This is a genomic window from Verticiella sediminum, from assembly GCF_007558815.1.
Classification (GTDB): domain Bacteria; phylum Pseudomonadota; class Gammaproteobacteria; order Burkholderiales; family Burkholderiaceae_B; genus Verticiella; species Verticiella sediminum.
In genome coordinates this window covers 1-112,538 of record NZ_VLTJ01000004.1, presented here as the reverse complement: position 1 = coordinate 112,538, position 112,538 = coordinate 1, and the positions used below count along the sequence as shown (strand labels likewise).

Below are 112,538 nucleotides of genomic sequence, written 5' to 3'. Positions count from 1 at the left end.
CGGACTCACCGTCCGAGTGGGTGGCAAGGGGCTGCGGGCCGTCGCGAGCAGGCCCGGTTAGCCGCCGACCCGAGCATTGCCGACCCACATCAAATTACTTATTTATATAAGCTATGCCTAAATAATTGTTTTGAGTAAGAAGCCCGTGCCGTCATCATGTGGACCATGCGACTGCAACCCATCATCGTCCCCGGCTGGAACGGTTCCGGCCCCGAACACTGGCAAAGCCGGTGGGCGGAGCAGCTCGCCCGCGCCACGCGGGTCGAGCAGCGCGACTGGGCACAGCCTGCACGTGCCGAGTGGGTCCACGCGCTGACCGTCGCCATCGACGAGGCCACCCGCCCGCCGCTGCTGGTGGCGCACAGTCTGGGCTGCATCACGGTCGCCCACCTGCCCCTGCCGGTGCGGCAGAAGGTCGCGGGCGCCTTGCTGGTGGCGCCGGCCGACGTCGAGCGCGAGAACGCGCCGCCCGCGCTGGCCGATTTCGCACCGATCCCGCGCACCGCGTTTCCTTTTCCGACCATCGTGGTGGCGAGCACCGACGATCCGTATTGCCCCCTGGCCCGCGCCGAAGCGATGGCGCGCGACTGGGGCGCGGATTTCGTCACCCTCGCCAACGCCGGCCACATCAACACGGCTTCCGGCCTGGGCGATTGGGCCTACGGCAAGCGGCTGCTCGCCACGCTGCGCCGGCGTTGCAGTTGGCGGGTGCCGGTGCCGGTGCACCGCGTGGCCGCGATGCCCGCCATACATTGATCGCACGACCCTCCCAACCTAATACGCTACAACCAAAGGACGTTCATCTCATGTGGAAGAAACTGCTGGCCTCGGCCGCCGCGACCGCCGTGCTTTTCGCAGCCCCGGGTGCGCACGCGCAGAGTAAGGAGCTGCTGAACTCGTCGTATGACATCGCGCGCGAGCTGTTCGGCGCGGTCAATCCCAAGTTCCAGGAGTACTGGAAGAAGGAGAAGGGCGAGGACGTCACGATCACGCAGTCGCACGGCGGCTCCTCGCGCCAGGCGCAGGCCATCCTGCAGGGCCTGAAGGCCGACGTGGTCACCTTCAACCAGGTCACCGACGTCGACTTCCTCGCCCAGCGCAACTTCGTCGCCAAGGACTGGCAGCAGCAGTTGCCGAACAACGCGTCGCCCTACTACAGCACCATCGCGTTCATGGTGCGCGAGGGCAACCCGAAGAACATCAAGAACTGGGACGATCTGGTCCGCGACGACGTCAAGCTGATCTTCCCCAACCCCAAGACGTCGGGCAACGCGCGCTACACCTATCTGGGCGCCTGGCTGTACGCCAACGAAGCCTTCAACGGCGACGAGGCCAAGATCAAGGAATTCGTCGGCAAGCTGCTGGGCAACGTCGAGAACTTCCCCACCGGCGGCCGTGGCGCCACGGTGGCCTTCGCCCAGAACAACCAGGGCGACGTGCTGCTGACCTTCGAATCGGAAGTGCAGAACATCGTCAACGGCGATGAATTCAAGTCGCACAAGTTCGAGGCCGTGGTGCCGCCGGTCAGCGTGCTGGCCGAATTCCCGGTCGCCGTGGTGGACCGCGTCGCCAAGGAGAAGGGCACCGAAGAACTCGCCAAGGGCTACCTGGACTATCTCTACACCAGCGAAGCGCAGGAACTGCTCGCGAGCTTCTACTACCGCGTGCATGACGCCGACGTGGTCAAGGCCAACGCCGAGCGCTTTCCCGAGGTTCGCCTGCTGAAGGTCGAGGACGGCATCGGCGCCTGGGATGCGGTGCAGAAGGATCACTTCGGCTCGGGCGGCGTGCTCGACCAGCTCATGGCCCAGGGCCGCTGATCGCGGCGTCCACGGGCAGGCGCAGCGCCCGGCGCCAGGGCTGCCGGGCGGACAGCGTCCGCGGGGATGTTCTATAGTTCGGCGGGTGTCGCGTTGGCGGCACCCGCCGCTGGCGCTTGTGCCCAGGCAGCCCGACGCATGGCGCGAGCCGCGGGCCGGCCGCACGAGCGCCTGCCGATGATGCAATGAGCGGCGCGCTCGCGCGGCCTGGACGCCGCGCCCCGCGCCTTGCCGTTTGCCCGGCGGCACACTGATCCTGGGATGTCCGGCTTGGCCACACGATCCTTCTTCTTCACCCAACGCCCCACACTGCCGGGGTTCGCGCCCACCTTCGGCTTCTCCGTGCTGTACCTCAGCCTGGTGATGCTGCTGCCCCTCTCGGCGCTGTTCCTCTACACCAGCGACATGACGTGGGCGCAGTACTGGCGCGCCGTGTCCGATCCGCGCGTGCTCTCGAGCTACTGGACCACCATCGAGGGCGCGATCTACTCGACGATCGCGGCCACCGCCATCGGCCTCTTGTTCGCCTGGATCCTGACGCGCTACGACTTCCCGGGCCGCCGTCTGCTCGATGCGATCATGGACCTGCCCTTCGCGCTGCCCACCGCGGTCGCCGGGCTCACGCTGTCGGTGCTGCTCGCGCCGGGCGGCTGGGTGGGCCAGTGGTTCGACGCCGTGGGCATCCGGATCTCCTATGCCTTTCCGGGCATCGTGATCGCCATGACCTTCACCAGCCTGCCCTTCGTGGTGCGCGCGGTGCAGCCGGTGCTGAACGACCTCGGCCCGGAGTACGAAGAAGCCGCAAGCACCCTGGGCGCCACCCGCTTCCAGACCTTCCTGCGGGTGATCCTGCCGACGCTGGTGCCGGCCCTGATCGCCGGCTCGTCGCAGTCCTTCATCCGCAGCCTGGGCGAGTTCGGCGCGGTCATCATGATCGCCGGCAACATCCCCTTTCAGACCGAAGTCACCTCGCTCATGATCTTCATGCGCCTGTCGGAGTACGACTATCCGGCCGCCGCGGCGATCGCCTCGGTGGTGCTGGCGGTGTCGCTGCTGCTGTTGTTCATCCTGCAACTGGTGCAGGCGCGCTTTGCCGTGTGGCAAGGCCGAGGCTGAGGAAGAATTCGATGAAAAAACCCCAGAACTGGCAGCAATGGGCCCTGATCGGGCTGGGCCTGGTCTGCGCCACCTTCCTGCTCATCCTGCCGCTTGCGCTGATCTTCAGCCGCGCGCTGTCCGGCGGCTGGGACATGCTGGTGAGCAATCTCGCCGACGGCGACATGCAGCATGCGATCAAGCTCACGCTGCTCGCCACGCTGATCACGGTGCCGGTCAACCTGGTGTTCGGCATCTGCCTGGCCTGGTGCGTGACGCGCTACGAATTCCGCGGCCGCAAGCTCCTGATGACGCTGATCGACATCCCCTACGCCACCTCGCCGGTGGTCGCGGGCCTGTGCTATCTCACCACCTACGGGCTGGAGAGCACGATCGGCGGCTGGCTGTCGGGGTACAACGTGCAGCTCATGTTCGCCTGGCCCGGCATCGTGATGGTGACGGTGTTCGTCACCTCGCCCTACGTCGCGCGGGTGCTGATCCCGCTGATGCAGGCGCAGGGCCGCGAGGAGGAGCACGCCGCGCTCACGCTGGGCGCCAACGGCTGGCAGATCTTCCGCAAGGTGACGCTGCCGAACATCCGCTGGGCGCTCCTGTACGGCGTGATCATCACCAACGCGCGGGCGGTGGGCGAGTTCGGCGCCGTCGCCGTGGTCTCGGGAGCGATCCGCGGGCAGACCGTGACCCTGCCGCTGCTCGTCGAGCAGCTCAACGACGACTACAAGACCGTGGCGGCATTCACGGCCGCGGCCCTGCTCGCCTGCATAGCCATCCTCACGCTGCTGCTCAAGACCCTCGCGGAGTGGCAGCAGGCGCGCAAGGGCGACATGGTTGCGCACGCTGAACAGGTGGTGGTGCAGCCCGGCCGATGAAGCACCTCGCGCGGCCCGCCATGGCGGGCCTGCTGGCCGCCCTGGTGGGCTACGGCAGCACGTTCGCCCTGGTCATGCAGGGGCTGGCGGCGGTGGGCGCGGACACCGGCCAGACCGCCTCCGGCATGTTCGCGCTCTGCCTCATCGTGGGCGCCCTGGCGATCTTCGTGGCGCTGCGCCTGCGCGTGCCGGTGGGCATCGCCTGGTCGACGCCTGTGGCGGCGCTGCTGATCGGCACCGGCCAGCTCCCGGGCGGCTATCCGGTCGCCCTGGGCGCCATGCTGGTCGCTGGCCTGCTGATCGTGCTGGCCGGCCTCTTCGCCCCGCTGTCAGCGTGGATCACGCGCATCCCGCCGCCGGTCGCCAACGCCATGCTGGCGGGCATCCTGCTCAAGCTCTGCCTGGCGCCCTTCGTGGCCGTGGAGAGCGCGCCCTGGTCGGCGCTGATCCTGCTCGCGGTGTACGTGGCCATGCTGCGTCTGGCCAGGCTATTCGCGGTGCCCGCCGCCGTGCTGGCGGCGATCGTGATGCTCGCGCTCGATCCGGCCACCCGCGCCGGCATCGAGCCGGCCCTGCCCACGCTCGGCTGGATCACGCCGGTCTTCACCTGGGACGGGCTGGTCGGCCTCGCCCTGCCCCTGTTCATCGTCACCATGGCCTCGCAGAACATCCCGGGCATGGCCGTGCTGTCGGTCTACGGCTACCGGCCGGCCGCCGGGCCGCTGTTCCGCGCCACCGGGCTCGCCTCCGCGGTGGGCGCGCCGTTCGGGGCGATCACGATGTCGCTGGCGGCCATCACGGCGGCCCTGATCGCCAGCCCCGACGCCGACCCGCAGCCGGAGCGGCGCTACGTCGCGGCCGCCTGGTCCGGCGTGGGCTACATCCTGCTCGCCTTCACCGCGGCGCTGTGCGCATCGCTCATCGCCGCGGCCTCGCCGGTGCTGATCCAGGCCGCCGCGGGCCTCGCCCTGCTCGCGCCCTTCGGCAGCGCGCTCTATAACGGCCTGCGCGAGCAAGCCGATCGGCCGGCCGCGCTCTTCACGCTGCTCATCACCGCCAGCGGCATCAGCCCGCTCGGCATCGGCGCTGCTTTCTGGGGGCTGGCCGGCGGCCTCGCCGTGCACGCCGCCCTGCACCGTCGCAGCGCCTGAATCCACGGCGTTGTGCGCACGCTGCAGCGCGGCATCGCTTGGCCGGGGCTTGCGCCGGATCATAGGTTGGCCCCGGGCAACCGGGTTAAGCTCGCCGAGTGTCCAGCCCGCGGGCGTCGCGCCCGAACGCCCGAGGCCACACTGTCAGGCCGGCCCGCACGGCGGCATCGCCGCGCGAGCCCGGCACCGTCCCGGTTTCATCGGATGCCAACTCATGTCCGTATCGCGCAAGTCCCTGATCCTCGGCGCCCTCGTGGTGCTCATCGCCGCCGCCGGCTACTACGTCTGGCAGCAGTCGCACGAGAACGGCCCCGGTGAGGGATACGCGAGCGGCAACGGCCGCATCGAGGCCACCGAGATCGACGTGGCCACCAAGCTCGGCGGCCGGGTGGTCGACATCCTGGTGGACGAAGGCGCGTTCGTGAAGGCCGGCGACGTGCTCGGCCACATGCAGACCGACACCCTGCAGGCGCAGCTCGCCGAGGCGCAGGCCAACCGCCAGCAGGCGATCAACGCGGCGGCCAGCGCGCAGGCCCAGGTGGCCGTCAGGCAAAGCGAGAAGGCGGCCAGCGAAGCGCAGCTCATGCAGCGCGAAACCGAACTGGCCAATGCGCAGCAGCGCCTGCAGCGCTCCGAGAGCCTGGTGCGCTCGGGAGCGACCTCCACTCAGCAGCGCGACGACGACCGCGCCGCCATGCGCGGCGCCCAGGCGGCCATCACCGCCGCCAAGGCCCAGATCGCCGCTGCCGATGCAACCATCATGGCGGCCGAGGCCCAGGTCGTGGGCGCCCAGTCCTCGGTGAAGGCAACCGAGGCCACCATCACCCGCATCGAGGCGGACATCCGCGACAGCCAGCTCGTCGCCCCGCGCGACGGCCGCGTGCAGTACAAGATCGCCCAGCCCGGCGAAGTGCTGGGCGCGGGCGGCAAGGTGCTCAACCTGGTCGATCTCTCGGACGTCTACATGACCTTCTTCCTGCCCGAGACCGTGGCCGGCCGCGTGGCCCTGGGCTCCGAGGCGCGCATCATCCTCGACGCCGCGCCGCAGTACGTGATCCCGGCCACCATCTCCTTCGTCGCCGCGACCGCCCAGTTCACGCCCAAGACGGTCGAGACCGCCAGCGAACGGCAGAAGCTCATGTTCCGCGTGCGCGCGCAGATCGACCGCGAGCTGCTGCAGAAGTACCTCACCCAGGTCAAGACCGGCCTGCCGGGCGTGGCCTGGGTGAAGCTCGCCGGCCAGGCGGACTGGCCCGAGGAACTGCGCACCCGGCTGCCGGAGTAAGCCATGGCCGAGGACGTCGTCGTGCGCCTGGCCGGCGTGAGCCTGCGCTACGGCAAGACCCTGGCGCTGGAGCACATCGAACTGGACGTACCCGCCGGGTGCATGGTGGGCATGATCGGGCCCGACGGCGTGGGCAAGTCGAGCGTGCTGTCGCTGGTGGCCGGCGCCCGCGCGGTCCAGACTGGCCGGGTCGAGGTGCTGGGTGGGGACATGGCGAGCAAGGCGCACCGCAACGCTGTGTGCCCACGCATTGCCTACATGCCGCAGGGGTTGGGCAAGAACCTCTACCCCACCCTCTCGGTCGAGGAGAACCTGCAGTTCTTCGGCCGGCTGTTCGGCCATGACGCGGCCGAGCGCCGCCGCCGCATCGACGAACTCACGCGCAGCACCGGCATGCACGCCTTCCTGGAGCGCCCCGCAGGCAAGCTCTCGGGCGGCATGAAGCAGAAGCTGGGCCTGTGCTGCGCCCTCATCCACGACCCCGACCTGCTCATCCTGGACGAGCCCACCACCGGGGTCGATCCGCTCGCCCGCGCGCAGTTCTGGGATCTCATCAACCGCATCCGCGCCCAGCGGCCCGGCATGAGCGTGATCGTGGCCACCGCCTACATGGACGAAGCGCAGCGCTTCGACTGGCTGGTCGCGCTGGACGACGGCAAGGTGCTCGCCACCGGCACGCCCACCGAACTGCTCGAGCGCACCGGCAGCGATGGGCTGGAGGCGGCCTTCATCGCCCTGCTGCCCGAGGAGAAGAAGCGCGGCCACGCGCCGGTGCGCATCCCGCCGCTGGACGCCGGCGCGAGCGCCGACGTGGCGATCGAGGCCAGGGACCTCACCATGCGCTTCGGCGACTTCGTCGCGGTGGACCACGTGAGCTTTCGCATCCGGCGCGGCGAGATCTTCGGTTTCCTGGGCTCCAACGGCTGCGGCAAGTCGACCACCATGAAGATGCTGACCGGCCTCTTGCCGGCCAGCGAGGGCGAGGCCTGGCTGTTCGGCCAGGCGGTGGACCCGCGCGACATCGCTACGCGGCGCCGGGTGGGCTACATGTCGCAGGCCTTCTCGCTGTACGGCGAACTCACGGTCGAGCAGAACCTCGTGCTGCACGCGCGCCTGTTCCACGTCCCGGCCGGCGAAATCGATGCGCGCGTGCAGGAGATGCTCGAGCGCTTCGATCTCGGCGCGGTGCGCGACACGCTGCCCGACAACCTGCCGCTCGGCATCCGCCAGCGCCTGTCGCTGGCCGTGGCAATGGTGCATCGCCCCGAAATGCTGATCCTGGACGAGCCCACCTCGGGGGTGGACCCGGTCGCTCGCGACGGCTTCTGGCGTCTGCTGGTCGAGCTTTCACGGCGCGATCACGTCACCATCTTCATCTCGACCCATTTCATGAACGAGGCCGAGCGCTGCGACCGCATCTCGCTGATGCACGCGGGCAAGGTGCTGGTGAGCGATACCCCCGCGGCCATCGTCGAGCAGCGCAGCGCACGCGACCTGGAGGAAGCGTTCATCGCCTATCTGCAGGAGGCGAGCGGGGCCGAGCCCGCGCCGCCCGCGGGTACCGCGCCGGCCGCGCACGCCGGCGAGGCTGGCGACAAACGCCGCGCCTTCAGCCTGCAACGGCTCTACAGCTACACCTGGCGCGAAGCGCTGGAGCTGCGGCGCGACCCGGTGCGCGCCACCCTCGCCCTGGTCGGCTCGCTGATCCTGATGTTCGTGATGGGCTTCGGCATCAGCCTGGACGTCGAAGACCTCACCTATGCCGTGCTCGATCGCGACCAGACCGGGCTGAGCCAGAACTACGCGCTCAATCTGTCGGGCTCGCGCTACTTCGTCGAGCATGCGCCGATACGCGACTACGCCGAGCTCGACCAGCGCATGCGCAGCGGCGAACTGTCGCTGGCCATCGAGATCCCGCCCGGCTTCGCCCGCACGGTGGCGCGCGGCGGGCAGGCCGAGATCGGCGCCTGGATCAACGGCGCCATGCCGCAGCGCGCCGAGACCGTGCAGGGCTACGTGCAGGGCATCCACCAGCAATGGCTGCTGCAACAGGCGTCCGAGCGCCTGGGCATGCGCGTCTCGCCGGCGGTGTCGATCGAGACCCGCTACCGCTACAACCCGGACGTGCGCAGCCTGCCGGCGATGGTGCCGGCCGTGATCCCGCTGCTGCTCCTGATGCTGCCGGCGATGCTCACGGCGCTCGCCGTGGTGCGCGAAAAGGAACTGGGCTCGATCATCAACCTCTACGTCACGCCCGTGACCCGCCTGGAGTTCCTAGTCGGCAAGCAGATCCCGTACATCGTGCTCGGCATGGTGAACTTCCTGGCCATGGCGCTGCTCGCGGTGACCGTATTCGGCGTGCCGATCACCGGCAGCTTCCCGACGCTCCTGGGCGCGACGGTACTGTTCGTGGTCGGCGCGACCGGCATGGGGCTGCTCGCCTCGACCCTCACGCGCAGCCAGATCGCCGCGCTCTTCTTCACCCTGATCGGCACGCTGATCCCGGCGGTCCAGTTCGCCGGCCTGCTCAATCCGGTGTCCTCGCTGGAGGGCGCGGGCCGCGTCATCGGCGAGATCTACCCCGCCACCTACATGCTCACCATCAGCCGCGGCGTGTTCAGCAAGGCGTTGGGGCTGGGCGATCTGCACCAGGCGTTCTGGCCGCTGGCCATCGCGATCCCGGTCATCATGGGCCTGACCCTGCTGCTGCTCAAGAAGCAGGATACGTAGGAGGACACGCATGGCGACGATCACCACCGAGCGCCCGGCCAGGGCGGGCAAGCGCAGCCACCTCTGGGCCAATACCTACCGCCTCGGCGTCAAGGAACTCTGGAGCCTGTGGCGCGACCCGATGATGCTGATCCTCATCGTGTACGTGTTCACGCTGTCGGTCTACACCGCCGCCACGGCCATGCCCGAGACCCTGCACCTCGCGCCCATCGCCATCGTCGACGAGGACCAGTCGCCGCTGTCCGGACGCATCGCCTCGGCCTTCTACCCGCCCTATTTCACACCGCCCGAGACGGCCACGCTGAACGAGATCGACGCCGGGCTGGATGCCGGGCGCTACACCTTCGCGGTGGTGATCCCGCCCAACCTGCAGCGCGACGTGCTGGCCGGCCGGGCCGCCGAGATCCAGGTCAATGTGGACGCCACGCGCATGAGCCAGGCCTTCACGGGCAACGGCTACATCCAGCAGATCATCACGGCGGAGGTGAACGAGTTCGTTGCGCGCTACCGGCAGAGCGCGGCGCCGGCGGTCGAGCTGCAGTTGCGCGCGCGCTTCAACCCCACCCTGAACCAGAGCTGGTTCGGCGCGCTGATGCAGATCATCAACAACGTGACCATGCTCTCGATCATCCTCACCGGCGCGGCGCTGATCCGCGAGCGCGAGCACGGCACCATCGAGCACCTGCTCGTCATGCCGGTGACACCCACCGAGATCATGCTCGCCAAGGTCTGGTCGATGGGCCTGGTGGTGCTGGTGGCCGCCACGTTCTCGCTGATCGTGGTGGTGCGCGGCGCACTGGGCGTGCCCATCGCGGGGTCGATCCCGCTGTTCGTGGCCGGCGCGGCGCTAAACCTCTTCGCCACCACCGCGCTGGGCATCTTCCTCGCCACCATCGCGCGCAGCATGCCGCAGTTCGGCATGCTGCTGGTCCTGGTGCTGCTGCCCCTGCAGATGCTCTCGGGCGGCAGCACCCCGCGCGAGAGCATGCCCGACGTGGTGCAGAACATCATGCTGCTCGCGCCGACCACGCACTTCGTCGAACTGGGCCAGGCGATCCTGTTCCGCGGCGCGGGCTTCGACGTGGTCTGGGTGCAGTTCGTGGCCATGGCGGTGATCGGCGCGGTGTTCTTCGCCGTCTCGCTCGCACGGTTCCGCAAGACCTTGAGCCGGATGGCCTGAGGCGGGGCGCACCGGCCTGCCATGCGGGGCTCGGCAGCCAGGCGCGCCCCGGACGGCTTCAGGACGCGGCCACCACCGTGCCGAGCGCGATGGCGCAGAGCTTCTCCGACTCGCCATTCACGACGAAGATGTCGCACTGGCACACCGCCTGCCGTTTCCCCATGCTCTTGGTATGGGCGCGCGCTATCAGGTGGCTGCCCACGGCCGGGCGCAGGTAGTTGATCTTGAATTCGGACGTGAGCGCGTTGCCGCCCAGCGACAGACCGCCGGCGAAGGTGATCGCGTTGTCGGCCAGGTAGCTGACAGCGCCGCCGTGCACGAAGCCATGCTGCTGCTTGATCTCGTCGCGCACGGCGAGGCGGATCACCGCCAGCCCGGGCTCGGCCTCGACGAGTTCAGCGCCCATGTGCCGGCTGAACGGCTGCGAAGCGAACACGTGGTGGGCGAATTCCTGCAGGTCTTCCATGACGCCTCCCCGGCGGATACTTCCGGAAAGACTAACGCCGGAGGGGTGTGCGCGCCAAGCCGCCGAGCCGGGGATGCCGCCCGGCGGCCAGCCCGGGGAGGTCGGCGGGCGCAGACTCGGCGGATCAGCCGTTGCCGCTGCCGCCCAGCAACGCGCCGGCGAACTCGGCGGCGACGAAGGGCTGCAGGTCTTCGACTTCCTCGCCCACGCCGATCCAGTAGACCGGCACCGGGCGCACACCGTTCGCGCCCGAGGCCACGGCGGCGAGGATGCCGCCCTTGGCCGTGCCGTCGAGCTTGGTGACGACCAGCCCGGTAAGGCCGATCGCATCGTCGAAAGCCTTGATCTGCGCCAGCGCATTCTGGCCGGTGTTGCCATCCACGACCAGCAGCACCTCGTGCGGCGCATCGGCGTCGGCCTTGGCGATGACGCGGCGGATCTTCTGCAGCTCGGCCATCAGGTGCAGTTGCGTGGGCAGGCGCCCGGCCGTGTCGACCATCACCACGCCCATGTTGCGCGCGCGGCCGGCGTGCACCGCGTCGAAGGCGACCGCGGCGGGATCGCCGCCGTCGGCCTGCGCGATCACCGCCACGCTGTTGCGCTCGCCCCATTGCACGAGCTGCTCGCGCGCGGCGGCGCGGAAGGTGTCCCCGGCAGCCAGCAGAACCTGCTTGCCCTCGTTCTGGAAATGCCGTGCGAGCTTGCCGATGGAGGTGGTCTTGCCCGCCCCGTTGACGCCCGCGATCATCACCACGACCGGGCTCGCCCGATCCAGATCGAACGCGCGCTCCAGGGGCGCGAGGTGCTCGGTGAGCAACTCGCGCAGGACTTCCTTGACCCGGTTGCCGTCCTCGATGCGTTCCTTGCGCACGCGCGCGCGCAGCGCGGTCAGGAGCTTGTCGGCGGCGTCGACGCCGGCGTCCGACATGATGAGCGCGGTCTCCAGCTCCTCGAACAGATCCTCGTCGACTTTCACGTTGACGAAAAGCTGCGTGAAACTCTGCCCCGTCTTGGCCAGGCCCGAGCGCAACCGCGTCAGCCAGGACGTCTTGGCGGCAGTGGCGGCCTCCTGCGCAGCGACAGCCGGCGCCGACGCCTCGAACTTGGCGCGCGTGGGCGGCGGCCCGGGGCGCTGGCGCGGTTTGCCGCCGACGACGGGCGTGGGGGTGGCGGCCGGTGCCGGGGTGGTGACGGGCGCGGTGGGCGTCGGGCGGACGGTAGGGGCGGTGGGGAGGGCAGGGACTGCGGATGCGGCCGGCGGACTGGCCGGCACCGCGGCAGGCGCAGGCGCGGCCGGGGGCGCGAAGCTCGGCGGTTCGGTGCTCGCGCGCGCCGGCGGGTCGGCGGCCGGCGGCGCGGCTGGGGGCAGAGCGGCTGGCGGTGCGGCCGGCGCCGGCGTCGGGGCGGACGCCGCGCCAGCGGTGGAGGCGGCGGGCGCCACGGATGGCGCGGACACGGCGGGCGCGGGCGTCGTGGACGCAGGCTCGGATGCGGAGGCCTGCGTGGCGGGCGGCGGCGCGCTGACGGGCGTGCCGCTGGGCGGCTGCGCCGGGGGCGCTGCCGGTATCTCTACCGTCTGCGGCGCGACCCGCGCCTCACCCGGAGGAAGCTCGCTGGCCGCGGGTTTGGGGGGTTCCTGCTCGACGTGCCGCCCCCACCCACCGGCGTCCGGCACCGCGGGCGGGGCGGGCGGTGTCTTGGTCTCGGGCGCTGGCGTGGGCGGCTGCTTCTTGCGGAAAAACTTGAACATGTGGCCTGAATGGCGGATTCATGGGGAAGATGGCCCCGATGATAGTCTTTTCTGCGTACCGAACCCGGCCTGCGGCGCGGCGCGCGGGTTACGATCGCCTGCCCGGCCCTTGCTCCCTCGCCATGCCCGCTCGCAAACCTCCACCCCGACAGGTCCGCATCATCGGCGGCCAGTACCGCCGCACCCCGCTGCCGGTGCTCGACGCCCCCGGGCTGCGGCCCACGCCCGACCGCGTGCGCGAAACGCTGTACAACTGGCTGTCCCATCTGTGGGATGGCGAATTCACCGGGCGCCGCGTGCTGGATCTGTTCGCCGGCACGGGCGCCCTCGGCTTCGAAGCCGCTTCTCGCGGCGCTGCCGCCGTCACCCTGGTCGAAGCCGGCGGCCAGCTCGCGGCGGCCCTGCGCGCGACCCGCGACAAGCTGCACGCCCACCAGGTGGACGTCGTCGTCGGCGACGCCATGGGGTTTCTGGCGCGCCACAGCGGCGCGGCATTCGACCTCGTTCTGCTCGACCCACCCTTCGGCGAAGACTGGCTCGGTCGCCTCTGGCCGGCCGTGGAACGCGTCGTCGCCCCGGGCGGTCTGCTCTATGTGGAGAGCGAAGCCGCGATAGCGCCGCCCCCCGGCCATGTGCTGCTGCGCGAGGGCAGGGCCGGCGCAGTGCACTACCGTTTGTTGCAAAGGACGGCCGACAGCGCCACACTATGACCCCCTGGCGGCCCGCTCGAGAGCGCAGCATGATTGCTGCAATGCACGATTTCGAGAAATAATCGCGTCAACGGAGACTCGGCGGCGGACACGGCGCCCGTCCGCCGCGACGAACCCCCAAGCCTGGCGTGCGACCGAACGCGCTGCGGCTCAACAAAGGAGAAGCCGATGATCGTTGCCGTGTACCCCGGCACTTTCGACCCCCTCACGCGTGGCCATGAAGATCTGGTCCGCCGCGCTGCGACGCTGTTCGACAAGGTCGTCGTCGGCGTGGCGCACAGCCATGCCAAGAAGCCGTTCTTCACCGTCGCCGAGCGCCTGGACATCGCGCAGGAAGTGCTCGGGCACTATCCGAACGTCTCGGTGGAGAGTTTCGGCGGCCTCCTGAAGGATTTCGTGCGCTCGCAGAACGCCCGCGTCATCCTGCGCGGCCTGCGCGCCGTCTCCGACTTCGAATACGAGTTCCAGATGGCCGGCATGAACCGCTATCTGCTGCCCGACGTCGAAACGCTGTTCCTCACGCCGTCCGACCAGTACCAGTTCATCTCGGGCACCATCGTGCGCGAGATCGCGCTCATGGGCGGCGACGTCGGCAAGTTCGTCTTTCCCTCGGTCGAACGCTGGCTGCAGAACAAGGTCCAGCAGATGGGCGGCCCGCTCAAGGGCGAGTGAGCGCACCGGCGCTGCACGGCGCGCGCCCCTGATTCGGGCGGCCGCGGGCAGCGCCTGCCGGAATGTGGTGCAATAACGTCTTTGGCCCACGCCTGACGGCGTGCGCGGCTGCCCGGGCATCCCCTCGCTTGCCCGCCCGCCGAGGCCGGACGAGCGCACCGCCGACGGTGCCCGTCGGGCCGCCCTTGCGCATTTCCTTGCATACCATGGCCCTGCTCATCACCGACGAGTGCATCAACTGCGACGTTTGCGAGCCCGAGTGCCCGAACGACGCCATCAGCATGGGCGCCGAATACTACGAGATCGCCGCCTCGCGCTGCACCGAATGCGTTGGCCACCACGACGAACCCCAATGCAAGGTGGTCTGTCCGGTGGAGTGCATCATCGTCAATCCCGAAGCCGTCGAAACCAGCGAGCAACTGCTCGCCAAGTACGAGCGCCTGACGGCCGGTTGACGCGCGCCGCCTCTGGCGCGTTCGACCCTGGCGCTTCGCGGCAAGGCATGCCGCGCGCCTTGTGCCGCCTCGTGCCGTCGCCAAGGCCAGCGGCGCAACGCAGTCTTGGCGAGCGCATCAGCCGAACGCGGCCGATAAATCCAGCTCGCGCAGCAATTGCGCGGTCTCTTCCGCCAGCCGCGTGCCGGGCCGCTTGGCCGGGCTCGCCAGCACGAGATCGTTAAGGATTTCCGGCTGCACGATGCGCGCCATGCGCAGCTCCGGCGTACCCGCCACCGCGGATCTCGGCAGCACCGCATACGCCTGCGCGCGCTCGGCCAGTTCCTGGATGGTGCCGACGGCATCGACTTCGGCCACGACATTCAACTGCACGCCGTGCCGCCGGCAGGTGCGCTCGAGCAGCGTGCGGATCGCATTGGGCAGGCTGGGCACCACCAGCGGGTAGCGGCCGAGCCTGGCCACGGGCACCTGGCGAGGCAGGCGCGGTGCGAGCGCGGGCGAGGCCGCCAGCACCAATGGCTCGCGAAACAGCGACTCCACGGCCAATTGCGGCGAGGGCGCCGGATCGTACAGCAGCGCCAGCTCCAGCCGGCCGGCCAGCAGCGCCTCGCGCATCTGCGCGCTCAGGCCCTCCGCCACCGTGATCGCCGCGCCGGGAAAGCGGCTGCGAAATGTGCTGACCAAGGTGGGCGTGATGACCTGCGCCACCCGCGGCGGCAGCCCCAGCACCACCTTGCCCACCGCCGCGCCGTCCATGTCGCGCACGTCCGCCACGGCGCGCTCGGCCATGCCCAGCAAGGCGCGGCCGTGCCCGAGCAGGCGCAGGCCGGCCTCGGTGGGCTCCACCCCGCGGCCGTTGCGCAGCAGCAGATGGCGGCCGAGTTCGGCCTCGAGCAACTGCACCTGCCGCGACAGCGAGGGCTGGGACACCCCGAGCAGCTCGGCGGCGCGCGAGAAGCTGCGCTGCTCGGCAACACGCACGAAATAGAGGATCTGGCGTAGTTCCATGGTGAGATATAGCAAGTTCCTATAACAGAAATCCATGATATGCCATTGCCCGACGTAAAGCACCTCGTCACCATGCGGACATGATTGCATCCGCCCCGTCTCTCGTACCCGACTGCCGCGCCCCCATGGCGCAGCCGAGCCGCCCGGCGCAAGCGCTGCCCGCGGGCAGTTGGGACTGCCACTGCCATGTGTTCGGCCCGCACGCGCGCTTTCCGTTCGCGGCAGCGCGCCGCTATACGCCGCCCGACGTGCCGGCAAGCGCGCTGTACGCGCTGCATGCGCACCTGGGCGCGACGCACGCCGTGCTGGTACAGGCCGCCTGCCACGGCACCGACCACAGCGCACTGCTCGACGCCATCGCCGGCAGCGGCGGCCGCTATCGTGGCGTCGCCCTGCTGCCTGAAGACGCCACCGCGGATACCGTGCGCCAGCTTCATGAAGGCGGGGTGCGCGGCGCGCGGCTGAACTTCGTCGCGCACCTGGGCAAGCCCCCTTCGCCCGAGCGCCTGCGCCGCGTAGTGGCGCTGATCGCGCCTTTCGGCTGGCACCTGTGCGTCCACATCGACGGGGCGGCCCTGGTCGAATGGCTGCCCGAACTGCGCCGGCTGCCGATTCCCTTCGTGGTCGATCACCTGGCCCGCGTCGCCGCGGCCGACGGGCTGGCGCAGCCGGCCATGCGCGCCCTGCTCTCACTCGCGCAGTGCGCCAACGCCTGGGTGAAGGTGTCGGCGATCGACCGGGTCGCCGGCGGCCAGGCCCCCTTCACCGCCGGCCTGCCCTACGTGCGCGCCGTGCTCGAGCACATGCCCGAGCGCAGCCTGTGGGGCAGCGACTGGCCCCACCCGAACATCCAGGGCGACATGCCCGACGACGGCCGCCTCGTCGATCTCTTCTTCGAGGCCTGCCCCGACGCCGCCCTGCGCCAACGCGTGCTCACCCAGAACCCGCTCGCGCTCTACCGCGACTGATACGCGCCCAAGAACACCCATCAGGAGACATTCATGTACCGACAATTACTTCCGCTCGCCCTGTCCACCGCGCTCGTCGCCGCCGCTCCCGCCGTCCAGGCCCAGGAGCCGATCCGCCTGGTCGTCGCCTTCACGCCCGGCGGCCCCGTGGACATCGTGGCCCGCACCCTGGCCGACCCGCTCGGCAAGATCCTGGAACGCACGGTCATCGTCGAAAACCGCCCGGGCGCCAACGGCAACATCGCCGCCAGCTACGTCGCCAAGGCGGCCAAGGACGGCTCCACGCTGTTCCTCACCAGCGTGGGCGCCGTCTCGATCAGCCCCGCGCTGTACGCCAACCTGCCCTACGACCCGCAAACGGATTTCGCGCCGGTCAGCCGCGTCGTGAACAACGCCACGGTCTTCGTGGTCGCCGCCAGCAACCCGGCCACCGATGCCAAGGACTACGTCGAGCGCGCCAAGGCCGCCAAGCAGCCGCCTGCGATCGGCTCGTCCGGCGTCGGCAGCATTCCCCATCTCACGCTCGAGATGTTCCGCGACGCCTCCGGCGCCCCGGTGATGCACGTGCCCTACAAGGGCGCCTCCCAGGTCATCGGCGACGTCATCGGCGGCCACGCCGACGGCTTCTTCGGCGACGTGCCGGGCCTCATCGGCCAGATCCGCGCAGGCGCCCTCAAGCCGCTGGGCCTGGCCAGCGCCCGGGAACAGCCCGCGCTGCCCAACGTGAAGACGCTGGCCGAACTGGGCATCCCGGACGTCGAATCCAACAACTGGTACGGGCTGCTTGCGCCCGCCGGCACGCCCGAGGCCACCATCGAGCGCCTGAACCAGGCCGTGCGCGACGCGCTCGCCCAGCCCGACGTCCAGGGGCGACTGGAAGAGTTCGGCGCCGAGGTCGCGCCGTCCAGCCCGCAGGAGCTGGCCGAGTTGATCGAGTCCGACCGCCGCAAGTGGACGGACCTGATCGAACGCAAGCAGATCCAGCCCTGAGCGCCCGGAGGCGATCGCCGATGTCCCGACCTCGTCTTGCCCCCATCGCGCCGGGTACGCGCGCAGCGCTCGCCTCCCAGGAGGCGCGCATCCTCGCCAGCCGCGGCCGCGTCTCACTGCTCTATCAGGTGCTGCTGCACAGCCCGCCCGTGGTCGAGGGCTGGGAAGCGCTGCTCACCGCGATCCGGCAGAAGACCACGGTGCCGGCCGACCTGCGCGAACTCATCATCCTGCGCATCGCGGTGCTGAACCGCGCGCCCTACGAGTTCGAGGCGCACGTGCCGCACGCCGAGGCGGCGGGGCTGCCCGCCGCCGTGGTCGCCTGGCTGCGCACGCCCGAGGGGCCGCCGCCGGCCGAGCTGACGTCGGCGTACGCCGAGGTGCTGGCCTACACCGACGCCATGACGCGCGACATCGAGGTGCCGGATGCGGTGTACGCGCCGTTGGCCGCGCGCCATCCGGAGCAGACCCTGCTCGAGATCACGGCCACGGTGGCGGCCTACAACATGGTGTCGCGCCTGCTCGTGGCGCTGCGCATCGGCCACTGAGGAATAGCCATGTCCATGCTCCAGCTCCTGATCCGCTGGCCCGGCGAACACCTGGACACCGCGCAGGCCCACGCCTGGGTGGCGGCCCAGGTGGGCGCGCCGTCAGCCCGGGTATTGCACGCTGTCGATGCCCCGCTCACCTACGTGCGCGTCGCACTTGCCGAAGCACCCGCCCCCGAGCGCGTGGCCGCCTGGCTGGCCGCCGCCCAGGACCGCAACCCGGGCGCCGAACTCGCCCTGCTGCGCCGGACACTGACCCGCCCGGGCGCCAGCGCCGGCCGGCCCGCGCCCTGGCACTACGTGGTCGAGACCGACGTGTCCGCCGACGCCGAGGCCGACTTCAATGCCTGGTACGACCAGGAACACCTGCCCGGGCTGGCCGGCGTGCCCGGCACCGTGCACGCCGAGCGGCACCTCGCCGCGCACGGCGTACCGCGCTATCACGCGAGCTACGACCTCCAGACGCGCGAGACCTTCGGCAGCCCGCCCTGGCTCGCCGTGCGCGCCACGGCGTGGAGCGACCGGGTACGCCCGAATTTTCGCAACACCCGTCGCATCATGTTCCGCGACGCGGGCTGACACCGCCCGCGCCGCGCTTTCCCGCCGGGACGCCCACAGCGTCCCGACCGCTTCCGTTCGTCCATAACACCCTACAGGAGACATCCATGCGCATGCGCCGACGACTCGCCGCCCTGCTCGCCACACCCTGCCTGCTGCTGGCCGCCCATGCCGGCTTCGCCAGCGAAACCGCGTCCGCCCAGGCCAACGCCACCCTCGCGCAGACCACGCTGGTGCAGCGTGGCGACGTACAGATCGAGGTCCATGCCGACGGGGCCGGCCCCACCCTGCTCCTGCTGCCTTCGCGCGGGCGCGGCGCCGAGGACTTCGACGTGCTCGTGCCGGGCTTCGTGGAGGCGGGCTACCGCGTGCTGCGTCCCGAGCCGCGCGGCATCGGCCGCAGCCGCGGCCCGATGGACGGCATCACCCTGCACGACTACGCCGAGGACGTCGCCGCGGTGCTGCGCCACTTCGATGCGGCGCCCGCCGTGATCGTCGGCCATGCCTTCGGCAACTGGGTGGCGCGCACCACCGGCGTGGATCATCCCGATCTCGTGCGCGGCGTGGTGATCGTCGCGGCCGCGGCCAAGAACTACCCGGACGGCATGGCCGAGCACGTCGCGCGCAGCGCGGACCTGTCGCTGCCGGACGACGAACGCCTGAAATCCATCCAGTACGCCTTCTTCACGCCGGACTTCGATGCCTCGGTGTGGCTGCATGGCTGGTATCCCGAGGTGAGCCGGGCGCAGCGCAAGGCCGGCCTCGCCACGTCGCAGGAAACCTGGTGGTCGGGCGGCAGCGCCCCGCTGTTCGACCTGCAGGCCGGCAACGACCCGTTCAAGCCGGCCGCCAGCCGCAACGAAGTGCGCGACGAATTCGGCGAGCGCGTCACGCTCGCGGTCATCCCGGACACCGGCCACGCCCTGATCCCGCAGGCGCCGCAGGCCGTGGTCGACGCCATCGTGGCCTGGGAGCGCAGCCTGCCGGACGCCGAAGCGGTGCGCGCCCGCCAGGAGTAGCCCCCCTACGCGCTGACGCGCGCTCCCCAGGGGGCGGAGCCGGATCCGCTGTGCCCTGGATGGTGTGGCGTGCTTGCCTGCGTCGTGGGCGGAGGCTGAGGGGAACGCCCCCACACTCACTGCGTTCGCTGCCCCCCAAGGGGGGGTCAGCCTCCTTCGGGCGGCCGGACGGAGGCTGAGTGCATCACGAAGCCGCGGGGCGGTTGACCGCGGCCAGAGCGGCCAGCGCGGCCGCTTCCACCGGCCGGGGATCCACCCGCCAGCGCCGCCGCGGCGCGCGCAGGCTGTGCTGCGCGCGATACGCGGCCGGGGTCGTCCCGGTATGCCGCACGAACACGCGCCGGAAGGCGGCCGGATCGACATAGCCGCAGGCGAGCGCGATGGTGGCGACGCTCTCCAGCGTGATCTCGAGCAGGACCTTGGCGCGTGCGCAGCGCAGCCGGTGCAGATGGTCCAGCGGCGTATGGCCGAACTCCTGCTGGAAGTGGCGCAGCAACGTGCGCGGACTCACCGCCGCCGCGGCCGCCAGTTCGTCGAGGCAATAAGGCTGGTCCAGGCGCTGTTCCAGCCAGCAGATCGCCCTGGCCAGCGTGCCGGCGCGTGTGGTTGGCACGTGCTGCCCCTGCATGGCCACGATCGCGGCGCGGGCCCGCTCCGGGTCGGGCCGCAGCAGGCTCGCCAGCGCCTGCCGGGAGGCCGGATCGAGCACCTCGCGCGCGAGCGCCATGGCCAGGCCGCCGACATTCGCGGCCAGCGCAGCGCTCAGCCAGGGGCCGTCCTCGACCACGTCTTGCTCGGCGTCCAGCGCTACCTCGGGGAACTCGGCGCCGAAGGCGGCCACGTAGAACCAGGGCAAGGCCAGCCGCCGCCCCGCACAGCGCCCGGAACGCGCCGCCAGCCAGGCGCCACTGCCGAGCAGGCAGACCTTGCCGCCACGCTCGGCCAGCGCGCCCAGCCGTACGCTCAGCGGCGCCAGCCGCTCGGCGGCCGTGCGCACGCTGGGAATGTCCGGGCAATGCAGCGAGGTGACGAACATCGCATCCGGCGCCGCCCCGCCGGCCCCGCCTTCGTCCGCATAGGGCAGGTGCATCAACGGCGTGCCCGCGGCGTCCACCCAGCGCCAGGCGAATCGCGCCGCGCGCCGGCCCTGGCGCAGGCTCGCCATGAGATTGGCGCCGCGCAGCAGCTCGACGAAATGCGCAGCATGCCCGACGGCCGCTTCCGGAAAGCACGGGATCTCGACCACATACACGGCCGGCATGGCGATTCTGCCCCCTTGAATGGCGGTATTGCCTCGTTCACACAAAGCCTCGTCCTTTTAGCATGTGACGATCACAACCACCGCGACCGAGACCGGCATGCATCCCCTTCCCCGCTCCCTGCGCCGCTGCGCGCTCGCCCTGGCCGCCGGCGCACTGCCCCTGGCCCTGCACGCGCAGAACCTTTCCTCTGCGTCCTATGACGGCCTGCGCGAGGCCGTGGACCGCGTCGCGCCGCAGATGGTGGAATGGCGGCGCGACATCCACGCCCACCCTGAGCTGTCCGGCCAGGAAGAACGCACTGCCAAGCTCGTCGCCGAGCACCTGCGCAGCCTCGGCATGGAGGTGCAGACCGGCGTGGGTGGCCACGGCGTGGTCGGCACCCTGCGCGGCGCCAGGCCCGGGCCCACGGTCGCGCTGCGCGCCGACATGGACGCCCTGCCCGTGGCCGAGCGCACCGGCCTGCCCTTTGCCTCCACCGCCAAGGCCGAGTATCTGGGCAACGAAGTGCCCGTGATGCACGCCTGCGGGCACGACGCCCACGTCGCCATGCTGATGGGCGCGGCCAGCGCGCTCGCCGGCCTGCGCGACGAACTCGCCGGCACGGTGCGCTTCGTGTTCCAGCCCGCCGAGGAAGGCGCGCCGGTGCAGCCGGACGCCGAGGGCAGGACGCCCGCCTTCGGCGCGCGCGCCATGATCGACGACGGCGCACTGCAGGGTGTGGACGCCATCTACGGCCTGCACATCACGGCCAACCTGCCCAGCGGCACCCTGGGCTATCGCAGCGGGCCCATGATGGCCGGCTCCGACAGCCTGACCATCCACGTCCATGGCCGCGGCGGCCACGGCTCTTCGCCCTGGAACGCCGTCGACCCGATACTGGCCGCCAGCCAGATCGTGGTCGGGCTGCAAGGCATCGTCAGCCGCCAGCTCAACATCAGCCAGGAACCGGCCGTGCTCACCATCGGCTCGATCCACGGCGGCACGCGCAGCAACATCATCCCCGACGACGTCGAGATGCAGGGCACGCTGCGCACCTTCGACGAAGGCATGCGCGAGCAGGCGCACCAGCACATCGTGCGCACCGCCGAACACATCGCCCAGGCGAGCGGGGCGCAGGCCCGGGTGCGCTTCGGCCCGGTCGCCTATCCCGTCACGACCAACGACCCCAAGCTCACGGACGCCTCGCTGCCCGCGCTCGAACTCGCCGCCGACGGCAAGGTCACCGTCGTGCCCAAGGTGAGCGGCTCCGAGGATTTCTCCGAGTTCCAGAAACAGGTGCCGGGCTTCTTCTTCCTGCTCGGCGCCCCGCCGGCGGGCAAGGACTACACCAAGGCGCCGCCCAACCACTCGGCCGAGTTCGACGTGGACGAGCAGCAGTTCCCGGTGGGCGCCCGCGCGCTCGCCACGCTGGCGATGGACTACCTGGCGCGTTCGGGGCAGGCGGCACAGCGTTCCGCGCGCTGATTCCCGGGGTACGCAAGGCCGGGCGCTCAGCCGCGCAGCGAGACAGCGGCCGCCTCCAGCGCGGCAACGACGTGGCGCTGCTGCGGCGACAGCGTCGTTGAAGCCCACATCACGCCGACATCGGTGGGCACGCCGGCAAAGCGCAGCGGCAGCCGGCGCAGTGCGCCGTCGGCCTCCAGCGTGCCCGCGATGTGGCGCGACGTCAGGAACAGGCAGCCTGCTTCGAGCGCCATCACCCGATTGGTGAGCGGCGAAGCCGATTCGAGCAGGGGCGGCGGCGTGGCCAGCCCGGCTTGGGCAAAGGCATTGTCCAGCGTGTCGCGCATCGGCGAACCCGCCACCGGCAACACCCAGGGCTCGGCGGCCACGTCGGACCAGCGCAGCCGGGCACGGCCCTGCAGCCGATGGCTCGCGCTGGCGAGCACGGCCACGTCCTCGGCGAACAGCGTATGGGTCGGCAGGCCCGCATTGCGCGCGACGCGGTCCAGGCGCGCGACGAGCAGGTCCATGCGGTGCTCGCGCAACTGCGGCAGCAGAACGTCGAGCGTGCTCTCGCGCAGGCGCACGTGAATGCCGAGATTGCGCTCGCGCAGCCAGCGCAGGGCCGGCGGCACCAGCACCGGAGCCAGCCCCGGCAGCACGCCCAACTGCACCCAGCCCAGGCCGCCCTGCTGCAGGGCGTGGATCTCCGCGCGCGTGCGCTCGGCCTCGCCCATCACGCGCTCGGCGTGGCGCAGCACCGCCTCGCCCGTCGCCGTGGGCGCAAGACGCCGCGTGGTGCGCTCGAACAAGGGCGCACCGAGGTCGTCCTCCAGCTCCCGCAGCCACTTGGAAAGGCCGGGTTGAGTGCTGGCCATGACCGCGGCGGCGCGGCTCAGGCTGCCGGTGCGCCGGATCGCGAGCAGGATTTCGAGGTGCCGCAGCGAGAGGCGGCGCAGCCAGGCGGGCAGATCGGCCATTCATGTCCTCTTGGGTATGAATAAAGGGTGATTATTCATTAGAAATGACAGGGCGACGGCGGCATACTGCACCGAGCCAGCACGGACACATCGACATCCGCCCTTCGGCAAGCGAGAGGATGGACGACGACGATGCGCCCAAACGCCGAACGCCCATGACACAGCGCCCGAACTTCCTCTTCATCATCACCGACCAGCAGCGCGCCGACCACCTCGGCGCCTACGGCAACCGCGAGGTGCGCACGCCGCACCTGGACGGCCTCGCCGCGCGGGCCTGGGTGGCGGACCGGTATTTCGTCGCCACGCCCATCTGCATGCCGAACCGCGCCAGCCTGCTGACCGGCCGGATGCCGTCGGTGCATGGCGTGCGCTCCAACGGCATCCCGCTGTCTCGCCGGGCCACCACCTTCGTCGACGTGCTGCGCGAGGCAGGCTATCGCACCGCCCTGGTCGGCAAGTCGCACCTGCAGAACATGACGGGCAAGCCGGCCTTGTGGCCCGCGCCGCACGAACGGCCCGCGCGCCAGGCGTGGCCGCCCGAGCCCGGCACCTACGACGACGAGTGGGCACCGCGCTGGCGCGACGACCCGGCTGCCGAGGTGCGCCTGCCCTTCTACGGCTTCGAGGCGGTGGACCTGGTCATCGACCATGGCGACACCGCGGGCGGCCACTACCGGCGCTGGCTGGAGCGCGAGCACCCCGACGTGGCCGCCGTCACCGGGCCGGACCCTGCGCTGGCGAGCGACTACGCGCTGGTCCAGGCGCGCCAGGCCTGGCGCACGCGCGTGCCGGAAGCACTCTCCACGACGAGCTGGATCGCCGAGCGCACGATGGCGCGGCTGCGCACGGCCGCGGGCAGCGCGCAGCCCTTCTTCATCCAGTGCTCGTTTCCCGATCCGCACCACCCCTTCACGCCGCCGGGGCGATTCTGGGACATGTACGACCCCGCCTCGGTGGCGCTGCCGGCGTCGTTCCACTATCGCGGAGAGCGGCCGCCCCACGTCGCCTGGCTGCATGCCCAGCGCGACGCCGGCAAGGCGGTCAAGCACACGCCCGCGGTGTTCGCCTGTACAGAGCGCGAGGCGCGCGAGGCGATCGCGCTGAACTACGGCTCGATCAGCCATATCGACGACGCCATCGGCCGCATCCTCGCCAGCCTGCAGGCGCTCGGCCTGGCCGAGAACACCGTCGTCGTGTTCACCAGCGATCACGGCGACTACTTCGGCGAACACCAACTGCTCTGGAAAGGCCCGCTGCACTACGACAGCGTGGTGCGGGTGCCCTTCCTATGGGCCGACCCCGCCGCGCCGGCCGGCCGCTCCGACACCCTGTGCTCGGCGCTCGATCTCGCGCCCACCATCTTGCAGCGCGCCAGTGTCGAACCGTTCTTCGGCATCCAGGGCCGCTCGCTGCTTCCTCACGTGCGGCGGGACGGCGACGCGCCCCGGCGCGATGCCGTGCTCATCGAAGAGGAAGGCCAGCGCGTCATGTTCGGCTTGCCCGGCCGCGTGCGCATGCGCACCCTGCGCACCGCCGACTGGCGTCTGAGCCTCTACGACGGTGTCGACTGGGGCGAGCTGTACGACCTGCGCGCCGACCCGCACGAATGCGTCAACCGCTGGGACGATCCGGCCTGCGTCCCGATGCGCGCCGAGCTGGCCCTGCGGCTGGCGCGCGAACAGCTTGCCCTCACCGAAACCAGCCCCTATGCCAGCGCGCTCGCCTAGCGCCTGTTGACGGCATCCACTCGCGCCAGCCGGCATCCAGACCGGTTGCGCTCACGCCATGGAGGAGACCATGTCCCAAGCTTTTCGCCAGACCGCCTGCCGCCCGGGCATGCGCCGCATCGTACTCGGCGCGCTCTGTGCCCTGGCCCTCGCACCGGCCGCGCACGCCGCCGAGTTCGCCAGCCAGCCGGTCAGGCTGGTGGTCGGCACCGCCGCCGGCGGCGCCGTGGACACCTATGCCCGCGTCGTTGCCGAAGCGCTCTCGCGCGAGATCGGCCAGACCGTGCTGGTCGAGAACAAGTCGGGCGCCAACGGCAACATCGCCGCGCAATACGTGATCCAGCAGCCGGCCGACGGCAACACGCTGTGGATCGGTACCCAGGCCATGGTCGAAATCAACCCGGTGGCCTTCAAGCAGATGCCCTGGAAGGCCGAGGACTTCGTGCCCATCATCAAGGGTGTCGAGGCGCCGCTCGTGCTCGCCACCCATCCCAGCGTACCCGCGCGATCCCTGCAGGAGCTGATCGGCTGGGCGCGCGCGCATCCGGGCACCGGCTATGCCTCGTTCAGCCCGGGCACGCCCTCCCAGTTCCTCGGCTACCAACTGAGCGAGAGCAACCAGCTCGACATGGTGCACGTGCCCTACCGCGGTTCGGCACCGCAGGTGGCGGACATGGTCGGCGGCCACGCGCTGGTCGGCTTCACGCAGATACAGACCAGCCTGCCGCTGATCCAGGACGGCAAGCTGAACGCGATCGCCACCACCAGCGCACAGCGCTCGCGCTTCCTGCCGGATACGCCCACACTGGACGAACTCGGTATGCCCGAGCTGCAGACCACAGTCTGGTTCGGCGTGATGGCGCCGGCGCGGATTCCGGCCGACACCCGCGAACGCCTGGAACAGGCCCTGGTGGCCGTGCACCGTGACCCCGTGGTCATCAAGCGCCTGGAAGACACCGGCTACGACGTGTCCGGCCAGACCGGAGAGCCGTTCGCCCAGGCGGTCGCCGACAGCCGCCAGCGCTGGGCCGGTCTGGTCAAGGCGACCGGATTCGCGCCCGAGGACTGAAAGGCTTACCCCTGCCCCACAGACCTCATCCTTGATGCACCTGACCGTTTCGGCCATGGGCGCGAGCGCCCTGGCCATTGTCCGCGCGCCCGCCGTGCCTTAGGCTCGTGCGCACGATCACACCAGAGCGGCGCCCGGCGGGCTGCCGCCGACAGCGGAGGAGCACATGGAACAGCCGGCACAGCGCGCGCCCTGGATGGACGACGAACTCGTCGCCTTTCGCGACGCCATCCGCCGCTTCATCGACCGGGAATTCGTGCCCAACGAGGCCCGCTGGGCCGAGCAGGGCCACATCGACCGCGAGATGTGGCGCAAGGCGGGCGAGATCGGCCTGCTTTGCGCCAGCATTCCCGAGGCCTATGGCGGCGGCGGTGGCAACTTCGCGCACGAGGCGGTCATCACGCTCGAACTGGCCGATGCCCTGGTCAGCGGCTTCGGCAACGGGGTGCACAGCGGCATCGTCGCGCACTATCTGCTGCGCTACGGCACCGAGGAACAGAAGCAGCGCTGGCTGCCGCGCATGGCCACGGGCGAGCTGGTCGCCGCCATCGCCATGTCCGAGCCGGGCGCGGGCTCCAACCTGCGCGGCATCCGCACCCGGGCGCGCCGCATGGGCGAACACTACGTACTGGACGGCGCCAAGACCTTCATCACCAACGGGCTGCTCGCCGACCTGGTCTTCGTGGTCGCCAAGACCGATCCCGACGCGGGCGCCAAGGGCATTTCGATCCTCGTGCTCGAGACCGCCCAGGCCGAGGGCTTTCGCCGCGGCCGCCTGCTCGAGAAGATCGGCCAGAAGGGCCAGGACACGGCCGAACTCTTCTTCGACGAAGTCCGCGTGCCGGCCGAGAATCTGCTCGGCGGCGTGGCGGGCCAGGGCATGTACCAGCTCATGCAGCAGTTGCCCCAGGAGCGGCTCATCATTGCCCTCGGCGCGGCGGCCAGCATGGCGCGCGCGGTCCAGCTCACCGTGGAATACACGCAAAAGCGCGACGTCTTCGGCCAGCCGCTCTGGCAGATGCAGAACACGCGCTTCAAGATGGCCGAATGCGCCACCAAGGCGACGATCGCGCGCAGCTTCGTGGACGAGTGCATGGTGCTGCAGTTGAAGGGCGAGCTTTCGTCCGAGCAGGCCGCCATGGCCAAGTGGTGGACCACGCAGGCCAACTGCGAAGTCATCGATGAATGCCTGCAACTGCACGGCGGCTACGGCTACATGCTGGAATATCCGATTGCGCGCATGTATGCGAACGCCCGGGTGAGCAAGATCTACGGCGGCTCGAACGAAATCATGAAAGAGATCGTGGCGCGCGGCTTCGATTGAGGCGGCGACGCGCCCCGGTGCCCGCCGATGGGGTGCGCGCTGGGTGATGCCGCGCTGCGCCGGCGCAACGCGGGCCTGGCCTGAGCGGCCGGGCGTTCAGGCCGCCGACTTGCGGGGACGCCCGCGCGGGCGCGGGCGCACGCGGCGGCTCGCGGCCTCCTCCATGCGCGCGACGAAGGCCGGGCCACCCAGCGCCCATTGGCCGCGCACCGCCTGCGCGATGCGTAGCTGGGCCGGGCTGCCCAGGCCCTCGTGCAGCAAGCGGCGATAGTGCGCCTGGCGCTCGAACGGGGTATTGCCGCAGGCCCAGTAGTCCGCGTGCACGGTGAGCCAGCCGGGCGAGCCCGCCCCCGTGTGGGCATGGGCCGACGACCAGCGCCAATGCTCGGCATCGGGCGCATGGTGATGGCGCACGGGCAGGTTTTCCAGCCAGACCAGGCTGGGCAGCACCCATGCTCCCGGTTCGACCAGGGCCGAATGATAGCGGGCGGCAAAGACCTTGCCGCCGCCGCGCTGGGCCGCGATGCGCCGGCCCAGGCCCTGCATCAGCGCGCGCAGGCAATCCGCGTCCGAAGGCGTCGCGAGCAGCAGGATTTCCTCGGGCGTCAGCGCCCAGCCATGGACGGCGGCGCCGTGGCGTTCCGCCTCGAGCGCGACCCAGGACTGCCAGTCGTCGAGCACGCGCAGCGGTTGGGAGGGTTCGGGCGGGAGCAGGCGGGCCTGCAGCAGATGCGGGGTGTCGGGACCGTAAAGACGGGGCAGGCGGGCCATGGCAATCTCAATGCGAACCCGGATGTATAGCACAGCGTGCCGAACGGCCGCCGGCCGGTCTTGCACGGCCAATGCTGCAGCCCGGCCTCGTGGCGGCGCGGGCGGCCGGGTAAACACGGATAGCTGCCGTGCCGATTAAACCCAATAATGGGTTCAATCAATACAGCCAGACCAAAGGACGCATCATGGCAGGAGCGCTCGAAGGCGTGCGCGTGCTCGACATCACCAATGTCTTCATGGGGCCGTCGGCCACGCAGATGCTGGGCGACCTGGGCGCGGACGTCATCAAGGTCGAATCGCCCGAGGGCGACGTGGTGCGCGGCATCGGCCCCAACGGGGACCAGCGGATGGGGCCGCTCTTTCTGGGCCTGAACCGCAACAAGCGCAGCATCGTGCTCGACCTCAAGCAGCCCGCGGGCCGCGCCGCCCTGCTCAGGCTCGCCGAAACCGCCGACGTGCTCACCTACAACGTGCGCCCGGCCGCCATGCAGCGGCTCGGTCTGGCCTACGAGGACGTCGCCGCCGTCAACCCGGGCATCGTCTACGCCGGCATGTTCGGCTTCTCGCAGCGCGGCCGCTACGCCCCGGAGGCGGCGTTCGACGACCTCATCCAGGCGGCCTGCGCGCTGCCGCAGGCGGTGGCCGAGGGCAGCGGCGACATTCCGCGCTACCTGCCGATCACCATCGCCGACCGTTCGGTCGGCCTGTACGCCTTCGGCGTGATCTGCGCCGCCCTGTATGCGCGGGAACGCACCGGGCGGGGCCAGCGCGTGGACGTGCCGATGTTCGAGACCATGGTGCCCTACATCATGGGCGACCATCTGTACGGACATACGTTCGTTCCGCCGCGCGCGGGCTACGGCTATCCGCGCCTGCTCTCGCCCGAACGCCGGCCCTACCAGACGCAGGACGGCTACGTTTGCTGCCTGATCTACACCGATGCCCACTGGAAGACCTTCCTGCGCGTGATCGGCAAGGCCGAGCTGTTCGATACCGACCCCCGCTTTGCCAACATCACCACGCGCACCGCGCACATCACCGAGCTCTACGGCATGGCCGCCGAGGCGCTGCGCGAGCGCACCACGGCCGAATGGCGCGAACTGCTGAAGGAGGCCGACATTCCGGTGTTCCCCATGCACACCTTCGACAGCCTGCTCGACGATCCGCACCTGGCCGACATCGGTTTCTTCGGCGAGGCGGAACACCCGAGCGTGGGCCGCATCCGCACCATGGCGGTACCGAGCGAATGGCACGGCACGCCACCGCCCGACATGAAGCCTGCGCCCCGCCTGGGCGAACACAGCCGCGAGCTGCTCGCCGAGGCCGGCTACGACGACGAGGCGATTGCCGAGCTGTTCTCCTGCGGCGCCAGCCGCTCGCCCGACTAGGCCTGTCAATCGACCCTGACTCTCCCGCCAGCGCGCCATGACCTTCCAGACCATCGAATACGCCGTCGCCCAGGGCGTCGCCACCATCGCCCTGAACCGCCCGCACAAGCGCAACGCCCTGGATGGCGTCATGCGCAAGGAGCTGCTGCAGGCCATCGACGCCGCCATGGACGACGACGCCGTGCGCGCATTGGTGCTCACCGGCCGCGGCGGGCATTTCTGCGCGGGCGGCGACATCAGCAGCATGACCCCCGACGCCGTTCCGGACGCGGCCGCGGGCCGCAGCCGCATGCGCGCGGCCGCCCCGCTCGTCGAGCGGCTCGAGCGCAGCGAAAAGCCGATCATCGCCGCGGTCGACGGTTCGGCCTACGGCGCAGGCTTCAGCATTGCCCTGCTCGCCGATCTCATCATCGCAACGCCGGCGGCGCGCTTTTGCATGTCCTTCCTGCGCGTGGGCCTGGTGCCCGACTGCGGGGCGCTGTACACGCTGCCGCGCCTCGTGGGGCTGGCGCGCGCGCGCCAGTTGATGCTCACCACCCGCGAACTCGACGCCGCCACCGCGCTCGACTGGGGGCTGGTGACCGAGGTGGTGCCGGCGCCTGAGATCGCAGCGCGCGTCCAGGCCATGGGCGCGGCCCTGGCCAGCGCCTCGCCGGCCGCCATCGCGCTCACGCGCTGCGGCCTGGCGCAGTCGCTGGGCAGCACCCTGCCCGGCCTGCTCGAATACGAGGCCACCGCTCAGGGCACCGCCTATACCAGCGCCGGCCATCGCGAGGCGGTACGCCGCTTCCTGGCCCGCGAACCCGCCCTTTTCCAATGGCCGGCGGCCCGCTGAGCGTCCGCCGCCGCCGCCGCATTCCCCATCGATGGAGATACCCCGAATGAGCCAAGACCTGCTGGTCGAAGTGCGCGACGACCTGATGTGGCTGACCATCAACCGGCCGGAGCGCCGCAATGCGGTGAGCCCGGACGTGCTCTCCGGCATCGCGCGCGCCATCGACCAGGCCAACGCCGAGCGCGGCACGCGCGCCATCGTGCTCACCGGCACCGGCGAGGCCGCCTTCTGCGCCGGCGCCGACCTGCAGTCGGGCAAGGCCTTCGTGTTCGACTATTCCGAACCGCGCTCGGGCTTCGCCAATCTCTTTCGCAAGGCGCGCCAGAGCAATGTACCGATGATCGCCCGCGTCAACGGCGCGTGCATGGCCGGCGGCATGGGCCTGCTCTCCATGTGCGACATGGCCGTCAGCAGCAGCAGCGCCCGTTTCGGCCTGCCCGAAGTGAAGGTGGGTCTTTTTCCAGCCCAGGTGCTCACTGTGCTGCAGCATCTGATCGGGCGCCGCAAGCTGACGGAACTGTGCATCACGGGCGAACCCATCGACGCGCAGGAGGCGCTGGACATCGGCCTGGTCAACTACGTCGCCGACGACGTGGACCAGGCGCTCGACGCGCTCGTCGCCAGGCTGCTCGACAAGTCGCCCGCGGCGATCCGGCGCGGCCTGTACCTGATGAAGAACATCGACGAGATGTCGTTCGAGGAATCCATGGCCTTCACCGAAAGCCAGATCGCGCTGTTCGCCCTCACCGAGGATGCCAAGGAAGGCCAGCTCGCCTTCCGCGAGAAGCGCAAGCCGGTCTGGACCGGCCGCTGAACGCCAGCGCAATGGGATCGACGAGGAGCCTGCGATGAGCGCCGCGTGGCCGCCCAGAGGCGCTCGCGCCGCAGCCCGCGAGGGCGAAGGTAGTCCAGTGAGCGCCCTTCCCGCCAGCCTCCCGGCAGGCCCGAGCGGCGTCACGCGCTATCTGCAGCTCGCCAGCGTGCTCAGGCAGCGCATCGCGAACGGCCACTGGCGCGTGGGCGATCGCCTGCCCACGGTACAGCAGCTCGCGAGCGAGCTCGGCGTAGCGCGCATCACGGTGCGCCAGGCCTACGGTCGCCTGGCCGCCGAGGGTCTCATCACGACGCATCGCGGACGCGGCACCCACGTTGCATCCACGGCGCAGGGCCGGGGCCCCAGCCCTGCCTTGCGCGCGGCCATCAACGACCCGCTGCAGCATCCGCCGGCGCTATCCATCCGCATCCTCGACACGCAGCGCGACCAGGCCCTGCCCGCGACGCTGCACGAGGGCGGGAGCGCCGATACCCAGTACCTGCGCATCCGCAAGCTGCACCTGCACGATGCACAACCGTTCTGCCTGGTCGACCTCTACGTGGCGCAGCGCGAGCATGACCGCTTTCCGCCCCGGGCCATCGAGCATGCCAAGCTCGCCGGGCTGCTGCGCGAGCACGGCAGCCGGCCGCTCGGCCATCTGCACCAGACCATGACCGTCGGCGCGGCCGAACGGGCCCAGGCCGATGCCCTGGACTACCCGTTCGCCGCGCCGGTGGCGCACGTCGTGCGGCGGCTCACCGACGTCGACGGGCGCATCGTCTATGCCGGCGACTTCTGGTATCGGGGCGATCGCTTCGTGCTCGATACCGTGCTGCCGGCCGACTTGCTGTTCGCCTACCCGCTCGCCGTGGTTCCGGCCACGCGCAGCGAGACCTGATCGCACCCCAACCACAGGCTCCAGAAGAGAGCCGAAGGAGACATCATGCATCACCGCATTGCTCCCGCCGCCCTGCGCGGCCGCCTGCGCCGTCGGCTTGCCGGCCTCGGCCTCGCGCTCGTCGCCAGCCTGTCCGGCCTCGCCCATGCGGCCTACCCGGAGCAGCCGATCCGCGTCGTCGTGCCCTTCGCCGCCGGCAGCGGCACCGACAACGGCGTGCGCACCATGACCAACTATGTCAGCCAGCAGACCGGCTGGACGATGATCGTGGACAACAAGCCCGGCGGCAACGGCATCATCGGCGTGCAGGACTTCCTGCGCGCCGCGCCCGACGGCTACACCATCATTTCCACCGGCAATACCACGCACGCGGCCAACCCGGTGCTGTTCAAACAGCTACCCTACGATCCGGTGGCCGACTTCGTGCCGATCCACCGCAGCCTGGTCGCGCCGCTGGCGCTGTTCGTCTCGCCCAAGCACAAGATCGGCTCGGTCAAGGAGCTCGTCGACTTCATCCGCAGCAAGCCGCCCGGCAGCGTCACCTACGCGGCCGGCAGCGCCTCGCACCGGGCGAGCGCCGAGCGCTTCAACCAGGAGGCCGGCCTGGAAACCGTCCACGTGCCCTACAAGAGCAGCCCGCAGGCGCTCACCGACCTGATGGGCGGGCACGTCGACTTCATGTTCGTCGATACCGCGGCCGTCGTCGGCCAGATCCAGGGCGGCGCGATGAAGCCCCTGGCCGTCACCTCGCCCCAGCGCGTCCCGGTCATTCCCGAGGTGCCGACGATGATCGAGTCCGGCTTCCCGGGATACGTGATGAGCGGCTGGAGCGTGATGTTCGCGCACAAGGGTACCCCGCCGGAGGCTGTCGATGCATTGCGCAAAGCGCTTGCCGACTACTCGCACTCCGAGACCGGCCGCAAGTACCGCGATGCCATGGGCGCCTACTATGAAGACCTCACGCCCGAGCAGTTGCAGGCCTTCATCCGCGACGAACTCAAGCTTTATCAGGACATTTACCGCAAGGCGGGCATCCAGCCGGAATGATCCACCCGCCTTGCGCCGGGCGCTGCGCCCCCACCCTGCCGGAGGATGCCCACGGGTGGGCGCCGGCGCCGCCTCAGCGGCCGAGGAAACCCGCCATGCGCGCCACCGCTTCCTGCAGCCGTTCCAGGCTGTTGGCATAAGAGAAGCGCATGTAGCGCCCCGGCTCGGCCGTACCGAAATCCAGCCCCGGCACGGCGCACACGCCGGCCTCGTCGAGCAGCCGGTGCGCCAGCGCATTGCTGTCGGCCGCGTGCGCGCTCACGTCGGCATAGATGTAGAACGCGCCGTCCGGCCTGACCGGCACGTGCAGGCCGAGCGCCTCGAACGCCGGCAGCAGGTAGTCGCGCCGCTCCTGGAAGGCCAGGCGGCGCCGCTCGAACTCGGCCTGCGCATCAGGCGTGAAGCAGGCGAGCGCCGCATACTGGGCCAGGGCCGAAGCGCAGATCACCAGGTTCTGCGCGAGCTTCTCGAAGGCCGACACCAGATCGGGCGGCACGATCAGCCAGCCCAGGCGCCATCCGGTCATGTGGAAATACTTGGAGAAGCTGTTGACGACGATGAGGTCGTCGCCGAGCAGCGCCGCCGAACGCGGCGCCGCGTCGTAGGACAGGCCAAGGTAGATCTCATCGACGATGGCAAAGCCGTCGCGCAGGCGCACCTCGCGCACGAGGTCGGCCAGCGCCTCGCGCGAGATGCTGGTGCCGGTCGGGTTGCTGGGGCTGGCGACCATCACGCCCGCCGTGCGCGGCGTCCAGTGCTCGCGCACGTGGGCCGCGGTCAGTTGGAAGCGCTCGGCCGGCCCGGTCGGCACCAGCCGCGGCTGGCCGCCCGCGGCCGTCACGAAGTGGCGATTGCAGGGATAGGCCGGGTCGGCCATCAGCACCTCGGCGCCCGGCTCCAGCAAGGCGGTACACGCCAGCGCCAGGGCGCCAGAGGCCCCGGCCGTGACGATGACCCGCGCCGGATCGATGCGCGCGCCGAAGCGCTGCTCGTAGAACGCGGCAATGACCTCGCGCAGCATGGGCAGGCCGTTGGCCGCCGTGTAGCGCGTATGTCCCGCCCGCACAGCCGCCGCCAGCGCCTCGTCCACCGCCGGAATCGCCGTGAAATCCGGCTCGCCGATGCTCAGGTGCACAATGTCGCGCCCCGCGGCCTGTAGCGCTGCGGCGCGCTTGACGAGTTCCATGACGTAGAAGGGAGCGATGCGATCGATGCGGGAGGCGAGACGGGGCATGACGAAGAACGGGGCGCAGCCGCCCGGGCAGGAGAAGGACCGAAGCCGCCAGTGTAGCCCTGCCGGGGCGCGGCACTGTGTGCGGATCGACACGGCAGGCGGCGCAACCGCGCTTGGCCCGGCTAGGCTGGGCGTTCTTGCGGAGAACCCCCATGCCAGAGCTTCCTGCTGCCGGCACCTTCTTGCCGCCGGACGACGACGGCCGCTGGAAGGATGCGCTCGACGACTACCTCGGCCCCTGCCTGGCCCTCTTCTGGCCCGCGCTGCACGCACGCATCGATTTCGGCCAGGCGCCCGTCTTTCTCGACAAGGAGCTGCAGCGCATCGGCGGCGCCCTGCGCGACGGCCGGCGTCATGTCGACAAACTCGCGCGGGTCTTCCTCAAGGAAGGCAAGGATCTTCTTCTCTTGCTGCACCTTGAAGTACAGGCACGGCCTACACCGGATTTTGCGCGCCGCATGTTCGTCTACCACTACCGCCTGCGCGAGCGCCATCCGCGGGAAGACCTGATGCAGTTCGCCATCCTGACGCGCTCCGCATCGCGGGCCCGACACGCTGTGCTGAAATACGCGTATGCGCCCCTGGACGGACAGTACGTTTCGCTGACCTATCGCTTTCCCGTCGTGCATCTCAGCGGCTGGGCGGGCCAGCGCCAGGCCCTGCTCGATCTGGCGCGCGCCAATCCCTTTGCCATCGTGGTCATAGCAGAACTCGACGCTGCCCGGCGGCATACCTCGGCCGCCCGGCTCGCCAGCAAGGTCGCGCTCGTGCGCTTACTATACGAACACGGCTACGGTGCCAGCGACGTGCGCCGACTTTTCACCTTCATCGACGGCGTGCTGACGCTCGCGCCCGAACACGAGCCGGCCTTCCTGGCTGCGCTGAACGACATCGAGGGAGAACACCCCATGGCCTACATCACCAGTGTGGAACGGGCCGGCATCCGAAAAGGCTTGGAACAAGGCCTTGAACGCGGCCGTGCGGACGGTATGCGCAACATGCTGCGCGCGCAGATGCAGCGGCGCTTCGGCGAATTGGCGCCAAGCGTGCTGCAAACGCTGGAAGCCGCCGACCCGGACCAGTTGCAGGCGTGGTCGCTGCGCGTGCTCGATGCCGACTCCGCGGAGCGCGTGGTCGCGCCCGACTGAATCCTCGCCCGCCAGGCGCACGGCCACGCCCGCGAAAGGCGCAGCCGGGCCCTGCGCCCCCTGGCCCCTCAGGCCGTCTTGCCGGGCCGGTTGAGCAAGGCTTTCAACGCCCCCAGCCGCTCCTTCGGGCTCATGCCCGCGTTGGCATCGGCCACCGGCGCCAGTTCGATCCCCATTTCCTTGATGAAGCGCGAGGGCTCGCGCACGATGTCCTCGCGCGCCCGCCGCCGGCGCTTGCACCAGCTCAGGTGCAGGCTGCGCTGCGCGCGCGTGATGCCGACGTACATCAAGCGGCGCTCTTCCTGGATGCGCGTGTCCAGCGATTCGGCGGCGCGCTCGGGGTCGCCCTCCTCATCGTCCTTGCCCTGGTGCGGCAGCAGGCCCTCTTCCACGCCCGCGAGGAACACGTGCGGATACTCCAGCCCCTTGGACGCATGCAGGGTGGAGAGTTTGACCGCGTCGGGCTCCTCGTCCTCGCCGCGCTCCAGCATGGTGATGAGGGCCACGTGCTGGACCAGTTCCATCAGGGAGAGCCCGTCGTCCTCGGCCTTGCGCTTGAGCCAGCCGAGCAGGTCGATGACGTTCTGCCATCGCGACTGCGCCGCGCGCTCGTCGAAGGTGTCGTAGAGATAGCGCTCGTAGCCGATGGCGGCGACCAGGTCGTCCAGGATCGGCCCGGCGGGCTCGCTGCTCGCCGGCGTCTGGGCATCCGGGGTGCCGCGACCGGCGCGCCACTGCATGCGCTGCACGAAGCTGCCGAACTCGCGCAGGGCGTAGAGCTGGCGCTCGGGCAGGTGCGCCTCCAGCCCCTGCTCGAAAATCGCGCAGAACAGCGACACCTGGCGGTTGCCGGCATAGGTGCCCAGCCCGTGCAGCGTGCCCTGCCCGATGCCGCGCTTGGGTGTGGTGGCTGCGCGGATGAAGGCGGGGTCGTCCTCGTCGTTGGCGATCAGGCGCAGGTAGCTCAGGAGATCGCGCACCTCGGCCTTGTCGAAGAAGCTCTGCCCGCCCGAGATCGTGTACGGGATCTTCAGGTTGCGCAGGGCCTGCTCGAGCACGCGCGCCTGGTGGTTGCTGCGATACAGGATGGCGAAATCGCGCCACTCGCAGCGCCGCTCGAAGCGCCCGGCGGAGATGCGCATGGCCAGGTTCTCGGCCTCGGCCTCCTCGTTGTCCTGGGGCAGGACGACGATGGGCTCGCCCACGCCCAGGTCCGACCACAGCTTCTTCTCGAACAGCTTGGGGTTGCGCTCGATCACGCTGTTGGCGGCGGCGAGGATGCGCTGCACCGAGCGATAGTTCTGCTCGAGCTTCACCACCTTCAGGTTGGGATAGTCGGTGGTCAGCTTGGCCAGGTTCTCGATGGTCGCGCCGCGCCAGGCGTAGATCGCCTGGTCGTCGTCGCCCACCGCGGTGAACATCGCGCGCGGCCCGGTGAGCAGGCGCACCAGCCGGTACTGGCAGACGTTGGTGTCCTGGTATTCGTCGACCAGCAGGTAGCGCACGCGCGACTGCCAGCGTTCGCGCGCCTGCGCGTGCTCTTCGAGCAGCCGCGCCGGCAGCCGGATCAGGTCGTCGAAGTCCACCGCCTGGTAGGCAACGAGCGTGTCGCGGTAGCTGCGGTACACCTTGGCTGCATCGCGCTCGGTGGCGCTGGCCGCGGTTCGCTCGGCCTCGTCGGGCTCGATGAGGCCGTTCTTCCACAGCGAGATCGTGTGCTGCACGCTGCGCAGGCGCGCCTTGTCGGTGGTGGCGAGCAGATCCTGCAGGATGGCCAGCGCGTCGTCCGAGTCCAGAATGGAGAACTGCGGCTTCAGGCCCACCAGCGCGGCCTCCTCGCGCAACAGGCGCACCCCCAGCGAATGGAAGGTGCTGATCGTCAGCCCGCGCCCCTGCTTGCCCGGCAGCACCGATTGCACCCGGTGCGCCATCTCGCTCGCGGCCTTGTTGGTGAAGGTGAGCGCGACGATGTGGCGTGGCGAATAGCCGCATTCGCCGACCAGGTAGGCGATCTTCTGCGTGATGACGCGCGTCTTGCCGCTGCCGGCTCCGGCCAGCACCAGACACGGGCCGTCCAGGTAGAGCACCGCCTCGCGCTGGGCGGCATTGAGCCCGGCGGTGACGGACGCGCCGGGGACGAAGGGCGTAGCGGACATCAGATTTCCAGGGGGTCGACTTCGAGTTGCCAGCGCAGGCGGCGCGGAGACGGGACGCCGGCCAGCGCGGCCAGCCAGGCGCGCAGAAAGGCCTGCAGGGCGGGACGATGCGGGCTCTCGACGAGGAGCTGGGCACGCTCGACGCGATTCACGCGCACCACCCGCAACGGAACTGGATCATAAAGCATCACCGTCGTCTGACCGTCCTGGCACTGTTCGCCCAGTGCACGCGCCTCTTCGAGAAAGCCCAAGGTGAGTGCCAGTTCGTCCGACTCAGCGGTGAGCAGGGCCTGGAAGGAAAACGGCGGCAGCCCGGCGCTGCGCCGCTCGGCCAGCCCGTAGGCGGCGAAGCCCTGGTAGTCGTGGCGCAGCAGGGCCTGGTAGACCGGCTGCTCCGGATAGCCGGTCTGGATGATGACCTGGCTGCCGCCCAGGTGGCGGCCGGCCCGCCCCGCCACCTGCATGAGCTGGGCGAACAGGCGCTCGGGCGCGCGGAAATCCTGCGAGAACAGCATGGCGTCGGCATTGAGCACACCGACCAGGCCGAGATTGCGGAAGTCGTGCCCCTTGGCCACCATCTGCGTGCCCACGAGGATGTCGATTTCTCCCGCATGCACCCGGGCGAAAAGCTGTTCAGCGCTGCCTTTCAGCCGCGTGCTGTCGGCATCGATGCGCGCGATCCGCGCCTGCGGGAACCGCTCGGCGAGGTGCTCTTCCACCCGCTGGGTGCCGCGGCCCATCGGCTGCAGATCCTGGTTGCCGCAGTCCGGGCAGGCATGCGGCACGCGCTCGCGCGCACCGCAGTGGTGGCAGCACAGCACGGTGCCCGCGCGCGCCCGATGCAGCACCAGGTGGGCCGAGCAGCGCGTGCAGTCGCTCACCCAGCCGCAGGCGCCGCAGTGCAGTACCGGCGCGTAACCGCGCCGGTTCAGGAACACCAGCACCTGCTCGCGCTGCTCCAGGCGCTTGCCGATGGCCGCCAGCAGCTCGGGCGCCATGCCCTGCTCCAGGCGGACGTTGCGCGTGTCGAGCAAACGCATCGCGGGCGGCGTGGCCGCCACCGCCCGGGCGGGCAGCGCAAGGCGCCGGTACTGCCCGCGCTCGGCGTGATGCCAGGTCTCCAGCGACGGCGTGGCCGAGCCGAGCACCACCGGGATGTCCAGGTCGCGCGCGCGCCACACCGCGAGATCGCGCGCCGAATAGCGCAGCCCTTCCTGCTGCTTGTAGGACGGATCGTGCTCCTCGTCGACCACGATCAGGCCGAGCTGCGGCAGGGGCGTGAGCAGCGACAGGCGCGTGCCCAGCACCACGCGGGCACGGCCCGTCACTGCCGCCAGCCAGGCCGCCAGCCGCTCGCTCTCGGCCAGCCCGCTGTGCAACACGGCCACCCCGTCCTCGCCCGCCATCTTCTGCAGCCGGGAGACCAGGGCACGCTGCAACTGGGGAGTCAGGTTGATCTCGGGTACCAGCAGCAGCACCTGGCGCCCTCGGGTCAGCGCATGCGCTGCGGCATGCAGATAGACCTCGGTCTTGCCGCTGCCGGTCACGCCGTGCAGCAGGAAGGCGGCGTAGCCGGTCTCGGCCTGGATCGCGTCCACCGCCTCGCGCTGCGCCGGGTTCAGCGTGGGCGCCGTGGCCGCCAGCTCCGCCCGCGCGTCGGGCGCCTCGGTGGGTGCCGCGTCCGCGCGCCGGCGGCGCGCCAGCAGCCGGGCCACCGGCCCCGCGCCGGCGCGCTTGCCCTGATAGGCCGACGGCTTGCGCAGCGGGCCGGGCAGCGCGGGCAGCATCACCTCGCCCAGCGGCCGATGATAGTAGGCCGCCGCGAAGCCCGTCAGGCGCAGCCAGTCCGCCGGCAAGGGCTCGACGTCGTCCAGCACGCGCTCCACGTCACGCACGAGCTGCGGGTCGACCGCGGGGGCGTCCACTACGTCGAGCACCATCCCCACCAGTTGCCGCCTGCCGAACGGGACGATGACGCGCTGCCCGGCCTGCACCGGCGTGGTGCTTCGGTAATCGAACGGCCCGTCGAGGGGCACGTCCAGCGCAACTCGGAGCCAGATCGGGGCTTGCACGAACGATGGGGAACTTAAAGTGAATTCTGGATTTTTGGCCTAACTGGAATCGGCGCCCTCTGGTTTGCCCTAGATTCCTTTTTAGCCTGTGGATAACTTTGGGGAAAATGCCCGGATGGACTTGGACAAGTCGCTTAGCACACTTTCCAACTGCTTGAGAATACCCTGATGAAGTTCAAAATAATTCGACTTATCAATGACTTACGACGAACTTGCTGATCCTCTGGCGGGCACCTAGGGAGAACCCCTATACCACATCTCGCTGTGCACAATTCAACGAACGTCGCGCCGATACGCACTCCCAACGCGCACAACAGCCCCGCCAGAGTCAGCCATGCAGCGCAGCACTGTGGGTATGTACAGTCTCCACCAACGCAGCCACCGCTTCCGGCGGCGTGAACTGCGAGATGCCATGGCCGAGGTTGAAAACGTGACCGTAGCCGGGCTGAACCGGACCGAAACTGTCGAGCACCCGGCGCGCCAGGTCTGCGACGCGCTCCGGGCCGGCAAACAGCATCATCGGATCGAGATTGCCCTGCAGGGCGACGCGCTGCCCGACACGCTCGCGGGCCGCGCCGAGATCGACCGTCCAGTCCACCCCGATTGCGTCGCTGCCGGCATCGGCGATGGCCTCGAGCCAGACCCCGCCGCCCTTGGTGAAGACGATGGAGGGCACGCGGCGCCCGTCGTGCTCGCGCTTCAACCCAGCCAGCACGCAGCGAGTGTAGGCCAGCGAAAACGCCTGGAAGTCGCCATCGGCCAGCACGCCGCCCCAACTGTCGAAGATCATCACCGCCTGCGCGCCCGCGTCGATCTGGGCGTTCAGGTAGCCGATGACGGAGCGGGCGTTGATTTCCAGGATGCGGTGCATCAGGTCCGGGCGCTGGTACAGCAGCGTCTTGACCTGGCGATAGTCGCTCGAGCCGGCGCCCTCCACCATGTAGCAGGCGAGCGTCCAGGGGCTGCCGGCAAAGCCGATGAGCGGCACCCGGCCGTCCAGCGCCCGCCGGATCTCGGACACGGCGTCGAACACGTATTGCAGCTCGCCCAGATCGGGTACGGCCAGCCTGGCCACCGCCGCCTCGTCGCGCAGGGGATGGGCGAACCGCGGCCCTTCGCCGGTCTCGAACGACAGGCCCAGGCCCATGGCGTCCGGGATCGTGAGGATGTCGGAGAACAGAATGGCCGCGTCCAGCGCAAAGCGCTCGAGCGGTTGCAGCGTGACCTCGGTGGCATAGGCCGGGTTCTTGGCCAGGCCCAGGAACGAGCCGGCGCGCGCACGCGTGGCGTTGTATTCGGGCAGGTAGCGGCCGGCCTGACGCATCAGCCAGATCGGTGTGTACGGAACGGGTTCGCGCAGCAGGGCGCGCAACAGGACATCGTTGCGCAGATCGGAGTGGGACACGGCCGAGTCCTCGGTGGGCTTAATCGGGGCATTTTAGCGGGTCGATCCGTTCAGGATGGCGCGCGTACCGGGTGGATCCCGGCAGTCCGGTTCCATCCGGGCGGCGGCTGCGCGTTCCCGTCGACACGGTGCGCCTCGGCGATGGCGAGGCGACGGTAGTCCGCCGACAGGATGCTGTGCTTGCGCATCAACTGCCAGAACGCGCGGCGATCCTGCTGGCCGGCGCGCGCGGCATGCGTCACGTTGCCGCGAAAGCGCTCCAGCATGCCGGTGACATAGCTGCGCTCGAAGTGCTCCAGCACCTGGTTGCGCGTCGCGCGAAAGCCCTGCGCGCGGGCCTTCAGTAGCCAAGTGTCGCCCGGCGCGCTCGCCGGGTCCGCGCCGCCGAAAGGCGCAAGGCCGGGCGTCGGTGCGGCACGCACACCCCAGCGCAGCAGCCTCGCCTTGATTTCCTCGTGGCGGGCGCTTTGCGGCATGAAGTCCGCCGCGCCCAGCGCCAGCAGGTCGCCCACCGCGCCGGAAGACACCTGCCGGGTGAGCAGGAGCAGCGGTACGGGCAGTTGCCCACGCGCCGCCAGCAGCGCTGCCCGCGTCCACCCGAGCGACGCCGGGCTCACCGGCAGCACGCAGAGGTCGAACCGGCGCAAGGCCGGGGACAGGCGGGACAGCGCCATGGCGGCCTGCGGCGCATAGCAGCCCTGCGCCTGCACCTGCCCGTTCCATCCGCCGCCTTCGCACAACGGCAGGACCTGCAGGTGCACCGGGCCCAGCAGCGGCTCCGTCCAGGGCGCCGCCACCCACTCGCCGAACGCGGGCAGCATCAGCAGCGCACAATCGATACGTCGGTTCATCGTTGTCTCCGTGAGGCAGAACCTGCATTCTTCTTGGCCGCCCATTTTGTGACAATACGTATCTAACGCATCGCGGCTACTACGTAGTGCCCGGCGGCGCATCGGAAAAACCGCCACGGCCCTGCATGCGGCTTGCTGCGTCAGGAACCAAACGAAACCGGCCGGCCCTAACCCATACCATGAAAAAAGTCGTCATCTTCGGCGCAACGTCCGCCATTGCCCAGGCAACCGCCCGCAAGTATGCCCGCAAAGGCGGCCGCCTCTACCTGCTCGCGCGCGACCGCAACCGGCTCGAGATCGTCGCCCAAGGCCTGCGCGAGGCCGGCGCGAGCGAGGTACACACCGCGTACTTCGAGGCGAGCGACATCGATGCCCAGACCCAGGCCATCGATACCGCGATCGATGGCCTGAGCGGCTTCGATGTCGCCCTGCTCGCCTACGGCGTGCTGCCCGATCAGCGCGAGAGCGAAGCCAGCGTCGCCCTGGCGCTGGAGTCGCTCGGCGTCAACGCCTTCAGCGTGATTGCCCTGCTCACCCGCCTGGCCAACGCGTGCGAGCGGCAACGCTACGGCACGCTTGCCGTGCTGACCTGCATCGACGGCGACCGCGGACGCCAGTCGAACTACGTCCACGGCGCCGGCCAGGCGGCGCTGGGCGTCTTTCTGCAAGGCTTGCGCAACCGCCTCTACCACTGCGGCGCGCACGTCGTCACGATAAAGACAGGCTTCGTCGACACGCCGATGATGGCCACCCGCCCCAAGGGCAAGCTGTGGAGCACGCCCGAACGGGTCGCCGATGGCGTGCTGCGCGCCATCGACGGCAAGCGCAACGTGGCCTATGTGCCGGGCTGGTGGGCGCCCATCATGTGGCTGGTCAAGGCCGTGCCGGAGGCATGGTTCAAGCGGCTGACACTATAGATGCGAGGCATGTCGAGCAGCAGCACGCCGGCCTGCGCGGCCCGGCCGGCGGTCAGCCGCGCCGGGCCGATACCCATGCCGCGAGCACGTCCGCCAGCGCCCGTGGCTGCTCCATGGGCAGCAGATGCCCCGCGTCCGGCAGGCACACGTACTGCGCACCCGGCACCGCGGCCGCGCGCGCCTGCACGCCGGCGGGCGGGAACACCGCATCGTCCGACGCCGCCACGAACAGGGTCGGGCGCAAGCCGTCGAGCAGCCCCGTGCGATCCGGCCGCTGCATGACCGCCTCGGTGTGCGCGATGAACCGCTCTGCCCCGTAGTCGCTCACCATGCGCCGGCGCGCCGCCAGCAGGTCGGGGCGCGCCAGGCTGGCGGGGTGAAAGGCGTTGCCGGCCTGGGCCTCGATCATGGCTTCGTATTCGCCGTCCGCTGCCCGCTGCCGGGCCGCGCGGCGGCGTTCGCGCTGCGCCGGCGTATCGGCACCGGAATCGCTGCAGATCAGCGCAATGCCGGCGACGCGCTGCGGCACCCGCGCCAGCATGGCCAGCGCGACGTAGCCGCCGAACGAAAAGCCGGCGAGAAAGAAGCGCTCCGGCGCCGTTTCCAGCAAGGCGTCGGCGATCGCCTCGACGCGCTCGAGCGGTGGGCAGCTCGGGCAATGCGCCGTCACGCCGACAGGCAGGGCCTGAACCACGCCGGCAAACACGTCGCCGGTGTTGTTCAGCCCGGGAATGAGCATGAGCTCGGGCATCGCAGCCTCACGCAAGATAGGCCGCATCGCGCGCCTCGCCCGCGATGCGGTCGTGCTCGACCCAGCACGCGTGCGTACCGGCCGAGATGCGGTGCGGCAGGACGATGCGCGCCAGCGGGCCGCGGCCGATGTCGCTGGCATCGAGCACCAGGCACTCGGAACGGTCCTCGCGCATGTCCGTGACGAAGGTGAGCAGGTAGCCGTCGTCCTCGGCCCTGGCGCCCAGGCGGCGCGCCATCTGCGGCTCGCTGCCGTAGCGGCCCGGCCCGTACTCGTAGCGCTGGGTGGCGCCGGTCTGCAGGTCGTAGCGCTTCAGGCCGCGGAACAGCCACTCGCCCTTCTCGTACAGCACGTTGTAGCTGTAGCGGTAGGGGCGACCGACGTAGTCGTTGCTCACCACCGGGAACTCGGTGATCTCGTCGTCGATCTGCTCCTCGCGCGTCTGGCCCGTCTTCAGGTTGAAGCGCCAGCGATACATCAGCGTCGGGTTGTTGTGCTTGTCCAGGTGGGCGCGGATGCGTCCGTAGGCCGCCTGCCGGCTGCCGTCGTCCTGGCCGACGGCAGGCTTGTGCGGATTCGGCATGATGCAGCCGTCCATCACCACCTCGTCGCCGTCTTCGTAGCAATTGGCCAGGTGCAGGATGTGGCAGGGCGTGCCCTCGAACCAGCGCACGTCGGCGTTGGTGCCGTGCCGGGGCAGGATGCCGAAACGCGCCGGCACGTCGCGGTGGAATTCGAGCTTGCGCTGGCCGTGCTTGAGCCCTTCCGGATCGAAGAAGAACGGCAGGTCGTGCAGGATGCTGTAGTGCTGGGTGATGCCCAGGTCGTGCGGCCAGCGCGGGCCGGGCAGCTCGATCGGCTCGTAGTGCACCAGCCGGTTGTCGCGGTCGATGATGCCATAGTGCATGTGCGGCCAGCGCTCCGGGTAGTTGAAGAACATCATCTCGCCCGTGAGCGGATCGACCTTGTAGTGCGACGACACGCCGTCCGGCACGGCGCGCGCCCAGGCCGCGTCCGGGCCCAGCGTCTCCAGCGTGACCGGGTCCAGCCGCCAGGGTTCGCTGCCCTGCGACATCGACGCGATCAGCCTGCCCGCATGGCACAGGATGTCGGTGCCGGCATTGTCCTTCATCGCGCCGATGGCGCCCCAGCCGCGCCGCGTGTAGTGCTGCGGCGCGAGCAGCCCCGGCCAGAGCGACTTGCCCGCGGCCTGCTCGGCGAGGAACCCGGTGGTCTCGACGAAGCGGTTGCGGTAGGTGGCGCGCCCGTTCTCGAAATGCACGGCATGCAGCATGCCATCGCCGTCGAAAGGATGGTAGATGCCGATCGACTCATGCACCTGGTTGTGGGTGTTGCGCACGTAGATCCCGGCGAGATCCTTGGGAATCTCGCCGATCACCTGCATGTCGTCGGTGTCGGCCACGTACTCGTCGCCGTTGGGCCGGAAAGGCCCCTGCAGGAAGGGGTGGTCGTTGTCCGGCGCGAGCCGGATGGGGATGCTGCGCTTGATCTCGATCATGATGTCTGCCTGTGTGTCGTCGGTTCGGATGGGGGACGAGGGATGGCGCCACCGGGCCCGCGCTCGCGCGCCCTACTCCTTGAGCGATACGGCGCCCGAGCGGAACAGCGCCTCGTACTCCTGGCCCCGGGTCTGCACCAACCGCGTGAAGTCCGCGCGGCGGTTGGCCACCACCGAGTAGCCCATGTTGGCCAGGCGCTCGCGCACGTCGGGCGCGTTCAGGGCCTGCACCAGTGCGGCATTGATGCGCTCGAGCAGGGGTTCGGGCGTGCCCGCGGCCGCGGCATAGCCGACCCAGCCATCCGAGGTGAAGTCCAGCCCGGCCTCCTGGAAGGTCGGCACATCCGGCAGGGAGCGCACGCGCTGCCTGGCGGTCACCGCGATCGGACGCACCTTGCCGCCTTCGATGTAGGACTTGCCGGTGTTGGTCACCAGTGCGTACTGCAGCCGTCCGCCCGAGAGATCGGTGAGCATCGGCACCTCGCCCGCGTAGGGAATGTGCACGGCTTCGATGCCCATCTTCTGGGCCATCATCACGTTGTTGAAGTGAAAACTCGTGCCTGCGCCCGGCGTGCCGTAGTTCATGGCGCCGGGATTGGCCTTGGCATACGTCATGAACTCCTGCAGGTCGGTCACCTGCATTTCCGGGCTCACGACCAGCGTGAGAAAGGTGTCGACCGCAATGGTCAGCGGCGCGAGCTGCTCGAGCGGCTTGATGCGGTAGTTGGGCTGGGTGAGCGGCAGCGTCATCATGGTGGCGGGCACCACCAAGCCCAGCGTGTAGCCGTCCTTGGGCGCGCGCAGCATCGCGTCCAGGCCGATCTGGCCATAGCCGCCCGGCTTGTTCTCCACCAGCACCGACTGCCCCGTTTGCCTGGCCAGCGACTCGGCCAGCACGCGCGTCACGGTGTCGGTCAGGCCGCCCGGCGGATAAGGCACGACGATGGTGACCGGCCGGGACGGCCAGGCTGCAGGGTCCTCGGCCGCAGCCGGCTGGGCCGCCGCCGTACCCGCCAGCAAGGCGGCGGCCAGCGCGGGAATCGCAAGGTGATGCAGTTTCATGATGTCTCCTCCTAGTCAGCGGCGCTTCAGGCGCGCGCCGTCTGCCCGATACGGGCCAGGAAGGCCAGAAGATGGCGGTTGAAGGCCTCGTGCTGCTCGGCAAAGGCGTAGTGGCCAGCGTTCTCGATGACCACCAGCTCGGCCTGGGGCACGAATTCGCGCATGGCCCGCATGCCCTCCGGACGGCCGACCGTGTCGTGGGCGCCCGCGATGAGCAGGGTCGGCACGCGCACCTGGCGCAGGGTCGGCAAGCCCTCGTAGGCCACGATGGCCTCGATGGCCGAGCAGAAAGTGCTCGCCGACGTGCTCAGCGCCACGCGCTTGACCAGATCGACCATGGGGCCCGAGGAGCCGGGCGCGAACATCGCGTTGACGACCGCGCCGGCTGTCTCCTCGAAGGTCCGGCCGCGCTTCAAGGGCTCGACGCGCTCCGCCAGGAAGGTACGGCGGTCTTCCTCGGATTTCTGGGAGAACGAGCCCACCGTGGCCGACACCACCAGCCCGTGCACCCGCTCGGGCAGGCGCACGGCGACCCCGGGCGCGACGATGCCGCCCATGCTGTGGCCGAGCACGACGTTGCGCGCGGTGCCCTCGCGTTCGACCAGGCTGGCGGCGGTGTCCGCCAGCCGCTCGATGCTCAGCCCTTGCGCGGGCAGCGGACTCAGCGCGTAGCCCGGCGCGTCCCAGGCCACGACGCGATAGCCCGCGCGCACCAGGGTCGCGGTCTCGTACTCGAAATAGGCCTTCGAACCATAGGCCCCGTGCAGCAGGAATACGGTCGTGTCGGCGTCGCCCGAGACCTGGTGGTCCGGGTAGCGATAAGGTTGCATGGTGTCTCCTCCGGTAGGGATGGGGCGCCGTCAAGGCGTCATAGCGGCGCCTTGGGCAATCGCAACAGCGGCGTGCGTTCGAGCTCCCTGGCCACGGCCTTCACCGTCTGGACCAGGCGCGGGCCGATTTCCTCGGCCAGCAGGCGGCGCGGCGTCGTGCTGCTGGGTCCGCCGCACATGAAGGTGTAGACCACGTGGGCATGCTCGGACACCAGCGGACAGGCGACCGCGTTCACCTCGCGCGAGGCCGAGCGTTCCTGCAGCACGAAGCCGCGCCGCGCGTAGCTGGTGTAGGCCTTCTCGATGCGTTCGCGCGCTTGCTGCCAGTCCGGCGTGCGCGGGCGCAGGGCTTCGAGCAGATGGGCGCGCTCCGGGAGCGGCGCCGCGACCAGATAGGCCAGGCCCATGGCCGTGGTCAGGATCGGAATGCGCGAGCCTGCGTCGGTGTTGACCACGATCGCGGTGCGCGGGCGCGCCACTTCGAGGAACACCATCGCGTTGCGATCGTGCATGCCGACGATGGCCGTGCAATCCAGGTCGCGCGCCAGGGCGTCCAGGTAGGGCCGGGCCACACGCTGCATGCCGAGGTTGCGGTTGATCGACGCGCTCAGGCCCAGAAAACCGGCGCCCGGCACGTAGCGCCCGCTGCGCACCTGGCGCAGGTAGCCCAGTTCGGCCAGCGTGTAGGCGAACCGCCCCACCGTCGTGGCCGGCATGGCCGTGATCCCGGCAAGCTCGGCCACCCCGAGTTCGCGCTCGCTGTCGAACGCTTCGAGAATGCTCAGGCCGCGCGCCAGGGCGTGCACGAAGCGCCGCTCGTCGCGTTGGTCGCCGGGTTCCGGCAGTTCGGCAGGGCTGGGCTCGGGGGTCGTCATGCTCGCGTCCATGCGCGGGATTGCGCACTTTTCCTGGCGCCGCCACGGTGGCGGGCGAGGTCGTTGGCGGGAGCATGCCAGCCGGCCCGAAGGCCAGCAACGGCTATCGTCCGAAAAACCGCTATGCGGTTTTGTTCAATGTAAGCCCTTGATTTGTCTCATACCAAGGTTTTCCCTTAGGACTAGACCCGGGGGAATCGATCGCACGCGACGCGCCCAGGCGCCCTGCAGGCCGCAAGGTGCGAAGCTTGCGCTCAGGCCGCGTCGATCACGACGAGCGCGCGGGCCGCACGCCGGCCGAGTGCCTGTAGACTGTGATCGAGATACCCCGGAAAGCGCAGACTGTCGTCGCGCTCGAGCACCACGACGTGCTCGCCGAAGCGCACCTGCACCCGCCCCTCGAGTACGAAGATCAGTTCCTGTCCGGCATGGTGCGCCGCGGCGCGTTCGCCGTGCGTCCCGACATGGACCAGCATGACCGTCGGCCCGCCGCTGCCGTGCGCAGACAAGGCCGCGTACAGGTGGGCGCCCTCCTCCTCGCTGGCCCGGGCAAGGCGCCGTTCGCCGGCGCGCACGACCACGATCTCCTCGCCGGGGTCGGTCTCGCCCAGGAGCGCCGACAGGTTGACGCCCAGCGCCCCGGCCAGGGCATGCAGCGTGCCGACCGAGGCCGATTTCTCGCCCCGTTCGACGCGCGACAGAAAGCCTTTGTCCAGGCCCGCGCGCTGTGCGCACTCGGCCAGGGTGAGGCCGCGTTCCCGGCGCAGGGCACGCAGGCGCAGCCCGATCCGGGCCTGGATCGCGGCCGCCCCGGGCTGCGAGGCGCCAGGGCGCGAACCCGTGCCAGCCTCCTGCAAACGCGCTGCGCACATGGCTTTACCTCAGAAAATCGCAAAGCCGAATGATGCCACCGATTGGGGACAACCATCATTGACGCACCAGACAACTCTATGTACTTTGGGCAACAAGTTGCCTATAGGAAAACATCATGTCCGACACTGAACAGCAGTTGCGCGAACGCGTGGATCGTGAAATCGCCACCCGCGTCTCGCTGCCATCCTGGACACCGCTCGAGCGTTTCGTCCTCGCCTGCCGCATGCTCGCGGCCCAAGGCCATTGGTATGGCGGGCTGGCCGGCCAGATCACCGCCCGCGCCGAGGAGCCGGGCACCTACTTCACGCTGCGTTTCGGCGTCGGTGCGGACGAGGCCACGGCCGAGTCGGTCATCCGCATCGACGACGACCTGCAGCCGCTGGACGGCCGCTCGCTGCCCAATCCGGCCAACCGCTTCCATATGTGGGTCTATGCCCAGCGCCCGGACGTGCAATGCATCGTGCACACCCATCCGCCGGCCACCAGCGCCCTGGCCATGGTGGGCGAGCCGCTGGTCGTCGCGCACATGGACGCCACCCCGTTCCACAACGACTGCGCCTTCCTGCCGGAGTGGCCCGGGCTGCCGATCGGCAACAACGAAGGCGAGATCATCGCGGACGCGCTGGGCAGCAAGCACTCCCTGCTGCTTGCCAACCACGGCCTGCTGACCGCCGGCCGCTCCATTGAGGAGGCCGCCGTGCTCGCGATCTGGTTCGAACAGGCCGCCGCCGCGCAACTGCGCGCCCGCGCCATCGGGCCGGTGCGCCCGGTCCCCGGCGAGCGTGCCCAGGGATCGCACGACTTTCTGCTCAAGCCCGAGATCACCGGCCTCACGTTCGCGTACTTCGCGCGCCGCGTGCTGCGCGAAGCGCCCGACTGCCTCGCCTGAACCGCCCCGACATCCGACCCGACACCAGCAAGGAGCCACGACATGCGTCGCCGACACTTCCTGACTTCCACCGCCACGGGTGCCGCCCTGATCGCCGCGCCTGCGCTGGCGCAGGAGGCACCGACACTGCAATGGCGCATGCCCAGCAGCTTCCCGCGCTCGCTCGACACGGTCTGGGGCTCGGCCGAACTCATCGCCCAGAACGTGGCCGCCTTGACCGACGGCAAGTTCACCATCCGCGCCTTCCCGGCCGGCGAGATCGTTCCGCCGCTGCAGGTGCTGGACGCGGTGCAGAACGCCACCGTGCCCTGCGGCCACACCGCAGGCTTCTACTACCTGGGCAAGAGCCCCGCACTGGCCTTCGATACCGGCGTGCCCTTCGGCCTGAGTCCTCGGCAGCAGGCCGCCTGGCTGCTGCACGGCGGCGGCCAGGCGCTGATGCAGGAGCTGTACGACGCCTTCAACGTCACCGCCATCCCCTGCGGCAACACGGGCGCGCAGATGGGCGGGTGGTTCCGCAAGCCCATCGAGAAGGTCGAAGACCTGAAGGGCCTGCGCATCCGTACGCCCGGCCTGCTCAGCATGGTCTACGAGAAACTCGGCGCGGTGCCGCAGCAGATCGCCGGCTCGGACATCTATCCCGCGCTGGAGAAGGGCTCGCTGGACGCCGTCGAGTTCGTCGGCCCCTACGACGACGAGAAGCTCGGCTTCGCCAAGGTGGCCCAGTACTACTACGGCCCCGGCGTCATGGAGCTGGGCGCCAACCTGAGCGTGACCGTCAACCAGCAGGCCTGGGAATCCCTGCCCGAGCGCTACCAGGCGGCCCTGCGCGCAGCCTGCACCCAGGCCGGCGAAGACCTGCTCGCCAAGTACGACGCCAACAACATCGTGGCGCTGCGCCGCCTGGTGGGCCAGGGCATCAAGCTGCAGAGCTGGCCGGTGCCGGTGATGCAGGCCATGCAGGACGCCACACGGCAGGTGCTGGACGACTATGCGGGCCGTGATGCCGCGTTTGCCAAGGTGCTGAAGCACTGGCGCGCGTTCCGCGCGGACCAACTGCTCTGGGCCAGCGTCAACGACGGCGCCGCCGCGAACTTCCTGATGAGCACGCGCCAGCAGGGCGTATAGCGGCTGGCACCCGGCGCGGAGCCGGGGCTACAGGTGGCGCGCATCGACCCGCGACGCCCCGGCCTTGCCCGGCGCCGTGGCCCGGGGCACGCCGCCCAGCCGCACGATGCGCACCGGTATCGACTTGGCGGCCGGCACGCGGCTCTCGCGCGCATGGTGTCCCAGCGGCAGCAGCACGTTGCATTCGGGAAAATAGGAAGCGCAGCTACCCTCGGGTACGTCATAGGGCACCACACGCAGGCCTTCCAGCTCGCGCCTGCGTTCGTCCGCAGCGACGGTGCACAGCTTCACGGTGTCGCCTTCGTACAGGCCCAGCCGGTCGATGTCGTTGCGATGCATCAGCACCACGTGCCGCGTACCCTTGATGCCGCGGAATCGATCGTCGTAGCCGTATACGGTGGTGTTGAACTGGTCGTTGCTGCGCAGCGTCATCAGGCGCAGCACGTCGCTGCCGGGCGAGGCCGACTCGGATGGTACCGCCGCTTCGGCCATGAAGTTGGCGCGACCATTCCCGGTCTTCCACTCGCGCTGGCGCGCCCCCAGCGGGCGCGGCATGCCGCCGGGCTGCCACATGGCAGTCTCGATGTCGCCGAACTGATCCGGCCAGGTTGCCGCCATCGCTGCCCGCACCGCCACCATATCGTGCGCCCAGACCGGCCAGGGCACCGCGGCGTCCGCCGCCACCGTGCGTTCGGCGATGGCGGCAACGATCGCCGACTCGGCCAGCAGGCGAGCGCTCGCCGGCTTCCGCCTGCCCATCGAACCGTGGATACAGGCCGTGCTGTCCTCGGTGCTGACGGCCTGCGCGCCCCGCGGACTTGCATGCAGTTCGCTGCGCGCCAGACAGGGCAGTAGATAGCCGATTTCGCCCGGATGCAGGTGCGTGCGGTTCAGCTTGGTCGCGATGTGCACCGTGAGGCGCAGACCGCGCCAGGCCGGCTCCAGCCGCCCCGAATCCGGGGCCGCGCGCAAGAGGTTGCCGCCCAGCCCGACGAAGCCGCGCACGCTGCCGTCCATCACGCCCTCACACGTGCCGACGGTGTCCAGGCCCTTGGCGCGCGGCGGCGTGAAACCATAGAGCTCGGCCAGCCTGTCGAGCGGCGCGAGTTCGGGCTTCTCGGTGATGCCCACGGTGCGCTGGCCCTGGACGTTGGAGTGGCCGCGGACCGGACACACGCCCGCGCCCGGCTTGCCGATGTTGCCGCGCATGAGCAGGAGATTCGTGATCATGTGCACGTTGTCCACGCCGCGCACGTGCTGGGTCATGCCCATTCCGTAGATCGCGATCGCGGCGCGCGCATGGCAATACACGCGCGCGGCCGCCTGCAGCGCGCCGCGGGTAAGCCCGGACTCGCGCTCGATGTCGGCCCATTCGCGGGCGCGCACGGCCTGTGCGAACGCATCGAACCCGTCCGTATGCTCGCGGATGAAATCGATGTCCAGCACGCGCGGTGCGCCGCTTTGCACGGCCTCGTCATCCGCCTGCAGGATCGCCTTGCACATGCCGGCAATGGCCGCGCAGTCACCGCCCGGCACCACCTGGTGGTACTGCGACGAAATCCGCGTCGACAGGCTGGACACCATCTCCGAGGGCGACTGCGGGTTCTTGAAAGCTTCCAGCCCGCGTTCGCGCAAGGGATTGAAGGTCACGATCGGCACGCCGCGCTCGCTCGCCTGCTGCAGTTCGTGCAGCAGACGCGGGCTGCTGGTACCGACATTCTGGCCGAAGAAGAAAATGGCGTCCGTCACTGCGAAGTCGGGCAGTCGCACCGTCCCGACCGGCACGCCGATGGTCTTGGGCAGCGCCACCGAGGTGCTCTCGTGGCACATGTTCGAGCTGTCCGGCAGGTTGTTGTTGCCGTAGACGCGGGCGAACAGTTGATACATGTAGGAAGTCTCCAGCGATGCTCTGCCGGAGGTGTAGAACACGACCTGTTCCGCTCGGGCTCGCAACGCGGTGAGCTCTGCGCCGATCTCGGCGAACGCCTGCTCCCAGTCGACCTCGACATAGGCGTCCTTGAGCGGGTCCCAACGCATCGGCGTCGTGAGGCGCCCCGCGTTCTCCAGTTCGAAATCGGTCATGGCGCGCAGCTCGCTCACGCTGTGCGTGGCGAAGAAGCCGGAATCGGCCCGGCGCGTCGTGGTCTCCCAGGCCGTGGCCTTGGCGCCGTTCTCGCAGAACTCGAAGGGATGCGAGCGCGCCGGCTTGGCCCATGCGCAACTGGTGCACATATGGCCACCAGCCTTGTTCTGGCGCCCGAGCGTCGCAACGGCGCCTGGCGCCATCTGGCGCACCAGCACGTTGCCTACGGAATAGGCCGAACCCCAGCCTCCGGCGGGACCCTTGTAGGGGGCGAAATCGACTTTGCGCGTCATACCGTCTCCTGCGGGAACATGAGGTTGCGTCGGATGCGACCCCATGTCCGCAGGATTCATACCCCTGGTTGCCGCGCTCGTCGGCCGGACGGCGGCCTGGGCGTGGCCCGCGTCGTCATGCCGCACATCGTCGCCGCCGTGGACGGGCTCATGGCCCGGCACACGGGCTGTCGACCAGCGCCGGGCGCGTGCCCCCGGGCGTCAGCGGGCGCGCTGCGGCTCGGCGTTGACGACCCCGGCCTGCTCGCGCAAACGGGCGGCCGCCTCCTCGGCGCTCATGCCGGCCGGCGGCTCGACCAGGGCGCCGTCGATCACGCCCAGGGTCTGCACCATGCGCACGCCGACGGCCTCGTTGGCGGTCTGCGCGGCGAACGAGCGCGGCCCCTGGCGGTATTGCACGACGACCAGATTGTCCTGAGCGGCGGGTTGGACCACGGTGGCGCCGGGCTCGCCGCCGCCCGCCCAGCGCGGCAGCCATGAGCAGCCGGCCAGGGCGAGCGCGGGCAGTAGCGCACACACGGTGAACAGACGCAGTGAACGAAAGGGATGCATGGGTCCTCCTGGAAAGCACACCGTGCGTCGTGGCGCCGGCGGCCTGGGCGAGCGCGCCCGGCATGGCGCGGCACGACGATGCGCCCGCCCGGACAAAACCCGGGGCGTGCGCACCAGGGATCATAGCGGCTATGACCACGATGGACCGGCATCGGCAAACAGGCCGGTCCGACGGGCTGAGGGGCCGGCCGGGCCATGGGGCGCTTGCCGCCCCTTCTGCGCCTCTACTCGAGCGGTCGTATCGTCTTGCCCTTGGCGGGCTCGCCCCGATCGACGGGCTTGCCGTTCGCGGCGTAGTTCAGGAACTGGGCCGGCAGGCCCAGCCGCGGGCCGTCCTGCAGGTGAAAGTGCAGGCGGGGCTCCGAGGTGTTGCCGCTGTTGCCGCAGCGGCCCAGTTCGGCGCCGGCCTCGACGCGCTCGCCTTCCGAGAGACGCCTCTTGCCTTGGGGCGGCCCGTCCGGCGGCAAAACAACGAAGCCCGCTTCCTTGCGGTCGCGGGCTTCGTGCGCCACACAGCAGGCCGTGCGGATCAGCGGCCGCGCAGCTTGCGGATCGCGGACAACTGCGCGGCGAGCATGGCAAGCTCGGCCTCGACCACAGCCACCTCGGACTTGTCCTGCGCGTTGCGCAGGGCTTCCTCGGCCTGGCGGCGCGCCTCTTCGGCCTTGGCTTCGTCCAGGTCGTGCGAGCGGATCGCCGTGTCCGACAGCACCGTCACCGTGGTCGGCTGGATCTCCAGCAGACCGCCAGCGACGAACACGTGTTCCTCGCTGTCGTCAGGGCGCACGATCTTGACGGTGCCCGGGCGGATGCGCGAGATCAGCGGCGTGTGGCCGGGCAGGATGCCCAGCTCGCCGGCCTCACCCGGCAGCGACACGAACTTCGCCTCGCCGGAAAAAAGCGAGTCTTCGGCGCTTACGACATCAACGTGTATGGTTGCCATTGGGCTTCCCTATTTCAGTTGCTCCACCGCACAACGCGCAGGCGCGACCACGGCGCATGAAAGCACGCCGGCCGATCCAGGGTGCCGCGGAGCCGGCTTTGCCGGTCCGCCAGCACCGCCCCCTGGGGGGCGCGCGTCAGCGCGTAGGAGGGGACTTTCACTTCAGCGTCTTGGCCTTCTCGAAGGCCTCGTCGATCGTACCGACCATGTAGAACGCCTGTTCGGGCACGGCATCGCACTCGCCGTCGACGATCATCTTGAAGCCACGGATGGTTTCCTTCAGCGTCACATACTTGCCCGGCGCGCCAGTGAACACTTCGGCGACGTGGAAGGGCTGCGACAGGAAGCGCTGGATCTTCCGGGCGCGAGCCACGGCCAGCTTGTCTTCCGGCGACAGTTCGTCCATGCCCAGAATCGCGATGATGTCGCGCAGTTCCTTGTAGCGCTGCAGCGTCTGCTGCACGCCGCGGGCCACCTGGTAGTGCTCTTCGCCCACGACCTGCGGGTCGAGCTGGCGGCTGGTGGAGTCGAGCGGATCGACGGCGGGATAGATACCCAGCGCGGCGATGTCACGCGACAGCACGACGGTCGAATCCAGGTGAAGGAAGGTCGTCGCGGGCGACGGGTCGGTCAAGTCATCCGCCGGCACGTACACGGCCTGGATCGAGGTGATCGAGCCGGTCTTGGTCGAGGTGATGCGCTCCTGCAGGCGGCCCATTTCCTCGGCCAGCGTCGGCTGGTAACCCACCGCGGAAGGCATACGGCCCAGCAGCGCCGACACTTCCGTCCCGGCCAGGGTGTAGCGGTAGATGTTGTCGACGAAGAACAGAATGTCGCGGCCTTCGTCGCGGAACTTCTCGGCCATGGTCAGGCCGGAAAGGGCCACGCGCAGACGGTTGCCCGGGGGCTCGTTCATCTGGCCGAACACCATCGCCACCTTGGACTCCGGCAGGTTGTCCATCTGGATGACGCCGGCTTCCGCCATTTCATGGTAGAAGTCGTTGCCTTCGCGGGTGCGCTCACCCACGCCCGCGAACACCGACAGACCGCTGTGCTGCTTGGCGATGTTGTTGATGAGCTCGAGCATGTTCACGGTCTTGCCCACGCCGGCGCCGCCGAACAGGCCGACCTTGCCGCCCTTGGCGAACGGGCAGACCAGATCGATGACCTTGATGCCGGTTTCGAGCAGCTCGACCGACGGCGACAGTTGGTCGAATGCGGGCGGCTCCTGGTGAATGGCGCGACGCTCGTCGGACTGGATCGGGCCGACTTCGTCGATCGGACGGCCCAGCACGTCCATGATGCGGCCCAGGGTGCCGGTGCCGACGGGCACCGAGATCGGGGCGCCGGTGCCCTTGACGGCCATGCCGCGGCGCAGGCCGTCGGACGAGCCCATGGCGATGGTACGGACGATGCCGTCACCCAGTTGTTGCTGGACTTCGAAGGTCAGGCCCTTCTCGGCGTACGACGAGCTGTCGTCGGCCAGGGTGAGGGCATCGTAAACCTTGGGCATGTGATCGCGGGGGAATTGAATGTCCACCACGGCGCCGATGCACTGAACGATGGTTCCGTTGCTCATGTCGATTCCTTGATATTCGAGATGCACCGCCATGCGCGCCGCACCCCGCAGTTTCCTGTTCGTGACCGGTTGCGCTGCCTCAGACGGCGGCGGCACCCCCGACAATTTCCGAAATTTCCTTGGTGATCGCCGCCTGGCGGGTCTTGTTGTAGACCAGCTGCAGTTCGCCGATGACCTTCTTGGCGTTGTCGGATGCCGCCTTCATCGCCACCATGCGCGCCGACTGCTCGGACGCCATGTTCTCGGCCACGGCCTGATACACCAGCGCCTCGACGTAGCGCACCAGCAGCTCGTCGATCACGCTCTTGGCATCGGGCTCGTAGATGTAGTCCCAGGAATAGGCGCTCTTCTCGGCTTCGCTCTGCTCGAGGCGTTCGGCCGAGAGCGGCAGCAGTTGTTCGACGACGGGCTCCTGGCGCATCGTGTTCACGAAGCGGTTGTACGCGAGGTAGACCGCATCGATCTTGCCGGCGGCGAAGTCGTCCAGTTGCACCTTGATGGCGCCGATCAGGCGTTCCAGGTGGGGCGTGTCGCCCAACTGGACTTCCTGGGATACGAGATTGGTACCCAGCCGCGTCAGGAAACCCAGGCCCTTGTTGCCGATGGCGGTGGCCTGCAGCTTCACGCCCTTGGCATCGAACTCCTTGATGCGGTTGAGCACGGCACGCAGCACGTTGGTGTTCAAGCCACCGCAAAGACCCTTGTCGGTGGTGACCACGATGACGCCGGCGGCCTTGATCTCGCCCGTCTCGGCCAGGTACGGATGGTGATAATCCGGGTTGGCCTGCGACATATGGGCGGCGATGTTGCGCACCTTGTCGGCGTAGGGGCGAGCCGCACGCATCCGTTCCTGCGCCTTGCGCATCTTGGACGCAGCGACCATCTCCATCGCCTTGGTGATCTTGCGCGTGTTTTGCACGCTCTTGATCTTGGTACGGATTTCCTTGATTCCGGCCATAGCTCTATCCTAAACCCGAGCCGGCATCATGTAGGCACATGCGCCGACCCTTGCGGTTGCACTCCCGAGAAAACGCCGGGCCGCCCCAAGTTTGCTTGCCCCCCTCGGGGAGCGGGCTGGGGCAGCCCAGGCCTGGGAGCACTCAATACGACCCGTTCTTCTTGAAGTCCTTGATGGCGTCGGCCAGCTTGGCGTCGTCTTCCTTCGAGAGCTCCTTGGTGTCCTCGATGCGGCCGACCAGGTCGGCATGCTTGGACTTCAGGTACTCCTTCAGGCCCTTCTCGAACGCCAGCACCTGCTCGACCTCGACGTCGTCGAGATAGCCGTTGTTGACCGTGTACAGCGAGACGGCCAGTTCCCACACCTGCAGCGGCTGGTATTGCGGCTGCTTGAGCAGCTCGACCACGCGCTTGCCGCGCTCGAGCTGGCGACGGGTGGCGTCGTCCAGGTCCGAGGCGAACTGCGCGAAGGCGGCCAGTTCACGGTACTGCGCGAGGTCGGTACGGATACCGCCGGAGAGCTTCTTGATGACCTTGGTCTGGGCCGCGCCACCGACGCGCGACACCGAGATACCGGCGTTGATGGCCGGACGCACACCCGCGTTGAAGAGGTCGGTTTCCAGGAAGATCTGGCCGTCGGTGATCGAGATCACGTTGGTCGGAACGAAGGCCGAGACGTCGCCAGCCTGGGTTTCGATGATGGGCAGCGCGGTCAGCGAACCGGTCTTGCCCTTGATCTCGCCCTTGGTGAACTTCTCGACGTACTCTTCGTTCACGCGGGCGGCGCGCTCGAGCAGGCGGGAGTGCAGGTAGAACACGTCGCCGGGATAGGCTTCGCGCCCCGGGGGACGACGCAGCAGCAGCGACACCTGGCGATAGGCCCAGGCCTGCTTGGTGAGATCGTCATAGATGATGATGGCGTCTTCGCCGCGATCGCGGAAGTACTCGCCCATCGTGCAGCCGGCGTAGGCCGACAGGTACTGCATGGCGGCCGATTCGGCGGCCGGCGCAGCGACGACGATGGTGTACTCGAGGGCGCCGGTCTCTTCGAGCTTGCGCACCACGTTGTTGATCGTCGAGGCCTTCTGGCCGATCGCGACGTACACGCAGGTGATGCCCTTGCCCTTCTGGCTGATGATGGTGTCGACGGCGACGGCTGTCTTGCCGGTCTGGCGATCGCCGATGATCAGCTCGCGCTGGCCGCGGCCGATGGGCACCATGGCGTCGATGGCCTTCAGGCCGGTCTGCACGGGTTGCGACACCGACTTACGGGCGATCACGCCCGGGGCAACCTTCTCGATGACGTCGGTCAGCTTGGCGTTGATCGGGCCCTTGCCGTCGATCGGCATGCCCAGCGCGTTGACCACGCGCCCGCGCAGTTCGGGGCCGACCGGCACTTCCAGAATGCGACCGGTGGTCTTGACCGGGTCGCCTTCGGAGATCTGGGTGTATTCGCCGAGGATGACCGCGCCGACGGAGTCGCGCTCGAGGTTCAGCGCCAGACCGTAGACGTTGTTGGGGAATTCGAGCATTTCGCCCTGCATCACGTCGGACAGGCCATGGATGCGGGTGATGCCGTCGGTCACCGAAACCACGGTGCCCTGGGTGCGGATGTCGGTCGACGCCTCCAGGCCCTGGATACGGCTTTTCAGCAGTTCGCTGATCTCGGACGGATTGAGTTGCATGGATAGACTCCTGGGATCCTGTTTGCCGGTGCCTGTCAGTTGGCGACCAGCGTATCGCGCATGCGCTCGAGCTGGGCACGCACGGAAGCGTCCAGCACCTGGTCGCCCACACTGACGCGCACGCCGCCGATCAGCGCCGGCTCGATGCTGACGACGGGCTTGAGCTTGAGACCGAACTTCTTCTCGAGCCCGGCGACCAGTTCGGTCACCTGGGCAGCGGTCAGCTCGAAAGCGGACTCGATGCGCGCATCGGCCACACCGTCGTGGCGGTTCTTCAGTAGGGCGAACTGGCGCGCGATTTCGGGCAGCAGTTCGAGACGGTCGTTCTCGGCAAGCAGCGACAGAAAGTTCGATGCCGCCGGGTTGAGTTTGGACTTCAGCACCGAGCTCAGAAGCGCAACGCGCGCCGGAGCATCCAGGCGCGGGCTGGACAAGGCCGACTGCACCTCGGGATGCTGCTCGGCCTGGGCCATCTCGGCAACCAGATCCGCCCAGGCCGCCAAGTCGGCACCGTCGGCGAGCGCGGCGCCGAACAGGGCTTCGGCGTACGGCCGGGCGATGGTAGACAGTTCAGCCATGGTTGGGCATCCTGATGTTTAGAGCTGCGCCTTCAACTGGCCCAGCAGTTCGGCGTGCGCCTGTGCGTTGACCTCGCGGCGGAGGATCTGCTCGGCGCCCTTGACGGCGAGATCGGCCACGGCGTCGCGCAGCGAATCGCGCGCGCGCTGGGCTTGCTGCTCGGCTTCTTGTTGGGCTTGCGCCAGAATGCGGGCACGCTCGGCCTCAGCTTCCTTGCGCGCGGCCTCGACGATGGCGGCAGCCTGCTTCTCGGCGTCGGCCATCCGGACCTGGTTCTCGGCCTTGGCCGAAGATTCGAGCAGGCTCACACGGGCCTGGGCTTGGGCCAGATCGGCACGGCCGCGCTCGGCGTCAGCCAGACCAGCAGCGATTTTCTGGCGACGCTCTTCGATGGACTTCGACAGCGGCGGCCACACGAACTTCATCGTGAACCAGCCGAGAACGAAGAACACGAGCATCTGGAAGATGATCGTAGCGTTCAGATTCACGGTCGTTTCCCTATAGCGAATGGAAATTCAGTCGTGGCGGCGGGCGCAGATGTCTGGGCCGCCGCGCCGCCACGCCCTGTTTGCGGGCTCTGAAGCGCGTCTTAGACGAACGGGTTCGCGAACGCGAACAGCATGGCGATACCGACACCGATCAGGAACGCGGCGTCGATCAGACCGGCCAGCAGGAACATCTTGGTTTGCAGAGCGTTCATCAGTTCGGGCTGACGAGCGGAGGCTTCGAGGTACTTGCCGCCCATGATGCCGATACCGATGCAGGCGCCGATGGCGCCCAGACCGATGATGAAAGCGCAAGCAAGAGCTACGAAAGCGACGTTGGTCATGACGACTCCTAGGAAATGAAAATCAGAGCTTGGAAAACAAGGTTGGAAACGTGTGCGGCCTGCCCATCGCGGACCACACGTGCACCCGGTGTGACCCGGCGTTTTCGGTGCATGCCGGTGCCGGCGGGATGCCGGCCGCGGGATTCCCCGCCAGCCGCGCATCGAGCCCGTCGGCCCGCGCCAGCACCATCAGTGCCCTTCGTGTGCCTGGCCGACGTACACCAAGGTCAGCATCATGAAGATGAAACCTTGCAGCAGAACGATCAGAACGTGGAAGATGGCCCAGATGGAACCCGCCAGCAGGTGCCCGAAACCGAATGCCAGGCTGGAAGCCGACAGACCGGCCCAGCTCGCGCCCAGCAGCGCGATCAGCATGAAAATGAGTTCGCCGGCGAACATGTTGCCGAACAACCGCATGCCCAGCGAGACCGTCTTGGCGAAGTACTCGACGATGTTCAGCAGCAGGTTGAAGGGGGCGAGGACGATCGCGCCGATGCCGTGGGCGTGGAAGGGGGCGGTGAAGAGTTCCTTCACGAAGCCGCCCGGATGCTTGATCTTGATGCCGTAGTACAGCGAGAGCAGCAGCACGCCCAGGGACATGCCCAGCGGCACGTTCAGGTCGGCGGTCGGCAGGATGCGGTGGTAGTGGATGACCTGGTCCAGGCCCGTCCAGCGCAGGATGCTCGGGATCAGATCGACCGGCACCAGATCCAGCGCGTTCATCAGGATGATCCAGAGGAACACGGTGAGAGCCAGCGGGGAGACGAAGCGACGGGTCGACTCGTTGGGGATGATGCTCTTGGCCTGCTCCTCGACCATCTCGACGAGCATCTCGACGGCGGCCTGGAACCGGCCCGGCACGCCCGCCGTCGCGTTGCGCGCGGCTCGCCACAGGAAAAAGCAGACGATCGAGCCCATCAGGATCGACCAGAACAGCGAATCGTAGTTGACGACGCTGAAATCGGCGATGACGGTCTGGGGATGCCCGGTGTTATTGAGGTGCCCCAGATGGTGCACGATGTATTCGGACGCGGTAGGCGCAGCACTAGCCATCTCTAAACCTTCGCATGGGCCCGGCGCCTGCCGGCCGCGGAACTGCGGGGCCGGCGCCAGGAATGGTTATGAATCCTTGAACAACAACAACCAGTAATAGCTCTTGAGAGCCACCACCAGGCCAACCAGCAGCGCGGGCCAGACCAGAACGTCCCTGCCGAATTTCACAGCCAGCCCCAGCAGACATGCCGTGAGGACGAGCTTGATGAATTCCCCCAGAAGGACCGTCGCGGGCGACGCAGAGCCACCCCCGATCATTCCGAACAGCAACCGCAACGCCAACAGCACATTCGGAATCGCACAGGCTGCCGCCCCGACCAGAGCGGAAAACCCGGCCATGGGCCCGGCCACCAGCCACGCCGCCAGGGCGACCGCTCCGCTTGCAGACAACTGCACAACCACCGTGCGCGCGAGCGTTCTGGCTGCGCGCCGATCGATGACTGCAATTTCTTCTGCGGAGAGGGCCTTGATGTCGGGCGTATCGCCCGCATCTTTATCGTCAGAGACGTCGTCCCAGGCGTTGTATGGCACCTGCATCCTTTGCGCTTGCAGCATCGTGCCCGGTCGAACTCGCCCTGCGATTGTCGGCAGAGGCAAGAATCTTCCCTGAGATTCGGCGCTTACTCGGGTGAAGTAAGCGCCCCGCTCATGGCTCGATGCTGTTTTTCTGTAGGCGTCAAACTTTTCAAGTATAGCGTGCTTTGATGCCGTGCCGCAATTGGTTACGGCACATTAACAGCGCATCTGCGCCCATCCCGCTGGCAACACGCACCTTTACGATGCGTGCGGGCGCATTCACGGTGCCAGCAAGTCCGGCCCGATTTCGCTGATTTGCCGCAGTGCACAAAGCGCCATCGCGCGATCGAGCTCCTCGCGCAGCAGGGCCAGCGCCCGACCGGCGCCGGCCTCGCCGCCCGCTGCCAGCCCGTACTGCACCGCGCGCCCCAGCAGCACGCCGCTCGCGCCCAGCGCGAGCGCGCGCAATACGTCGACACCGCGCCGCACCCCACCGTCCACCAGCACCGGCCGTCCGCCGGCCAGGGCGGCGACGCGCGGCAACAGATCCAGAGCGCCGAGCGCGCCGTCGAGCTGCCGGCCGCCGTGATTGGACAGCACGAGGCCATCGACGCCCAGCGCAAAGGCATCGCGAGCGTCGTCTGGATGCAACACTCCCTTCACCAGCAGGCGATGCGGCCAGCGTTCGCGCAGGCGCGCCAAGGCGTGCCAGTCGAACGAGGCATCCATCTGCCGCTTGAGCAGCGCAGCCTGCGATTCGGCGTCGGCGGCGTCCACCGTGGCAAGATTGGCCAGTTGGGGGCTGCCGTGCCGCGCCATGCGCCAGAGCCAGCCGGGGTGGCGCGCGACATCCAGCACCGTGCGCGGCGTGACACGAAACGGCTGCGCGAAGCCATTGCGCAGGTCGCGTTCGCGATAGCCGCTGACCGGCACGTCGATGGTCAGCACCAGTGTGCGGTAGCCCGCCGCCAGCGCGCGCTCGACCAGGGCGTCGGCGATCCGGCGGCTGATGACGTAGAGCTGGAACCAGAGTTCGGTGTCGGGCGCCCCGCGCGCCACGTCCTCGAGCGACACGCTGCTCGCCGTCGACAGGATGAAAGGCACGCCCGCCCGGCCTGCGGCGCGCGCCGTGTGCAGATCGCCCTGCGGCCAGAACACGCCGGCCAGGCCCACCGGCGCGACGGCCACGGGCATGGCCCACTCCCGCCCGAACAGGTTCACCCGGGGATCGCGCACCGAGGCGTCGCGCAAGAGGCGCGGCTGCAGCCGCAGCGCCTCGAACGCGGCCCGGTTTGCGCGCAGGCTCACTTCGTCCTCGGCGCCGCCGTCCAGATAATCGAACACCATGCGCGGCAGGCGCCGCTGCGCCAGGCGGCGCAGATCGGCGATGGACAACGCGGAAGACAAGGACATCGGCTCACTCGACTGTCGAGAAAGGGACACGCACCGTCAGCGGCGCACTATACACAGTACACACAGGCGGCCGCAGCGCGGCGCATCGTGCCGCGATCCGGCATTCCCTTCCCTACCGTCTGCTGCGGGGGGCTCATCCGAGCGCCGCCCGCCACAGGACCGGCACGCAGCCGGCCCGTGCACGCTTTGCTCAGTCCTTGCCCAGATCCACGCTGCCGCCGATCTGCGCCCAGCGCTGGAGCTCGGCGCTGGCAAAGCCGGGAAAATCGCCCGAGCCTTCGCCGCTGGTGGTGGCGCCGTAGTCCTTCCACAGCCTCTGCACCTGGTCGCTCGCCAGGGCTTTGTTCACCAGGTCGCGCATGGCCTGCGTCACCTCGTCGGGCAGGCCGGCCGGCCCGAAGATGCCGTACCACGTGGTCACCGCCAGGTCGGGCACGCCCGCCTCGGCCAATGTCGGTACATCCGGCAGCGCCGCGGAGCGCTCGGCGGACGTCACCGCCAGCGGCCTGAGCGTGCCGGCCTTGATCTGGCCCAGTGCGGAAGGCATGGTCTCGAACATGAAATCGATCTGCCCGCCCATGAGATCGGCGATCGCCGGCGCGCTGCCCCGATAGTGCACGGCCTGCGTATCGATCCCGACGATGCTGTCGAACCGCTCGGTGGTGAGATGGTGCAGGGTCCCCTTGCCGCCCGTACCGTAGTTCAGCGACCCGGGCTCGGCCTTGGCCCGTTCGACCAGCTCCTGCACGGTCTTCTCCGACGCCTTGGCCGGCACCAGCAGCACGTTGGGCACCGTGGCGAACAGGCTGACCGGCAACAAGTCCTTGCCGGTGTCGTAGGGCATCTCGGGATAGGCCACCGGCAGGATCATGTGGTGCACGCCGCCCATCAGGAGCGAATAGCCATCGGGTTTGGACTTGGCCACATTGTCGGCACCAATGGCGCCGCCCGCGCCGCCCCGGTTCTCGACGATGAAGGTGCCGCCGGAGATATCCGACATGGCCTGGGCCAGCGGCCGGGCCAGGGTATCGAGGGAACCGCCGGCCGCGGCCGGCACCACCAGCCTGACCGGCCGCTCGCCGGGCCAGTCCGCGGCCTGCACCGGGGCCGCCGCTGCACACGCGACGGCCACCGCCGCCACCCATGGGGTCATACGCATCGTTGTCTCCTTCAGAATACGGCGGCAGTCTCGTCGCGACCGCCTTGTCCGCAATGCAAGTGGGCACACAGCCGGTGTCGGCGCCGGCCGCGCGGCCGGAATCAGCCCTTGCCCCGTCCGCCCGAAGCCGGCAGCTTGGCCAGCTCCCGGATGCGCGCCCGATCGGGCTCGAAGCCCAGCCCCGGCGTCTCGGGCAGTGTCAGCCAGCCGCGTTCGGGTTCGGGAAAGCCGTCATAGAGCTGGCGCATCATCTCCACGGCGACCAGATGCCATTCGACCCGCCCGCCATTGGCCAGGCCCGCATGCAGGTGCATGTTGTGCAGCGGGAAGGCACCGCCGTTGGCCAGCGCCACCCCATGGGCATCCGCCATGCCGGCGATCTTCGCGGCCTGGGTGTAGCCGCCGCTGATGACCACGTTGGGCTGGACGCAGTCCACCGCGCCCGCCGCCAGCATGTCGCGAAAGCGGAAGGCCAGCCCTTCGTTCTGGCCGGCGGCCACCGCCACGCCCGTCTGGCGCCTCAGGTCGGCCATGGCGTGCACGTCGTTGCGCGACACCGGCTCCTCGAAGAAGCCGAGATCGCAGTCGGCCACGGCGCGGGCCAGTTTGTTGGCATGAAAGGCGTCCAGGCTGCAATTGGCATCGATGTACAGGCCCGCCTGCGCGCCCGCCGCCTCGCGCACGATGCGCACCCGCTCGGCGTCCTCGCGGATGACCTCGCCCAGCGGCCGGGGCTCGTCGCGGCGCTGCATGGCGCCATGGCCGACCACCATCTTCAGGTGGTCGAAACCCTGCGCCTGGCAGGCGTGCGCCGAGGCCGCCAGCGCCTCACGGTCGAGAAAGCCGAAGCCGAAGGTGGCATAAAGGGGCACGCGGTTGCGCGCACCGCCCAGCAGCCGCCACACGGGCTGGCCCAGGATCTTGCCCTTGATGTCCCATAGCGCGACGTCGATCGCCGCGATCGCATGCATGCCGTAGCCCGTCTGCCCGCGCGGGCAGAGCAGCCAGTAGAGACGGTCCCAGACGGCTTCGTGGGCCAGGGCGTGCATGCCGACGATGGCCGGGCCGGCGACGGCATCGACGATGGCCCCGATCACTTCCTCTTCGGTGATCGCGGTCAAGCCATGCCCGACGATGCCCTGGTCGGTCTCGACCTCGACATAGCACGCCGACAGCGAGGTCTCGCGCCGGATCTCACCGGCGACGAAGCGGATCGGAACGTTCAGCGGCGTCGCCTTGACGCGGGTGATTCTGTGCATGCTGGCCCTTGGTGCGCGAAGTGCAATGAGCGCCACTATGCGCAATGCCGGCACGCGGCGCCATCATCATTTCGGCAGGCCAGCGTGCGAATTTCGCGCAGGCAGGAGGAACTCCAGCAGCGTCGCCGTCGACGCCGACACTTCGGACGCCGGGCGATGGCACAGCAGGAAAGTGCGCTCGGCCCAGGCTTCGTGCACCGGAACGCGGACGAGGCCCTGGTCGGCCGCCAGCCATTGCGCCGCGGGTTCGGGCATCAAGCCGATGCCCAGCCCGGCCCGCACCATGGCGGTCAGGGTATCGAAACTGCGCGTGCGGATGCGCTGGCGCAACTGCGCGCCGCGCCGCGAGGTCTCGCGCTGCAGCAGGGCCTGGGAAGCCGTGCCCTCGGCCAGCGCCACGAAGGCGTAGGGCAGCAGGTCGTCGAAGCCCAGGGCCTGGCGCTGCGCCAGGGGATGGCCGCGCGGCGCGATGACGAGCAGGCGGTCCCGGCGATAGACGGCGCTTTCCCAGCCCGCGGACGGCACCGCGACGTGGCTTTCCAGGATACCGATGTCGGCATTGCCCTGGGCGAGCGACTTCACCACGTCGTGGCTGCTCATCTCGCGCAGGTCGATGTCGATGTCGGGATAGGCCTGCTGGTGGCCGTGCAGATCCCGCGGCAGGAACTGCAGCGCGGCCGAGGTACAGGCCGAGATGCGCACCACGCCGCGATCGCCCAGGGCGTGCGCGGCGGCATCGCTGTGCATGGCCTCCACCGCCAGCATCAGCGTACGCGCATGCGGCAGCAGGCTGCGGCCCGCCTCGGTGAGCACCACGCCGTGCGGACGCCGCTCGAAGAGGGCGAGGCCGAACTGCTCCTCCAGGTCGGCGATCCGCCGCGAGGCGGCCGTCGCCGCCACGCAGAGCTGCTCGGCAGCCCGGGTGATGCTGCCGTGTTCGACGACCGCGATGAACAGGCGCATCGAGGTCAGGTCGAAGCGGATGCGATCCAGCGCGCGCATGATGTCGGGTGCAAGGCAGGGCAAGGCGCCCCGCCGCTCCAGCGATCAGATCGGATAGTGCTGGCTGCCCTGCTCGATGGTGATCTGGCGCAGTTCGGTGAACTCGCCGATCGCCGCGGTACCGCCGAAGCGGCCGTAACCGCTGTCCTTGGTGCCGCCGAACGGGATCTGGGCCTCGTCGTGCACCGTGGGCCCGTTGATGTGGCAGATGCCGGCCTCGATGCGCTTGGCGACCTCGAAGGCGCGCGTGGTGTCGCGTCCGAACACCGAGGAGGTCAGGCCATACTCGGTGTCGTTCGCAATGCGCACCAGCTCGTCCACGCCGCTGGCGCGGATGACGCTCACCACCGGCCCGAACGACTCCTCGCGGTAGATGCGCATGGCGTCGGTCACACCGTCGACGACGGTGGCGCCCATCAGCGTGCCGTTGGCCTTGCCGCCGGCCACGAGCTTCGCGCCCTTGCCCGTGGCATCCGCGATCAGCTCCTGCACCCGGTCGATGGTGCTCTGATCGACCACCGAGCCGAGATGGAAGTTGCCCTTGGCCGGATCGCCGACGGTGAGCGCCTCGGCCCTGGCGGCAAACTGCCTGACGAACTCGTCGGCGATCGCGCTGTCGACCACGATCTTCTCGGTCGACATGCAGATCTGGCCCTGGTTCATGAACGCGCCGAAGATCGCGGCGTTCACGGCATGCTCGACGTTGGCGTCATCCAGCACCACCATCGGCGCCTTGCCGCCCAGCTCGAGCAGCACGGGCTTCAGGTAGCGCGCCGCGGTCTCGGCGATGATCCGGCCCACACGGGTGGAGCCGGTGAAGTTGATGCGGCGTACCGCCGGGTGCGCAATCAGCGCCTCGACCACCTTCGGCGCATCCTGCGGTGCGTTGGTCACCACATTGACCACCCCCTCGCCCAGGCCCGCCGCGAGCAGTGCTTCGCCGATCAGCATGTGAGTCTTGGGGCACTGCTCGGACGCCTTGAAGACCACGGTATTGCCGCAGGCGAGCGGCGTCGCGATGGCGCGCACGCCCAGGATCACCGGGGCATTCCAGGGCGCGATGCCGAGCACCACGCCGACCGGCTGGCGTATCGCCATCGCCAGCGTGCCGGGCTTGTCGGAGGGAATCACCTCGCCCTTGATGTGCGTGGTGAGCGCGGCCGCTTCGCGCAGCATGTTGGCGGCCAGATGGACGTTGAACCCCGCCCACGGCGCAGTCGCGCCGGTCTCGGCCATCATCGCCGCGATGAAATCGTCGGTACGCGCCTGCAGGGCATCGGCGGCCTTGAGCAGGCGCGCGCGCCGCTCGCCCGGGCCGAGCGCAGACCAGGCGGGAAACGCCTGGGCTGCGGCGTCCGCCGCCTTGCGTGCATCATCGGCGCCAGCCGCCGCGGCCCGCGTGACGACCTCGCCGCTGATCGGGTTGCGCCGCTCGTAGGTGGCTTCCCCGGCCGCAGCGACCGGCTTGTCGTTGATGAGCAGCTTCAGTTCGTTCATGTCTCGGGTCTCCTGTGGGGATGGCGCCGGTAATCGTTAAGCTTGCCGCTGGCAGCCGACGGCGGTCAAGCCTGGGTTTCGGGGCGGTATCCACATACGGACACCCGGGCAGCGGCCGGGTTCCGGCGTTCGCGGCCCGTACGGTGTCAGAGTTCGGGCAGCCAGACGTCCAGCACCGCCGAACGGCCTTCCTGCCGCACGGCGCGCAGCCCGGCGGCAAGCGCCGCGTCGAGTTCGCGCGGGTGCTTGACCGTCAGCCCCAGCGCGCCGCCGGCGGCCGCGGCGATGCCGGCATAGTCCGACGGCGGATCGAAGCTCACACCGATCACGTCCGCCGCGGCCCGGCTCGCGTACCCGTCCGGATGCACGGCGAGGGCAGACAGCTTGGGCGACTTCCAGCCCCGGTTGTTGTAGACCACCTGCAGGATCGGCGCCTCGTAGCGGCGCGACATCCAATGGACCGACGAGGGCACCGCGAACATGTACGACCCATCGCCCGACAGGGTGACCACGGTCTTGCCGGGATGCGCCAGGCGCGCGCCGATGGCCGCCCCGCCCTGCCAGCCGAGCGAACCGCCGCCGCTGGTGAACAGGCTGCCCGGCCGCTGCCGTTGCAGGTGGTTGACGATGGTCTGGTAGTTGGAGATGCCTTCGCTCATCACGATGCAATCGTCATCGAGCGCCGCGCGCACGCGCGCCGTCAGGTACTCCGGCGTGATGACGTCGGGCCGGCCGCTCTCCAGCGCGTCCAGGCGCTCGCGCCAGGCCTGGTGCCGGCGCGCGTAGTGCAGCCGGCGGGTGTCGATGCCCGCCTCGTCCCAGCGCTGGGCCTGCAGGGCATCGTTCAGTTGCGCCAGCGCCACTGCGGCATCGGCGCGAAAGGCGCGCTTGGCCGGGATGTACCACAGCGGCATCTGCTGCTTGAGCGGGTCGGTGTCGATGTAATAGACGGTGGCCGATTCGCTGGGCTTGCTCACCAGCGGAATCCACGGCACGTCGCTGTCGATCACCAGCACCAGGTCGGCCTCGGCGAGCGCGTCGTTCTGCCCCGGCTCGTTCCACTGGTTGCCCTGGTACAAGGGGTTCGTGGTCGGGAAGTTCATGTAGTTGGGCACCGACTCCAGCACACCTATGGCCCAACGTTCCGACAATTCGATCAGGCTCTCCACAGCCTGGGTATTCCTGCCGACATAGGAGGTGACGATGAGCGGGCGCTTGGCCTTGGCGATGTCCGCCGCCAGAGCCTGCAGGCTGTCCGGCGCCAGCGCGCAGGGCGCGAGCGGCTGCCACTGATCGACGTCGATGCGTACCGGCTCGACGGTTTCCTCCATGGCCTCGCGCGCGCCCACGAGGTACACCGGGCCGCGCGGCTCGCTGTGCGCGAACTGCATGGCGCGGTGGATGAGCTGCTTGACGTTGCGGCCGGTGCGGATCTCGTTCTCGTACTTCACATAGCCGCGGACCAGGCCACGCTGGTCCGGCACGTCCTGTATCCACTGGATGAACTCGTTGCGGCTGCCCTTGAGCTCGCCCTCCTGGGTGTAGGGCGAGGCGCCGGCGAAGATGAACACCGGAATGCGGCCCTTGGCGGCATTGTGGACAGCGCCGGCGAGCGCCTGCGTACCGCACTCCACGTGCACCACCACGGCCTGCGCCCGCCCTGTGGTCTGCGCGTAGCCGTGCGCGGCGCTCAGCGCCACCATCTCGTTCGGGCAGGTGAGGACCTTGGGAATGGGGCGATTCGATGCCGCCGCCTCGGCGATCGCCTCGACAATGGCCGGGTGGTCGCTGCCCAGGTTGGCGAAGATGTACTCGACGCCAGCTTCCTGCAACGCTTCGAGAAAGGCGGTTCCGGTGGTGTACATGGCTCTGTCTCTGTGAATGATGGTTTGGATGATCGCCTGCGCGCGCTCGAATCAATCCGGCATGATGCGGGCAATTCGCTTCAATATGCGGACAAAGTGCGCCAGGTCGTCGGGCGACACGCATGCGGCCAGCGCCTTCTCGTGCTCGGTGGCGCTGGCGGCCAGGGTGGCGCGCATGGCCTCGCCCTCCTCGGTCAGCGTGAGCCCATAGCGGCGGCGGTCTTGCACCGAACGCTTGCGAGCGACCAGCCCGCGCTCGACGAGGTCGTCGAGTATGGGCGTGAGGCTCGACTTGTCTCGACCGACCGCGCGTCCCAACGTGGTCTGGTTGATGCCGGGGTTCTCGCCGATCAGCATCAAGGTGGCGAAATGCCCCACCCGGATGTCGATGCCGCCCACCAGCCGTTTGAACGCCGCAAACGAGGCTTCCTGCGCCTTGCGCAGATGAAAACCCGTGGCGAACTCGAACCACCCGAGACGCACTGCGTCGACCATGCCGTCAGCCACATCCTCCACCGGCGCGGCCGTGCGAACGCGCTTCGCAGCAGCCGCTGCAGGCGGCGCAGCTTGCGCGCGCGAGGCCTGGGCGGCGGCGGGCCTGGCCGCGGCCGGATCGCCGCGACGCGGCGCCGCGGACTTCTTACTGGTAGGCACGATGTCTCCTGACGGGCCGGATCGACTCGATGCCCGGCTCCAGGACCGAGTATAGACCCAGATTAGTTTGGAATCCAACAATTGAGCGCAGAGAAAAAGCGGGCCGCCGGCCCGCCTTCGCTCATGCCAGCCAGCTCACGATCTTGCCGGGATTCAGGATATTGTTGGGATCGAGCGCGTGCTTGAGCGCGCGCATGACGGCGACGCCTTCGTCGCCGTGCTCGGCATGCATGAACTGCATCTTGTGCAGGCCGACGCCATGCTCGCCCGTGCAGGTGCCGTCCATGGCCAGGGCGCGTTCCACGATGCGATGGTTCAGCGCCTCGGCTTCCTCGAATTCGGTCTCGCTTTCCGGATCCAGCAGCATCTGCACATGGAAGTTGCCGTCGCCGACGTGGCCCACGATGAGCGAGGGGAAGCTCGCCTTGACCAGATCTTCGTTGGTTTGGGCGATGCAGTCGGCCAGGCGCGAGATCGGCACGCAAACGTCCGTGGTGCTCGCCCGGCAGCCCGGGCGCATCTGTAAACCGGCGAAATAGGCAGTGTGGCGCGCGCTCCAGAGCCGGGTACGGTCCTCCGGACGCTCCGCCCACTCGAAATCCTCGCCGCCATGGCTGCTCGCGATTTCCTGGACCAGCGCGGCCTGTTCCTTCACACCGGCCGCCGTGCCGTGGAATTCGAACAGCAGCAGCGGCGACTCGCGCAGGGCGAGCTTGCTGTAGTTGTTCACGGCCTTCACGCCATTGGCGTCCATGAGTTCGACCCGCGCGATCGGCACGCCGAGCTGGATCACCTCGATCACGGCCGCCACGGCGTCGTCCACCGACGGGAAGTGGCATACCGCTGCCGAAACGGCCTCCGGTTGTGGGTACAAACGTACAGTGGCTTCGGTGATGATGCCCAGCGTGCCCTCGCTGCCCACGTAGAGCCGCGTCAGGTCATAGCCTGCCGACGATTTTCTCGCCCGGCGGGCTGTATGCACAATGTCGCCGGCCGGCGTCACCACGGTCAGGTTCAGCACGTTCTCGCGCATGGTGCCGTAGCGCACCGCGTTGGTGCCGGACGCGCGCGTGGCGCACATGCCGCCCAGACTCGCGTCGGCGCCCGGGTCGATCGGAAAGAACAGCCCGGTGTCGCGGATCTCGTCGTTGAGCTGCTTGCGCGTCACGCCAGCCTGCACGGTCACGGTGAGATCTTCCGAATGTACCGACAATATGCGATTCATGCGAGAGAGATCGACCACGATGCCGCCCTCGACGGCAAGGAAGTTGCCCTCGAGCGAGGAGCCCGCACCGTAGGCGATGAGGGGCACGCGGTGCGCATTGCACAGAGCGGCGACGCCCGCCACGTCTTCGGTCGACTCGGCGAACACCACACCTTGCGGCGGCATCGTGGGATAAGGCGACTCGTCGCGGCCATGGTGCTCACAAACCGCCGTGGACTGCGAGAACCGATCGCCGAACCGGGCGGCAAGCGCCTGGACGCATGCCGCGGGCAGTTCGCGCGGCACGGCCTTCAGATCATGGATTGCATTCATGCTGCCTATTCCTCCTTGGGTCTCGGCCTCGGCGGGCCTGCCTCTGCTTTGCCGCCAGCGGCGGCCACCCTGCCCTGCCGGCGTCACGGCTACCGAGCGCCGGTGCCGCGCACCGGCCTTCAGTTGTTCTCCAGCACGGCGCCCAGCCCCTGGCGCTCGAGCAAGGACGAGAGATGGTCCCAGCCGTGAAAGTCGATGACGATCTGCCCGCGCTCCTTGGCCCCGATCTTGAAACTCACCTTGGTGCCGAGCAGGTCGGACAACGCCTCTTCGAGACGAGCCACGTCTCCGCTTGGCGTGCCGGCCTTGCGAGGCTTGGATCCCTGCTCCTTCTGTGCCGCGGCCACGAGCTTCTCGGTCTCGCGCACGGACAGGCGCTTGGCCACCACGACGTTGGCGAGCTGGATCTGCATCGCCGCGTCCACCGCCAGCAGGGCGCGCGCGTGGCCCATGTCGATATCGCCCGCCAGCAGCATGGTCTGCACCGGCTGGGCCAGGTTCAGCAGGCGCAGCAGGTTGCTGGTGGCCGAACGCGAGCGGCCGATCGCCTGCGCCGCCTGCTCGTGCGTGAGGCCGAATTCATCGAGCAGTCGTTGCACACCGTGCGCCTCCTCGAGCGGATTCAGGTCTTCGCGCTGGATGTTCTCGATGAGCGCCATGACGGCGGCATGCTCGTCGGGCACTTCGCGCACCAGCACGGGTACTTCGGCAAGGCCCGCCAGCCTGGCGGCACGGAAACGGCGTTCACCGGCAATGATCTCGTAGCGCGGCGCGCCCTTGCCTGTGGCGATCGGACGCACGAGGATGGGCTGCATGATGCCCTGGGCCCGGATCGAGTCCGCGAGTTCCTGCAGCGCGCCCTCGTCCATCCGCGTGCGTGGCTGGTATTTGCCCGCTTCGAGCTGGCCGATCGGCAGGGTTGCGGGAGGCGCTTCGCTGGCCGGAGCCGCCTGCGCTGGGCGCGCGGTCTTGCGCGCGGCGCGCGGCTTGTCCAGCACGCCCAATGCCGGGCCGTCGCCGCCCAGGAGCGCATCCAAGCCGCGTCCCAGTCCTTTGGATTTCTTGGCAACCATTGCGTAGGTCCTGAAGGTTATCCGTTAACAAAGCGAACCGCACACCCGGCGGCCCGGCCGGCGAACCGTCGCGCGGTTCAGCTCCAGCGGCGCACCCGCGCGATCATCTCGGTGCCGAACGACAGATAGGCCTTGGCGCCGCGCGAAGCCTTGTCGTACAGCACGCCAGGCACGCCATGGCTGGGCGCCTCGGCCAGGCGGACATTGCGCGGGATCACGGCCTTGAACACCTTGTCGCCGAAGTGCTCGACCAGTTGCGCGGAGACCTGCTGCTGCAGCGTGACGCGCGGATCGAACATGACGCGCAGGAGGCCGATGATGCGCAGTTCCGGATTGATGTTGGCATAGACCCGCTTGATCGTGTTGACCAGGTCCGACAGCCCTTCGAGCGCGAAATACTCGCATTGCATGGGAATGATCACGCCGTGGGCCGCGGTCAGGCCGTTGAGCGTGAGCATCGACAGTGTCGGCGGGCAATCGACGAGGATGAAGTCGTACTTGTCCGCGACCTGGGCCAGCGCCTGCTTCAACTGCGACTCGCGCTGCTGCATCTGGACCAGATCCACCTCGGCGCCGGACAACTCCCGGTTGGCCGGCAGCACGTCGTAGCCGGCTTCGCTCCGGACGATCACCGAATCGATCGGCGCCTCGCCGATCAGCACCTCGTACACCGTGTTCTCGAGCGAACGCTTCTCCACCCCGCTGCCCATGGTGGCATTGCCCTGGGGGTCCAGGTCCACCAGCAGGACCTTGCGCTTGTGCAGGGCAAGCGCGGCCGCCAAGTTGACCGCCGTGGTCGTCTTGCCGACCCCGCCCTTTTGATTGGCTATGCAGAAAATCCGGGCGGAGGGACGGGAGGCGGCCATGTGACAGGAATCCGGGAAGCGTGTTGTAGGTTTGTCGAAGCGAAAAGCGGCGGCCTAGGCGCCGGCGTGTGTGCGTTCCATCAGCAGCAGGCAGCGCTGCGCATCGAGGCCGGGAACCAGCAGGGGGTGGATAGCGGCCACGCGCCATTCGCCGTGTGCGAGCAGCGCGGTGATTTCGTCGCCCGGCTCGCGCCCCTTCATGGCAGCGAGGGTACCATCTTCGCGCACGTGGCGACCGGCGAGTGCAGCGAAATCGTCCAGGGAAGCGAACGCGCGCGAGATCACCACGTCCACGGGTTCGATCGCCAGGGTCTCGACGCGCGCGTGCTGTGCTTTCAGGTTGGGCAGGCGCAATACGCCGCTGACCTGGCGCACGAACGCCATCTTCTTCTCGACCGCGTCCACGCAAGTGACCACCCAGCCCGGCTCCATCACGGCCAGCACCACGCCCGGCAGGCCGCCGCCCGAGCCTACGTCGAGCAGCGTGGCCTGAGCCGGCAGCAACTGGCGCAGCAGGGGCACGATGGCCAGGCAATCCAGGATGTGCTGCACCCGCATCGCCTCGACCTCGCGAATCGCGGTCAGGTTGTAGGTGCGATTCCAGCGGGAGAGCTGGGCCAGGTACTCGACGAGCGCATCGGTCTGGCGCCGATCCAGCGACAGCCCCAGGCCCTGCGCATCCTCCAGCAGCCGCGCGCCGACGCGCGTGCGTTCCTGCTCATCCATCACGACGCGCTCGCCCCCGCGGTACGCTTGCCATAGTGCATGCGTTTCATGTGGATCAAGAGCAGGGACACAGCGGCCGGCGTGACGCCAGAGATGCGCGACGCCTGGCCTATGGTCTCGGGGCGCTGGGCCTTGAGCTTCTGGCGGACCTCGAACGACAGACTGGGCACCGCATCGTAGTCCAGGTCCTCGGGAATGCGCTGGTTTTCGTAAGTGCTCACCTTCTGCACCTCCTCGCGCTGGCGATCGATATAGCCGGCATACTTGACCTGGATCTCGACCTGCTCGGCCACCTCTTCCTGCGCCACGCCCGGCCCCGCGAGCAGCCCGCCGTCGGCGTTCTCGGCCAGCATCAGCGCACCGTAGTCCACGCCTGGACGACGCAGCAGGTCGGCCAGCGAATATTCGCGCTCGATCGGCTTGCCCAGCAGGCGCTCGGCCTGGTCGGCCGGAAAGATGCGCGGATTGACCCAGGTGGACTTGAGCCGCTCGATCTCGGCCGCCACGGCATCGCGCTTGCGATTGAAAGCGTCCCAGCGAGCATCGTCGATCAGCCCCAGATGCCGGCCGATCTCGGTGAGCCGCATGTCGGCGTTGTCCTCGCGCAGACTGAGCCGGTATTCCGCACGGGAGGTGAACATGCGATAGGGCTCCGAGACACCGCGTGTGACGAGATCGTCGGCGAGCACGCCCAGATAGGCTTCGTCGCGGCGCGGCACCCACGCATCGAGCCCTTGCGCATGCCGGGAAGCATTGGTGCCAGCCAGCAGGCCCTGCGCCGCGGCCTCTTCGTAGCCCGTGGTGCCGTTGATCTGCCCGGCGAAGAACAGCCCCTGGATCGCCCGCGTCTCGAACGATGCCTTCAGGCCGCGCGGATCGAAGTAGTCGTATTCGATGGCATAGCCTGGGCGCAGGATGTGTGCGCTCTCCAGCCCGGGCAGGGAATGGATGAGTTCGAGCTGGACATCGAACGGCAGGCTGGTCGAAACGCCGTTGGGATAGATCTCGTTCGTGGTCAGCCCTTCGGGCTCCAGGAAGATCTGGTGCGAGGACTTGTCGGCGAACCGATGGATCTTGTCTTCGATCGACGGACAGTAGCGCGGCCCCACCCCTTCGATCACCCCGGTGTACATCGGAGAACGGTCAAGACCGCCGCGAATGATCTCATGCGTGCGCTCGTTGGTGTGGGTCACCCAGCACGGCACCTGCCGCGGGTGCATGCCGGCGTTACCGATATACGAAAACACCGGTACCGGGTCCAGATCCCCCGGCTGCACTTCGGTACGCGTGTAATCGATCGTACGGCCATCGATGCGCGGCGGCGTCCCTGTCTTGAGCCGGCCTTGCGGCAGCTCCAGCTCGCGCAGGCGTTGGCCCAGCGTGGCGGCAGGAGGGTCTCCCGCCCGGCCCGCGGAATAATTCGACAGACCGACGTGGATCAGACCATTCAGGAAAGTCCCGGCCGTCAGGACCACGGCCTTGGCCCGGAACCGCAATCCAAGCTGGGTGATGGCGCCGACCACGCGATCGCCTTCCAGGATCAAGTCGTCCACAGCCTGCTGGAACAACCACAGGTTGGCCTGGTTCTCCAGGCGAGTGCGTATGGCCTGCCGGTACAGCACGCGATCCGCCTGGGCGCGCGTGGCGCGAACGGCGGGGCCTTTTGAACTATTGAGGATGCGGAACTGTATGCCGGCCTCGTCCGTCGCCAGTGCCATGGCACCGCCCAGGGCATCGACTTCCTTGACCAGATGACCCTTGCCGATGCCCCCGATAGACGGGTTGCACGACATCTGACCCAAGGTCTCGATGTTATGAGTGAGCAGCAGCGTCTGGCTGCCCGAGCGCGCGGCGGCAAGTGCGGCTTCGGTGCCCGCATGCCCGCCGCCAACGACGATGACATCGAATTGCTTGGGATATTCCATGATGGATGGCCTGGTAAACACGCGATCTACGTTTGTTTCACGTGAAACACGCGCGAAGATCGAGTCGGCGCCAACCATGCAGGCCGCGCCCGCGGGCTGCGGTGCCCGCCAGAGGGAGGAGCCGAAGACACCGGCTTCCGCGATTTCGTAGGGACACTATTTTACGCCATTGGCGGTCAGGAAGTGCGGCGATCGGTGTTGGGAATGGCTGTATCGGCTGCAAGGTCGATGACGGCCGCCGAGTCGGCGGATCTTCGGGGGTCGGGCGCGGGCGCAGCGGCTGGGAAAGTGGGTAGTGTTGCCGTCCCGTCCTTTGGCGGCCGAGGCAGGACCATGAGGGCTCTCATGGATCGTCTCGCGGCTCACCGCCGCTGCATGCTGCGGCGTCCGGCGCGAGGCGGCCACGGCAGGGTGCGACGGTCGATTTGGGCCACCAGATCCCGAGCCAGGCCCCTCTGCGTCGCAGGCCGGATCCGTCGTCGCGTTTATGGACTGACGGTGAAGCATCAACGCATTAGCGCCGTTCGCGTTGTACCGCCCAGGTAGAATATGGAGAAATGGGAGCAAAGCGATGGAGTTCCTGGTGAAGGCGCCGTCGCAGCGGTCTCGCCCGCCATGTTTCATGGCGCTTCCAGTCGATGTAAGAAAAGAAGGAGAGGCCGGGTTCTGGCACGCTACCTGAGGTGCTTGGAGAATACGAACCGACGCATAAAAATCGCCGCAGGTAACGCGTTCGCGTAGGTGGCCTGGGATACGAATAAAGCCCTGTTATCTGACCTCCGTATCGAGGGCCAATATCGCTTAAATCAGATCGGCAATCCTTGGTCGCTCTGTTTCACGTGGAACAGGAGATGAGAGGCGTCGCTGTTTCACGTGAAACAGTTTGGGCCCAACGACTGCTCCCGCGTCTGCCGTCCCTCTACGCTCTCTTTACTGTCTACCCTATCCCGGGCTTCTCGCTGTCCCGTTCCTTCCATTTCTCTTGCCCCGCAGCCTTCGGCGTGAGGTGTGAGCCTTGGAGTAATGAGTCTCATGATCGCCCTGGTACCGCCCGTGCGCGAGCAGATGCTCAGGGCCTCGTAATGAGGCAGCGTAGGTTCGGCTTGATAATTTGTACGCTCTGCTCCCGCTTCCGCCCATATATGCCCAGAAGGCACTGCCAGCCCCTCCCCCCACGTTCGTACCGGCCTCGCCAGCCAGCCGACGGTACCGTTCGTCAAAGGACGCTCCCTTCCATCATGGGATTTGAGTACGGTACATAGCCGTTGTTTCACGTGAAACAACGTGCTGAAGCCGACGTCATTCCACCGGAAGACACGACGAGTACGCTGCGGGTCTGGACTTCAGGGACTCGCCAGCTTGCGATGGCTCTACTCGCATATGCGCGTTTGGGCTCGCACGGGTCTTGGCTCCCTAGCCCGCCCTCCCCTCGTCCTTCCCCGGCTCCTCCACAGCCATCCCCCCTTCATCACTCCAGCGCTGTGCCGCGATACGCCTCCTGATAGATCCCCTGGGCCGTGCCTCGGTCACGACACCCTTCAAATAACGCTACGCATTGAGACGCGTACGTCGAGCACCACCAAGCGGAGCAGGCTCAGGACTCCAGCCACCTGTGCTTGCCGGATTCGGGCATTTTTCAGCGGGGCTTAGCGCAGAGGCCGGCTTGAAACTCAGCAACATTCCCTGCATTGAGGATGTTCGTGACACGCAAGAACCATCTGGAATGCACTCACACCCTGATGAGCGCGGCGGCGGGCGGCATATCTGGAACCCATTCGTAGGGCGGCTGCTATCGGCGCCTGGCGCGCCATGGGTGATAGGCGTCGACCAATGCGTACGAGCGTTCCTCGCACGATGGGCGTTCAAGGGACGCCGCGTGCTTGGTTCCGGTTCGGCCGCTCAGCATGCTGCCGGACTATCGTCGCGAATGCGGCGTACCCAGCGGGCTGGACCATCGACACCACGATGCAGGCTCAGCCCAAGTGCCCTGACGTTGACAGCACGAGTGCCCATTTCTTGCCGTTGAGTCGGTGCTTCATCACCAACCGCTTGGCTCGCTGACCCGGCGGCACCAACGCGACCGTATGCTGGCTCTGCCCGGCGAAATTGGAAGCGCATATGAAGCTGGAAGCACTCATTAATGTCTCGCCAGTCATGGGCATAACCACCCTAGTTGCTACACATGTTCCACGTGAAACATCCCTCAGAACTTTGCCGGAGCCCCTGCGCACAATCCACTTCACACAGCGTTTCCCACGTAGCACCGACATAGGCAAAATGAAATTTGTCCCGGTGTTTCGTTTCGGTCACCACCATAAGTGTTTCACGTGAAACAGGCGCTTCGGCAACCCGTGCAACGCGTGCAAGCTGCTTCTGCCGCCAGTCAACCCACAACCCATGCGGCCCGCGGGCCGCAAGCTCGGCTGCAGAATGATTGGACTGCCCGTGCTATGCAAGCCTGATTCTCAGTCCCCGTCCTCGTTCCCCGCCTCTTCCCCCGCCCCCGCCTCGAGATAAGTTACGACGATCTCACCCTCTACATCCGCCAGCCCCGTCCGTTCAACGTCGTCGATTGGTTCGTCCAGATCGAGTGAACGTCGATATCGCAATTCCTGGATTACGCTCGGCGACGGCAGCGCTCGCGTCGACATGCCTGCCTGCGCCAACGGGTCTGCACGACCAGTATCGGCCCGTGGCTGTCCGTCGTACGCGCTCCCCTGACGGGCTCGGCAGGCATCCCAGATGGGTCTCTCATCCCCCAAAGCGAAACATGCGTCATGCGGCGCGGAGAGCCGAGTTCCCGGGTGAGATCTACGCCACCACCGACGCTCCCATTCCACCGTATCAGCCGTTCGCAGCCTTCTACCCTCATCAGACCTCCCGTCATCTGCCCTGCGGCCGGCATCCGGACGGGTAGGTTGCCTCGCCTCATATCCGTGCTGCAGCAACAAGCCATCGGCCGCTATGCTCGGGCCGGAAGCTGGCAGCGAACATGCAAGACGGACATAGCCAGCCGACCAGTGCCGGCAGGCACAGTTTGCAGGCGAACAGCGTGGATCATCCCGAAAGCCGCGGCCAGAGGCCGAGCCCGAAAAAACCCGTGATCGCGTGCGGCTGAAGCACGCGTTGGGAACAGCCGCATCGACGCCCTGCATACGCTTGCGCGCTGCCTTGCCCAACCGCCGTCCTGTACCCCAGCAGCGCGTACGGTGCGACCTCGTTTCGCGAACCGTGAGGCTGGCCACGTCGGCCGGACATCCCTAGCAACCAGTCCTACCTATTGTTTTTAAATTTCACCCGGTTTAAATTTCAAGGCGACGGCCGGGCCGATGTTTCTCGTGCCAGGCAAGGCAGCGTGGTATGGCAATACCGCCAGCAAGGCTTCAGAGGCTCTCCAAGCGGCGTTTGACGGGAAAGACGACGGAAGGGGACGGCTAAGCGTAGAAAACGCCTGTGCGCCATGCGGCACACCACACCGCAGGGACAGCGCCTCACGAGGCCCTCAGAACCCGTACAAGCGGCGTTCGAGCGTACGTTGAGGTCCGAGTAGCGGCCACGTACGAAAACGCCTCCAGCGGCGTTCTGACGCGTTTCAGCGCGTCCGAGGCATAGACGTCTGCATGGCGCACAGAGCAACGGAACTCCCCCGACTGAACGAGCTTGCGACGCGCAATCGCATCTCCGGGCGGCACACGCGGCCGGATCCTAGCCCAATCCGAAAAGTTTCATTCAGTTACGCACCGCCCCATTTCACCGCCCCATTTCACCGCCCCATTTCACCGCCCCATTTCACCGCCCCATTTCACCGCCCCATTTCACCGCCCCATTTCACCGCCCCATTTCACCGCCCCATTTCACCGTCTCTTGCCACCCAGCGTCGCAAGCCACCACCGAACACGCACCCGGACACAATGACAGATCATAGGGACATTAACCAACATCCATCAAACCAACCCTAAGAACAAGACATAAAAATAGACCAACAAATCTCAATAAAAGCATCAAAAGACAACCGTTAATATCATTTGACCCACCAAATACAAATGGCCCATCAAAAATAAAACTCAATAAAAAAGGCTGCCCTGGGGCAGCCTTTCACCATCCACGAATACCGGACATACCGGCATGAATCGCCTCAGGTCTCGACGGTCTCGGCCCCTCTCCAGGAGGCGCGAAGGCGTACGGTATAGCCCTCGCGGCCGGGCGCGGAATGGGTGTCGGTCACCATCAGGATACGGCCGTCCTCGCTGGCATAGCGGCGTACGGTGCGCAGCGCCGGCGAGCCGGCCGGCACGTCCAGCAGCTTGGCGATGGCTGCGGGCATGGCCGCGGCATCCGACTGCTGCACGACTTCCGCCACTGTCCTGCCGCTCGCTTTCTCGAGCTGCTGGAAAGCGGGATCACGGCGCTTGTCGAGGGTCTTGGCGAGGTCCTTGAGCGCTGGCGATACGTAGACGACGCTGTGCGAAACCGCGGCGCGGCCGCGCTTGACGCGCCGCAGGCCCTCGATGGCCAGCCAGGACTCGCCCGGCGCGCACGCGAGCACGCGAGCAAGATCCGTATCGGCGACGACCTCGGTCGCGCCGAGCACGTTGAGTTCGGTGCTCTTCAGGTCGGGAAACAACTGGTCCAGGCTTTCGACCGTCTGTACGAAGTTGGGCGTGGCATGACGCACCTGTACAACGGTGCCCAGCCCGGCGCGACGGGAAACGAGTCCCATGTCGACCAGCACCCGCATGGCGGATCGCATGGTGTTGCGCGATACGCCGAAGGTGTCGGCAAGTTCGAGTTCCGGAGGCAGAAGACTGCCAACGGGATAGGTCGCTTTGGCGATGTCACGGATGAGCGTGTCGGCTACGACGGCGTAATGGGGCTTGCTTCGATTGGCCACGGGATTATTGGAGTTCGTCAAAAACCCGACATTTTGCCCGATCGCGCGCAAACGGAAAACCTCAAGCGCTCACAACCATCGCCCCACACCCCCGCCACGACGGGTCTTGCGGCATCAAAGCGCCACGATATTCGCCGCTTGCGGCCCCTTTGGACCCTCATTGATTTCGAACTCCACGCGCTGGCCGGCCTGCAGCAGGCGATAGCCGCGGCCCATGATGGCCGTGTGATGCGCGAAGAGCTCGGCCTCGCCCGAGTCGGGTGTGATGAAGCCAAAGCCTTTGTCGGCGTTGAACCAGGCGACAGTGCCTTGCTGGGTCATGACAGGAATGGTGAGGGTCTTGGGTGCCCGGAGCATACAGAGCCCGGACGCGATCGGCAAACGCCCGCGGCTCGGCGGGCATCCGGTATCTTTGTGGGTGACGAGCGCGCGCTCGATCCACCAAGGCTTTCGTCTCTCCTGAACACGATCCCACCATGTCCTCTTCCCGCCTGCCCGACGTGGGCACTACCATTTTCACCATCATGAGCCAGCTCGCGATCGAGCATGGCGCCATCAATCTCGGCCAGGGTTTTCCCGACTTCCTGCCCGACGCCGGCCTGATCGATCGCGTCGAGGCCGCCATGCGTGCCGGCCACGACCAGTACGCGCCCATGCCCGGCGTGCCGGCGCTGCGGCAGGCCATCGCTGCCAAGTACCAGGCCCACTATGGGCGCAGCTACGATCCGGACGCGCACATCACGATCACCAGCGGAGCCACGCAGGCGCTCATGTGCGCCGTGTTCGCCTGCACCGCGCCGGGTGACGAGGTGATCGTCCTCGAACCCGTCTACGACTCCTACCTGCCCAGCATCCGTCTCGCGGGCGCCGTGGCGGTTCCGGTGGCGATGCGCAAGCCGACCCTGGAAGATCCGCGGTATCGCCCCGACTGGGATGCCGTGCGGGCCGCGATCACACCGCGAACGGCGGCCATCATGATCAACTTCCCGCACAATCCGACCGGCGCGATCCTGCTCGAGGAAGATCTGGACGCGCTCGAAAGCCTGGTCGCCGACAGCCGGATCACCCTGATCTCGGACGAGGTCTACGAGCACATGGTGTTCGACGGCGAACCGCATCGATCGCTGGCCACCCGCCCTGCCCTGGCCGAGCGTGCGTTCGTCATCTCGTCGTTCGGCAAGGCCCTGCACGCCACCGGCTGGAAGATCGGCTGGTGTTGCGCGCCGGCTCGACTCACCGCCGAACTGCGCAAGATCCACCAGTTCATGGTGTTCTCCGTCTCCACGCCGATGCAGCACGGGATTGCGGCCTTCGTGGCCGACCCGGCGGTTCATGACGAGCTGCCCGGCTTCTACCAGGCGCGCCGGGACCACCTCGCCCAGGGCCTGGCCGCCACCCGGTTGCGCGCGCTGCCCTGCCCTGGAACCTTCTTCATGCTGGCCGATTACAGCGACGTGTCGCAGTTGCCGCAGCAGGAATTCGTGCGCTGGCTGACCACCGAACACGGGGTCACCACAATTCCCGTCAGCGCCTTCATGGTGGTTCCCGAGCGCGTAGAGCCCCGTATCGTCCGTCTGTGCTTCGCCAAGCAGACCCAGACCCTGGACGACGCGTTCGGCCGCCTGCGTGCGCTCTGAGGCCTCTGCGGCCCCTTCCGGGGCGTTATCTTCGGCGCCCTGACCTCCCTTCTTCGCAATTCCGGGCCGGCCCTGCATAGCGCGGTTCCGGTTGCCGACCGAAGTTTTCCCCAGCGTATCCACTTGCACACAGGCCTGCCTGCACCGTTCTGGTGCGGCGTGCCTGCGCTCGGTTCGAACTGCAGAACTCGGGTGTTCTTTCTTTTTCTTCTCATACAAAACGGCAATAAAAGACAAGAGGCTGTGGATATGGGGACAACCTGTTGATTTTCATAAAAATCAAAGGCTTGCAGGCTTTCCACGAGTTGCTCACAGCCTGGACGGCATGGGGATAGATACCGCACAACTTTGCCGAAGGTGCTTGAACGCCGAGTTTTCAAGAATCGCTGCACAACTTGTGCACAAGTGCCCTCACCCTGTCTGTCCACAGCGGATTTGCGCCATGCCCGCAGAAATTCCGGTCTGCCGCCGGGTTCGGAGCTGCCGCGAAGGTTCGCGAACCCGGATCAGGTTTGCATGCCCTGCAGACCGGAACGCATGGCGGTGTCGCTGGCCCGGCGTTCGCAACGACGGCTCCTTGTATTGTTCATCATTGCTCTCTATCACAACGACAACAGGTAACAAGAGCCTGTGGAAAAGTGGGATAAGTCAAAAAATTTTTTAATATCAGCGACTTGCGTCATCAAACGACCGGGATGACTGCTGGGACGGCGACGGGGATAACCTGGAACAAGATGACGCGTCGCGACAAAAGCCGGAGTTGTTCAACTTGCCTCCACACCTTCTGCACACATGCACCGCACTGGAGGTATGCACAGGCCTGTGGATAAGTTTATCGACGTGAATATGTGGATAAATGAGACGCATTTATGAATTCTCGGCGCCTGAGCCGCTGTCGGCCGAGGAGGGCGAGTCCGTGGATGTCGCTGGAGAGTCCGCTGCTAGCGCGAGAGTGCGAGCGCGCCTGTACGAAGACCGAAGGATCTCGTAAGAAGCCGACAAGTTAGCGGCCCGCAACGGATCATGACGAACCGCGAGAAGCCGACAAGAACGCTGTGCGAGCCCACGAGTTACCTGCCAGCAACCCGCCGAGGCTCAAGATGCAAATCCGAGAAGGAATTTACGCCGCGAGGCCGGCAGTTACCTCTGGGGGCGACCTGCAAAAAGCGACAGGAAGGCGAAAGAAGCCCGCAAGAAGCCAGAAGAAGGGGCCAAGAAGAGAAGGGGCCGGCCCGGAAGCACGCGCGTAGCGGCCCCTACATCGGCCGCCTCGCCGCGCTCAGAAACGCGTGTTGCGAGTCACCGACCAGCGCGCGGAGAATGCGCCGAGCAGGGCGCCGCCGATCACGAAGACGGCCAGCCAGGGAAGGGCGGGCAGTTGGAGCGCGAAGTCGCTGCCGTAGCTGCGCGCCAGTTCGCGTACGGCGTCGTTGAGCAGGGCCAGGCCGAGCGCGCTGCCTGCGATCGCCAGAAGCCCGGCAACGCCGACGGTGACCGCGCCCAGGTAGAGGAAGGGGCGGCGCACGAAGCGTTCGGTAGCGCCGACCAGCCGGGCGACGGTGATCTCCTCGCGCTGCGCCAGCGCCTGCATGCGCACCGTATTGAAGACCGTGGCGAGCACTGCGATGGCCACGCCGACGGCGAGCAGCCACAGGCCGATGCCGGCGAAGCGCAGGATGGCCTGCAGGCGCTGCACCCATTCGCTGTCGAGCTGAACCTTGTCCACCCCCGGGAGTTCGCGCCAGGCGTCGGCGAGCTTGCCGGCGCGCTGGGCGAAATCGGCGCCGGCAAGCGACACGATGACGGCATCGGGCAGGGGATTGTCGGGCAGGGCGGCCAGGGCCTCGGCCCAGGCCGTGTCGGCCTTGAGTTCGGCCAGGGCGCGCTCGCGCGGCACCACGCGCACGTCGGCTACGTCCGCCGCATGGTCGCGGGCGATGCGCTGCGCCACGTCCTCGGCGGCGGAAGGCTGGGCGCCGGGCTGCATGAAAACGGTGAGTTCCGGCCCGGTGGACATATCGCGCGCCACCGGCTGGGCGGAAATCAGGATCGCCGCGCCGAGCAAAGGGATGGACAGCGCGAGCGCGATCACGAATATATTGGCAAGCGACGAGAAGGGCTGCGCCGCCAGACGGCGCAGCGTCACCCCGAGGGCGTAGCGATGTTGGCGTACCCAGGCGTTCATGCGCGTCCTCGGGCTTCGCGGGCACGCGCGGCGAGCTGGCCGGGTTCGTTGCGTACGCGGCCGTTCTCGACGTGGAGCACGCGGTGGGTGTGCTCGGCGAGCAGGGCGCGGTCGTGGGTGGCGATGAGCATGGTCACGCCCACCCGGTTGAAATCACGAAACACTTCGATGATCCGTTTGGCGCTGGCGTGGTCCAGATTGGCGGTCGGCTCGTCGGCGATGAGCAGGGCGGGGCGGTTGACGATGGCGCGCGCGATGGCCAGGCGCTGCTGGTCGCCGCCGGACAGCTCGACCGGGCGCCGCGTCTCCTTGCCGGCCAGGCCGACCTTTTCGATCGCAGCCCTGGCGCGCGTCTGGGCCAGGGCGGGTTCATGGCCGGTCACGATGAGCGGCAGCATGACGTTTTCGAAGGCGCTGCGATCGTTGAGCAGGTGGGTATCTTGCAGGATCACGCCGACCGCACGGCGCAGGTAGGGCCGTGCGCGGCCCGTCAGCTTGCCCAGATCCTGCCCGTTGACCTGGATGCGCCCGCGGCTGGCCGGCACCAGGCCGGCCACCAGCTTGAGCAGGGTCGACTTGCCGGCGCCGGAAGGCCCTGAGACATAGACGAATTCCCCGGCGTCGACCTGGAAGCTGGCATCCGCCAGTGCATTGAGCCCGCGGCCGTAGGATTTGAAGACGTGGCTGAATTCGATCATGAGGCGGAAATAGTACAGCAGCGGCGACGCCCCAAGCGTGCGCCGCGCCGGCGCATGCGCCCCATTCTGATGCGTGTCGCCCGCCTGCGACACGGCGGCCGGTCGAAAGGCCGGTGGCAAATGTACTGGACTGTAAATACCCGGGGCGGCGCGCCTGTATAGGTAACTTCGTGGCACGAAATTTGCAAAACCTCACGCTCTCGTGTCGGGGATTACCCGATGTCGGGCAGCCACGTGCCGCCGCTAATATGGTTGGGCGCTTGTTGCAATTCGTTGTCTTGACCGCAGAGGAGATTCACCGATGAAGAAATTCTGGAAACCGCTGGCCCTCGCCGCCGCCCTGTTCTCGTTTTCCGTGGGCGCCCAGGCGGGCGCGACGTTCGACGCCGTGAAGAAGAAGGGCTATGTCCAATGCGGGTTCTCGACGGGCATTCCGGGCTTCTCCTTTGCCGACAGCAAGGGCGAATGGTCCGGGCTGGACGTGGACCTGTGCAAGGCCGTGGCAGCGGCCGTGTTCGGCGACGCCACCAAGTTCCGCGCCACCCCGCTGAACACCCAGCAGCGCTTCACCGCCCTGCAGTCCGGCGAGGTCGACGTGCTCACGCGCAACACCACGGTCACGCTGACTCGCGACACCACGCTCGGCCTGCTCGGCGTGGGCGTGAACTACTACGACGGCCAGGGCGTGATGGTGGCCAAGACGCTGGGTGTGTCCAGCGCGAAGGAACTGGACGGTGCCACGGTCTGCGTGCAGCCGGGCACCACCACCGAGCTCAACCTGGCCGACTGGTTCCGCGGCAACAAGCTCGATTTCAAGCCGGTCGTGATCGAGAAGTACGACGAGATCGTCCGCGCTTTCGAATCGGGCCGTTGCGATGCTTTCACCACCGACAAGTCGCAGTTGGCCTCGACCCGCTCGACCCAGTTCGCCAACCCGGACGACTACGTGATCCTGCCCGAGGATTTCTCCAAGGAGCCGCTGGGGCCCATGGTGCGCCAGGGTGACGAACAGTGGTTCAACGTGGTGCGCTGGGCGCTCAACGCCATGATCGAGGCCGAGGAGTACGGCATCGATTCGGGCAACGTCGACGAAATGCTCAAGAGCGACAATCCCAACGTGCAGCGCATCCTCGGGGTGACGCCGGGCATGGGCAAGAACCTGGGCGTGGACGACAAATGGGCGTACAACATCATCAAGCAGGTCGGCAACTACGGTGAAAGCTTCGAACGCAGCCTGGGCGGCGGCAGCGCCATGAAGCTCGAACGCGGCCTGAACGCGCAGTGGAAGGACGGCGGTGTGATGTACGCCTGGCCTGTGCGCTAAGGGCGATACGGCTGGCGGCGCTGTCCGCCAGCCATGCCGGCCGGGCGGCACGCCGTGGCGCGCTGCCCGGCCCGGGTCGCACCTCCGGCGGCGGTTCGCAGCAACGATACATTCGCCCAGAGATACAGCATGGCTCATTCTTCAGAGCAGCGGCCACCGGCACATCCACGGACGCGCCTCAGTTGGAACGACCCCAAGATCCGTGCCCTGGTCTATCAGGTCATCGCCCTGGCAGCCGTGGGATGGGTCGCGTGGTTCCTGATCTCCAACACCCTCAACAATCTGGCCACGCGCAATATCGCCACGGGCTTCGGCTTCCTGGATCGCGAGTCAGGCTTCGCGATCGGCGAGAGCCTGATCGCATATACCCCCGCCGACACCTATCGGCGCGCGATCGCGGTGGGTATCGTGAACACCTTGCGCGTGGCGGCGCTGGGCATCGTGTTCGCCACCGTCGTCGGTACGCTGATCGGCATCGCGCGGCTCTCGAAGAACTGGCTCATCGCCAAGCTGGCGAGCATCTACGTCGAAGTGATGCGCAACGTTCCCTTGTTGCTACAACTCTTCTTCTGGTATGCGCTCATCACCGAGAACACGGCGGGCCCGCGCCAGGCGCTGAACCCGCTGCCCGGTTTCTTCATCTCGAATCGCGGCGTCAAGCTGCCCTGGGTCGCCGAGGCGGCCGGCTTCGACTACGCACTCTACGGCCTGCTGCTCGCCTTGCTGCTCACGCTGCTCGTGGCGCATGTGTCCCGCAAGCGCCGGTACCAGTCCGGGCGCGGGCTGCCCACGGGGCGCATCGGGGTGGCGCTCTTCATCGCGCTGCCCGTGGCTGGCTGGCTGATCGGCGGCGCGCCGACGCAGATCGACGTGCCGGAATTGCGCGGCTTCAACTTCGTCGGCGGGCTCACGCTGTCGCCGGAGTTCGCGGCCCTGCTGGTGGGCCTGGTCATGTATACGGCGGCCTTCATCGCCGAGATCGTGCGCTCGGGCATCCAAGCCGTGCCCAAGGGGCAGACCGAGGCCGCCAATGCGCTCGGCCTGCGCGCCAGCCTGGTGCTGCGCCTGGTGGTGCTGCCGCAGGCGCTGCGCATCATCGTACCCCCCATGACCAGCCAGTACCTGAACCTGGTCAAGAACAGCTCGCTGGCGGTGGCGATCGGCTATCCGGACATCGTGTCGGTGGTCAACACCACGCTGAACCAGACCGGTCAAGCCATCGAAGGCGTGATGATCATCATGGCGGCCTATCTCACCGTCAGCCTGACGATCTCGGTGTTCATGAATTGGTACAACAAGCACATCGCGCTGGTCGAGCGATAGGAAGGGAGCCAGGACATGAGCACGATCGCCACTTCCATCGACAACAAGCCACCCGTACCACGCCGCAACCCGTGGCAGTGGGCCAAGGAGAGCCTGCTCGCTTCGCCGCTGAGCATTCTTCTGACAGTGCTTTCGGTCTGGCTGCTGGTCATGGCCATACCCGCGGTCCTGGACTGGGCACTGCTCAGCGCCAACTTCACCGCCGAGACGGCGCAGGAATGCCGCGCCACGACCGGCGCTTGCTGGGCCTTCATCCGCGAGAAGCACCGCCTCATACTTTTCGGCCTCTACCCGTACGACGAGCAATGGCGGCCACTGCTGGTGGTCTTCATCCTGACCGGCACGCTGATCGTGAGCGCGATACCCAGGTTCTGGAACCGCTCGCTGGCCCTGATCTGGATCGTCTCGCTCACCGCCACCGGCGTCCTGATGTGGGGCGGCGTACTGGGCCTGACCTATGTCGAGAACAGCCGCTGGGGCGGCCTGCCGCTCACGCTGATCCTCGCCACCTTCGGCATTGCTTTCGCCTTTCCGATCGGCGTGCTGCTCGCACTCGGCCGGCGCTCCAGGATGCCGGCGATCAAGGCCTTGTGCGTGGTCTACATCGAGCTGATCCGCGGCGTGCCGCTGATCAGCCTGCTCTTCATGTCCTCGGTCATGCTGCCGCTGTTCCTGCCGGTCGGCTTCAGCATCGACAAGCTGCTGCGAGCACAGATCGCCATCATCATGTTCGCCGCGGCCTACGTGGCCGAGACGGTGCGCGGCGGCCTGCAGGCCATTCCCAAGGGGCAGATCGAGGGCGCCGAATCGATCGGGCTGTCGTACTGGCAGCAGATGCGCAAGATCGTGCTGCCACAGGCCTTGAAGATCGTGATTCCGCCGCTGGTCAGCATCTTCATCAGTCTCTTCAAGGACACCTCGCTGGTGGTGATCATCGGTATCTTCGACCTGACCCAGGCGGCCAAGGCGGCGCTGTCGGATGCGGCCTGGCGCGGCTTCGGCGTGGAGGTGTATGTGTTCATCTCCGTTATCTATTTCATCTACTGCTATTCCATGTCCAAGTACAGCCAGTCGCTGGAACGGCGGCTGGCGGTGGGGCAGCAGCGTTGAGCCGGGCTCGCCCCGAAAACGAGCAACGAAGGAGTACGAGCATGGCCGAGCCCATCATCACGATGCGGGATCTGAACAAGTGGTATGGCCAGTTCCACGTGCTGAAACACATCGACCTGGAGGTCGCGCCGGGTGAGCGCATCGTCGTCTGCGGGCCGTCGGGTTCCGGGAAGTCGACGCTCATCCGCTGCATCAACCGCCTGGAAGAACACCAGCAGGGCCAACTGATCGTCAATGGCACCGAGCTCACCAACGACATCAAGAACGTGGAGACCATACGCCGCGATGTCGGCATGGTGTTTCAGCACTTCAACCTGTTCCCGCACCTGACCGTCCTGGAGAACCTGACGCTCGGCCCGGTGTGGGTGCTCAAGCGCCCCAAGGCCGAGGCCGAGCAGACGGCGATGAAGTACCTGGAGCGCGTGCGCATCCCGGAGCAGGCCAACAAGTACCCCGGCCAGCTTTCCGGCGGCCAGCAGCAGCGCGTGGCGATCGCACGCTCGCTGTGCATGAGCCCCAAGATCATGCTGTTCGACGAACCGACCTCGGCGCTCGATCCCGAGATGGTCAAGGAAGTGCTCGACGTGATGGTCGGCCTGGCCAAGGAGAGCGGCATGACCATGTTGTGCGTGACCCATGAAATGGGGTTTGCGCGCAAGGTTGCCGATCGCGTGATCTTCATGGACCGCGGCGAGATCATCGAGCAGAACAGCCCGGACGCGTTCTTCGATCATCCGCAGAACGAACGCACCCGGCTTTTCCTGAGCCAGATCCTGCACTGAGCACGCGTTGCGGCCCGCCGGCCGACCTGGTCAGCCGGTGGCGGCGCGATACTGGACCGCTTCGGCCACGTGGGCGAGATCGATGCGCTCGGCGCCGGCGAGATCGGCCACGGTGCGGGCCACCCGCAGCACCCGGTGCGCCGCGCGCGCCGACCAATCCCACTGCGCCACGGCGTCGCGCCACAGGGTGCGCGCGGCCGGCGACAGCACGCAGGCCCGATCCAGCGCGGCGCCCTTGAGCTGCGCATTGGGACAAGCCTGGCGGTGCAACTGGCGTGCGCGTGCCGGCACGACCCGCGCGCGCACGGCCGCGGAAGTCTCGCCTGGCGGCAGATCCAGGGCATCGGCTTCGGTCGGGGGCAGCGTCACTTGCAGGTCGATGCGATCGAGCAGCGGGCCTGACAGGCGCGCCGTGTAGCGCGCGAGGCGCTCGGCGGAACAGCGGCAGGCGCGCCGCGGATGGCCGGCCCAGCCGCAGGGGCAGGGGTTCATGGCGGCGACGAGCTGAAAACGCGCCGGGTACTCGACGCGGTGTCGGGCGCGGGTGATGGCCAGCACGCCGGTTTCGAGCGGCTCGCGCAGCGCTTCCAGGGCCTGGCGGCCGAACTCCGGCAGCTCGTCCAGGAACAGCACGCCCAGATGGGCCAGGCTGGCTTCGCCCGGGCGCGGCCTGGAGCCGCCGCCGACCAGCGCGGCCATCGACGCGGAATGGTGAGGCGCGCGAAACGGCCGCTGGCCCAGAGGCAGCGGCGGATCGGCCAGCGCGCCGATGGCCCCCGCTTCGAGGAATTCCGCCTCGGTGAGCGGCGGCAGGATGCCGGGCAGGCGCTCGGCCAGCATGGTCTTGCCGGCGCCCGGCGGCCCGCAGAACAACAGTGCGTGACCGCCAGCCGCCGCCACTTCGAGGGCGCGGCGCGCCAGCGGCTGCCCGCGCACATCCGATAGACAGGGATAGGCGGGTGCCGGCTGGGCGGCGGCGGGCGCGAGCGGGGCCAGGTCGTCCTGGCCGGCCAGCCAGGCGCCCGCCTCGGCCAGTGTGGCCACGCCGACCACCTGCAGGCCGGGCACCCGCGCGGCCGTGGCGGCGCTTTCGGCCGGCAGCAGCAGTGTGCGCGCGGGCATGCCGGCGGTGCCGAGCGCGATCGCGAGCGCGGCCTTGACGGGCACCAGCGCACCGGTGAGCGAGAGCTCGCCAGCCGACACCAGGCTTTCCAGACGCCGGCGCGCGCGGACCTGGCCGCTGGCCAGCAGCACCCCGAGGGCGATCGGCAGGTCGAAGCGGGCCGACTCCTTGGGCAGGTCGGCCGGCGCGAGATTCACGGTGAGCCGTCCCGACGGAAACTCATAGCCGCTCGCGCCGATGGCCGCCCGCACGCGCTCGCGGCTTTCGCGCACTTCGGCGTCCGGCAGGCCGACGATGTGAAAGGCCGGCAGACCGGAAGCCAGGTGCACTTCGACCCTCACCTCGGTGGCCGCCAGCCCCGCCAGGGCCCGGCTCGAGAGCACAGCAAGCGTCATGTTGCGCGATTCCCGACATGGTTTCTTACACCAGTCTAGGCGATGCCTGCCTGGAGTGCCCACATGCTGTGTCAGAAAGCACTCACAGCACCAAGTCGGTGCATATATGGGCATTCATGGTGCATTCAGGGTGCTCGAGAGCCTCGTCCCGGGGCAAAAACGCGACGCCGCGATGGGCGCCACGTACGGACGCAAATTGGCATGGCCGTTGCTTTTAGGAATACCTGCTGGTCTTCGATAAGTGTGTAGCTCCCTATAAAGGCCGCTGTTCCGGTCACAACATATCCGCATACTGGAGTCATCATGAAAACAGCCCTGTTGGCAGCCATTCTGGCCAGCGTCATCAGCCCAGCAGCTTTCGCGCAAACCGCCGCCACGACGTCTCCGCACTCGTTCTCCGCCAACGTCGGCCTGGTGAGCGACTACCGTTTTCGTGGCTTCACGCAGACCAACCTGCGGCCGGCCATCCAGGGGGGCTTCGACTATGAACACGCCTCCGGCTTCTACGCCGGCAACTGGAACTCCAACGTGGCCGACGAGCTGTTCCCCGGCGGCAACATCGAGATGGACCTGTATGGTGGGTACAAACACGCGTTCGGCGACGTCGAGCTGGACGTGGGCGGCCTGTACTACTACTACCCGGGCAGCGATGCGGCCAAGGGCGGCACCATCAAGAACTTCGAGCTTTATGCAGGGCTGGCGTATGGGCCGTTCTCGCTCAAGTACTCGCACGGCATGACCGACTTCTTCGGCGCGCCCGACTCGAAGAACAACTACTACGTCGAGGCCGGCCTGGCCTTCGACCTGGGCAGCGGCTGGGGCGTGGATGCCCACGTCGGCTACCAGAAGCTCAAGAACGACCCGGCCATCAGCGGCTATGTGGACTACATGGCTGGCGTGACCTACGCCTTCGACGACTGGACCTTCGGCGGGCACGTCGTCTCGACCAACAAGAAGGACTGGTACCAGACCAGCAGGGACCGCGATGCCGGTCGTACTGGCGTGGTCTTCAGCGTGGCGCGCGCGTTCTGAACCAACCTGGGCCCGCAGGGGCGGGAGGTTCGCGCGTAACGCCCGAACCGTGCCGCGCCCGGGCCCGACCATCTACAGAGTCAGGAGAGACGCATGAAATTGATTATTGCGATCATCAAGCCATTCAAGCTTGACGAAGTGCGCGAGGCGCTGTCCGGCGTTGGCGTGCAGGGCGTCACCGTCACCGAGATCAAGGGGTTCGGGCGCCAGAAGGGCCATACCGAACTCTATCGGGGCGCCGAATACGTGGTGGATTTCCTGCCCAAGATCAAGCTGGAGGTAGCCTTGTCCGACGAGCTGGTCGATACTGCGGTCGAGGCGATCGAAACCGCGGCACGCACCGGCAAGATCGGTGATGGCAAGATATTCGTCTGCCCGCTCGAGCAGGTCGTACGCATCCGTACCGGCGAATCAGGCGTCAATGCACTCTAAGGAAGAATCGAACATGAACAAGAAGATGGCCCTTCCCGCCGTGGCAGCCGCCATGGGGAGCTCCCTGCTGTCCACGCTGGCGCATGCCCAGGACACGGCCACGGCAGCGGCCGAAGTCGTGGTCGAGGCCACGCCCGGCCTGGTCGGCGCGGACCTTGCGTGGCTCGCGACTTCCACGCTGCTGGTGCTCATGATGGCCGTACCCGGGCTGGCGCTGTTCTATGGCGGCATGGTCCGCAGCAAGAACATGCTGTCCACGCTGATGCAGGTCACCAGCGTGTTCTGCCTGGCCGTGGTGCTGTGGTTCATCTACGGTTACTCGCTCGCCTTCTCCGAAGGCAATTCGGTGTTCGGCGGATTCGACCGGCTGTTCCTGTCCGGCACCTTCGACGCCGCCACGGGCGTGTTCGCGATGTCCGACACGGTGCCCGAGATCGCCTTCGCGGCCTTCCAGGCCACCTTCGCGGGCATCACCTGCGCCCTGATCGTGGGCGGCTTCGCCGAGCGTGCGCGCTTCTCCGCGGTGCTGTTGTTCACCGCCATCTGGATGACTTTCGCCTACGTTCCCGCAGCGCACATGGTCTGGGGTGAGGGCGGTCTGGTCGGTGGCTGGGGTGCGCTCGACTTCGCCGGCGGCACCGTGGTCCACATCAACGCGGGTGTGGCCGGCCTGGTCGGCGCCTACGTGATCGGCAAGCGCCTGGGCTATGGCCGCGAAGCGCTCAAGCCGCACAACCTGCCGATGACGATGATCGGCGCCTCGCTGCTGTGGGTGGGCTGGTTCGGCTTCAACGCCGGTTCGGCGCTGGCCGCCGACGGCATCGCCGCGCTGGCCTTCATCAACACCCTGGTCGCTACCGCCGGTGCGGTCGTCGCGTGGATCTTCACCGAGTGGGCGGTCAAGGGCAAGCCCTCGATGCTGGGTGCTGCCTCGGGCATGGTCGCCGGCCTGGTCGGCATCACGCCGGCTGCCGGTTTCGTCGGCCCGGTCGGTGCGCTGGTCATCGGCATCGCCGCCGGCGTCATCTGCGTGTGGGGCGTGAACGGTCTGAAGCGCATGCTGGGCGCCGATGATTCGCTGGATGTGTTCGGCGTGCACGCGGTCGGCGGCATCGTCGGTGCGGTGCTCACGGGCGTGTTCACCGCGACCAGCCTGGGCGGCACGGGCGACGGCGAAGCTTCCATGCTGATGCAGGTGTGGATCCAGATCGAAGGCATCCTGCTGACGGTGGTGTGGTCCGCGGTGGTGGCCTACATCGGCTTCAAGATCGCCGACATCGTGCTGGGCCTGCGCGTCACGGAAGAGGAAGAGCGCCAAGGTCTGGACATTTCGTCCCACGGCGAATCGGCCTACTCGTCTTGAACCGGCTGGCGGGCGGCGCAAGCCGGCCCGCCAGGCACCATGCACGAAGCGCCGCGACTCTTTCGGGGGTCGCGGCGTTTTTACGTCCCGCTCTCCCGGGATGGGCAGGCAGGTCCGCGCGGGCGCTTCAGCCGGCGCGCCGCAGCTCGATGCGCGTGATCTCCGAGGGCGCGCCCACGCGCATGGGCGGTCCCCAGTAGCCGGTGCCGCGGCTGACGTAGACGAGCAGGCCGCCGACGCGGTGCAAGCCGGCGACGACGGGCTGCTGCAGCGGCACGAAGAAATTCCAGGGCACGAACTGACCGCCGTGGGTGTGCCCCGAGAGCATGAGATCGAAGCCCACCGGTTCGGCAGCCTGGGCGCTGCGCGGCTGGTGGGCAAGCAGGACGCGCGGCGCCCCGGCTGGAGCGCCGGCGACTGCGCGTGCGGGATCGCTCGCCTGGGCACGGTCGAAGGCGGCGGCGCCATAGTCGTTCACGCCGGCCAGTACGAGACGCGCGCCGCCATGCTCGATGACGCGATGCTCATTCATGAGCACGTGCAGACCGAGGCGCCGGAATTCCCCGACCCAGGCCTCGGCACCGGCGTAGTACTCATGGTTGCCGGTGACGAGATACGCGCCGTGCCGGGCGTGCAGCTTGCCCAGCGGCGAGGTGTGCTCGCGCAGGGCCGGCACACTGCCGTCGACGACATCGCCGGTGATGGCAACGATGTCGGCGTCCTGGGCGTTGACTGCATCGACGATGCGCTGCAGATAGTCGTGCTTGATGGTGGGCCCGATGTGCAGATCGCTGAGCTGCACGATGCAAAGCCCGTCCAGGCCCGCGGGCAGCCCCGGCAGCTCGATCCGCACCGTCTTCACGCGCGCCGTGCGGCGCGCCTGCCGCAGGCCCCAGACCGTGGCCGCAACGCCCGCCAGCGGGATGGCGGCGCGGGTCGCGGCCAGCCAGGCGGCGCTGGCGTGCGGCCAGAGGCCGGTGTAGGCGATCGCCTGCCACAGCAGCAGCGCGGCGTCGCGCGCGAGCGTCAGCACGAACAGCCACGAGAACAGGCCCAGCGCGAGAAAGCCGAGCCAGGCGAGCAGGTCGCCGCGGGGCGTTCCCGCCGAGCGGCGCAGGGCAAAGCCCGTCATCACCGCGGCATAGCAGGCGAGCATCGCCAGGATGCCCAGCCATTCCCAGCCGGAAGCCGGGATGCCGACCAGCCGGATGGCGACGTAGGCGTGGGCGAGGAACAGCAGCAGCGGCAGCCGCGCGAGAAACCGCGAGAGTCTGGACATGGGGAGGTCGGGAAGAAAGGCCGCTCGGCGCGAGACGGGCCGGCGGCGGGGGCGGGGTGGGGGGACTGGAACGGTGCTGGTCTAGGGTTCGTCAGCGCCATGTTCCCGCGTGCGTCCGGTTCTGGCGCTACGCCTGCTGCGTTGCGCCGTGCGCGTGTGGATCACCACGCGGCGCACGGCACGCTTTGCCAGACAGGGAGGTGCCAGGGCTGCGCACCGGAACAACCCGGCATGGACGGACGCTGACGCGGGCGCGAACGCCTCAAAGGGCCATGTCGCCTTCCGGCGGCGCGGGCGGCGTGGCTCTCTCGCCGGCTTCCAGGCGCTGCAGCCGTGTTTCGAGGGCTTCGACGCGGGCGCGGGTGCGGGCGAGCAGCTCGGCCTGCACATCGAATTCTTCGCGGGTGACGAGGTCGAGCCGGCCGAAGGCGTCGGTCATCATCGCCTTGACGTTGCGCTGAACGTCGGCCGCGGGGCTGCGAGCGATGAGATCGGACAGGTTCTTCTGGAGTTCATCCATCCAGGAATTGCGGTTCATGGTCGACCTCTTGCGGAAAATGCGTAGTCTAGACCAAGCGTCGGCTGCAAAGGGCATGCCCGGCAGGCGCCGTCGATCCAAACCGGTGCTGCCCGCCGCGCCACCAAGCACCCGCTGCGTGAACAAGGGCAGGGGCCGAGCCGGGCGGGGCTGCCGCCCCCTACAGTGTCTTGGGATCGATGGGTTCGGCGCGGTTCAGGACGGCGGCGACCTTGGTGCGCAGGGCGTTGGTGTGCGCGCGCAGGATTTCGCGCTTGACGTCCAGCAGTTGCTGCGGATGCATGGAGAAGCTGGTCAGGCCCAGGCCCAGCAGCAGCCGGGTGAGACTGACTTCGCCGGCCATCTCGCCGCACACCGATACCGGCTTGCCGGTGCGGGTGCCGGCGTTGATGGTATTGGCGATCAGGCGCAGCACCGCCGGATGCAAGGGGTCGTACAGGCGGGCCACGCCGGGATCGGCACGGTCGATGGCCAGCGTGTACTGGATCAGGTCGTTGGTGCCGATGGAGAGGAAATCGAGCGCCTCGGCAAACGGCTCGATGGCGATCGCGATGGCCGGGATCTCGACCATCGCACCGATCTCGATGTGCTCGGCGTAAGACTGGCCGCGGGTGTCGAGCTCGGCACGGGCGCTGTCGATCGCGGCCAGGCAGGCGCGCACTTCGTGCATGTGCGCGATCATGGGCAGCAGAATGCGCACCGTCCCGTGCGCGGAGGCGCGCAGAATGGCACGCAACTGGGTGGCGAACATGTCCGGACGCGCCAGGCAGTAGCGCACCGCGCGCTCGCCCAGCGCGGGGTTGGTGGCCACCGTGGCTTCGTCGTCCAGCGTCTTGTCCGCGCCGATGTCCAGGGTGCGGATGGTGACGGGGCGGCCCTCCATCGCGCGAACCACGGACGCATAGGCCTGGTACTGCTCCTCTTCGTCGGGCAGCCCGTGGCGGTTCATGAACAGGAACTCGCTGCGAAAGAGACCGATGCCTTCGGCGCCCGCGGCAAGCGCCGAGGCGGCTTCCTCGGGCCATTCGATATTGGCCTGCAGGGTGATCTTGATGCCGTCCAGGGTGACCGAGGGGGTGTCCTTGATGAGGGCCAGCGAGGCGCGTTCGGCAGCGAACCAGGCCTGGCGCTCCAGGTATTCGGCGAGAATGCCCTGCGACGGATTGATGAGCACCGTGCCTGTTTCGCCGTCGACCACCAGGGTGTCGCCGTCGCGCGCGAGCGTGCACACGTTGGTCAGGCCAACCACTGCGGCCACGCCCATGCTGCGGGCGACGATGGCAGTATGCGAAGTCGCGCCGCCCAGGTCGGTGGCGAACGCGGCGAACTTCGCGCCGCGCAGCTTGACCATGTCGGCCGGCGAGATGTCGTGCGCGACGACGATCAGCGATTCGCCGGTGCCGTGCGCTTGGTCGGCAGGGGCGATCTCCGGCGCGCCGGCCAACACCTGCAGCACGCGCTCGATCACGTGGCGCACGTCGCTCGAGCGCTCGCGGAAGTACTCGTCGCTCATCGCCGCGAACTGCTCGCCCAACTGCTGGCCCTGTGCCGTCAGCGCCCACTCGGCGTTGTAGTGCCGCTCGCGGATCAGGTTGAGCGGCTCCTGCGCGAGCATGGGGTCGGCCAGCAGCATCGCATGCACGTGCAGCAGTGCGCTGATCTCCCGGGGCGAGTCGGGCGGTAGATTGTCGGCCAGCCGCAGGAAGTCGTCGCGCGCCACGCTGACGGCTTCGGCCAGCCGTTCGCACTCGGCGTCGGTGTCTTCCGGCGCGATGCGGTAGTGCGAGACTTCGAGCGCTGCGGCGCCCAGCACGACGGCCCGGCCGATCGCATAGCCGCGCGAAGCGGCCAGGCCGTAGAGGGCGAGCATCGCATCGGCCATCGCTACTCCGCTTCGCCGAAGCGTTCGTTGAACAGGGTCTTGATCTGGGCCAGGGCTTGTTCAGCGTCCGGCCCGACGGCATCGACGGTGACGGTGGTGCCTTTGCCGGCGGCCAGCATCATGACGCCCATGATGCTCTTGGCGTTGACCCGCTTGTTGTTGCGCGAAATGAAGATCTCGCTGTCGAAACGGCTGGCGAGCTGGGTGAGCTTGGCGGAGGCGCGTGCGTGCAGGCCGAGCTTGTTGCTGACGACGATGTCCAGCGTATGGGAAGCCCCCTCGGTGGAGGGTTCGGTGGATGGCACCATGTTCATGAAGAATTATGTCTCGCTCTCGACCCAGTATTGCCCAAATGCCTGCGTCAAACAACGTCGTCGTCTACGCGCAGCACGGCCTGCTTGGCTCCGGCCATGGCCTGGCGCGTGACTTCGTCCAGCGTGGTCTGGCGATAGGAGATGGCGCGCAACAGCATGGCCATGTTGGCGCCGGCCAGCAGATTGACCGAGTGACCGCCGCCGCGTGCCGCCGCCGCTGCACGGGCCGCGACGTTGGACGGGGTCGCGCCCAGGACGTCGGTCAGCACCAGGACGCCGCGGCCGGTGTCCGCATCGTCGATCAATTCGCGCACGGCAGCCTCGGATGCCTCGGGCTGCTCGTTGGAACCCACGTCGTGGATCAGCACGCCGTCCTGGCCCTGGAACACATGGCAGCCACAGGCGTACAGCGCGCTGGCCATGGGTTCGTGAGCGACGATCACGATACCGACGGCGGCCTGCTCGCCGTCCGGGGCCAGCGGCCCTTTCGGGTGACTGCGCGGTGGGCTCATGATGCCGCGGCTTGCAGCGCCGCCTCGAGGGCGTCGACGTAACGGTCGGCCACGCTGTAGCCGGTCTGCTCGGAGATCTCGACGAAACAGGTGGGGCTGGTGACGTTGATCTCGGTGATGTAGTCGCCGATCATGTCCAGTCCGATGAGCAGCAGCCCGCGTCCGGCCAGGCGCGCGCCGATCGCGCTGGCGACCTGGCGGTCGTGCTCGTTCAGCGGCTGCGCCACGCCGCGCCCGCCGGCGGCGAGGTTGCCACGGGTCTCGCCCGCCTGCGGAATGCGCGCCAGCACATAGGGCACCGGCTCGCCGCCGATGATGAGCACGCGCTTGTCGCCGGCGGTGATGGCCGGGATGTAGCGCTGCGCCATGATCGTGCTCGCCCCGTCCAGCGTGAGGACTTCGAGGATCACGTTGAGATTGGGGTCGCCTTCGCGCACGCGAAAGATGCCCGTACCGCCCATGCCGTCCAGCGGCTTGAAGATGACGTCGCGGTGGACTTCGTAGAACTCGCGCAGCCTGGCCTTGGAGCGGGTGACCAGGGTGGGCGTCGTGTATTCGGGAAACTCGGCGATGGCGAGCTTCTCCGGATGGTTGCGGATGGCCGCCCCGGTGTTGAAGACCCGCGCGCCCTCGGCCTGGGCACGGTCCAGCAAGTGGGTGCTGTAGACGTACTCCATGTCGAAGGGCGGATCCTTGCGCATGATGACCGCGTCGAACTCGGCCAGCGCGCGCACCTCGGGCGCTTCCTGGCTCCACCAGCGCTGTGCGTGCAGGTCGGCGCCGGGCTCGATGTGGATCGGCGTGGTGTCGGCGACGACGCGGCCATCGGCCAGGTGCAGGCCCGATTGCAGGACCACGTGCAGGCCGTGTCCGCGCGCGGCCAGGGCGCGCATCATGGCGACGGACGAATCCTTGTAGGCCTTCAGGGTAGGTAGGGGATCGACGATGAAGAGGACATTCATGATGCGTTTCGCGCAACAACGCCGCGAGCGCGGCCGTCGTTTTTCGTTACCATGTTGTTACATTCGTTGGGCCTGGCTGGCCGCGACGACTTCCGGCCCAGAGAACAAGGAGGGAAGATGACGATCGGCAACGTAGCGCTTTCAGCCCGCCAGAAACAATGCCTTTGGTGGGCATCTCTCGGGAAAACCAGCAAGGAGACAGCCCTCATTCTCGGAGTCGCGGAACGCACTGTCAACTTTCACCTCTATAAGGCCTTCGAGAAGCTCGACGTGCATACCAAGCATGCCGCGGTGGCGCAGGCCATGCTGCGCGGTGTCTTTGGCGCCACGCCCACCGAACCCGGCGGGCCCGAAGAATCCGACCCCACCGCGCTACTGTAGCCGCAGCGAATCCAGGAAGGTGCGTGCCGTTTCCCGGGACAGCTTCGCCTGCGGCCCGATAGCGGCCACCTCCACCAGCCGGTCGCCCAGCACGAACACCTGGGCCAGCAGCCAGACCGCCTGTTCGCCGGCCTCGCCCTGTATCTCGATTTCGTCCACGGTCAGGCCGGGGCGCGCCGCGCCCGCGGCGTGCCGCACGACGGCCGTGCGGCGTTCCGTGCGGGCGGCCTGCAGATTGGCCGACAGGCTTTGCTCCAGTGCCTCGCGCAGCGCCGCGCGCTGGTCCGGCGCCATGCCCGCCGGCATCCGGCCATGCCCCACGGCATAGACTGCGCCACCGGCTTCGGCGGCGGTCAACTGGAACGTCATCGGGTGCTCGCCCAGCGGCAGCTCGCGGGTCTGGGTGTCGGGCTTGCCCGGAAAGGCCACCCGCAGGGCGCCGTCGGCGACCGGCATCTCACGCCAGTTGTAGGTGGGGGTGCAGGCCGCCAGCGCAAGGGCGGCAAGGGCCAACCAGGCCAGCCTGCACATGAAGTTACATTTTCTTTCGTTCATGGGCGTTGCATGTGGCCGGCGCTAGGGGACAATCGGCTCCCGTCGCCCGCCCGCTCGGGCCTGAAGCCCGTATTTTCGCTGTCTCGGAGTACCTGAATTGTCGCCGATTTCCATGACCGACGCCCTCGACGGGACCCCCCTTGCCAACTATCGCTGGCCCACGCCGCCGGGTGTGCAGGCGCGGGGTTCGGTCTATCTGCTGCACGGCCTGAGCGAATATGCCGGGCGCTACGAGCATGTGGCCGCGTGGCTCAACGCGCGTGGCTGGCGCGTCGCGGCCCACGACCATCGCGGCCACGGTCGCTCCGGGGGCAAGCGTGCGAGCCTGCGCACCGCCGACGACCTCATCCTCGATGCCGAGCGGCAAGTAACGGCGTACACAGCCGAAACCGGCGAGCCGCCCGTCCTGCTGGGCCACAGCATGGGCGGATTGGTGGCCACGCACGTCGCCTTGCGCGGCAACACGGAACTTGCCGGCCTGGTGCTCTCCAGCCCGGCCTTTCGCCTGCGCCTGACCAAGGCCCAGCGCGCCATGCTGCGGATCATGCGCGCGCTGGCGCCCTCGCTTCATCTGCCGCACGGACGCCGCCGTTCGGCGCTGACGCACGACCAGGCGGTGATCGACGCCTACCTGGCGGACCCGCTCACGAACCGCGTCATCACCGCGCGCCTGGCGGGGTTCCTGGCGGACCAGGGCGAGAAGGCGATCGCCCAGGCGGGCCAGTTGCGCTGGCGCACGCTGCTGCTGGTTTCCGGCGCCGACCAGATCGTCGACCCGACCGGCAGCCGTGCATTCGCGGACGCAGCCGCGCCCGGGCGGCTGGCGCTGCGTTGGTACGATCAGGCCTGGCACGAAATCCTGAACGAAACCCAGGAGCTGGCCGCGCCCGTCTATGCCGACCTGGAGGCCTGGCTGGCGAGCACGCCGCATAAGGAATAGGGCCCGTCGACAGCCCGGGTGCGGGCGCCAGCAAACGCCAGCCGGATGCGCTATAAAAGCGGGCATCTGCGCTTTTACGCCAAGGAACACGCTTGACCGACCTGCTCACCCGTCGCCTGGACATTCTCAATCGTGCCGAGGGCGGCACCCTGCTGGCGGGCGGCGCCCAGGGCGTAGAAAAGGAGAGTCTGCGCGTGCGCCCGGACGGCGAACTCTCGCTCGCCCGGCATCCGGCCGCGCTGGGTTCGGCGCTTACCCATCCGCACATCACGACCGACTATTCCGAAGCGCTGATGGAGTTCGTGACCGGTACGCACTCGCGCGCCGAGGACCTGGTCCAGGAACTCGCCGACATCCACCGCTACGTGTATGCGGAAATGGGCGACGAGATGCTCTGGAACCAGTCGATGCCCTGCCGGCTGCCCGGCGAGGCCGATATCCCGATCGCCTGGTACGGCACCTCCAACAGCGGCATGCTCAAGCACGTCTACCGGCGCGGCCTGGCCGTGCGCTATGGCAAGAGCATGCAGTGCATCGCGGGCATCCACTTCAACTACTCGCTCGCGCCGCAGGCCTGGCCGCTGATTTCCGAGCTCGCGGGCGGCGCCCAGGCGCAGCAGTCCGAGGGCTATCTCGCCCTGATCCGCAACTTCAGCCGCTACAGTTGGCTGCTGATGTACCTCTTTGGCGCCTCGCCCGCGCTGGACGCCGGCTTCATGCGCGGGCGCGAGCACGAGCTGCAGGCGCTGGACGAGAACACCCTGTACCTGCCCTGGGCCACCAGCCTGCGCATGAGCGACCTCGGCTACCAGAACCGGGCGCAGTCGGGCCTCAAGCCCTGTTATACGGATCTGAAGTCCTACCTGGACAATCTCTATCACGCGGTCAACCAGCCCTGGCCGCCCTATGAGGCGATCGGCACGCGGCAGAACGGCGAATGGGTGCAGTTGAGCACCCACATCCTGCAGATCGAGAACGAGTACTACTCGAGCATCCGGCCCAAGCGGGTGGCGCGGCGCGGCGAACGTCCGCTGCGCGCGCTGCACGAACGGGGCGTGCAATACGTCGAAGTGCGCTGCATGGACATCGATCCGTTCAGCCCCGTCGGCTTCGAGCTGCCCGCGGCGCGTTTTCTCAGCGCCTTCCTGCTCATGTGCGCGTTGGACGACAGCCCGCTGCTGCCGCAGCGCGGCTGGTGCCAGGAAAGCGGGGACAACTTCGCCCTGGTGGTCAAGGAAGGCCGCCGGCCCGGCCTGCTGCTGGGCAAGGGCGGCGCGCAGGTTCCGCTGGCGGATTGGGCGCACGCCCTGCTCGACAGGATCGCCCTGTGCGCCCAGGCGCTCGATGCCGCCCATGATGGCGGCAACGCCCACGCGGCCGCGCTGGAACTGCAGCGCCAGAAGATCGACGACCCGGCGCGCACGCCGTCGGCGCGCGTGCTGGCCGGCCTGCGCGAAACGGGCATGAGCTTCTCCGAGTATTTCCTGGACCTGGGCCGGCGCCACGCGCTGGCCTTTCGCAACCAGCCCCTGGGTGCCGCCGAACGCGCGGTGTTCGACGCGGAGAGCCGGCGATCGATACAGGAGCAGGAAGAACTGGAGCGCACCCAGACCGGCAACTTCGACGACTACGTCGCGGCCTATCACTCGAGTCTGTACGACTGACGGGCCGCAAACGAGAAGGGGTTGGCCACCTTGCGGTGCCAACCCCCTGCTTTGTATTCCTGGCGCGCCCGGCTGGAATCGAACCAGCGACCCTTGGCTTCGGAGGCCAATACTCTATCCCCTGAGCTACGGGCGCAAAGCAGGGCATTGTATCCCACTTGCAGCCCCCACAACCACCGATTTCGGCACTTCTGCGAGCTGGGGTACCGGGGTTGGCCATGTCTTGCGCCACGACGGATGCCGGGCACAGCAGGGCGAAGGACAGGCGAGAAGTAGGATTCGCATGAGAGCCTGCTTGGAATTCTGGTTGGCAACTCAGTCATCGTCCAGCCAGAAGGCTGCGCCGTCGATCAGCAGCGTGTCGGGCGGCGACCCCTTCGCCGATTCGGGGACGGCGAGGAAGTGGCGCTCTTCGCCCTGCGGTGTGTCCAGTATCAGCGCGTAATCCTCGATACGGTAGCCCGAGGTCGTATCGGGATTGTCGCGGCCGTTGACGATCAGGTAGCCGGTCCCGACGTTGCCCGCCATGAAGCCGCCGTGGCTGTAGACCACCGTGCCGTCCCGGGAAAAGGCGTAGCGTCTATCCTGCCGCGAACCGCCCGCGGCGATCTGCAGATAGTGGTATTCGCCGGCCAACGGACGCGAGGCGAGGGGCCGCAGCCGCTGCGCCTTGGCGAGGTCGATCAACGCGTCCTGCCGGGCGTTCCCCTTGCCCGTGAGCGTTACCTGGCCCCGCCTCTCGTTCCAGGTGAACCAGCGCTCGGGTTCCCGGTGCCGGGACAGTGCGACGGCGAGGTCGGTGAAGGGAAAGGGCCATTCGTGGCGGTAGGCGGTGCCGTCGCGCAGCAGCACGTAGATGTCTTCCTCGCGGTCCACATAGCCGTTGCCGAAGCCGTCCATGCGCGTGTCGAAGCTGGAGGCATAGAGCACGCGATCGACATCGCGTATCGGGATGCCCTGGCCGGGTCCGGCAAGGGCTTCGTCGAACGCCAGAGGCCGCAGGACGAGCCCGGCGGCATCGTCCTCCTCGACGAAGGGCCGGGCGGTCTCTTCGACCGTGAAGAGGCTGCATTTGGCGAGGCTCACGCGCCCTCCGCCTGCGCTGTCGACCACCAGGCGCGGGGTGCCCACCACCACGCTGTCCTCGCCGATCGCGCCGGCCATGCGTTCCTCATGGGCGCGCTCGGAGAAGGAATGGCAATCCACCTTGAAGGACGACTGCATGTCGTCGCGCCATTCGCGCAATTCGCTGTCACCGGTCACGCGGCCGAACAACACCAGGACACCATCGGATTTCAGCCAGGCCTCGGCGTGATCCTGGCGCGCTCCCCGGAGAGCCGACGAGTTCATCGCGCCTTCCTTGCTGCCGATCTCGGCCATGCGGGCTTCCAGACGGGCCGAGAGGGCGGCGAGGCGCAGGATGCGCGTTTCATCGGCGGCCTTGGCACGAACGGTCTCGCCAGGTTGGGGAAGTTCGATACCGAGACGCCGGGACAGCGAGAGCAGGCGGCGCACGTCCGACTGGACGCTGAACTGCTCGTGCGCCAATAGCTTGCCAAGATCGCCGCATGGTTCGGGCGAGGCGTCGAGGTCCTTGGCGACGCGCTCGGCAAGCTGCGCCGTCTGCTGGTCGATCTGGCCTGCGAGATCGGGTATGGCCCGCGTGAAGGCGCCGATCACGCGATCGTAGTCCGCCCCCGAGTTCTTGTATCGCCACGCCGCCAGGGCGTCCTTGCGCGACTGGGCGTCCTCAGGGTCGCGTCGATCGCATTGTTCGCCATAGAGCCGCGCCGCCTGGAAGGCACCGACTGCCTTGCCGAGATGCGCCGACAGTTCCTGCGCGTCGTCCGCCGGCGCGGCGGCCGCAGGCAGGGCGAGCAGGGCTGCGGCGGCGAGCCAGAACTTGAGCCGGGCCATCATGGGCAGGCACCCACGATGCGGCCCACGAGCAGCCCCGCCAGAATATGGATCGTCAATCGAGCTCCGGCGGTGATGGACGACTCTCTTTCAACGGTTTTCCAGGCCATTTTTCTCGCGTTCGCGTGCGATCTCGTCACGGCGTCCGTCCAGGGAGTCGCGAAGCCTTTCCAGCCCGCCGCGCACTTCGTCCACCGTCGCCCGATGCTTGCTCACGTCGACCCTGGGGTTGGGCTCGGCGGCATCCCATTCCAGCGCAAAGTTCATGGCCGCGATCCATTCGTCGACATCTCCCGCGATGTACTCGTTCACCGGTCGGCCGACCTGTTCCGTAAGGGCGTCGAACAGCGGCCGGCCCTCCCGGCCGCCGATCTGGCCCGTCGCGAGAAGAATCCGGTATCGTAGCTGGCCGGCATACATCCAGTTGGCTGCTTCCTGGCCCTTGCCTTCGGCGAGAAGCCGGCTCGCCAGAACATAGAGCGCTGCCGGATGAAGATCGGGCGCCGCTGCCACGATCTGCGCGTTGCTCATGTCTTTGACGTCCTGCGACGATGCGGGGGCCGCCAGCAGTCCGAGGCAGGCGAAGATGACGAACCGTAATCGCTTCATGATGACCCCTGCATGGAGAGTTGAGTTGTGAGACATCTGCATGGCCTTGACGCCCGACCGCATTTTTCAGTCCCGGTCGAGCTTCCCCGTTTCCTCGGCACATGGCAAGCGCCTGGGAGGGCTTCGCCATGTTCAAACGCCTGATCGCCGGCCTCGGCAAGAAGCCGTCGGCGCCGGACCTCGCCGCTTTGCAGGACGATGCGGTGCGCGCCGTGGTGGCCGACATCACCGACCTGCACGACGGAGAGTGGGGAACTCGCGAATGGGTCTACATCGCAGTCAATCATGAAGTCCTGGCCGAGGAGGGCGGCCGCTCCAGCACCCATGCCCTCGTCCTTGCGCGCGAACCTGGCGGCGAACTCGAGGCCCTGAGCTTCAGGCTCGGCATGCGCAGCAAGCACGCCATGCTTGCCCTTCGCGAGGCCATCGCCGCCGGAGGCAAGGCGCCATGGACCATCCTCGATCTCACCATCGAGCGCGACGGGCATTACGATTTCGTGTTCGGTCATGGCCCGCCGCCGCGTCTGAACGGCGATCTGCTGCACAGCCCGCTCAAGGGCCTCCTGGAGCGCTACAAGGCGGATCGGTCGGAGAGGTGAGCGGTGCATCCAAGAGCCCTCGTATTCGTTACTGTCTTTTTCTTCCTGGCCAGCCTGGGTGTTGCGGTCGGCGGCTCAGATGAAGGGCAGGGCGGCCGGGCGACGCCTCAGCCGCCGGCGGCGCAGGCCGCCGGCGCGGACGGGATCACGCCGTTGCAGCAAGCCTTGATGGACGGCAGATACGGCGCCTTCGTCGACCTGCTGCGGCAAGGCGCCGACCCGGATGCCGTGGGTTGGCATGGCTACACGGCCGTCCATCTTGCAGCGCAGCATCGCAACAAGCACTACCTCGAAAAGCTGCTGGAGCACGGCGGCGATCCGAATGCCCCCGCCCGTCGCATGGGAAGGACACCGATCTTCAATGCGATGGACAGCCGCCGGCCGGAGAACCGCGACCTGCTGATTGCGCGCGGGGCCGATATCGAATATGCCGATACGTCGGGAATCCGGCCGCTCAGGCATGCCGCGAACATCAACGATGCGGACAGCGTGTGGTGCCTCCTGCAGCTTGGCGCCGATCCGACGGCAACCGACAACCTTGGCGCCACCTTCCAGTCGTCGTTCTTTCGCCCTGCCCCCGGGATACTTTCATGGTCCGCCAGGAAGCAGCGCCGGCAGGTCATCGAGCTCCTGAAGGAGCGCGGCGTTGCGCTCGACCCGAAGGCGGAGCGGTTCTAGTCGTGATCAGGCCGGTCCGGGCCGGCAGTGGCCGAGTGCTTCCCCGCGCGATCGCCGATCGCGCCCCGCGGATGCCCGGATCGCAAGGCTTACCCGCTTGTCAAGGGGGAGTTACCAGCGTATCGCGGGAAATCCCGCTGTTTATAATCGGTCAGTTCGTGTATCCGGGTTTTTCGCGTCCCCGGCCCTGAATTTCCTTCTAATAAGCAAGCAGGACCGTCATGAGCAACGCGCAGGAACAACACCCATCAGGACACTCTTCGCCCGTCAGGACGCCCAAACAGCTCATCACCATCGCGGCGCTGGCATTCATCGTGCCGGTCATCGTGATTCTGATGCTGGCAAGCTATGTGGCGAGGGGAACCCGGGGGGCGGACGGCTCGGACGCTTTCACCCCGCAGGCCGTATCCGCGCGCATCGCGCCGGTGGCGGGCTTCGCGCTGGTCGACGTGAATGCCCCGCGCGAATATCTCACCGGCGAACAAGTCTATAAGCAGGTCTGTACCGCCTGCCACGCCGCCGGCGTGGCAGGCGCGCCCAGGACAGGCGACAAGGACGCCTGGGCGCCCTTCATCGCCCAGGGTTTCGATGCGCTGCTGCAGGTGGCGATCCAGGGCAAGGGGGCCATGCCGCCCAAGGGCGGGGCGGCCAACCTGAGCGACTACGAAATCGCGCGCGCGGTGGTCTATCTGGCCAACCAGGGTGGCGGCGATTTCGAGGAGCCGGCCGCACCCGAGGAAGGCGAAGGCGAAGAAGCGTCCCAGCAAGCGGCAGGCGCTGCCCCGGTGGCGCCTGCGCCGCAAGCCGCCGCAGCCGCGCCCGCGGCAGCGCCTGCGTCTGAGCCTGCACCCGCGTCTGGCGACGCCGCGGCAGAGACACCGGCCGCCGCCTCCGGTGCGGCGGGCGCGATCGCGATTTCCGACGAGGCCCACACGGTGGGCAAGAAGATCTACGACACGACCTGTGTCACCTGCCATGCGGCCGGCATCGCCGGTGCGCCCAAGCTTGGCGACAAGGCCGCCTGGGCGCCCTATGTCGCCACCGGCATGGACCAGATGCTGGCCGTCGCCATCAAGGGCAAGGGGGCGATGCCGCCGCGCGGCACCGCCATGAACGCCAGCGACGCCGAACTGCGCGCCGCCATCGAGTACATGGTGTCGCAGGTGCAGTAAGCCCGGTTTCGGGCTGCGCTGCGCGCCATGAGCGTCGCAGGGCAAGGCCATGTCGCCTGGGGCTTGCTTCTGCCTTGGACCTGCGCCTAGGATAGCCGGATCGCCCGTTCCTGCTTCGGTCGGGCTCCACTTTCATCGCGCATGACCAATATCGCTCCGTTCCTGTGGTTCGCGCTCGCCGCGTTCATCCTGGCCGTGCCCGGGCTGCTCATGCTGTTCGGCGGCCGCGGCCAGCCGTCCGCATGGCAACCGCGCAAGCCGCATCTCATACGGCGTACCTTCGGCCTGCTGCTGGTTCTTCTGGCCCTGGCGCTGGCCGCGCTGGCGTTCTCGGTGCACCGCTATCTGCAGTTGTTCCATGACCGTCCGGTTGCCGCCATCGAGCTGCGCCAGGAGGGGCCGCAACGCTATCGCGCCAACGTCATGCTGGTCGACGACGCCGGCCGGGCCAGCCGTCTGGCGCAGTATCTGCTCCAGGGAGACGCCTGGATGATCGATGCGCAGGTTCTGCGCTGGCGCTTGCCGGCCGCCCTGGCGGGCGTACCCTCCCTGTATCGGCTGGAGCGTATCAGCGGCCGCTACGACGAGCTGGCGCAGGAGCGCAATGGCGAGCGCACGGTGTACGAACTGCAGGAAGGCGATCCCGTGCTGGACATGTTCTCGCTGAAGCAGCGCTATCCGCGCTGGCTGCCCTTCGTCGATGCGCAGTACGGCAGCGCCACCTGGATGCCCATGCACGACGACGCTCGCTATGTGGTGCTGTTCAACGATCGCGGCGGGCTGCTGGCCAAGCCGGCCGATGCCTATACCGAGGATCTGCTGCGCGCCACTGGGCGCTGAGTGCGGCGTCGGCCTGTCCTGTCGCCCGATCCGGAGGCAGTGTTAGCATCGGCGGCTCACTGTATGCGCTGATTGCCGATGTCGTCCCTCTTCGCGTTCTACCTCAGCACGCTGCTGCTGCTTGCTCCTTTGCTGGTCTGCGTCGGCGTGGGTACGGTCTGGGGCAAGCGGGCCTTGCCCTACTCCGGGGATTTCGTGTCCCGCCTGGTGACGTCGGTATGCGTGCCAGCCCTGGTCTTTCGCACGCTGGTGCTGACCGAGCTCGATAATCGTCTCCTGCTGGAGATCGGCGTAGTCACCGTGCTCGCGCTCGGGCTTTCGGTGGCAGCTTGCTGGCTGATCCTGCGGGCCTTGCGCATGCCCGTGCGCGAACTCGTGATGACGGCAGCCTTTCCCAACGCCGGCAATCTTGGACTGCCCATGGCGGCGCTGGCCTTCGGCGAGACCGGGTTCTCGGCGGCCATCGTGTTCTTCGCCGTCTGCGCCTTCGTGCACAACACGTTTGGCGTGCGTTTGCTGCCCGGCGCCAATACGGGTGCAGTATGGCGCTCGCCCGTGCTGTTGGCGAGCCTGCTCGCGGTGATCTGCCGCGCCGGCGAACTGACGGTGCCGGCATGGATGCTCGAATCCATGGAACTGCTCGGCCGTCTCACCGTGCCGCTGATGCTGTTCAGTCTGGGCTATGCGCTGTCGGCCATTCCCGCGAGCGGGATGCGGGCGGGCGGCGCGATCGCTGTCATGCGATTGGTGGTGGGCGGCGCGAGCGGCTGGGCCGCCGCTTGGCTGCTCGGTCTGGACGCGCAGATGCGCTCGCTGATGCTGATGCAGATGGCCATGCCGTGTGCGGTGATCAGCTACATGTTTGCCGCGCGTTATTCCTCGCGGGCCGAGATCTCGGCGGGCGCCGTACTGCTGTCGACCGCGTTGTTCCTGGTGGCGTCGCCGCTCATCATGGCGCTGGTCGGCGCGCCGATTGCCGCCGCGCGCTAGGGGCTGCCGACGCCCTGGTCGGACGCCCTGAGGACTGAAACGGGTCGCGGTTCGTCCCTGTATACGCAGAGAACACAAACATCGGCGCTGCCGTTCCGGTATTCGACCCGTTCACCCCGCAGGCGTGGAGACGGTGCGTCGCCACCGGCCGCCGTAGCGCATCCCGGACTTTCGAAAAAAGAAAACCCCGCATGCGCAAGCATGCGGGGGAGAGGGCCCCGAAACCCCGCGCGAGCGCGGGGGACGGGGTATGCCGTTGTTGTTGGTTATTCGGTGTGGTTCGCTTAGAACATGTGGCGCATGCCGATCGCGCCGCCAGTCTGGTTGGATTTGTCCGCACCCAGCGCGTAAGGCGTACTTTGATCGCCGGCGTGGCCCAGGTTGAGGGGGCCGTTGCGGGAATGGGCAGCCACCGCGTACAGGTTGGTGCGCTTGCTCAGGCCGTAGCTGGCGAGCAGCGACACTTGGTGCCACTTGTTCTTGGTGGTGCCGAGGTAGCCGTCCGGCGCATTCTTGAAGCGCTCGTGGTAGTAGGCGATGCCGACACCGGTCAGCGGATTGACCTGATAGCCCGCGCCGACCATGAAGAAGTCGCTCTTGATGTCGGAGGTGCCGAGCTGCTCGACCTTGCGCTGGCGCCAGCCGCCGAGAACCCTGAAATTGTCGATGGCGAAGCGTGCGCCGACGCCGTAGTTGTCGGTCTTGCCGGTCGTACGCAGGCCGGGCGCCACCGCAGGCTGGTTGGTGCGGTCGAATGCGGCCATGACGCCGAAAGTCTGCCCGACGTTGTAGCCGATCGCACCGCCCCAGGCGCCGGTCGGGCTCATGTCGTACGCTTGTTGGTCGGTCTGGTTGCGGAAGCTGTAGTAGACACCGACGTTGAAGCCGGCGACTTCGTGGCTATACAGCACGGCGTTGTCGGTACGTACCGGCATGATGCGCGGGACGGGCTCGTATTGCGCGCCGTAGGCACCCGGCACGTAACGCCCGTACATGGTGAAGGACGGCGTGTACTGACGACCGAACGTGAGCTTGCCCCAGGGCGCCTGGATGCCCGCCATGGCAGTACGCTGGAACATGCGGCCGTCGCCGTTGCCGGTGCCGAGATTGAAGCCCGATTCGAGCTGGAAGATGGCCTTCATGCCATTGCCCAGGTCTTCGGAACCGCGCAGACCCCAGCGCGAGCCGGACAGACCGCCCGAACGCATGCCGGTGGTCGTCTTGCTGCCGCCCGCGCCGTCCGGTGCGTTGTTGTACGCTTCCAGGCTGACGTCGACGATACCGTAGAGCGTCACGCTGCTCTGGGCGTGCGCTGCACCGAAGGTGACCATGCCGGCGGCGGCCATCGAGGCGGCCAGGCAAGCTGTCTTGAACTTCATGGGTTGTCTCCTCAGAAAATGCCGGTGGTTGGGGCCGCTGGCATCGATACCGCTTTGTTTTAGGTTTGCCTTGTGCAGGATTACCCCGCAACGGATTGCCTTGTAGAGCCTTTGTGGCCAACCATGTCATGACAATCTGTAATCCAATCTACCGAGCGGGTTTTTCAAAGTCAACGCGGCAATTTCGGCTCTAGGGTAAATACCGACTATTCGATAAGCATTCTCGACGCGTAAATCCAACATTGGGGAAAACCTGCAGCGGGTTACTACGCAGGGGAAACCCCGAATTACCAAAACGCTGCGACCGCGTTCGCGCGCACGATTCTTGCGACACCATCTCTCTTTCCCAAAAACCGATCCGGGTAAAAATAAGTTACATGAGCGGCGGCAGCCGCCTCCCCGGTACCGCCCGGCCGCGCATCAG

101 protein-coding genes and 1 tRNA gene are annotated in these 112,538 nt (G+C 68.0%); 45 read left to right on the top strand and 57 right to left on the bottom strand.

All coding sequences use genetic code 11. The features are described 5' to 3' along the window. Positions 1–165 precede the first annotated feature (165 nt). From FOZ76_RS02295 to FOZ76_RS02260, 8 genes are all read left to right on the top strand, one after another. Entirely contained in the window at positions 166–756 is a 591-nt protein-coding gene (locus tag FOZ76_RS02295) for an RBBP9/YdeN family alpha/beta hydrolase (RefSeq protein ID WP_143946509.1), read from the top strand. Between the two features lie 50 nt (positions 757–806). Then, a complete protein-coding gene (gene cysP, locus FOZ76_RS02290) occupies positions 807–1,820 on the top strand; it encodes a thiosulfate ABC transporter substrate-binding protein CysP (protein ID WP_143946508.1) in 1,014 nt (337 codons plus the stop codon). 261 nt (positions 1,821–2,081) lie between these two features. Continuing rightward, entirely contained in the window at positions 2,082–2,936 is an 855-nt protein-coding gene (gene cysT, locus FOZ76_RS02285) for a sulfate ABC transporter permease subunit CysT (protein WP_211365948.1), read from the top strand. Between the two features lie 11 nt (positions 2,937–2,947). Next, positions 2,948–3,805, top strand: coding sequence for a sulfate ABC transporter permease subunit CysW (cysW, locus tag FOZ76_RS02280; protein ID WP_143946506.1), 858 nt, complete (start codon positions 2,948–2,950; stop codon positions 3,803–3,805). Next, complete coding sequence (locus tag FOZ76_RS02275) at positions 3,802–4,956, top strand: benzoate/H(+) symporter BenE family transporter (RefSeq protein ID WP_143946505.1); 1,155 nt, start codon at positions 3,802–3,804, stop codon at positions 4,954–4,956. The genes cysW and FOZ76_RS02275 overlap by 4 nt, the downstream gene beginning before the upstream one ends. 214 nt (positions 4,957–5,170) lie before the next feature. Beyond that, positions 5,171–6,241: an HlyD family secretion protein gene (locus tag FOZ76_RS02270; protein ID WP_143946504.1), complete on the top strand. Its 1,071-nt coding sequence runs from the start codon at positions 5,171–5,173 to the stop codon at positions 6,239–6,241. A gap of 3 nt (positions 6,242–6,244) precedes the next feature. Further along, positions 6,245–8,971, top strand: a complete 2,727-nt coding sequence (gene rbbA, locus FOZ76_RS02265; protein WP_143946503.1) for a ribosome-associated ATPase/putative transporter RbbA — start codon at positions 6,245–6,247, stop codon at positions 8,969–8,971. 10 nt (positions 8,972–8,981) lie between these two features. After that, on the top strand, positions 8,982–10,151 hold the full coding sequence (locus tag FOZ76_RS02260) for an ABC transporter permease (RefSeq protein WP_143946502.1): 1,170 nt from the start codon (positions 8,982–8,984) through the stop codon (positions 10,149–10,151). A 58-nt stretch (positions 10,152–10,209) separates the two neighbouring features. On the opposite strand, the gene FOZ76_RS02255 is transcribed toward FOZ76_RS02260, so the two are convergent. Together FOZ76_RS02255 and ftsY are read right to left on the bottom strand one after the other, a co-directional pair. Beyond that, positions 10,210–10,617, bottom strand: coding sequence for a PaaI family thioesterase (locus FOZ76_RS02255; protein ID WP_143946501.1), 408 nt, complete (start codon positions 10,615–10,617; stop codon positions 10,210–10,212). Between the two features lie 124 nt (positions 10,618–10,741). Further along, entirely contained in the window at positions 10,742–11,890 is a 1,149-nt protein-coding gene (gene ftsY, locus FOZ76_RS02250; protein WP_425473225.1) for a signal recognition particle-docking protein FtsY, read from the bottom strand. A 599-nt stretch (positions 11,891–12,489) separates the two neighbouring features. Here ftsY and rsmD point away from each other — a divergent pair. The 3 genes from rsmD to FOZ76_RS02235 all read left to right on the top strand — a co-directional run bounded on the left by rsmD (position 12,490) and on the right by FOZ76_RS02235 (position 14,204). Next, positions 12,490–13,077, top strand: coding sequence for a 16S rRNA (guanine(966)-N(2))-methyltransferase RsmD (gene rsmD / locus FOZ76_RS02245; RefSeq protein WP_143946499.1), 588 nt, complete (start codon positions 12,490–12,492; stop codon positions 13,075–13,077). Positions 13,078–13,245: 168 nt separating this feature from the next. Next, positions 13,246–13,749, top strand: a complete 504-nt coding sequence (coaD, locus tag FOZ76_RS02240) for a pantetheine-phosphate adenylyltransferase (RefSeq protein WP_143946498.1) — start codon at positions 13,246–13,248, stop codon at positions 13,747–13,749. Between the two features lie 206 nt (positions 13,750–13,955). After that, complete coding sequence (locus FOZ76_RS02235) at positions 13,956–14,204, top strand: YfhL family 4Fe-4S dicluster ferredoxin (protein ID WP_143946497.1); 249 nt, start codon at positions 13,956–13,958, stop codon at positions 14,202–14,204. Between the two features lie 117 nt (positions 14,205–14,321). Here the strand turns inward: FOZ76_RS02235 and FOZ76_RS02230 are convergent, their stop codons facing one another. Beyond that, entirely contained in the window at positions 14,322–15,212 is an 891-nt protein-coding gene (locus FOZ76_RS02230) for a LysR family transcriptional regulator (protein WP_143946496.1), read from the bottom strand. 80 nt (positions 15,213–15,292) lie between these two features. Here FOZ76_RS02230 and FOZ76_RS02225 point away from each other — a divergent pair, with 80 nt between their 5' ends. The 5 genes from FOZ76_RS02225 to FOZ76_RS02205 all read left to right on the top strand — a co-directional run bounded on the left by FOZ76_RS02225 (position 15,293) and on the right by FOZ76_RS02205 (position 19,295). After that, the gene (locus FOZ76_RS02225) at positions 15,293–16,180 is read left to right on the top strand and encodes an amidohydrolase family protein (RefSeq protein ID WP_211365946.1); all 888 of its coding nucleotides are present in this window, start codon (positions 15,293–15,295) and stop codon (positions 16,178–16,180) included. A gap of 33 nt (positions 16,181–16,213) precedes the next feature. Continuing rightward, positions 16,214–17,170 (top strand): Bug family tripartite tricarboxylate transporter substrate binding protein, encoded by a 957-nt coding sequence (locus FOZ76_RS02220; RefSeq protein WP_143946495.1) that lies wholly within the window; start codon positions 16,214–16,216, stop codon positions 17,168–17,170. Positions 17,171–17,190: 20 nt separating this feature from the next. Continuing rightward, entirely contained in the window at positions 17,191–17,718 is a 528-nt protein-coding gene (locus FOZ76_RS02215) for a carboxymuconolactone decarboxylase family protein (protein WP_143946494.1), read from the top strand. A 9-nt stretch (positions 17,719–17,727) separates the two neighbouring features. Further along, entirely contained in the window at positions 17,728–18,297 is a 570-nt protein-coding gene (locus FOZ76_RS02210) for a DUF4286 family protein (RefSeq protein ID WP_143946493.1), read from the top strand. 86 nt (positions 18,298–18,383) lie between these two features. Next, positions 18,384–19,295, top strand: a complete 912-nt coding sequence (locus tag FOZ76_RS02205; protein WP_246129253.1) for an alpha/beta fold hydrolase — start codon at positions 18,384–18,386, stop codon at positions 19,293–19,295. 184 nt (positions 19,296–19,479) lie between these two features. On the opposite strand, the gene FOZ76_RS02200 is transcribed toward FOZ76_RS02205, so the two are convergent. After that, positions 19,480–20,556: a GlxA family transcriptional regulator gene (locus FOZ76_RS02200; RefSeq protein WP_143946492.1), complete on the bottom strand. Its 1,077-nt coding sequence runs from the start codon at positions 20,554–20,556 to the stop codon at positions 19,480–19,482. A gap of 97 nt (positions 20,557–20,653) precedes the next feature. Between FOZ76_RS02200 and FOZ76_RS02195 the strand changes: the two genes are divergently transcribed. After that, positions 20,654–22,021, top strand: coding sequence for an amidohydrolase (locus tag FOZ76_RS02195; protein ID WP_143946491.1), 1,368 nt, complete (start codon positions 20,654–20,656; stop codon positions 22,019–22,021). Between the two features lie 26 nt (positions 22,022–22,047). On the opposite strand, the gene FOZ76_RS02190 is transcribed toward FOZ76_RS02195, so the two are convergent. Then, complete coding sequence (locus FOZ76_RS02190) at positions 22,048–22,980, bottom strand: LysR substrate-binding domain-containing protein (protein ID WP_143946490.1); 933 nt, start codon at positions 22,978–22,980, stop codon at positions 22,048–22,050. A 155-nt stretch (positions 22,981–23,135) separates the two neighbouring features. Between FOZ76_RS02190 and FOZ76_RS02185 the strand changes: the two genes are divergently transcribed. The 3 genes from FOZ76_RS02185 to FOZ76_RS02175 all read left to right on the top strand — a co-directional run bounded on the left by FOZ76_RS02185 (position 23,136) and on the right by FOZ76_RS02175 (position 27,100). Then, complete coding sequence (locus tag FOZ76_RS02185) at positions 23,136–24,707, top strand: sulfatase family protein (protein ID WP_143946489.1); 1,572 nt, start codon at positions 23,136–23,138, stop codon at positions 24,705–24,707. A 70-nt stretch (positions 24,708–24,777) separates the two neighbouring features. Next, positions 24,778–25,776: a Bug family tripartite tricarboxylate transporter substrate binding protein gene (locus FOZ76_RS02180; protein ID WP_170235257.1), complete on the top strand. Its 999-nt coding sequence runs from the start codon at positions 24,778–24,780 to the stop codon at positions 25,774–25,776. 166 nt (positions 25,777–25,942) lie between these two features. Further along, positions 25,943–27,100, top strand: coding sequence for an acyl-CoA dehydrogenase family protein (locus FOZ76_RS02175; protein ID WP_143946487.1), 1,158 nt, complete (start codon positions 25,943–25,945; stop codon positions 27,098–27,100). A gap of 96 nt (positions 27,101–27,196) precedes the next feature. On the opposite strand, the gene FOZ76_RS02170 is transcribed toward FOZ76_RS02175, so the two are convergent. Beyond that, on the bottom strand, positions 27,197–27,871 hold the full coding sequence (locus tag FOZ76_RS02170; RefSeq protein ID WP_143946486.1) for a hypothetical protein: 675 nt from the start codon (positions 27,869–27,871) through the stop codon (positions 27,197–27,199). A 185-nt stretch (positions 27,872–28,056) separates the two neighbouring features. Between FOZ76_RS02170 and FOZ76_RS02165 the strand changes: the two genes are divergently transcribed. From FOZ76_RS02165 to FOZ76_RS02145, 5 genes are all read left to right on the top strand, one after another. Next, positions 28,057–29,259: a CaiB/BaiF CoA transferase family protein gene (locus tag FOZ76_RS02165; RefSeq protein ID WP_143946485.1), complete on the top strand. Its 1,203-nt coding sequence runs from the start codon at positions 28,057–28,059 to the stop codon at positions 29,257–29,259. A gap of 37 nt (positions 29,260–29,296) precedes the next feature. Then, positions 29,297–30,094, top strand: a complete 798-nt coding sequence (locus FOZ76_RS02160; RefSeq protein ID WP_143946484.1) for an enoyl-CoA hydratase/isomerase family protein — start codon at positions 29,297–29,299, stop codon at positions 30,092–30,094. A gap of 46 nt (positions 30,095–30,140) precedes the next feature. Continuing rightward, positions 30,141–30,908: an enoyl-CoA hydratase/isomerase family protein gene (locus tag FOZ76_RS02155; RefSeq protein ID WP_143946483.1), complete on the top strand. Its 768-nt coding sequence runs from the start codon at positions 30,141–30,143 to the stop codon at positions 30,906–30,908. A gap of 97 nt (positions 30,909–31,005) precedes the next feature. Continuing rightward, positions 31,006–31,806, top strand: a complete 801-nt coding sequence (locus tag FOZ76_RS02150; RefSeq protein ID WP_246129252.1) for a GntR family transcriptional regulator — start codon at positions 31,006–31,008, stop codon at positions 31,804–31,806. A gap of 45 nt (positions 31,807–31,851) precedes the next feature. Beyond that, positions 31,852–32,853: a Bug family tripartite tricarboxylate transporter substrate binding protein gene (locus FOZ76_RS02145; RefSeq protein WP_143946481.1), complete on the top strand. Its 1,002-nt coding sequence runs from the start codon at positions 31,852–31,854 to the stop codon at positions 32,851–32,853. Positions 32,854–32,926: 73 nt separating this feature from the next. Here the strand turns inward: FOZ76_RS02145 and FOZ76_RS02140 are convergent, their stop codons facing one another. Beyond that, positions 32,927–34,087: a pyridoxal phosphate-dependent aminotransferase gene (locus tag FOZ76_RS02140; RefSeq protein WP_143946480.1), complete on the bottom strand. Its 1,161-nt coding sequence runs from the start codon at positions 34,085–34,087 to the stop codon at positions 32,927–32,929. Between the two features lie 152 nt (positions 34,088–34,239). On the opposite strand from FOZ76_RS02140, the gene FOZ76_RS02135 reads away from it, so the two are divergent. After that, positions 34,240–35,235, top strand: coding sequence for an RpnC/YadD family protein (locus FOZ76_RS02135; protein WP_143946479.1), 996 nt, complete (start codon positions 34,240–34,242; stop codon positions 35,233–35,235). Positions 35,236–35,303: 68 nt separating this feature from the next. Here the strand turns inward: FOZ76_RS02135 and FOZ76_RS02130 are convergent, their stop codons facing one another. The 4 genes from FOZ76_RS02130 to FOZ76_RS02115 all read right to left on the bottom strand — a co-directional run bounded on the left by FOZ76_RS02130 (position 35,304) and on the right by FOZ76_RS02115 (position 41,719). After that, the gene (locus FOZ76_RS02130) at positions 35,304–37,391 is read right to left on the bottom strand and encodes a UvrD-helicase domain-containing protein (protein ID WP_143946478.1); all 2,088 of its coding nucleotides are present in this window, start codon (positions 37,389–37,391) and stop codon (positions 35,304–35,306) included. Then, the gene (locus FOZ76_RS02125; protein ID WP_143946477.1) at positions 37,391–39,463 is read right to left on the bottom strand and encodes a primosomal protein N'; all 2,073 of its coding nucleotides are present in this window, start codon (positions 39,461–39,463) and stop codon (positions 37,391–37,393) included. Before FOZ76_RS02125 ends, FOZ76_RS02130 begins: the two co-directional genes overlap by 1 nt. 328 nt (positions 39,464–39,791) lie before the next feature. Then, the gene (gene hemE, locus FOZ76_RS02120) at positions 39,792–40,868 is read right to left on the bottom strand and encodes a uroporphyrinogen decarboxylase (protein ID WP_143946476.1); all 1,077 of its coding nucleotides are present in this window, start codon (positions 40,866–40,868) and stop codon (positions 39,792–39,794) included. 50 nt (positions 40,869–40,918) lie between these two features. After that, on the bottom strand, positions 40,919–41,719 hold the full coding sequence (locus FOZ76_RS02115) for a hypothetical protein (protein WP_143946475.1): 801 nt from the start codon (positions 41,717–41,719) through the stop codon (positions 40,919–40,921). Positions 41,720–41,898: 179 nt separating this feature from the next. Here FOZ76_RS02115 and FOZ76_RS02110 point away from each other — a divergent pair, with 179 nt between their 5' ends. Further along, complete coding sequence (locus FOZ76_RS02110) at positions 41,899–42,636, top strand: SDR family NAD(P)-dependent oxidoreductase (protein WP_143946474.1); 738 nt, start codon at positions 41,899–41,901, stop codon at positions 42,634–42,636. 52 nt (positions 42,637–42,688) lie between these two features. Here FOZ76_RS02110 and FOZ76_RS02105 read toward each other — a convergent pair whose 3' ends face one another. From FOZ76_RS02105 to FOZ76_RS02080, 6 genes are all read right to left on the bottom strand, one after another. Continuing rightward, positions 42,689–43,387 carry an alpha/beta fold hydrolase gene (locus tag FOZ76_RS02105; RefSeq protein ID WP_143946473.1) on the bottom strand — a complete coding sequence of 233 codons (699 nt, stop codon included), beginning with the start codon at positions 43,385–43,387 and terminating at the stop codon, positions 42,689–42,691. A gap of 7 nt (positions 43,388–43,394) precedes the next feature. Further along, positions 43,395–44,906 carry a carotenoid oxygenase family protein gene (locus FOZ76_RS02100; RefSeq protein ID WP_143946472.1) on the bottom strand — a complete coding sequence of 504 codons (1,512 nt, stop codon included), beginning with the start codon at positions 44,904–44,906 and terminating at the stop codon, positions 43,395–43,397. A gap of 72 nt (positions 44,907–44,978) precedes the next feature. After that, positions 44,979–45,968, bottom strand: a complete 990-nt coding sequence (locus FOZ76_RS02095) for a Bug family tripartite tricarboxylate transporter substrate binding protein (protein ID WP_143946471.1) — start codon at positions 45,966–45,968, stop codon at positions 44,979–44,981. A 26-nt stretch (positions 45,969–45,994) separates the two neighbouring features. Then, entirely contained in the window at positions 45,995–46,798 is an 804-nt protein-coding gene (locus FOZ76_RS02090; protein WP_143946470.1) for an alpha/beta fold hydrolase, read from the bottom strand. 38 nt (positions 46,799–46,836) lie between these two features. Continuing rightward, entirely contained in the window at positions 46,837–47,673 is an 837-nt protein-coding gene (locus tag FOZ76_RS02085) for an IclR family transcriptional regulator (RefSeq protein WP_170235256.1), read from the bottom strand. Between the two features lie 254 nt (positions 47,674–47,927). Next, entirely contained in the window at positions 47,928–48,545 is a 618-nt protein-coding gene (locus FOZ76_RS02080; protein WP_143946468.1) for a helix-turn-helix domain-containing protein, read from the bottom strand. 116 nt (positions 48,546–48,661) lie between these two features. On the opposite strand from FOZ76_RS02080, the gene FOZ76_RS02075 reads away from it, so the two are divergent. Both FOZ76_RS02075 and FOZ76_RS02070 read left to right on the top strand, forming a co-directional pair. Continuing rightward, positions 48,662–49,435 (top strand): aldolase, encoded by a 774-nt coding sequence (locus FOZ76_RS02075; RefSeq protein ID WP_143946467.1) that lies wholly within the window; start codon positions 48,662–48,664, stop codon positions 49,433–49,435. A gap of 42 nt (positions 49,436–49,477) precedes the next feature. Further along, positions 49,478–50,563, top strand: a complete 1,086-nt coding sequence (locus FOZ76_RS02070; protein ID WP_143946466.1) for a TRAP transporter substrate-binding protein — start codon at positions 49,478–49,480, stop codon at positions 50,561–50,563. 27 nt (positions 50,564–50,590) lie between these two features. Here the strand turns inward: FOZ76_RS02070 and FOZ76_RS02065 are convergent, their stop codons facing one another. From FOZ76_RS02065 to FOZ76_RS01940, 26 genes are all read right to left on the bottom strand, one after another. Continuing rightward, positions 50,591–52,939: an FdhF/YdeP family oxidoreductase gene (locus FOZ76_RS02065; protein ID WP_143946465.1), complete on the bottom strand. Its 2,349-nt coding sequence runs from the start codon at positions 52,937–52,939 to the stop codon at positions 50,591–50,593. A 201-nt stretch (positions 52,940–53,140) separates the two neighbouring features. Further along, positions 53,141–53,491 (bottom strand): S8 family serine peptidase, encoded by a 351-nt coding sequence (locus tag FOZ76_RS02060; RefSeq protein ID WP_143946464.1) that lies wholly within the window; start codon positions 53,489–53,491, stop codon positions 53,141–53,143. A 224-nt stretch (positions 53,492–53,715) separates the two neighbouring features. After that, positions 53,716–54,003 carry a M23 family metallopeptidase gene (locus FOZ76_RS02055; protein ID WP_170235255.1) on the bottom strand — a complete coding sequence of 96 codons (288 nt, stop codon included), beginning with the start codon at positions 54,001–54,003 and terminating at the stop codon, positions 53,716–53,718. A 17-nt stretch (positions 54,004–54,020) separates the two neighbouring features. Beyond that, complete coding sequence (locus tag FOZ76_RS02050) at positions 54,021–54,434, bottom strand: F0F1 ATP synthase subunit epsilon (protein WP_143946462.1); 414 nt, start codon at positions 54,432–54,434, stop codon at positions 54,021–54,023. 157 nt (positions 54,435–54,591) lie between these two features. Then, positions 54,592–56,013: a F0F1 ATP synthase subunit beta gene (gene atpD / locus FOZ76_RS02045; protein WP_143946461.1), complete on the bottom strand. Its 1,422-nt coding sequence runs from the start codon at positions 56,011–56,013 to the stop codon at positions 54,592–54,594. 79 nt (positions 56,014–56,092) lie between these two features. Further along, on the bottom strand, positions 56,093–56,971 hold the full coding sequence (gene atpG, locus FOZ76_RS02040) for a F0F1 ATP synthase subunit gamma (protein WP_143946460.1): 879 nt from the start codon (positions 56,969–56,971) through the stop codon (positions 56,093–56,095). Positions 56,972–57,113: 142 nt separating this feature from the next. Next, a complete protein-coding gene (gene atpA, locus FOZ76_RS02035) occupies positions 57,114–58,655 on the bottom strand; it encodes a F0F1 ATP synthase subunit alpha (protein WP_143946459.1) in 1,542 nt (513 codons plus the stop codon). A gap of 35 nt (positions 58,656–58,690) precedes the next feature. Then, complete coding sequence (locus tag FOZ76_RS02030; RefSeq protein WP_143946458.1) at positions 58,691–59,233, bottom strand: F0F1 ATP synthase subunit delta; 543 nt, start codon at positions 59,231–59,233, stop codon at positions 58,691–58,693. Between the two features lie 18 nt (positions 59,234–59,251). Further along, positions 59,252–59,722 carry a F0F1 ATP synthase subunit B gene (locus tag FOZ76_RS02025; RefSeq protein WP_143946457.1) on the bottom strand — a complete coding sequence of 157 codons (471 nt, stop codon included), beginning with the start codon at positions 59,720–59,722 and terminating at the stop codon, positions 59,252–59,254. A gap of 101 nt (positions 59,723–59,823) precedes the next feature. Then, on the bottom strand, positions 59,824–60,063 hold the full coding sequence (gene atpE / locus FOZ76_RS02020) for a F0F1 ATP synthase subunit C (protein ID WP_068371391.1): 240 nt from the start codon (positions 60,061–60,063) through the stop codon (positions 59,824–59,826). Positions 60,064–60,252: 189 nt separating this feature from the next. Continuing rightward, positions 60,253–61,116, bottom strand: coding sequence for a F0F1 ATP synthase subunit A (gene atpB / locus FOZ76_RS02015; protein ID WP_143946456.1), 864 nt, complete (start codon positions 61,114–61,116; stop codon positions 60,253–60,255). A gap of 66 nt (positions 61,117–61,182) precedes the next feature. Then, the gene (locus tag FOZ76_RS02010) at positions 61,183–61,671 is read right to left on the bottom strand and encodes an ATP synthase subunit I (protein ID WP_143946455.1); all 489 of its coding nucleotides are present in this window, start codon (positions 61,669–61,671) and stop codon (positions 61,183–61,185) included. 240 nt (positions 61,672–61,911) lie between these two features. Beyond that, entirely contained in the window at positions 61,912–63,045 is a 1,134-nt protein-coding gene (locus FOZ76_RS02005; RefSeq protein ID WP_143946454.1) for an alpha-hydroxy-acid oxidizing protein, read from the bottom strand. Positions 63,046–63,235: 190 nt separating this feature from the next. Then, a complete protein-coding gene (locus tag FOZ76_RS02000; protein ID WP_143946453.1) occupies positions 63,236–64,204 on the bottom strand; it encodes a Bug family tripartite tricarboxylate transporter substrate binding protein in 969 nt (322 codons plus the stop codon). Positions 64,205–64,305: 101 nt separating this feature from the next. Further along, complete coding sequence (locus FOZ76_RS01995; protein ID WP_143946452.1) at positions 64,306–65,463, bottom strand: mandelate racemase/muconate lactonizing enzyme family protein; 1,158 nt, start codon at positions 65,461–65,463, stop codon at positions 64,306–64,308. A gap of 66 nt (positions 65,464–65,529) precedes the next feature. Continuing rightward, positions 65,530–66,489 (bottom strand): LysR family transcriptional regulator, encoded by a 960-nt coding sequence (locus FOZ76_RS01990; protein WP_143946451.1) that lies wholly within the window; start codon positions 66,487–66,489, stop codon positions 65,530–65,532. Between the two features lie 21 nt (positions 66,490–66,510). Next, positions 66,511–67,962, bottom strand: coding sequence for an aldehyde dehydrogenase (locus FOZ76_RS01985; RefSeq protein WP_143946450.1), 1,452 nt, complete (start codon positions 67,960–67,962; stop codon positions 66,511–66,513). A 146-nt stretch (positions 67,963–68,108) separates the two neighbouring features. Next, a complete protein-coding gene (locus FOZ76_RS01980) occupies positions 68,109–69,827 on the bottom strand; it encodes a thiamine pyrophosphate-requiring protein (RefSeq protein WP_143946449.1) in 1,719 nt (572 codons plus the stop codon). Positions 69,828–69,878: 51 nt separating this feature from the next. Continuing rightward, positions 69,879–70,481, bottom strand: coding sequence for a MarR family winged helix-turn-helix transcriptional regulator (locus FOZ76_RS01975; RefSeq protein WP_246129251.1), 603 nt, complete (start codon positions 70,479–70,481; stop codon positions 69,879–69,881). Positions 70,482–70,602: 121 nt separating this feature from the next. Beyond that, on the bottom strand, positions 70,603–72,018 hold the full coding sequence (locus tag FOZ76_RS01970; protein ID WP_170235254.1) for an FAD-binding oxidoreductase: 1,416 nt from the start codon (positions 72,016–72,018) through the stop codon (positions 70,603–70,605). A gap of 119 nt (positions 72,019–72,137) precedes the next feature. Next, entirely contained in the window at positions 72,138–73,091 is a 954-nt protein-coding gene (locus FOZ76_RS01965) for a ParB/RepB/Spo0J family partition protein (RefSeq protein WP_143946448.1), read from the bottom strand. 77 nt (positions 73,092–73,168) lie between these two features. Continuing rightward, complete coding sequence (locus FOZ76_RS01960) at positions 73,169–73,957, bottom strand: ParA family protein (RefSeq protein WP_143946447.1); 789 nt, start codon at positions 73,955–73,957, stop codon at positions 73,169–73,171. 54 nt (positions 73,958–74,011) lie between these two features. Further along, entirely contained in the window at positions 74,012–74,683 is a 672-nt protein-coding gene (rsmG, locus tag FOZ76_RS01955) for a 16S rRNA (guanine(527)-N(7))-methyltransferase RsmG (protein ID WP_143946446.1), read from the bottom strand. Continuing rightward, the gene (gene mnmG, locus FOZ76_RS01950; protein ID WP_143946445.1) at positions 74,683–76,608 is read right to left on the bottom strand and encodes a tRNA uridine-5-carboxymethylaminomethyl(34) synthesis enzyme MnmG; all 1,926 of its coding nucleotides are present in this window, start codon (positions 76,606–76,608) and stop codon (positions 74,683–74,685) included. The genes rsmG and mnmG overlap by 1 nt, the downstream gene beginning before the upstream one ends. 4,135 nt (positions 76,609–80,743) lie before the next feature. Beyond that, positions 80,744–81,499 (bottom strand): GntR family transcriptional regulator, encoded by a 756-nt coding sequence (locus tag FOZ76_RS01945; protein WP_170235253.1) that lies wholly within the window; start codon positions 81,497–81,499, stop codon positions 80,744–80,746. Positions 81,500–81,613: 114 nt separating this feature from the next. Beyond that, positions 81,614–81,820, bottom strand: coding sequence for a cold shock domain-containing protein (locus tag FOZ76_RS01940; RefSeq protein WP_143946443.1), 207 nt, complete (start codon positions 81,818–81,820; stop codon positions 81,614–81,616). Between the two features lie 155 nt (positions 81,821–81,975). Between FOZ76_RS01940 and FOZ76_RS01935 the strand changes: the two genes are divergently transcribed. Then, positions 81,976–83,136, top strand: coding sequence for a methionine aminotransferase (locus FOZ76_RS01935; protein WP_143946442.1), 1,161 nt, complete (start codon positions 81,976–81,978; stop codon positions 83,134–83,136). 1,279 nt (positions 83,137–84,415) lie between these two features. Here the strand turns inward: FOZ76_RS01935 and FOZ76_RS01930 are convergent. Further along, positions 84,416–85,321, bottom strand: coding sequence for a cell division protein FtsX (locus FOZ76_RS01930; protein WP_143946441.1), 906 nt, complete (start codon positions 85,319–85,321; stop codon positions 84,416–84,418). Continuing rightward, entirely contained in the window at positions 85,318–86,019 is a 702-nt protein-coding gene (locus tag FOZ76_RS01925) for a cell division ATP-binding protein FtsE (RefSeq protein ID WP_143946440.1), read from the bottom strand. Before FOZ76_RS01925 ends, FOZ76_RS01930 begins: the two co-directional genes overlap by 4 nt. A gap of 301 nt (positions 86,020–86,320) precedes the next feature. On the opposite strand from FOZ76_RS01925, the gene FOZ76_RS01920 reads away from it, so the two are divergent. The 4 genes from FOZ76_RS01920 (at position 86,321) to FOZ76_RS01905 (ending at position 90,558) form a co-directional block, all read left to right on the top strand. After that, positions 86,321–87,343, top strand: coding sequence for an amino acid ABC transporter substrate-binding protein (locus FOZ76_RS01920; protein ID WP_143946439.1), 1,023 nt, complete (start codon positions 86,321–86,323; stop codon positions 87,341–87,343). A 129-nt stretch (positions 87,344–87,472) separates the two neighbouring features. Next, positions 87,473–88,666 carry an amino acid ABC transporter permease gene (locus tag FOZ76_RS01915; RefSeq protein ID WP_143946438.1) on the top strand — a complete coding sequence of 398 codons (1,194 nt, stop codon included), beginning with the start codon at positions 87,473–87,475 and terminating at the stop codon, positions 88,664–88,666. A gap of 15 nt (positions 88,667–88,681) precedes the next feature. Continuing rightward, positions 88,682–89,776, top strand: coding sequence for an amino acid ABC transporter permease (locus FOZ76_RS01910; RefSeq protein ID WP_143946437.1), 1,095 nt, complete (start codon positions 88,682–88,684; stop codon positions 89,774–89,776). Between the two features lie 41 nt (positions 89,777–89,817). Continuing rightward, a complete protein-coding gene (locus FOZ76_RS01905) occupies positions 89,818–90,558 on the top strand; it encodes an amino acid ABC transporter ATP-binding protein (protein ID WP_143946436.1) in 741 nt (246 codons plus the stop codon). Positions 90,559–90,588: 30 nt separating this feature from the next. On the opposite strand, the gene FOZ76_RS01900 is transcribed toward FOZ76_RS01905, so the two are convergent. Further along, on the bottom strand, positions 90,589–92,076 hold the full coding sequence (locus FOZ76_RS01900; RefSeq protein ID WP_143946435.1) for a YifB family Mg chelatase-like AAA ATPase: 1,488 nt from the start codon (positions 92,074–92,076) through the stop codon (positions 90,589–90,591). Between the two features lie 303 nt (positions 92,077–92,379). Here FOZ76_RS01900 and FOZ76_RS01895 point away from each other — a divergent pair, with 303 nt between their 5' ends. The 3 genes from FOZ76_RS01895 (at position 92,380) to FOZ76_RS01885 (ending at position 94,903) form a co-directional block, all read left to right on the top strand. Further along, the gene (locus tag FOZ76_RS01895; RefSeq protein ID WP_143946434.1) at positions 92,380–93,108 is read left to right on the top strand and encodes a TorF family putative porin; all 729 of its coding nucleotides are present in this window, start codon (positions 92,380–92,382) and stop codon (positions 93,106–93,108) included. Positions 93,109–93,201: 93 nt separating this feature from the next. Then, positions 93,202–93,540: a P-II family nitrogen regulator gene (locus tag FOZ76_RS01890; protein ID WP_143946433.1), complete on the top strand. Its 339-nt coding sequence runs from the start codon at positions 93,202–93,204 to the stop codon at positions 93,538–93,540. Further along, positions 93,530–94,903: an ammonium transporter gene (locus FOZ76_RS01885; RefSeq protein WP_425473223.1), complete on the top strand. Its 1,374-nt coding sequence runs from the start codon at positions 93,530–93,532 to the stop codon at positions 94,901–94,903. The genes FOZ76_RS01890 and FOZ76_RS01885 overlap by 11 nt, the downstream gene beginning before the upstream one ends. Before the next feature lie 127 nt (positions 94,904–95,030). Here the strand turns inward: FOZ76_RS01885 and FOZ76_RS01880 are convergent, their stop codons facing one another. From FOZ76_RS01880 to gshB, 6 genes are all read right to left on the bottom strand, one after another. Next, a complete protein-coding gene (locus tag FOZ76_RS01880; RefSeq protein WP_143946431.1) occupies positions 95,031–96,182 on the bottom strand; it encodes a metallophosphoesterase in 1,152 nt (383 codons plus the stop codon). Positions 96,183–96,444: 262 nt separating this feature from the next. Continuing rightward, positions 96,445–96,720 (bottom strand): accessory factor UbiK family protein, encoded by a 276-nt coding sequence (locus FOZ76_RS01875; RefSeq protein ID WP_143946430.1) that lies wholly within the window; start codon positions 96,718–96,720, stop codon positions 96,445–96,447. Between the two features lie 160 nt (positions 96,721–96,880). Beyond that, the gene (ptsP, locus tag FOZ76_RS01870; protein ID WP_246129250.1) at positions 96,881–98,602 is read right to left on the bottom strand and encodes a phosphoenolpyruvate--protein phosphotransferase; all 1,722 of its coding nucleotides are present in this window, start codon (positions 98,600–98,602) and stop codon (positions 96,881–96,883) included. Between the two features lie 2 nt (positions 98,603–98,604). Beyond that, complete coding sequence (locus tag FOZ76_RS01865; RefSeq protein ID WP_143946594.1) at positions 98,605–98,910, bottom strand: HPr family phosphocarrier protein; 306 nt, start codon at positions 98,908–98,910, stop codon at positions 98,605–98,607. A gap of 53 nt (positions 98,911–98,963) precedes the next feature. After that, the gene (locus FOZ76_RS01860) at positions 98,964–99,428 is read right to left on the bottom strand and encodes a PTS sugar transporter subunit IIA (protein WP_143946429.1); all 465 of its coding nucleotides are present in this window, start codon (positions 99,426–99,428) and stop codon (positions 98,964–98,966) included. Then, the gene (gene gshB, locus FOZ76_RS01855) at positions 99,425–100,390 is read right to left on the bottom strand and encodes a glutathione synthase (protein ID WP_143946428.1); all 966 of its coding nucleotides are present in this window, start codon (positions 100,388–100,390) and stop codon (positions 99,425–99,427) included. The genes FOZ76_RS01860 and gshB overlap by 4 nt, the downstream gene beginning before the upstream one ends. A 117-nt stretch (positions 100,391–100,507) precedes the next feature. On the opposite strand from gshB, the gene FOZ76_RS01850 reads away from it, so the two are divergent. Beyond that, on the top strand, positions 100,508–100,771 hold the full coding sequence (locus FOZ76_RS01850) for a helix-turn-helix transcriptional regulator (protein WP_211365943.1): 264 nt from the start codon (positions 100,508–100,510) through the stop codon (positions 100,769–100,771). Here the strand turns inward: FOZ76_RS01850 and FOZ76_RS01845 are convergent. After that, positions 100,763–101,326 carry a hypothetical protein gene (locus tag FOZ76_RS01845; protein WP_143946426.1) on the bottom strand — a complete coding sequence of 188 codons (564 nt, stop codon included), beginning with the start codon at positions 101,324–101,326 and terminating at the stop codon, positions 100,763–100,765. The two genes, FOZ76_RS01850 and FOZ76_RS01845, sit on opposite strands and share 9 nt — an antisense overlap. A 112-nt stretch (positions 101,327–101,438) precedes the next feature. Between FOZ76_RS01845 and FOZ76_RS01840 the strand changes: the two genes are divergently transcribed. Beyond that, positions 101,439–102,266: an alpha/beta hydrolase gene (locus FOZ76_RS01840; RefSeq protein ID WP_143946425.1), complete on the top strand. Its 828-nt coding sequence runs from the start codon at positions 101,439–101,441 to the stop codon at positions 102,264–102,266. 92 nt (positions 102,267–102,358) lie between these two features. After that, the gene (gene gshA / locus FOZ76_RS01835) at positions 102,359–103,930 is read left to right on the top strand and encodes a glutamate--cysteine ligase (protein ID WP_143946424.1); all 1,572 of its coding nucleotides are present in this window, start codon (positions 102,359–102,361) and stop codon (positions 103,928–103,930) included. A 60-nt stretch (positions 103,931–103,990) separates the two neighbouring features. On the opposite strand, the gene FOZ76_RS01830 is transcribed toward gshA, so the two are convergent. The 3 genes from FOZ76_RS01830 to FOZ76_RS01820 form a co-directional block, all read right to left on the bottom strand. Further along, positions 103,991–104,066, bottom strand: a tRNA-Arg gene (locus FOZ76_RS01830). 179 nt (positions 104,067–104,245) lie between these two features. Next, positions 104,246–105,850 (bottom strand): hypothetical protein, encoded by a 1,605-nt coding sequence (locus FOZ76_RS01825; RefSeq protein WP_143946423.1) that lies wholly within the window; start codon positions 105,848–105,850, stop codon positions 104,246–104,248. Positions 105,851–105,937: 87 nt separating this feature from the next. After that, the gene (locus FOZ76_RS01820; RefSeq protein ID WP_143946422.1) at positions 105,938–106,456 is read right to left on the bottom strand and encodes a hypothetical protein; all 519 of its coding nucleotides are present in this window, start codon (positions 106,454–106,456) and stop codon (positions 105,938–105,940) included. 128 nt (positions 106,457–106,584) lie between these two features. Between FOZ76_RS01820 and FOZ76_RS01815 the strand changes: the two genes are divergently transcribed. From FOZ76_RS01815 to FOZ76_RS01795, 5 genes are all read left to right on the top strand, one after another. Continuing rightward, positions 106,585–107,055: an adenine nucleotide alpha hydrolase family protein gene (locus tag FOZ76_RS01815; protein ID WP_143946421.1), complete on the top strand. Its 471-nt coding sequence runs from the start codon at positions 106,585–106,587 to the stop codon at positions 107,053–107,055. A gap of 3 nt (positions 107,056–107,058) precedes the next feature. Next, on the top strand, positions 107,059–107,733 hold the full coding sequence (locus FOZ76_RS01810) for an ankyrin repeat domain-containing protein (protein WP_143946420.1): 675 nt from the start codon (positions 107,059–107,061) through the stop codon (positions 107,731–107,733). Positions 107,734–107,954: 221 nt separating this feature from the next. Further along, positions 107,955–108,905 carry a c-type cytochrome gene (locus FOZ76_RS01805; RefSeq protein ID WP_143946419.1) on the top strand — a complete coding sequence of 317 codons (951 nt, stop codon included), beginning with the start codon at positions 107,955–107,957 and terminating at the stop codon, positions 108,903–108,905. 141 nt (positions 108,906–109,046) lie between these two features. Continuing rightward, a complete protein-coding gene (locus tag FOZ76_RS01800; protein ID WP_143946418.1) occupies positions 109,047–109,745 on the top strand; it encodes a hypothetical protein in 699 nt (232 codons plus the stop codon). A 78-nt stretch (positions 109,746–109,823) separates the two neighbouring features. Next, positions 109,824–110,735, top strand: coding sequence for an AEC family transporter (locus FOZ76_RS01795; protein WP_143946417.1), 912 nt, complete (start codon positions 109,824–109,826; stop codon positions 110,733–110,735). 284 nt (positions 110,736–111,019) lie between these two features. Here the strand turns inward: FOZ76_RS01795 and FOZ76_RS01790 are convergent, their stop codons facing one another. Continuing rightward, a complete protein-coding gene (locus tag FOZ76_RS01790; protein WP_143946416.1) occupies positions 111,020–112,114 on the bottom strand; it encodes a porin in 1,095 nt (364 codons plus the stop codon). Positions 112,115–112,538: the final 424 nt, after the last annotated feature.

Excerpts from the sequence above, each read along its gene's own strand:
- FOZ76_RS01800 (WP_143946418.1), top strand. The coding sequence starts at position 109,047 with ATGACCAATATCGCTCCGTTCCTGTGGTTCGCGCTCGCCGCGTTCATC.
- FOZ76_RS01840 (WP_143946425.1), top strand. The coding sequence starts at position 101,439 with ATGACCGACGCCCTCGACGGGACCCCCCTTGCCAACTATCGCTGGCCC.
- FOZ76_RS01900 (WP_143946435.1), bottom strand. The coding sequence starts at position 92,076 with ATGACGCTTGCTGTGCTCTCGAGCCGGGCCCTGGCGGGGCTGGCGGCC.
- FOZ76_RS02255 (WP_143946501.1), bottom strand. The coding sequence starts at position 10,617 with ATGGAAGACCTGCAGGAATTCGCCCACCACGTGTTCGCTTCGCAGCCG.
- FOZ76_RS01885 (WP_425473223.1), top strand. The coding sequence starts at position 93,530 with ATGCACTCTAAGGAAGAATCGAACATGAACAAGAAGATGGCCCTTCCC.
- FOZ76_RS01860 (WP_143946429.1), bottom strand. The coding sequence starts at position 99,428 with ATGAGCCCACCGCGCAGTCACCCGAAAGGGCCGCTGGCCCCGGACGGC.
- FOZ76_RS02095 (WP_143946471.1), bottom strand. The coding sequence starts at position 45,968 with ATGAAACTGCATCACCTTGCGATTCCCGCGCTGGCCGCCGCCTTGCTG.
- FOZ76_RS01890 (WP_143946433.1), top strand. The coding sequence starts at position 93,202 with ATGAAATTGATTATTGCGATCATCAAGCCATTCAAGCTTGACGAAGTG.
- FOZ76_RS02005 (WP_143946454.1), bottom strand. The coding sequence starts at position 63,045 with ATGTCCTTGTCTTCCGCGTTGTCCATCGCCGATCTGCGCCGCCTGGCG.
- FOZ76_RS01850 (WP_211365943.1), top strand. The coding sequence starts at position 100,508 with ATGACGATCGGCAACGTAGCGCTTTCAGCCCGCCAGAAACAATGCCTT.
- FOZ76_RS02295 (WP_143946509.1), top strand. The coding sequence starts at position 166 with ATGCGACTGCAACCCATCATCGTCCCCGGCTGGAACGGTTCCGGCCCC.
- FOZ76_RS02210 (WP_143946493.1), top strand. The coding sequence starts at position 17,728 with ATGTCCATGCTCCAGCTCCTGATCCGCTGGCCCGGCGAACACCTGGAC.
- FOZ76_RS02140 (WP_143946480.1), bottom strand. The coding sequence starts at position 34,087 with ATGCCCCGTCTCGCCTCCCGCATCGATCGCATCGCTCCCTTCTACGTC.
- atpG (WP_143946460.1), bottom strand. The coding sequence starts at position 56,971 with ATGGCCGGAATCAAGGAAATCCGTACCAAGATCAAGAGCGTGCAAAAC.
- FOZ76_RS02205 (WP_246129253.1), top strand. The coding sequence starts at position 18,384 with ATGCGCATGCGCCGACGACTCGCCGCCCTGCTCGCCACACCCTGCCTG.
- FOZ76_RS01805 (WP_143946419.1), top strand. The coding sequence starts at position 107,955 with ATGAGCAACGCGCAGGAACAACACCCATCAGGACACTCTTCGCCCGTC.
- FOZ76_RS01930 (WP_143946441.1), bottom strand. The coding sequence starts at position 85,321 with ATGAACGCCTGGGTACGCCAACATCGCTACGCCCTCGGGGTGACGCTG.
- FOZ76_RS02225 (WP_211365946.1), top strand. The coding sequence starts at position 15,293 with ATGATTGCATCCGCCCCGTCTCTCGTACCCGACTGCCGCGCCCCCATG.
- FOZ76_RS01920 (WP_143946439.1), top strand. The coding sequence starts at position 86,321 with ATGAAGAAATTCTGGAAACCGCTGGCCCTCGCCGCCGCCCTGTTCTCG.
- FOZ76_RS02080 (WP_143946468.1), bottom strand. The coding sequence starts at position 48,545 with ATGTGCGCAGCGCGTTTGCAGGAGGCTGGCACGGGTTCGCGCCCTGGC.
- FOZ76_RS01795 (WP_143946417.1), top strand. The coding sequence starts at position 109,824 with ATGTCGTCCCTCTTCGCGTTCTACCTCAGCACGCTGCTGCTGCTTGCT.
- FOZ76_RS01960 (WP_143946447.1), bottom strand. The coding sequence starts at position 73,957 with ATGGCCGCCTCCCGTCCCTCCGCCCGGATTTTCTGCATAGCCAATCAA.
- FOZ76_RS02000 (WP_143946453.1), bottom strand. The coding sequence starts at position 64,204 with ATGCGTATGACCCCATGGGTGGCGGCGGTGGCCGTCGCGTGTGCAGCG.
- FOZ76_RS02200 (WP_143946492.1), bottom strand. The coding sequence starts at position 20,556 with ATGCCGGCCGTGTATGTGGTCGAGATCCCGTGCTTTCCGGAAGCGGCC.
- FOZ76_RS02070 (WP_143946466.1), top strand. The coding sequence starts at position 49,478 with ATGCGTCGCCGACACTTCCTGACTTCCACCGCCACGGGTGCCGCCCTG.
- FOZ76_RS01845 (WP_143946426.1), bottom strand. The coding sequence starts at position 101,326 with ATGAACGAAAGAAAATGTAACTTCATGTGCAGGCTGGCCTGGTTGGCC.
- ptsP (WP_246129250.1), bottom strand. The coding sequence starts at position 98,602 with ATGGCCGATGCGATGCTCGCCCTCTACGGCCTGGCCGCTTCGCGCGGC.
- FOZ76_RS02195 (WP_143946491.1), top strand. The coding sequence starts at position 20,654 with ATGCATCCCCTTCCCCGCTCCCTGCGCCGCTGCGCGCTCGCCCTGGCC.
- FOZ76_RS01935 (WP_143946442.1), top strand. The coding sequence starts at position 81,976 with ATGTCCTCTTCCCGCCTGCCCGACGTGGGCACTACCATTTTCACCATC.
- FOZ76_RS02050 (WP_143946462.1), bottom strand. The coding sequence starts at position 54,434 with ATGGCAACCATACACGTTGATGTCGTAAGCGCCGAAGACTCGCTTTTT.
- atpB (WP_143946456.1), bottom strand. The coding sequence starts at position 61,116 with ATGGCTAGTGCTGCGCCTACCGCGTCCGAATACATCGTGCACCATCTG.
- FOZ76_RS02060 (WP_143946464.1), bottom strand. The coding sequence starts at position 53,491 with ATGCATCCCTTTCGTTCACTGCGTCTGTTCACCGTGTGTGCGCTACTG.
- FOZ76_RS01880 (WP_143946431.1), bottom strand. The coding sequence starts at position 96,182 with ATGTCCAGACTCTCGCGGTTTCTCGCGCGGCTGCCGCTGCTGCTGTTC.
- FOZ76_RS02130 (WP_143946478.1), bottom strand. The coding sequence starts at position 37,391 with ATGTCCGCTACGCCCTTCGTCCCCGGCGCGTCCGTCACCGCCGGGCTC.
- FOZ76_RS02220 (WP_143946495.1), top strand. The coding sequence starts at position 16,214 with ATGTACCGACAATTACTTCCGCTCGCCCTGTCCACCGCGCTCGTCGCC.
- FOZ76_RS01815 (WP_143946421.1), top strand. The coding sequence starts at position 106,585 with ATGTTCAAACGCCTGATCGCCGGCCTCGGCAAGAAGCCGTCGGCGCCG.
- FOZ76_RS01940 (WP_143946443.1), bottom strand. The coding sequence starts at position 81,820 with ATGACCCAGCAAGGCACTGTCGCCTGGTTCAACGCCGACAAAGGCTTT.
- FOZ76_RS02145 (WP_143946481.1), top strand. The coding sequence starts at position 31,852 with ATGCATCACCGCATTGCTCCCGCCGCCCTGCGCGGCCGCCTGCGCCGT.
- FOZ76_RS02105 (WP_143946473.1), bottom strand. The coding sequence starts at position 43,387 with ATGCCCGAGCTCATGCTCATTCCCGGGCTGAACAACACCGGCGACGTG.
- coaD (WP_143946498.1), top strand. The coding sequence starts at position 13,246 with ATGATCGTTGCCGTGTACCCCGGCACTTTCGACCCCCTCACGCGTGGC.
- FOZ76_RS01825 (WP_143946423.1), bottom strand. The coding sequence starts at position 105,850 with ATGATGGCCCGGCTCAAGTTCTGGCTCGCCGCCGCAGCCCTGCTCGCC.
- FOZ76_RS02085 (WP_170235256.1), bottom strand. The coding sequence starts at position 47,673 with ATGACGACCCCCGAGCCCAGCCCTGCCGAACTGCCGGAACCCGGCGAC.
- FOZ76_RS02275 (WP_143946505.1), top strand. The coding sequence starts at position 3,802 with ATGAAGCACCTCGCGCGGCCCGCCATGGCGGGCCTGCTGGCCGCCCTG.
- atpA (WP_143946459.1), bottom strand. The coding sequence starts at position 58,655 with ATGCAACTCAATCCGTCCGAGATCAGCGAACTGCTGAAAAGCCGTATC.
- rbbA (WP_143946503.1), top strand. The coding sequence starts at position 6,245 with ATGGCCGAGGACGTCGTCGTGCGCCTGGCCGGCGTGAGCCTGCGCTAC.
- FOZ76_RS01790 (WP_143946416.1), bottom strand. The coding sequence starts at position 112,114 with ATGAAGTTCAAGACAGCTTGCCTGGCCGCCTCGATGGCCGCCGCCGGC.
- atpE (WP_068371391.1), bottom strand. The coding sequence starts at position 60,063 with ATGACCAACGTCGCTTTCGTAGCTCTTGCTTGCGCTTTCATCATCGGT.
- FOZ76_RS01995 (WP_143946452.1), bottom strand. The coding sequence starts at position 65,463 with ATGCACAGAATCACCCGCGTCAAGGCGACGCCGCTGAACGTTCCGATC.
- cysW (WP_143946506.1), top strand. The coding sequence starts at position 2,948 with ATGAAAAAACCCCAGAACTGGCAGCAATGGGCCCTGATCGGGCTGGGC.
- FOZ76_RS01910 (WP_143946437.1), top strand. The coding sequence starts at position 88,682 with ATGAGCACGATCGCCACTTCCATCGACAACAAGCCACCCGTACCACGC.
- rsmG (WP_143946446.1), bottom strand. The coding sequence starts at position 74,683 with ATGGATGAGCAGGAACGCACGCGCGTCGGCGCGCGGCTGCTGGAGGAT.
- FOZ76_RS01980 (WP_143946449.1), bottom strand. The coding sequence starts at position 69,827 with ATGTACACCACCGGAACCGCCTTTCTCGAAGCGTTGCAGGAAGCTGGC.
- rsmD (WP_143946499.1), top strand. The coding sequence starts at position 12,490 with ATGCCCGCTCGCAAACCTCCACCCCGACAGGTCCGCATCATCGGCGGC.
- FOZ76_RS02190 (WP_143946490.1), bottom strand. The coding sequence starts at position 22,980 with ATGGCCGATCTGCCCGCCTGGCTGCGCCGCCTCTCGCTGCGGCACCTC.
- FOZ76_RS02215 (WP_143946494.1), top strand. The coding sequence starts at position 17,191 with ATGTCCCGACCTCGTCTTGCCCCCATCGCGCCGGGTACGCGCGCAGCG.
- FOZ76_RS02160 (WP_143946484.1), top strand. The coding sequence starts at position 29,297 with ATGACCTTCCAGACCATCGAATACGCCGTCGCCCAGGGCGTCGCCACC.
- FOZ76_RS01925 (WP_143946440.1), bottom strand. The coding sequence starts at position 86,019 with ATGATCGAATTCAGCCACGTCTTCAAATCCTACGGCCGCGGGCTCAAT.
- FOZ76_RS01895 (WP_143946434.1), top strand. The coding sequence starts at position 92,380 with ATGAAAACAGCCCTGTTGGCAGCCATTCTGGCCAGCGTCATCAGCCCA.
- FOZ76_RS02100 (WP_143946472.1), bottom strand. The coding sequence starts at position 44,906 with ATGATCGAGATCAAGCGCAGCATCCCCATCCGGCTCGCGCCGGACAAC.
- FOZ76_RS01965 (WP_143946448.1), bottom strand. The coding sequence starts at position 73,091 with ATGGTTGCCAAGAAATCCAAAGGACTGGGACGCGGCTTGGATGCGCTC.
- FOZ76_RS02010 (WP_143946455.1), bottom strand. The coding sequence starts at position 61,671 with ATGCTGCAAGCGCAAAGGATGCAGGTGCCATACAACGCCTGGGACGAC.
- FOZ76_RS02165 (WP_143946485.1), top strand. The coding sequence starts at position 28,057 with ATGGCAGGAGCGCTCGAAGGCGTGCGCGTGCTCGACATCACCAATGTC.
- FOZ76_RS01875 (WP_143946430.1), bottom strand. The coding sequence starts at position 96,720 with ATGAACCGCAATTCCTGGATGGATGAACTCCAGAAGAACCTGTCCGAT.
- FOZ76_RS01905 (WP_143946436.1), top strand. The coding sequence starts at position 89,818 with ATGGCCGAGCCCATCATCACGATGCGGGATCTGAACAAGTGGTATGGC.
- FOZ76_RS02115 (WP_143946475.1), bottom strand. The coding sequence starts at position 41,719 with ATGAACCGACGTATCGATTGTGCGCTGCTGATGCTGCCCGCGTTCGGC.
- FOZ76_RS02175 (WP_143946487.1), top strand. The coding sequence starts at position 25,943 with ATGGAACAGCCGGCACAGCGCGCGCCCTGGATGGACGACGAACTCGTC.
- FOZ76_RS02090 (WP_143946470.1), bottom strand. The coding sequence starts at position 46,798 with ATGCAACCTTATCGCTACCCGGACCACCAGGTCTCGGGCGACGCCGAC.
- FOZ76_RS01970 (WP_170235254.1), bottom strand. The coding sequence starts at position 72,018 with ATGAATGCAATCCATGATCTGAAGGCCGTGCCGCGCGAACTGCCCGCG.
- FOZ76_RS01820 (WP_143946422.1), bottom strand. The coding sequence starts at position 106,456 with ATGAAGCGATTACGGTTCGTCATCTTCGCCTGCCTCGGACTGCTGGCG.
- FOZ76_RS02260 (WP_143946502.1), top strand. The coding sequence starts at position 8,982 with ATGGCGACGATCACCACCGAGCGCCCGGCCAGGGCGGGCAAGCGCAGC.
- FOZ76_RS02110 (WP_143946474.1), top strand. The coding sequence starts at position 41,899 with ATGAAAAAAGTCGTCATCTTCGGCGCAACGTCCGCCATTGCCCAGGCA.
- FOZ76_RS02180 (WP_170235257.1), top strand. The coding sequence starts at position 24,778 with ATGTCCCAAGCTTTTCGCCAGACCGCCTGCCGCCCGGGCATGCGCCGC.
- FOZ76_RS02135 (WP_143946479.1), top strand. The coding sequence starts at position 34,240 with ATGCCAGAGCTTCCTGCTGCCGGCACCTTCTTGCCGCCGGACGACGAC.
- atpD (WP_143946461.1), bottom strand. The coding sequence starts at position 56,013 with ATGAGCAACGGAACCATCGTTCAGTGCATCGGCGCCGTGGTGGACATT.
- cysP (WP_143946508.1), top strand. The coding sequence starts at position 807 with ATGTGGAAGAAACTGCTGGCCTCGGCCGCCGCGACCGCCGTGCTTTTC.
- FOZ76_RS01915 (WP_143946438.1), top strand. The coding sequence starts at position 87,473 with ATGGCTCATTCTTCAGAGCAGCGGCCACCGGCACATCCACGGACGCGC.
- FOZ76_RS02155 (WP_143946483.1), top strand. The coding sequence starts at position 30,141 with ATGAGCCAAGACCTGCTGGTCGAAGTGCGCGACGACCTGATGTGGCTG.
- FOZ76_RS02230 (WP_143946496.1), bottom strand. The coding sequence starts at position 15,212 with ATGGAACTACGCCAGATCCTCTATTTCGTGCGTGTTGCCGAGCAGCGC.
- FOZ76_RS02065 (WP_143946465.1), bottom strand. The coding sequence starts at position 52,939 with ATGACGCGCAAAGTCGATTTCGCCCCCTACAAGGGTCCCGCCGGAGGC.
- mnmG (WP_143946445.1), bottom strand. The coding sequence starts at position 76,608 with ATGGAATATCCCAAGCAATTCGATGTCATCGTCGTTGGCGGCGGGCAT.
- FOZ76_RS02185 (WP_143946489.1), top strand. The coding sequence starts at position 23,136 with ATGACACAGCGCCCGAACTTCCTCTTCATCATCACCGACCAGCAGCGC.
- FOZ76_RS01985 (WP_143946450.1), bottom strand. The coding sequence starts at position 67,962 with ATGAACGAACTGAAGCTGCTCATCAACGACAAGCCGGTCGCTGCGGCC.
- cysT (WP_211365948.1), top strand. The coding sequence starts at position 2,082 with ATGTCCGGCTTGGCCACACGATCCTTCTTCTTCACCCAACGCCCCACA.
- FOZ76_RS02270 (WP_143946504.1), top strand. The coding sequence starts at position 5,171 with ATGTCCGTATCGCGCAAGTCCCTGATCCTCGGCGCCCTCGTGGTGCTC.
- FOZ76_RS02030 (WP_143946458.1), bottom strand. The coding sequence starts at position 59,233 with ATGGCTGAACTGTCTACCATCGCCCGGCCGTACGCCGAAGCCCTGTTC.
- FOZ76_RS02075 (WP_143946467.1), top strand. The coding sequence starts at position 48,662 with ATGTCCGACACTGAACAGCAGTTGCGCGAACGCGTGGATCGTGAAATC.
- FOZ76_RS02170 (WP_143946486.1), bottom strand. The coding sequence starts at position 27,871 with ATGGCCCGCCTGCCCCGTCTTTACGGTCCCGACACCCCGCATCTGCTG.
- FOZ76_RS01865 (WP_143946594.1), bottom strand. The coding sequence starts at position 98,910 with ATGGTGCCATCCACCGAACCCTCCACCGAGGGGGCTTCCCATACGCTG.
- FOZ76_RS02235 (WP_143946497.1), top strand. The coding sequence starts at position 13,956 with ATGGCCCTGCTCATCACCGACGAGTGCATCAACTGCGACGTTTGCGAG.
- gshB (WP_143946428.1), bottom strand. The coding sequence starts at position 100,390 with ATGAATGTCCTCTTCATCGTCGATCCCCTACCTACCCTGAAGGCCTAC.